We start from the raw sequence: 115,343 nt of genomic DNA, 5'->3' as shown, positions 1-115,343 counted from the left end.
CCCATGACGATGTCTAGAATGTTGCCGTGATTTTCTGGTACGTCTTGTTCGAGCATGCCAATACGCACTGCGTTGTTAATGATGACTTCACCACTGTCAGGTTGTAAATCACCATGAATGAGCTTGAGTAACGTGGATTTGCCTTCACCATTGCGTCCAATCAGACAAAGGCGTTCCCCTGCATCAATGCTTAAATTCACCCCATCTAAAATCGGAGCAATGCCAAACGCCAAATGAATGTCTTTTAAATGTATCAGTGCCATAAGCCAAAATCGCCATCAAAATGCTAAGCTAAAAAATGCTTTAAGATAATTATGAGAAATAAACTATAAGAGTCATGTAAACATAAAAAGCAATTATATCATGTTACACTAACATCATTTAGATGAAAAAAAACAGTGTGATTAAAAAGAGTGTGATTAAAATGAACAACAACCTTCTTTTAGCCGATGACCTAACTGATTTACAAATCGCCGTTGCCCATTTGGAAATGACGGTAGACACGCTCAATCAAGTCATCAGCCGTCAAGATAAGCAAATCACTGACCTTCAAAGGCAACTACAACTGTTGTATGGTTATCTAGAACGTCAAGTCGACTCGGGCATCGCTTCATTTGATTTGCTGGCAGACCGTCCACCGCATTATTAACCAACTAAGCTTGTTGCATCGCTTCGGCTTCTTTTTGGCGGCGGCGTTCGGCTTTACGTTGTTCACGTTCACGTTCTTGCTGTTCGTCAAAGACATCATAGGCTTCCACAATCTTTTGCACCAACTGATGACGCACCACGTCTTTAGAATCAAATTTGGTGATGTGAATTTCTTTGATGGGTGCTAAAATGCGTAAGGCTTGTGCCAAGCCAGATTGATGCCCTCTTGGTAAATCCACCTGAGTAATGTCGCCTGTGATTACCGCACGAGAGCCAAAACCTAAGCGAGTTAAAAACATTTTCATTTGCTCTGGGGTGGTGTTTTGGGCTTCATCTAAAATCACAAACGAATGATTCAGCGTTCGCCCACGCATGTAGGCAAGGGGAGCAACCTCAATCACCTGTCGCTCTAAGAGCTTGCCTACTTTCTCAAAGCCAATCATCTCATACAAAGCATCATATAACGGACGCAAATAAGGGTCGATTTTTTGCGTCAAATCGCCTGGTAAAAACCCCAATTTTTCGCCCGCTTCTACTGCTGGACGCACCAGTAAAATCCGCTCAATTTCATTTCGCTCTAGCATGTCCACCGCACACGCCACCGCCAGATACGTTTTACCTGTCCCTGCAGGCCCAACCCCAAACGACACATCAGACGTTAAAATGCGTTTGACATATCGTTGTTGGTTATGCCCACGGGGAATGATGTTGCCCTTACGAGTTTTTAGCTTGATGGGGACATGGTCTTTATTGTTTGTCTTGCCATTGTTGTGGTTGTGATTGTGGTTGTCGGAGGCATCATCTGTGGGCGCAAGGTCGCTTGTGGGTAAAAGGTCGCTGTCATTAAATTCATCATCGTATGCGTCATCATGATAAGACAAATCATCACGAGATAGGCTGGTTTGGATAATTAAGTGCAATTCTTCGGCACTGATGTGTTGACTGTGCTGGGATTCTTGAGCCAGTTTGGTCAATATCAGTTCGCCACGCTCCACGGCATTTAAATCACCTGCGAGCGTAAAGGTGTGTTGGCGTTGGTTGATTTGAATGTCCAGACGGTCTTGAATGTATTTTAAATGATGATTGTATTCGCCCAGCAAAGTTTTAAGTTGTTTGGCATTTAGCTGGTCTAATGTCAATGTTCGTGTCATGCTATGGGTCAAGAGCTTGTCCTTATGTGGTTGATGTGGTTAAGGTTGGTTATTTTAAACAGTTGGTTATTTAAACAATAATGGCGATAAATGACTGACTAATCAAGTCATTTGCTGGGTGTTTTTTATCAGCATTTCACAAGTGCTTAAGATGTATTTATAATATGTTTTAATGGCAATCACTTACCAATGCCTAATGCTCAATAAACAACGGAAATAAATAACGGAAATCTGCCCATGTCCATTCAAGCAACCAACGACACCACTGACGATAACAGCACCCAAAACAACCGCCTAAGCACCCAAACAGTACTCATCATTGGTGGGGGCAATGTGGGCTTATCCTTTGCCTTATTATTGGCAGATAAAGGCATTCACAGCACTGTTTTGGAAAAAAATACCTACCCAAGCATCAGTCCAGATGAAGATTTAGACCCTGAACAATTTGACAGCCGTAATATGGCATTGTCTCGCCGTACCGTGCAGATTTATCAAAGCATCACATTACATGGTCATAAAAAACATGGTCATAAAAATGGCCATAAACTGTGGGACGACTTACAAAGTCATGCTTGTCGTATTGATGAAGTCAAAATCAGTGAACAAGGCAGTTTTGGTAAAGCCACCTTAGATAAACACGCTGAAGGGGTAGAAAGTTTTGGGCAAGTCATGGAAAATGCGTGGTTGAGCAAAAAATTGTTGCTTGCCGTACAAGCCAACCCACACATCACTCTGTTAGATGGGGCGACTTTAACTGACATTGAGCAAACTCCCAAAGAGGTAACGATTCACTTTCACCGACACAACAACCCCAATCACAACAATTCCAACCAAACGTTAACCGCTGATTTGTTGGTTGCTTGTGATGGTCAACACTCACCCAGTCGCAAGCTGTTGGGCATTGGCACAACATCGCATGATTATCACCAAGTGGGCATTGTTGGTGTGGTCATGACTGACAAACCGCATAATCATCAAGCCATTGAACGCTTTACATCGGCAGGCTTGGTGGCGGTGTTACCACTCACCGATGCCAATGGCGATGGGCGTGAGCGACAACAAGGCCATCGCCGTTCGGTGGTGTGGGTCTGTCCAACAGGAGAAGAACAGCGTTATTTAGCAGATGAGCAATATTTTTTGGACGCCATTCAAGCGTCATTTGGCAGTCGGGCAGGTAAGTTTATTAAAGTAGGCAAGCGTGGGGCATATCCACTGGTCAAAGTGTTGGCAGACAGCCAAGTGAAAGGTCGCTGTGTCATCATGGGTAATGCCGCTCACACCTTGCACCCTGTGGCAGGGCAGGGGTTTAATCTGTGTCTGCGTGATGCCGATACCTTAGCTAAGATGATACATCAACAAATTATGCGTGGTGGTGATATTGCTGATTCTCACATGTTATCAGCATATGAAAAACGTCGTAAAGCCGACCAAAAACGGGTTGAATGGTTTTGTGATGCGGTGGTGTATGGCTTTACGGTTAAAAATCCTGCATTAAAACTGGCTCGTAACGTGGCGTTGATTGCCTTTGACAAAGTGCCATTTATCAAGCCGATGGTGGCAACGTTTGCAATGGGATTGAAGAGTTAAAGCAGTCATTTTGGGTTGTGTCAGTGTTAGCGTTACATGACCTACTAAAATAATAGACATTATTTTTTAAAATTATGCAACATCAAATTTTAAAAAAGTATTTTGGTTTCATAACAATGAAAAATCATCAATCAACCTTAATCATTGGCGGTGGCATTGTCGGAGCAACCTTGGCGTTAAAACTTGCCAAAGCTTGCCACCCCGTTACTCTCATTGACGCTCGCCCAAAACTGTCACAAGCCGATTGGGAACAAAAGCTTGCCCAACGTGATGCTCGTGTCTATGCGTTAAGCCTTGCCAGTATTAACCTGCTTAAAGACGTGGGAGCATGGCAACGCATCGAACATAGTGGACGCAAAGTTGACTATACTCAAATGCACGTTTGGCAAAAAGATGGCAAAGGTGAGCTAAGATTTGCCGATGACGATGACACCGACATCTTGGGCAGTATGGTTGAGCCATTTATCATAGAAAAATCCTTGTATGATGGGTTTGCTGATGACGATGTTCAACCATTTTTGACCCACATTGCAGGGCATCAAGTCGTTGACATGACATGGCAAGGCGAACAAGCAGGCCATCAAATCACCCTTGATAATGGTGATACGCACCAAGCCAAACTGCTCATTGGGGCAGATGGGCGTCAGTCATTTGTGCGACAGCACGCAGGCATCAGATTAGATGTTTTAGACTATCAACAAACCGCCATATGTTGTGCCATTAAAACTGAGAAGACACACCAAGCCACTGCCAGACAGCTGATGTTGCCAACAGGCTCATTGGCATTATTACCGCTTGCTGATGTGAGCAAAACTGACCAAGCCAATCCACATCATTGGCAATCGGTGGTTTGGACATTGCCAACCAACATGGCTCTTGATTTATTAATGCTATCGCCCATCGAACTTGCCAAAGAGCTTGCTTTTGCCAGTGGTTATGAATTGGGCAACATTGAGCAAATTGACTCTATTGCCAGCTTTGCACTGACTGCTCAACACGCCAATGGCTATGCCAAGCCCAATCTTGTGCTGGTTGGTGATTCTGCTCATGGTGTACACCCATTGGCAGGGCAGGGGCTAAACTTAGGTATGCTGGACATCATGGCATTGACAGCGGTATTGCAAACAGACTTTAAGCGGTCGGGGGGCAAGTTATGGGCAGAATTTGCCACACTGCAACGCTATGAGCGAGAGCGGTACGCCAACAATGCCATGATGATGCACAGTTTTTCGATGATAAATTGGCTGTTTGCCAGCCAGTTGCGTCCTGTGCAATATGTGCGAAGTGAGGCGGTGAGCTTGATTGGTCAAATTAAACCAGTGATGCGGTTTTTTAAACGGCAGGCGAGTGGGGTTTGACATTTCTAACAGCTTATGATTAATAAACTACCCAAGTGGATATTATATGGCGGTTGTCTGCTGGCGTTTAATGCGGGTTGTGTCAACAGCACGGCATTGATAGGCTTTACTCATTTGTCCGTGTCGCATGTTACGGGTAATGTTACCTTATTTGCGTCTGCATTTGCCAAACAAGACCATATGACCTTGCTGATGATATGTGCGGTGCTGTTGGCGTTTTTGTTTGGTTCGGTGATGAGTGGTTTTATTGTCGGTCGCAACTCGTTGCAAGAAGGGCGACGGTATGGGGTGGCATTGCTGATAGAAGCAATCTTACTGATGGTGAGTTTGGCATTATTTTTGTTGCATCATGTGGCAGGGCAAATATTTGCCGCCATGGCATGTGGGTTACAAAATTCCATGGTTGCCACCTACAGCGGGGCGGTGATACGCACCACACATCTGACGGGCTTGACATCTGATATGGGGTCGGCGATAGGTAACTGGCTGGCTGGCAGACAAATCAATAAAAAAATGTTGCTGTTGCAAGCGATGATTTGGTATAGCTTTTGTGGCGGTGGGGTGGTTGGTGTGTATTTATATTTGCATTATGAATTTTTGGCATTGGCATTGCCTGTGATTATCATCTCAGCGGTGTGTGTGGCGTATTATGTGTGGCAGTATGGCAAACCGCATCAAGAAAAATAAATTTTTGTGATGTTTGATATTCTAGCCAACTGTCAACATTTTCAATAAATTTTTCTTTTAAAAAAACGTTTGATTGTCAGTCGGTAAGCGTTTTTTAATTGTTAATAGCCCATTTATTGAATGGCTTTGACCGTGATTTTCGTAATGTGAATTTATCAAACACCATCTTTATTATCTTCCAAATTAGATTTTAGTGGACTGACAAAATAAAAAACCAAGAATGTAAACACACTTAATATGACAGCAAGCTCCAATCGTCCCATGGCAACGGATACGCCAATACAACCAGCTGACCAAATCGCTGCCGCTGTTGATGTGCCTTCAACCATGCCATCTTGTTTTAAAATTGCCCCACCACCAATAAAACCAATGCCTGTTACCACACCACCGATGACACCACCAAGGATTTCGCCAGCAGCACCATCGTCTTGACCAATGAGCAACTCTAAGCCAATTAACGTAAATCCACAACTGGCAAGACTGACCAATGGAAAAGTTCGCAGACCGATGCTTTGTGAGCTGTTTTCACGATGATAGCCAATGGGCAACACCAGCACAAAAGCAATCACCATCTGCACTGTATGGGTGATGACAACGTCTAAATCAAAATCAAATAAATGAATCAAAACACCATTCATAGCATTTCCTTTGCCAAACCAGTATCAAATCATTACCCAACTAAAATTAATATAAAACCAAATCAGAATTCTATGTTTGGCTTGTTTTGTACACGATTTAAGAACCTGTATTCACAACATCTTTGCGATGAAAAATGTGATAAATCACCAGCTTTTCAAGGAAAAAATACAGGTTGATGGTCATTCTATCAAGCAAGTTTTTGACGCAGAAAAGCAAGATTTAGCCCCCAAGTTATAAAGGGGTCATGCAAAAGCAAAAATATATTGGCAAGTCTTAAAACAAAACTTTAAAGCGTGATGTTGTGAATGCAGGTTCTAATTTTTTATCACTTATCATCGTGTGCATTAAGGTTGTTATGCTCTTAAGCCATTAACCCAATTTCTCCCCAATCCAATCTGTCAAGCCAGTCATCAGCTTTGGCAGGTTCGCCACATCGGTTGCACCCCCTTGGGCAAAGTCTGGTTTGCCGCCACCTTTGCCGCCTAAGTTTTCGCTTAGGTGCTTGATGATGTCGCCTGCTTTGATTTTGCCTGTTAAGTGCTTGCCCACGCTTGCGGTCATGGCGATTTTATCTTCACCGTCTGCCGTATAAACGCTTGCCAGTATCACAATGCCATCAGCCAGTTTTGATTTCATGTCATCTGATAAGGTGCGTAATGCTTTATTATCCATGCCATTGACCGTGGCAATCAGTACTTTTTGACCATGAATGTCTTTTAGGTTGTCCGTCAATGAATTGGCATGCAGGCTGGCAAGTTTTTGGTTTAGCCGTTCAATTTGCTTTTCCAGATGACGGTTTTTGTCGCTCAACTGTGCCACACGCTGGGCAATTTCATGGCGTTTGGCTTTAAACTGATTGGCAAGTTGGTTTAATTGCTTATCGCCTTGTTGCACATAGTGAACCGCTCCCATGCCAGTAACGGCTTCTATACGGCGAATGCCTGCTGAAATGCCTTGTTCGCTTATGATTTTAAACAGCCCAATATCTCCTGTACGAGTCACATGCAGACCGCCACACAGTTCAATGGAAAATGGTTTGCCATCTTTATCGGTTGTACCCATGGACAGCACACGCACCGTATCGCCGTATTTTTCGCCAAAGAGCATCATCGCCCCTTTGTTTTTGGCACTGTCAATGTCCAAAATCTCAACATGGGCAGGGGTGTTGGCCAATATTTGTTGGTTTACCATGGTTTCAATTTGGCTGATGTTTTGTTCGGTCAATGGTTTGTCATATGAAAAATCAAAACGAAGCAAATCGCTGCTCACCATTGAGCCTTTTTGGCTAACCCCATCGCCCAATATGGTGCGTAAAGCGGCGTGTAGCAAATGAGTGGCGGAATGGTTTTTGGCACTGGACGCACGCACCTGACTTGCCACTTGGGCGGTCGCTGACTGGTTGCGGTTAATATGCCCCATTTTTACCACCCCATGATGAATGATGGCTTGTCCTGATTTTTGGGTGTCTAACACATCAAATACGCCAGATTCGGTGCTGATTTCGCCAAGCTCACCCACCTGTCCGCCACTTTCGGCATAAAATGGGGTTTTATCAAGGATTAACACGCCCTCATCACCTTCTGCCAGCGTATCAACCGCCTTGCCATCTTGATAAAGATGAATCACGGTGCTGTCATTATCAAGCCGTTCATAGCCCAAAAATTCGGTGGCACTGTCTACTTGAATGAGAGCGTGATAATCCATGGCAAATTTGCCTGCTTCACGCGCCCTTGCACGTTGCTCTGCCATGCTCATCTCAAAGCCCGCCTCGTCAATGGTGATGCCTTTTTCACGCACAATGTCCGCTGTCAAATCCGCAGGAAAACCATAGGTGTCATATAATTTAAACACCGTTTCACCTGCTAAGACATCGCCTTGTTGCAAGCTGTCCAATTCTTGCGACAGCAGTTTTAGCCCTTGCGATAATGTTTTGGCAAATTGTTCTTCTTCTTTTAAAATCGCTTGTTCAATTTTGTGCTGTTCATGACGCAGTTGGGGGTAGGCATCGCCCATGATGTCAGCAAGTGGGTGAACCAGCTGATAAAAGAACGCATCTGTTGCCCCAAGTTTGTTGCCATGACGCACCGCACGGCGAATGATGCGACGCAACACATAGCCACGCCCTTCATTGCTTGGGATAACCCCATCAGCAATCAAAAACGCCACCGAACGAATGTGGTCAGCAAGCACCTTTAAAGATGGCTCATTTTGAATGTCGGTGTCGGTTGGCAAGCCAATGATGTTGACCGCCTTTGTCATCAGCTTGGTAAAAATATCAGTCTCATAATTGCCATGCACCCCTTGCATGATGGCACTGATGCGTTCAAGCCCCATGCCTGTATCAACCGATGGCTTGGGCAGTGGCTGCATTGTGCCATCTTTTTGGCGGTTAAACTGCATAAAGACGCAGTTCCAAATCTCAATATAGCGGTCGCCATCTTCGTCAGGCGTGCCGGGCAGACCGCCCCAAATATGCTCACCATGGTCATAAAAAATCTCTGTGCAAGGACCACAAGGGCCTGTATCCCCCATCATCCAAAAGTTATCGGACTGGTACGCCCCGCCTTTATTATCGCCAATGGCAATGATACGCTCTTGGGGCAGACCGATGTCTTTGTGCCAAATATCAAAGGCTTCATCATCGGTGTGATAAACAGTCACATAAAGACGGTCTTTTGGCAGGGCAAGCCATTTTTCATCGGTTAAAAATTCCCACGCAAAGGCAATGGCGTCCTTTTTAAAATAATCACCAAAACTAAAATTGCCCAGCATCTCAAAAAAAGTATGATGGCGAGCGGTGTAGCCCACATTATCAAGGTCGTTATGCTTACCGCCAGCACGCACGCACTTTTGTGATGACACAGCACGCACATAGTCGCGCTTTTCTAACCCCAAAAAAGTATCTTTAAACTGATTCATGCCTGCATTGGTGAATAAAAGCGTGGGGTCATTGTGTGGAATGAGACTTGATGAGGGGACATGGGCATGCTGTTTTGAGACAAAAAAGTCAATAAAGGCTTGGCGAATTTGTGCTGATGTCATTTGAGTGGCAGAAGATGATGGTTGGCTCACAAGGCTCTCCTAAGATACAACAAGGATAAATACAAGGGTAAAAAATGATGCCATTATATCATGCCAATGGTGAATGATGGCGACAGATGACGAGTAAAATCATAAATATGGTCATGATGGATTCTGTAAGCTTTGTTAACCGTTCATAACTTGGTTATGATGTTATGTCATCTTTTTTATTCTAAAAATATATCTTCATCTTATAATTACTACTGATTGAAAAATGTTTAATTTTATTAACATATTTTAAGCATGAAAATTTATTGATTATCTATTTAAATGTACCGATATTTATCGGCTGGTTTTTGGAAATTGACCATGTTACCTATGTTGTTTGCTCAAAAAAAAATATCGTTATTGGTGGTTGCTGTACTGAGTTTATCTGCCGTTGGTTGTGGTGATGACAGTTCATCAAAATCTGTAAAGTCTACAGAAGAAACCATATCAACTCATGCATCAACCAATCTTAGAAAACAAGAAGCTACAACGCCCATTGAAAGTAAAACAGATGGTAAAATCATAACCAAGCCCACGACCCCAAAAAATCCGGTTAAGTCAGTAACTCCAACTAAGCCCATAGTTACTGTTCCTACTACCACATCTGCCACTCGCATAGCAAATGCCTTGAAAACAGGTGATGCCAGCATCTTGCAAGCTCAAGATCGAGTGGTGTTGATAGCTGATATCAAAGAATCTTTAAACGCCATCAGAAATGACCAAAAAAACATTCTAAATCAAATACTTACTGCCGATAGCCAGCCGTTAGACCAGACGTTGCAACTTACCAATCGTACTGTGCCATTTTATCCAACCAATTCTGCAGTTGTCATTCCTTTACTGCAAGGTTCTAAGGGGCTTAATTTGGCAATGTTATCAACTGCTTATGATGGGCGTGGTTTAAGCTATGCCACCGACATTATTTCGGCAGTAAATCAAGGGCAACATACTCAACATCGCCCTATTTTGGATAATGCCATGCGTTGGTTAGCGACAGGTCATGTGGATAAGAACCGTCCCATCAAGCTTAAAATTGCTGGTGTTAACTATGACATCAAACAATTTAAAGCTTATCTTGATGGTTTAGATAATGTCTCTGCCACTGTGGTAACTTGTCGGGAGTTAACAGATGCTTGCTTATCGCAAGCAGATGTGGTGGTTTTTGGTCATGGTAATGAGAGTATCACGCATGGGGCGACCCTCAGTCAAATGCTGATGAAGAAAGGTAAAGGTGTATTGTATTTAGGCAATAACTGGAATCAAGGCTCATCAGCGGTGGCATTAGGTAAAACACTAGGGTATGGTTCTGATGATTATGCAGGCAATTATTTTCGTTCGCCAGCAGAGCTGAAGAGTTCACAAAGCAGTATTAATGATTTTTGGCAAAAAATTGATTCTCTAAACAGATTATCCCAAGCCATTGACATTGCAGAGGGTAAAGATAGCAGTGTGGTTAATGCTAATCACCCTATCGTTACTGCCTTGAGTATTAACCATCTTTCATCACTTAACCGACTGGGACAAAGTATCTTTACTGATAATAATGGCAGTAAAGTCAGTAACCGCTCAGAATCCTTATGGCGAAAGCTTGTATTATTGTCAGACAGCTATCGGACCAGTGCCACCTATCAAGGTCAAAAGCCCAAGAATGCCCAAATATTTATGCAGACTTATTTGGCAGATACATGGGTTGATTATCTTAGAGAACATCAAACTCCTGTTATCAAGGGAGCAGGTGAGTACATGCCAGCTGCTGCCAAAGATATTGCGGTAAGTACAGATTGGGAGACCATTGACATCACCTTACCACAGGACTCAGGTTATACCATGATTGGACGTGCTAGCATCATGGGTAAACCTGTTCAAATACAAGTGGTTAATGCTAATGGAGCAAGGCTTGCGGTGCAGACCAGTTTTATTCGTGCTAATGGCTCACCGTTTAATGGTTATGTCAGACCGCTTAAACCTAATAGCCCCAGCATTCCACTAAATTATCATGCCATGAGTACTTTAGGTACTGTACAATTTAGCAGTCCATATGGTGGGCCTTTGGTACTAAAATACGATAGGGCAAAAGCCAATCAAACCATCACCTTAAAAGTTAAGGGGGTTGCTAAATACGCTCACTATGATTACACCAAGCCGATGACCACTGCTCAAATTGCTCAAGCAGATCAAGCATTGGCAGATGGTCGTTTTGGTTGGAATACCATCAAGCTAAATGGCGGTGAGATTCAGCAGACAATTGGTTATGCCAAGAAAGCCATTGGCAAAAAATCGGTAAAAAATTATGTTGATAATATTCAAAATTACATCTTTACTAGTAACCAATTGGCATTAGGTTACAATAACCAACCACTTAGCTCCATTACTACCCAACGTTGTCAACAGTTGGGCTGGGACTGTACTGGCAATGTGCATAATCCTAAAGACATTCAGCACTTTGTCGGTTATGTGGCTCAGTGTGGCTTTTTATGCTCAGGTCAACCAATTGATGGTTATGCTGCCATCAATTTTGGATGGGGATATGCTCATGAGCTTGGGCATAATACGGTACAAAGAACCATGACTGTGGCATTCAAAAGTTCTCATACGGGCAAGACGATTGGTTGCTTGGTGGAATGTGATAACAATCATTTGGCAGGTTTGAGTGAATTAAGACAGTTTGAGGGCTTGGGAATAGAAAATACACATAAAGCTGATAACTTTGCCCATTGGCAGATTTATCAACAGATAAACAATGCCAGAAAGATGAAATTGACAGATGAAGCACTTCGAAAGCAGGTGGAAAAAAATATCTGGGATGGTGATGGCTATCAAAATAACAACGGCAAACGAGCTTTTTTAATGCAACAGGCATTTTTATTTACCAAGCTTATTGATAAAAAAGCCAAGCCTGATAGCAATGGTGTATTTTCATACTTTGCTTTGTTGAGCATTGGCGACCGTTTGGTGGGGAAAATGGATTTAAGTAAGGCCAGTATGGCGGATAAAAAAGCCTTTGGTCTTGGTGCGTATGATAAAAGTGATTTTAGCAATCCCGAACTGGATTATATATTAAGCTCAGTCATTTTAGGCTATGATTTAAAACATCTATACACTGTATATGGCATTCCGTTGTCTGACAAAGCAAAATCATCAGTGCAAATGCTCAATTTACCTGACGTACCGTTGCAGTTTTATGCTTTACCAAAAAATAAAGCCAACCATTTGGTGTTAGGTCAATGGATAGATTTGCCTACTACTGGAGAATTGAAAGTCTATCCATATCCAGTTTCTTAATCTTGTCGGGTAATTGGGTAAGTTGAAGTGGGGTAAGTTAAAAATGGTATGATTAATATTGCCCTAACATTAGGGCAATATTTTTTATTTCGTGACTGTAAAACCACCAATGTAATAATTAGGTAACCATCATGTCATCTCTCCACCTGACTGACATCTCTGACCGCCCCTGTGTCAGCACTGGTGGTCATTGCTGCATAGGCACGCAAGGCTTGGGACACATGGCGAATGCGATTGGTAGGCTTCCACGCATGTTTGCCACGCGCTTGCATCGCTTCACGGCGTTTTTGAAGCTCTGCGGGGTCAACCGCCAAGTTGATGGTGCGGTTGGGAATGTCAATATGAATGGTGTCGCCGTCTTCTACCAAACCAATCGCACCCCCTTCAGCGGCCTCTGGGCTGGCATGTCCAATGGATAAGCCTGATGTGCCACCTGAAAAACGCCCATCGGTCAATAATGCACACGCTTTACCCAACCCTTTAGACTTTAGGTAGCTGGTGGGGTAGAGCATCTCTTGCATGCCCGGCCCGCCTTTTGGGCCTTCATAACGAATGATGACAATATCACCTGCAATGATTTGGTCTGCCAAAATGGCTTCAACGGCGTCATCTTGGCTTTCAAACACACGCGCCTTGCCTGTGAATGTCAAAATACTGTCATCGACACCTGCAGTTTTTACCACACAACCACGCTCAGCAATGTTGCCAAATAACACCGCCAAACCGCCATCTTGTGAGTAGGCATGTTTCACATCACGGATACAGCCACTTTCACGGTTTAAGTCAAGATTTGGATACTCTTTGTTTTGGCTAAAGGCTTGGGTGGTGCGTACGCCACCTGGGGCGGCAATGTATAAAGCACGAGCTTGCGTATTATCAGGATTCATCACATCCCAAGTTGCCAATGCGTCTTTTAGGGTGGGGCTATGTACGGTGGGCAGGCTGGTATCTAACAATCCTGCACGGTCAAGCTCTGCCAATATGCCCATCACACCGCCAGCACGATGCACATCTTCCATGTGGTATTTTTGGGTGGCAGGGGCAACCTTTGATAGGCAAGGCACCAAGCGAGACAGACGGTCAATGTCTGCCATCTTAAACGCCACACCCGCTTCATTGGCTGCTGCCAGCAGATGCAAAATGGTATTGGTTGACCCGCCCATGGCGATGTCTAAGCTCATGGCGTTTTCAAAGGCGGATTTGGTGGCAATTGAGCGTGGCAAAACACTGTCATCACCCTGTTCATAATGACGCTTAGTAATCTCAACAATCATTCGCCCCGCCTTTAAAAACAGCTCTTGACGCTTGGCATGGGTTGCCAGCAGTGAGCCATTACCGGGCAATGACAACCCCAACGCTTCGGTCAAACAGTTCATGGAATTGGCGGTAAACATACCTGAGCAAGAGCCACAAGTGGGGCAAGCCGAGTTTTCTACCGTTTGCACATCACCATCACTGACCAAATCATCTGCTGCGTCAATCATGGCATCAACAAGGTCAAGTTTGCGAATGGATTGCCCTTGGTCATTGACCACCGTTTCATGCACATTACTGCCATCAACCAAAGTGCTGGCGAGTACCTTGCCAGCTTCCATTGGGCCGCCAGAGACAAAAATCGTTGGAATATTAAGACGCATCGCCGCCATCAACATACCGGGGGTGATTTTATCGCAATTACTGATACACACCAAAGCATCAGCACAATGGGCATTGACCATATATTCTACGCTGTCAGCAATCAAATCACGGCTTGGTAAGCTATAGAGCATGCCTGAATGTCCCATGGCAATGCCATCATCAACAGCGATGGTATTAAACTCTTTTGCCACCCCGCCCGCCTTTTCAATCTCACGAGCGACCAATTGCCCCATGTCTTTAAGATGCACATGCCCCGGAACAAATTGGGTAAAGGAATTGGCAATGGCGATGATGGGTTTTTGAAAATCAGCATCGGTCATGCCAGTGGCACGCCACAAAGCCCTAGCCCCTGCCATGTTGCGACCTGCGGTGGAAGTTTTTGAACGATAGTCAATGGCATGTGTCTTGTTGTCATCAGTCATGGCGTTAATCCTGTGTTAATCCTGTTAATGGGGTGAATGTGGATAATCTAAATAATGTGAATGTGAATAATGACAATGTTGTCATTCATAACACGTTGGTTTTGATGGCATTGTCTAACATAAACAAGGCGTTCAGGTTTTCGTTAAGTTCGGTTAATAAGCTGATGGCATAATGTGTGGGCAGCAGCTGATATGCCCCTGACTTGGGAATCAGATGGCTTAGCGTATCACCATCACCAGATGTCATATTCAGACTTAACGGCAGATTGCCTTGATACAACACATCAACCCGACCATACAATGACCAGCCATCAATGGCAAGCCTTAAGGCGGTGTCTTGTTCTTGGCAATAGATGGGTTGCAACGGTTGAGTGCTACTCTGCCAATGCAACCGTAATGCCAATAATAACTCTGGCTGATATAAGACCGCTGAGCCTGCGACACGCACAAACCAAGGATTGACAATGTTGAACATGTGGCTAATGTCGCCGCTGTTCATGTCATTACTGTTAATATCACTGATGTCATCGTGAATGCCATATGTATTTGCCAACAACTGTTTGGCATCATCTGCTGTCATGGGTTGATTAAACTGGCTTAATAAAGCAGGGGTGAGTGGATACTGTTGTTTTTGCTCATCGTCTAATTGGTCATAATGATACAAAAATGGCAATCTCCCATGTTGATGGCAGATGCGTTCTGTGACTTTACAATTATGCACTTGCCAAGATGTCTGTGGGGTTAATAGCAATGACAATAAATCATGACCCAATTCACTGGCGTGTTTACTGACAGTTTCATCGGTGGTTGCGGTTTTATTGGTGGTTGTGATTATGGCATTCATTATGTGAATTTAAGGTTATGATAAGTTTATGAATAAAAGGGTAAACATCTGATTGATTTGGTGGTATGATTTTGTGAGTCTTAAATGCTCAACGTCAAATACCCCATGTTAGACATGAACCATTTCATATTTAACGTAAAAACATATTTAACGTAAAAACATGAACGTAAAGCAATTTTAACGTGAAATGGTTTTAACGTAAAATCATGACACAAAAAAAAGGATAATATCATGCCAGTTTATGATGATGACAATATTTTTGCAAAAATTCTACGTGGTGACATTCCCAATCACACCGTCTATGAAGATGATAAAACACTGGCATTTATGGACGTGATGCCACAAGCTTACGGACATGTGCTTATCATTCCTAAATGTCAAGCAACTGAGTTGACTGATTTACCAGCAGATGATGCCTTAGCGGTGATAAAAACAGCCAAAAAAGTCATGAAAGCCCAACGGCAAGTGCTTAAATGCACAGGCATTGTACAAATGCAGTTAAATGGCGAACAAGCAGGTCAAAGTGTCTTTCATTACCACACACATCTGATTCCCACCCATGTTCATAAGCTTGGTAAACACGCAGGAGAACAAGCCGACGCTGACAGCTTGGCACAACTGGCAAGACAGCTTGCTGATGCGATTGAATCAATTTAGGATTGATGTGTGTTAGGGCTGGCTGGGCAACACTTTTTTATAAAAATATTTGGATTTGCCCGAGATGATTTTATCTACTGTTGTGATTAAATCTTCAACAATGTCATCATAGACCCCATAAGCCAACTCTTGCTCAAAGGACGTGAACGGATTTTTACGAATGGCAGATTTAACCTCGGTGATGCCACCTTTGCTATAAAAAAAATCCACCCGACCTGTGGTGTTTAGCACACAGCTTAACTTACCGCCATTGGTGGTGATGTCAAAGCGTTCAGGCATAAACACATAATCATCGACGTCCAAGATTTTTTTTTCAACAATTTTTTCGACGGTTTCAGTAAACAAGGATTTGATGTCAAACATGGTGTGCCTTTTATGATTTGGTTAATGTTTAGATATCAGACAATGATGCCATCAGCATAGCATATATGAATTGCCAATAAATAGCAAAAAATAGCAAAATTCTGCTCATCTGCTTGCTGATGGTTTATGATGATTTAACAATGATTTAAAAAGGCAACGATTTAAAAAGGCAACGCACACACACCAGCATGGGTGTGTTAAAATATGCCGTTATTCTTTATAAGTGGTTAAATAAGTGGCCAATTTTTCACGTGTATTTTTCATTAGCATTCAATGACATCTGTAAATGACCAAATGACATCTGTGTCTGTTAAGCGGTTAACCCCACATCTTTTACTGACTCCCTTAAATATTCACAATCAAGCCATAGACAATCGTTTGATTGTTGCCCCAATGGCTGGCGTTACAGATAACCCATTTCGCCGTTTGTGTAAATCTTTTGGAGCAGGACATGCGGTCAGTGAAATGATCATCGCAGATACTGCTTTATACGCTCGTAAAAAATCTTTATATCGTGCGAACTTTAACGGTGAAATTGCTCCCATATCTGCCCAAATTGCAGGGGCAGACCCTGATAAACTGGCTGATGCCACCCAGTTTCAGATTGATAATGGGGCTCAAATCGTGGATATTAACATGGGTTGCCCTGCCAAAAAGGTGTGTCAGAAAATGGCAGGGTCAGCACTGTTACAAGATGAAAACCTTGTTAAACGACTGCTGGACGCTGTGGTTAATACAGCACAAAAGTCTAATGTACCAGTTACTTTAAAAACTCGCCTTGGCTATGCCAATGGGCAAGAAAACATCATGCAAGTGGCACAATTGGCCCAGCAAGCAGGCATTGCTGCCATTGCCATTCATGGGCGTACTCGTGAAGATAAGTATCTTGGTCATGCTCGTTATGAGCTGATAAAGCAAGTTAAAGATAGCCTAAGCATTCCTGTGATTGCCAATGGTGATATTGACAGCCCTAAAAAAGCATTACAAGTTTTTGAACAAACAAGATGCGATGCCATTATGATAGGCAGAGCAGCCCAAGGTAACCCTTGGATATTTGCTGACATTCATCACTATCTAAGCCATGGTACGATGCCAACTGCCCCTAGCCTGAGCGTCATTCGGGACACCGTGCTGACTCACTTACAAGAGCTGTATGGCTTCTATGGTGAATATTCAGGCTGTCGCATCGCTCGTAAGCACATTGCTTGGTACACCACAGGCATTCCCAATGCCAATGCGTTTCGTGATGTGATGTATCAAGAAGACTCCACTGCCAGCCAATACCGAATGGTGAGTGATTTTTTTACTAAAGCGATAAATGCACAATGACAGTGTGATGATAAATGACAGTGTGCTAATGACAATGTCATCATGATAATGCACTTAAAATTAATAAGTAATCAGGTCAATTAAAATAGAGAAGAATCATGCGTATCCGAAAACTGTTTAAATTTGAAAATGCCCACATTGTGCGAAACTGTAGTTCAGAACGATGTAAATATTCCATTCATGGGCATAGTTATCAGATTGAATTGATTTTACAAGCCCATCGCCTTGACCATGGGCAGATGGTGTATGATTTTGGTTTATTAAAATCGTCCATCAAGGACATCATTGACAGTTTTGACCATGCCATTTGTTTTTGGAATAAAGACGATTCAGACTATATCGATGCTTGTAAAAAATTTAGCAATCGTTGGGTAAGCCTGCCTGTGTCGCCATCAGCAGAGCAGTTTAGTCGAGTGATATTTTTTTGGGCAAAACAGATATTAGAACAAACCCACATGCAAAACGGTGAAGCTGATGTGTCAGTGTATTCGGTGATTGCCCATGAAACCGCCACTGGTTATGCCCAATGTTTTGAAGATGATGTGTTAAACGCACAAATGGGCGAGCTAAGGTTGACTGATTTTGACTTTAGCGATGCGGTTAAAGCCGAATGGAGCGACCCGTTGATGTATGATAAACTGATACACGGCGAAAAATTTGTCAATCCAACCGTCTCATTGCAAGTCAATGCAAATTAAAGTTAATATCAATTAAATTAAAGTTAATACAAGTTAAATGGTCAATAAAACACTCATTCTCACATCAGAAACTGACACTCAAGCTCTGGCCCATAATCTTGCTCAAATGAACATCACAGGCAGTGTGTGGCTATCGGGTGATTTGGGGGCAGGCAAGACCACGCTCACACGCTACTGGTTACAAGCAATGGGGCATGCTGGTGCGGTGAAAAGTCCAACTTTTACACTGGTTGAGCCATATCGAATTTGCCAAGCAGATGGCACAATCAAGCCTGTTTATCATGCCGATTTATACCGATTAGACGACCCGGAAGAATTGGATTTTATTGGCTTTTATGAATATCAAGATGAACCAAACTCACTGGTAATTATTGAATGGGCAAGCCGTGCCGAAGGTTATTTGACCAAGCCAAATGTCATCATTGATATTAAACGCCTTGAGAATGATGCCCAAACTAACCATCGAGAAGTGACCATTCATTTTGCAACCTAATCGCCCCAATCGTATTGAAAAACTCTCACCCTTGCTTATCAATCAACTGGCAGCAGGTGAAGTGGTTACACGCCCTGCATCAGTGGTGAAAGAGTTGCTTGAAAATGCCATTGATGCAGGGGCAGATGTGATTGAAATTCGCATCACTCAAGGTGGTATGGGTATGATTGAAGTGGTGGACAATGGACAAGGCATTTTGCCTGAAGACATGAGCATGGCGGTGACTCGTCATGCCACCAGCAAGGTTGCTGATGTGGCAAACCTGCATGGGATTACCACGTTAGGCTTTCGGGGTGAAGCATTGGCATCTATTGTGGCGGTATCACGAGTCTGTATCATCAGCAGTGCCGATGACACAGGGGTAGGGAGAAGACTGCTGGTTACTGGGGTGATTGGTGATACGCCTGACATTGTGCCTTGTGTGTATCAACGTGGCACACAAGTGACGGTCAAAGATTTATACTTTAATGTGCCTGCTCGCCGTGCCAATCTTAAAAACATCGCCACAGAGTACCAACACATTGAAACGGTGGTTAAGGGCATTGCCACTGCTTATCCTGCCATGACCTTACGTTTGTATCATGATGGCAAATGCCGACAACAACTACAAGCGGTTACGCTCACTTGTCATCAAAAACACACTGACAATCAAAAACACATCAACTGCCTAAGTCCAATGATTGATGAGCATCAGCAAGGCACATTGTTTACTGCATTTACTGCTTATTTAACCCGTTTACAACAGGTTTTGGATTTGTCCTGGGCTCGTTTGTTGCCCTTTTATCACCCATTATCATCTTATTTACCCCGCCTCTCTAAAAATACTGATGAATCGTCATATCTTGTGGGCTGGCTTTGGCAGTCAACAACCGCCAAATGTGAGCGTCTGATATACGTCAATCACCGCTTGATTAAATTGCCCAGCATCAGCCAACAAATTCGCCAAACGCTAACCGCACAAGGCGTTGATGCCGAATCCATCAGTTATGCTGTTTATTTTGTGTTGCCATCTGAGCTTTGTCATGTGAATGTTCACCCAAGTAAGCAAACCATTCATATTCAGGCATTAAGTGTCATCAATACCCATCTGCATGATTGTCTTAGTAAATGTTTAAATCAGCTTGATAAAACGCAACTTTGCCAACCACAGCCACACAAACAACATTCAAATAAACAACATTCACGCAAACCATCAATTCAGCCAAAACAACAGCCAAACACAACATCGGACATACCGCCACAATCTGCCCCACAATCTGCTTTAGAACAAACTCGCACACTGATAAGCCAACCTGCACAAAGCAGTTATTTTAAGTCATCTAATTTCTCTAAGTCATATGACAAACGACCATCTGGTATGGCTCAAGTCAATAGCCCACATGCCATCTATCAGCTGAGTCATGTGTCTGATTCACCAATTAACTCTCATTATTCAGCTAACCTTAACTATTCAGTTAATTTTAATCCTTTAAACACTGATGATGACCCCATCGCATTAAGTGTGATTTATCGGCTAAGTGCAAGCTTATTGTCTCATCTTGTCATCAATAGGGTATGGCGGTTGATTGACTGCTCTTGGCAAAATCAAATGAATCATTCTTTATTATTCATTAATGACAAACGATTGCGATTACCGACAGAGCATGTGCCTTGGCAATTATTATGGCATCAACAAACATTGATATTGACGCAAAACTGTCATGATTCACAAAGTTTGATTGCCAGATTAACTGGTGAAGCAACATTGCATCAGTTGCTGATACAAAACACAGTTCATTAATGGGTTAATCATAAGACAGCGTTTATTTTGACAGTTTTATTATGACAAACCATCATGTTACCAAGTTACTGACCGCCAATACTTCCTTACCAGTCGATGGGCTAAAGGACTTTATTAAACAAGACAATGCGGTGTTATGTTTACTTGCACCGACTGCCAGTGGCAAAACTGACTTTGCCCATCAGCTTTATCAGACAGGTCGTTTTGAATTAATCTCAGTGGACTCGGCATTGATTTATCAAGATATGAATATTGGTTCTGCCAAACCAACGGCTGATGAACTGATGCGTTATCCGCATCATTTGGTTGATATCATGCCACCCACTGACAGCTATGGTGTGGCGAGTTTTGTGGCAGATGTGCAAAGATTGATTGAGCAAATCCATCAGCGCGGCAAACTGCCCTTTTTGGTGGGTGGCACGATGATGTATTATATGGCGTTATTTGACGGCATATCCGCTGTGCCTGACAGTGAGCCTGAAGTGCGTACAAAAGTTGCCCAGTGGCTAAAAACAGAAGGTTTGGCCAATCTGTATACATATTTACAAACCATTGACCCCATCACCGCTCATAGGCTCAATGCCACCGACAGCCAACGCATCACTCGTGCGATTGAAGTGTATGAACAGACGAATAAACCCATCAGCCATTGGCAACAACTGCCCAAAATGGCATTGGCAAATCAACCAAATCAAGCATGGCTAGGGCTTGCGGTGATTCCTGAGCGAGCGTGGTTATATGAGCGTATCCAAAGGCGATTGGAGCAAATGTGGCAACAGGGGCTGATTTTTGAAGTGGTGCGGTTAATCCAAAAATACCCATTACACAATAACCTACCATCGATGCGATGTGTGGGTTATCGACAAGCCATAGATGGCTTAATGCAGTTGGGCTTAATTTGGACAGACACACAAGGCAAGTTATTGGTCGCATCAGATACCATGACACAGCTGATGCCCATTCAGTGGTTATTAACGCATCTGCCCACTGACCAGCATCTGAACGAACATGATTTATCTGAGCTGTTAAAACATCATCGGGCCCATTTTAAAGGCTTGCCAAACATGTCAAATCCCCCTTGCATCACTGCTGATGACGTGTTGGCTTGTCAAGATATAAAAAATAAGGCATTATATGCCACAAGGCAATTAGCAAAGCGACAATATACTTGGTTAAACAAGCTGATTATGTCATCTGATGCCATGTCTGTTCATGACGGCATAAAAACCATCATGACGTTTACGTCCATAGAACAAATACAACAAAAATTATGTTAAAGGTTGATATTTGGGTAATTTTTTAATGAAAACCCTAAAGAATTTTTAAAGACGCTTATTATAATGAGCGGTCGGTTTTTTCCTACCATTTTTATTTATCATTTTTTTATTTATCATTTTTATCATCACTGTTACCATCATCATGTCATAAGATGATGTTAAGCGTTGACGGAACAAGGTAAGCGTGTTGTTATTGTCTTTTAAAGTAAAGTTGTTATCTTTTAAAGTTGCCATCTTTTAGAATATGAATCGTCCAATGTTGGAGAATAATAATGTCAAAAGGTCAAACCTTGCAAGACCCTTTTTTAAACAGTTTGCGTAAAGATCGCATTCCAGTTTCTATTTTCTTGGTAAACGGAATCAAGCTACAAGGTCATATTGAATCATTTGACCAATATGTGGTGCTACTTAAAAACACCGTGAGTCAAATGGTCTATAAGCACGCCATCTCTACCGTTGTCCCTGCACGCAACCCTCGTAACGCTGGCACCTCACCCATGGGCATGCAATCATCGACCATTCAGTCATCAGCGATGTCATCATCTGGTTATCAAAGTGGTGGCTATGGCGCTTACCAAAGTGAAGCCGATGATGCTGGTTTTAACCGTGGTGGTTTTAGCCAAGAGCGTGGCTTTAATCGTGGCGGTTTTACCCAAGAGCGTGGCTTTGAGAGAGGTGGATTTGCCCAAGAGCGTGGCTTTGACCGTGGGGGTTTTGCTCAAGAACGTAAACTTGATAATCGCAAGTTTGATGGTGGCTTTGGTCAAGAGCGAGGATTTAATCAACCATTTGATGTCAATGCCAGTCGCCTTGAGGGCAAAGGCTTTCAAGAGACAAGTAGCAATGATTTTAATGGCGAAGATGATGAAGATTAATGACTGATGATTAATGACTGATGATTGAGATTAATGCCCAATGAGCGCCTGCCATACTGACCATCTTATCCGCCATGCCAAAGAAGCCATTCAAAAGGAGCAATCTGCCTTGTCCTTGTTGTCAGAGGAGATTGATGAGCGTTTTGAACAGGCCTGCTTAACGATTTTGAGTTGTCAAGGTCGAGTGGTGGTAACAGGCATGGGCAAATCAGGTCATATCGCCCGCAAAATGGCTGCTACCTTTGCGTCAACAGGAACGCCTTCTTTTTTTATGCACCCAGGGGAGGCTGGGCATGGTGATTTAGGCATGTTGGTCAAAGGTGATGTGTTGTTGGCGATTTCTAACTCAGGTGAGTCTGATGAAATCAAAACCTTAATCCCCGTGGTAAAAAAACTGAACATTCCGTTAATCAGCATCAGTCGAGATTTGCGCGGATTTTTGCCCAAAGAAGCAGACATTGCGTTGACTTTGGGCAAGTCTGAAGAGGCTTGCCCCCTTGGGCTTGCCCCTACTTCCAGCACCACAGCCACATTGGTATTGGGTGATGCGTTGGCGGTGGCATTGGTACACGCGCGTGATTTTACGTCAGAAGATTTTGCCTTGTCGCATCCTGCTGGGGCATTGGGGCGTCAGTTGCTCTTGACTGTGGCGGATTTAATGCACCAAGGTGATGATTTGCCTGTGGTGTCAATACATGCCAGTTTGGAAGATGCGGTGTTTGAGATGACCAGTGGACGACTGGGAATGACGGTCATTACTGATAACAATAACCGAGTGGTTGGCGTGTTTACTGATGGTGATTTGCGTCGCAGTCTTAATCGCAATCTTCAGCTTGACCATCACATCTGTAACATCATGACCAAAGAGCCAAAGTGTGTCAATAAAGACACTCGTGCGTCTGATGCTCTGTCCATTATGAATGAAAAGGGCATCAGTCAGCTGTTGATTTTAGATGATATGGCACATTTATTGGGCATCATCACCATTCATGACTTGTTGCAAGCTGGGGTTAGCTAGCGTGAGCCGTTTGGTCATTCATGAATATCAGCCATTGATTTTAGCCCATGATAAAATAACCCATTAACCCATGTCTGCTTAGAAAAAACTTAAGCAAGAAAAACAAAACTTAAGCCAAAAACCCCTAACTAAAAAATCCCTAACTAAAAAACATTGCCAAAGAGATTGCCATGACAGATTTATTAAAAAAAGCCGCTAACATTAGGCTGTTGGTATTAGATGTTGACGGTATCTTATCTGATGGCAAGATTATCTTTGATGCCAATGGTGTTGAGAGCAAACAGTTTCATGTGCAAGATGGCCTGGGCATCACGGCATTGCATCAGTATGGCATTCACGTTGCCATCATCACAGGACGCATCAGCCCCATGGTCGCCAAAAGAGCCGATGAGCTTAATATTATTCATGTGCTACAAGGGCGTGATGACAAATTGACTGCCCTAAAAGAATTGCTGGCAAGTAAAGCGTTGTTGGCAAATTTGTCCAGCCCCATCAGCCTTAATGAATGTGCTTATATGGGTGATGATTTGCCTGACATCAAGGCTTTACAGGCAGTGGGATTTGCTGCCACTGTTCCCAATGCTCATCGTGAAGTCATTAACCGAGTGGACATGGTAACCACTCGCACAAGTGGGGAAGGTGCGGTCAGAGAGGTGTGCGACTTGATATTAAAAGCCACGGGTCATTATCAAGATTTTATTGCAAAATTTGAATGATGGTTTTGATTGTAAAATTTGATTAATTAAATGTTTGATTAATTAAATTTAATTAAATAAATGGTATTGATGGTATTGAATGAATAGTAGGGTCATGTGAGTTCATTGATTTTGATAAGCCAAACACTGTGAATAACAAATATTTTTTTATCATTGCGGTTTTGATTGCCATCGTTGCGGTCTGGATATTTAACGATGTGGGGGAGATGCGACAACCAGTGGGCATCAGCCAAAATAATGTGGATACTGAAGTTACCGACATACAAGCGATGCAAACCAATGATGCTGGCGAGACTGAATATCAACTGCAAGCTGAGTCAATAACCCGTGATGAGCAGACCCACCTTGATGGTATTCAGGGGTTGCAAATGGATTGGCAAACCTCTGGTGAGCAGGCTTATGAGCTGACTGCCCAAAGGGCAACCATGAACCAGCAAACGGGAAATTTACAGATATCAGGAGGGTTTCAGCTGATGGGTATTCTGCCCAACGGTGAACAACATATCGTGGTGGTGGGTGATGGTCTTGAGGGCAACAGCAAAGATAAACTGCTGACCAGTCATCAACCCGTTAAGATCAGCCAAGGCAACAACACATTTACCGCAGGGACGATGCAAGCGAACTTAAACACAGGTGAGTTTGAATTTGGGCAAATTGAAGTGATGTTTGACCCAAGCCCCAGACAAAATAAGAGCTTGTTTTAAATACACACATAAGGTCGATACACATAAGGTCAATGCCAGTAAGACACTGATTGATGATTGACAAATTGATGTGATTGACAAATTGATAAAGCCAAATTGCTTTACTTGAGCAAGTTGAGTAAATGATATGAATGAATTTTTGCGAGCGTTTTTTTTACGATTGTTCTGTTTGTGTCGCCAGTTTTTATCGACTGGCTTATCAAGTATGGCCGTTTTATCAAGTATTTCCATCAGTGCGATGGCATTGCCCTCTGATGCCAACCAACCCATTCGTTTATTGGCAGATAAGGCAACTTACAAACAAAGCACAGGTGTTACCAGTTACAGTGGCAATGTCATCATTACTCAAGGCACATTTAAAATGACTGCCGATAACATCACCGTTCATCTGTCACAAAACCGCAGTATCGATTCTGCCGTTGCCACAGGTCGTCCTGCCACGATGGAACAAGTCGTTACTAAAGATAAGGGACTTGCTAAAGGACAAGCCCATAAGATTGACTACAACACCGTAACAGGCATCGTTACTTTAACAGGTGATGCCAAACTCAACCAAAATGGGGCAAGCTTTTCAGGCAACCAAATCCGCTACAGCCTAAAAGCAGGCGATGTTGAAGCAACCGCTGGTGGCGGTCATCGGGTTGAGTTGGTGTTTCCACCCAATGAAGCCACCAACCGCCAAAGTATTCGCTAACTAAGGCACTCATCAACATGACAAGCGATGCCAAATTCATCAGCAATCAGTCCATCAGCAAATTGAGCATTCGTCATCTTGCCAAGCAATATGGCAAACGCTGGGTGGTCAAAGATGTGTCCTTTGAGTTAAGTCAAGGTCAAGTGGTGGGGCTGTTAGGTCCTAATGGGGCAGGCAAAACCACCAGCTTTTATATGGTGGTTGGACTTGTGCCAATGGATAAGGGGCAAGTGCTGTTGATGGACTCTGAGCATGGTGCTGGCACGAGTTTATCACATTTATCCATGCACGAGCGGGCCCGTCATGGCATTGGTTATTTACCACAAGAAGCTTCTATTTTTCGCAAACTGAGCATTCAAGACAATATCCTGTCGATTTTACAGACTCGTAAAGATTTAAATAAAGCCGAACAAAAGCAAACGTTGGAAAAGTTGATGGCTGAGTTTCATCTTGAGCATGTGCGTCATTCCATGGGCATGAGCGTGTCAGGTGGTGAACGGCGACGTTGTGAGATTGCCCGTGCGTTGGCTGCCAATCCTAAATTTATCTTACTTGATGAGCCATTTGCTGGTGTTGACCCCATTTCTGTGGGTGATATTAAAGAAGTGGTTACCCAACTTAAACAGCGAGGTATTGGGGTGTTGATTACCGATCACAATGTGCGAGAAACGTTGGCAATTTGTGAAAAAGCCTATATTGTCAGTGAAGGGACAATCATTGCCGAAGGCTCAGCCGATGACATCTTGCAAAACGATTTGGTACGACAAGTTTATTTAGGTGAAGATTTTGTGGTTTGACGGTGTTGTTGATGACAAGCATTGATGACGATGATTGATAATGAACGTTTATGACGATAAAAGAACGCATTTTACAAGCGGTATTGTTTGAGACGCTTGCGATTTTGTTATCATTGGGCTGGGTAAAATTACTCAGCTTTTTTGCTTTACAAAAGACGCAATCAGCCCATGTGCAATCAACCCATGATGGCAAGGTGTTGTTGATGTTGATGGGTATTTCGCTCATGGCGATGATTTGGACATTTATTTATAATTTATTGTTTGATAAGTGCTTTGTTGGTGATAAATTGGCTCGCCCAGTGTGGTTGCGTGTGCTTCATATCGTGGGATTTGAAGCTGGCTTGTTGTGTTTTACCTTGCCGCTTGTGATGTGGGTGATGGGCATTGGGCTTTGGCAAGCTTTTGTGTTGGATATTTCCTTGACGTTATTGGTATTGGCATATGGCTTTGGGTTTTATTGGGTATATGATGTGCTTAGAGCAAAGTGCTGTCAACGCTAACCATTTAACGTTAACCATAAAGACAAGCGACTAAACTGGTCAGCAAATTAAAAAAATAAGTGAATTAAAGGCAATCTATCTTAGGAGTGTCATGTCCAAATCCAAATCTTCTTATGTCTGTCAACACTGTGGTGCTCACTTTGGTAAATGGTCAGGGCAATGCAGTGATTGTGGTGAATGGAACTCACTGGTTGAAGCCCCCAATGTCAGCCTGCCTCACCATAATAAAACCAACGCCCGTACCGCACACAGTAACCAGCAAAATAACAAACACAGCAACAAAGGCAATTATGCTGGGGTACAAAGTGGCATTATTGCGTTAAATGCCGTCAGTGTTACCATGGACACTCGCTTACCCACTGGTATCGGTGAGTTTGACCGAGTGCTTGGTGGTGGGTTGGTTGCAGGTTCTGTGGTGCTGATTGGTGGCGACCCCGGTATTGGTAAATCCACCATTTTGTTACAAATCGCCACCACCATGGCTAAAGTCGATTCACTGGCAGGCAGTGGCTTGTACGTTACTGGTGAAGAGTCTTTATCACAAGTTGCCATGCGTGCTCAGCGGTTAGGTTTGCCCACCGACCGCTTAATGGTGCTTGCTGAGACCAATGTTGAGACCATCTGTCATGCCTTGACTCAAGAACAGCCAGCCATTGCTGTGATTGATTCGATTCAAACACTGTACACCGATGCCATCAGCTCAGCCCCTGGCGGTGTCAGCCAAATTAAAGAATCAGCTGCCATACTCACTCGCTATGCCAAACAGACAGGCACCGCATTGTTTTTGGTGGGCCATGTTACCAAAGAAGGGGCATTGGCAGGACCTCGTGTACTTGAGCATATGGTAGATACGGTATTGTATTTTGAAGGGCAGTCTGACAGCCGTTTTCGCATGATACGAGCGGTAAAAAATCGCTTTGGGGCGGTTAATGAGCTGGGCATATTTGGCATGACTGACATGGGATTAAAAGAAATTGCGAACCCATCAGCCATTTTTTTACGCCGATATGATAAACCCATCGCAGGGTCGGTGGTGATGGTCAGCCGTGAAGGCACTCGCCCATTGTTGGTAGAAGTGCAGGCATTGGTGGACAATGCTCAAGGACAGCCCAGACGCATGGCATTGGGGCTTGACCATCAACGCCTTGCGATGCTATTGGCGGTGATGCACCGTCATGGTGGCGTGCATACTGGTGGTCAAGATGTTTATGTCAATGTGGTGGGTGGTGTGAAGGTGTTAGAAACAGGGTCAGACTTGGCGGTGTTACTGGCTTGTGCGTCTAGCATTAAAGAAAAGCCATTGCCCACATCGCTGGCGGTGTTTGGTGAAGTGGGATTGTCTGGTGAAATTCGCCCTGTGCCAAATGGCCAAGAACGTCTAAAAGAAGCAATGAAACATGGCTTTACCCATGCCATCATTCCTAAGGCAAATGCCCCAAAGGCACAATTTGACCAATTTAAAGGCATCAGCATCTATGCGGTTGATAGATTATATGAAGCGATGGAGCAAGCCTTTAATATTGACTAATTAACAACATTGACTGATTAACTCATTAACAATTAAGGCCCACTGACCTTTTCAATGGTAACATTGCCCACCCCACCACTGATGATGCCCAGTTTATTGGCAGCAGCTTTGGATAAATCCAACACTCGACTGCCATGGTAAGGACCACGGTCGTTGATTTTTACGACCACACTTTTGCCGTTGGTATTGTTGGTAACTTTGACATAGCTACCAAGCTTAAGTGAGCGGTGAGCAGCAGTCATGGCATTCATATCAAACAGCTCACCACTGGCGGTCTTACGTCCATGAAACTTACTGCCATACCAAGAAGCCAAACCTGATTGGCTAAACTTATTCACCGTATTGGAAGCGACTGCGGTTAATTTTTCTAACACATCTTGCTCTTGGCTAACCGTGGCAGAACTTTGGGCAGTTGCTAATAGTGGGCTTTCTAAAGACAGCTCTAAGGGCTGTCTGGCAGATTTTATCAGTGATGATGCTTGGTCGTGCTGGGTTTGTAAATTTTTTAAGACTTTTTCGATATTTGGCGAAGAGTCAATCACTGCTTGTGTATCCATGTTGTGATAAGTGGCGGCTTGAGCGGACATGCTGACAGCAACCAATCCTAAAGCAAGATAACCAGACGTGATAAATCTCATGGTCAATACCTCATGTTGTGAGTTGTGAGCATGACTTATTAAGAAAAATTTGTTAGGAAAATTTAATCAATATTGCGATTAAATCGATATTAAGTCATGCTAAAAAATGGCACAAATGGTTGTCAATAAACAAGATAACAGAAAAAAGCCAACAAAAAAGTGAGTAAAGGGTAGCGTATTTGCCATCAAAAAACAACAACAAAGGGTTAATAGGGCATTTGTGAGGGATAAAATGGGCAAAATGACCCATTTAATTAACAAATATTGACAAATTAAATGGCATTTGTCTTAATTTAATAATTTAACTTAATAATCAATGCCGTTTACTTTGTTAAATTTCTTTGTTTGATGTTTTTTGTTCTGTTTTTTGTTCGATGTGGTCGTCAGCAAATCACCATGAATGCTTTGCTGTTCTTAACCATCGCTGTTCTTAACCATCAGTCATTAGGCAAACATCATAAAAGATGGCTATTAAGCCATTATTTTTAATTGTGTTTATTTTGTATGATGGGTATGAATGGACATTAACAATCCAAACCCTGCCATGAGCGTGATAATCGCAGTACCGCCATAACTGATGAACGGCAACGGCACGCCCACCACAGGTAAAATGCCACCCACCATGCCAATGTTGACAAACACATAGACAAAAAATGACATGGCTATCGCCCCAGCCAACAGCCTGCCATAAGTATCAGGATTGACAAAAGAGATGTGTAACGCTCGCAACAACAAACAAGCGTACATAAATATCAACAGCATGACCCCAAATAATCCAAACTCTTCAGAGAAGGCGGCAATAATAAAGTCAGTATGCCCTTCAGGCAAAAAATGCAAATGCGATTGCGTGCCTTGCAAATATCCCTTACCTGTCAGACCGCCTGAGCCAATGGCGGTTTTTGATTGAATGATGTTCCAACCTGCCCCTAACGCATCAGTGTCAGGGTTTAATAACGTCATGACTCGCTGGCGTTGGTAATCATGTAATAAAAATTCCCAAGCCATTGCCACAAATGGCACAAATATTGCCACGGCAGTGCCAATCATCCACCAAGGCAAACCTGATAAAAACAACACAAATATGCCACTGGAAGCCACCAAAATGGACGTACCCAAATCTGGCTCTTTGGCAATCAATAGCACAGGTACGATGATGATGGTCAGGGTGGTGAACACACTCACCAAGTTAGGTGGTAAATCACGCCTTGATAAGTACCATGCACACATCATTGGCATGCCCAGTTTCATAAACTCAGATGGTTGTACGCTGCCAAAGCCAGGAATGCGTATCCACCGCTGAGCTCCCATACGGACTTCACCAATAATTTCAACCAACAACAACAAGATGATGCCCATGACATAAAAAATGGGGGTCAAGGCCTTATAAATGCTGGGTGGTACTTGTGCCATGGCAAACATGACCACAAAGGCAATTACATAACTGACCATTTGTCGAGTAACCATGTTCATGTCTTGGGTCGATGCACTGTATAAAATGCTCAAGCCAATAAAGCAGATGCTAAGCAACAGCAAAGTTAACCAAGGGTCAACATGAATTTTTTGCCAAATACTGGGTTCATCAGCACCACCAAAGTGGTGACTGCTGCGAGAAAAACGATATTGAGGTTGCATGGGCATGGGATAACATTGATAAATCAAAGCAAAAAAGACAGACGTAAAAGAAGCAAAAAAAAGACACCAGTGCCTGGGCAATCATACCGAGACCATGGTGGTTATTTTAACGATAAATGGGACATTAAGATAGGGGGAGATAAATTTACATTCATGTCTTCGCTTGTCATAAACAAACCCTGCCTTGAAAAGATGAATAGATTGACATTTAGAGCAATGGGTTATGACTTGGTTCATATGGCAAGTGCCAAAGGCAAAAGTATTCTATCTTATGATTGACTGACCACTTTATCCGATTTCATCACATCAAGCACAATGCTCCTAAGCCAGCGATGAGCCATGTCGTGTTCGGTGCGTTCGTGCCATGTCATCATGATGGTAAAACCATCAATGGCGATGGGTGGATTTTGTAGGCGTACATTTGGCAATCTTTGGGCAAGGTGCTTGGGCAATACTGCCACCAAATCTGAATCATTCAACAGCTGTGGCAGTAGCGAGATATGGTCTACCGACACCATCACTTTGCGTTTTCGCCCCAACTTTTGTAAGGCAATGTCAGTGGCTCCACGAAACTCGCCACCATTATAAGAGAGCATGGCAAAGGGCAATTTGCAAAACTCATCAAGCGTTAAAGCGGTGTTTGCCATGGGGTGCATTTTGCTCATCACACAAACATAATGCTCTTCATATAATAGCGTTTGAGGCATGTCATCACTGATATGATTCTGCCCAACCAGCGCCAAATCAATGGCGTTTTTATCAAACAAAGTCTTGATGTTTTGCCCTTGCACAGGCAATAAGGCAACTTTGACATTCGGAGCAAGCCGTCTTAGCCTTAAAATCAAGGGCAAAGCGATGATTTGCTGCACATAATCCATCGCCCCGATGCGTAAGGTCATGGACAAATTGGCAGGTTCTAGTTTGGGCGGGGCAAGCATGCCGCTTATCTCTTCTAAGACACGCCGAGCGACATGCCCAAGCTCAATGGCCCTATCTGTGGGCTGCATGCCGTGCTGAACCCGCACAAATAACGGGTCATTAAAACTCTCTCGCAGGCGGTTCAAAATCCCACTCATCGCAGGTTGGGTAATAGAAAGCCGTTGTGCTGAACGACTGACATTGCACTCATCTAAGAGCACAACAAAGGCTTTTAATAGGTTTAGGTCTAGGGTTCTAATATCGGTCATATCACACGCTCAGTGCTTTTTAAAAATATCAATGCTGTTTATCAATGTTGTCTGTCAGTGTTATGTTAATCAGTGTTATGTTAATGTTATCTGGTCGGAAAATGTGAGTGGTGATATCAGCCATATTGATAAGCACATATTAGACATCCCACAAAACCACCCAATCTACCTAAACACAAGCTTCACCTTAAGTTCAAATCTTGCCAATGATTTACGATAGGTGGTTCTTAACATTTTAAAGGCTTTAAACTTAGCAAAGATGTGTTCTACTTTAACCCATGGTTTAGACAGCAATGTATTATAGCCTTTGGCTTCTTATACCAATGGATATTTCTTGGTTGCTTTTAATGAGGTAAAGGCATTGGTATGTGTGTGTTTTATGCTTTGATAGCCACTGTCTGCTAGGATAAACTTGGCTTTTTTAAATCTGGGTGTGTTAATTTAAACAACCTAAAGTCATGTATTTGAATGATGCTTGTGTCTACTTATAAGATTGCCTTGTGATGATTGATGATACACTGTACTTTGGCTGTATGACACTTTTGCTTGCCAGAATACAACTGTAAAGTTGCCATTAACAGATTTAGTATGCCAATTTTAAGTTTTCTGCTGCCCCTTTGATGTATGGTCGCTTGTGCTTGTTCTAAACAAGCAAGCTTGTTATTAAAGACTTCTTGTTTAACGCCAATTAGGCGTTTGAACTTTTCATCAGATAAGCATGTGGATACTTTATGGTTCATTAGGGTATTGTAACATGAAAGGGGTTTTGCAGGAAATTTATCTAAATAAGCCAATATCATTATTAAATTCAGTATAAAAAATTAGATAGGCCATTTATTCAAAAGCCCATTCTTCTTTATTTTGATATTTAACCACAAATGATACCCAGTCCATTAATCAATACTCTTAGTCTACTGTTCTTTGAACTAATAGTTGAAGTTCATTATTAAATTTATAATTCATAATCTCTCCACTGACAATTAACTGGATAGCTTCTTCAATCACATTTTTGGGTACAACAAACCATTCCCGAGGATTTACTCGTAGATTATCCTTGGTATCAAATTCAATATCTAAACAAGCAGAAGCAAATACCCTATGAGTTAACTGCTCAAATTTTTTAGCATTCAAATTATAAATTTGATAAGTTTCTACAATTGCTACATCATCATAAAGATATGTCGCTTCATTTTTAGCGTTCTTAATACGCTCTTTAACTGGCGTGCTAGAAAAGCCTATTTTATAAAGATTTTTAATATCTTTAATTTCTGGTCGTTGAGACTTTGATTTTAAAATGTATATCCAACCTGAGCATTCATCTTCATCATCTACATTTTCGAGGTTATCGAAAACGTCTAGTTGCTCGGCCTCATCTAAGTCTGAAACCATCTTTGCTCCACCTGCATAAATTGATTTACCAACAGAACGATAATACATATTACTGACTGTGCCATTTTCAAAGATTGTCATTGTTCTGCCATCTTTACGTTTAGCAGTATTAACGCTCAGATTTTCATCATCTCGCTTTTCTGTATCTAGTTTAGCGAGGTAAATCATAACACCATCAATAAAATAAAATTTTCCTACTTTTAATTGTCTATCTACGTCTTTAAACTCAACAATCCTTCTCCTACCATCTTTAATTTCTTGATGCACTTTATGAAACATTTTTTCGTAAGGAGCAAATTCTCTGTCACCCAGTGATTTGCGTTTAGCCACGAAATCGGTTTTGGCTCTATTCTCTTCTTTGGGGATATGACGGTATTTAAAAATAGATAAATCATCTGAGGTATCTAAAATTCCTGAATCATCGTTAAGCACATCCTCTAGCGTGGGCGAATCCATTTCCACATGTCCTAAAAGATTATGCCTATCATAAGGCTTAAGCACTTTCTTAAAATCTTCGTCATTACGAACTTTTTTAAGTCTAGCCATTAATGCGTATTCGGACATACTACCTTGACCAGGTTCACGATGATTGCTATCAAGGAAGACATTAATCTCTTCGAACTCATCAATTAGGCGGGCTTCATCAGTTTTGACTTGTGTGGTTTTAGCTTTGGTATCCAAGATACCAAACGTATCATTATTAAAAATATCATCTATCGTTAATTTTTTATCTGACATAATAAATTATCCTTAATTTTCATCCATTTGACGTTTACGTTTTAGCTCTCTCAAAAATACGATAGCTTCTGCCATTCGCTTTTCTTTTGGGTCAAATGACTGTAAATTAGGTAACTCACCTGTTCGTTCACGATATTCAACTATTTTAGACCAAAGTAACAGTGCTTCTTCTTCGGTCATTTCTACTTTGATAGATTGAATGTGGTCATCAATTAATTTTAATGTTTTGGTTGTAATCGCCTTGGATAGTATCTCGAAAGCTTTTTGGAAAGGGTTGATTTGGTCAATCAAATCGATATGAATATCATCAATATTGACAAAGCTGTTTGCCATTCTGATAAACTTTTTATCAGCTTGTTCAACAATTTCACCATTTTTAACGACAGAATCAAGTACAACGTGTTGTCTTACAGTCTCAACCTCTTCATCATTCAAGTCAGGATAGATTTCTTTAATAATTTTGGGAATTAGGACTTTATTAATAACTTCAGGCTCAACATTCCCAGGCATCGCCTTGAGCATGGTATTGTCTTGCAATATTTTGGCTTTTAAATCATTCAAATCCTGCTCAATAATATCTTTGGCACGTTGAGAGGTTGGTGTTTTAAATCCTCGGACACGAATAGTGTTCTCGTCATCATTTTTCTTATCGTTCTCAGCCTCATTCTCGTCTTCAGATTTGAGTTTGAAGTTAAAGTTAGGGGCAAGCACTTGTTCCATTAGTAAAGATGCTGTAATCGCTTTTAGCATGTTATTTACAGCTATTTTGACCTCTGTTCCCTCTGCATCAGGTTCTGCTATCAAGTTGGTAAATTGAGCATGGGTTTTATTTGAGCTATCTCGAGTTGCTCGACCGATAATTTGGATAATTTCAGTCAATGAGCCACGGTAACCAATTGTAAGTGCATGTTCACAAAATGGCCAGTCAAAACCCTCTTTTGCCATACCTAAAGCGATGATGATATCAATCGCATCCATATCATCCATCGCATGGGTACGCAAATAAGTTGATATTTTTTCTCGCTCTTTTAGCTCGTCATTGACCAAATCTGCAATCTTCAATGTTTTGCCAGTTTGGGCGTTTTTGACATAAATAACGCCTGTATCAGGGTCTTGGTAATCCACATCCCCTAGAACATCAATGATATGACCAACTTCTGCCATTTTATCTTTGGATGATTCATTGGCATTAACGTTGGGAATATGAATGATAGTCTTTTTAGTGACATCAAGAATTTCTGCCAATGCTGATATGTCTTTATCAAATGGTTTTTTGAAATAGCGGCCAGTATAAAAGTGATAGCCAATGCCTAATGATTTTAGATATTCATAGCCATTTAATTGTTGATAATAGTTATAAGTGACTTTGGTAAATTTAATTTCATCTTCAGGCAATAATACTGGTACGTTATCACCTCTAAAGTATGAACCTGTCATAGCGACAATATGAGCATTTGATTTTGCCATGATATTTTTCATGACTTCGCCAAGTCGGTTATCGCCGTCAGCTGAGACATGATGAAATTCATCAATTGCAATCAGACAGTCATTAAATTGTTTTGCATCTAGTTCATCACAGGCGAATCGAAATGTGGCATGGGTGCAAATCAAGATTTTTTCATCAGAATCCAAGAATTCAAGGAATGCTGATACCTTACTTTTTTCTGAGCCTGATGTACAAAGGTTATAATGAGGATTTGGTGTCCAATCAGCAAAAAAGCCATCTTTGGATAAAGCTGTCGCCTTGAAAGAAGCACCAATATTGCGTTCAGGCACTGCAACAATGACTTTTTTTATGCCTTGGTTTTGTAGTTTTTCAAGTGCAATAAACATCAAAGCTCGTGACTTACCTGATGCAGGTGGGGCTTTGATAAGTAGGTATTGGGCTGAGTTTGCTGTGAATGCAATTTGTTGCATTTCACGCATGCCTTGGTCATCAGTTTTTTTGCTTAAACCTGTTTGTTGATATTCGGCTTTAAAAAAGTCTGGCATTTTTTATCCTTTGAAAAGGTGAATTTTTGTATATCTAACAGATATATAATTTTCGAAATTTAATACAATAGAGATTATCAAAGACTCGTCATAGGATGGCGTGTCTTTGATACCTTTGTGGAATTTGGCAATATTGCTTTAAAAAAATTTTATTTTTTGCTTTTTGTTTCTTCTTCGCTAATCATTTTTTCATGGAGTTTAAAAAGATACTCTAGTCGCTCACTATCACTGTTAAATGGTTGTAAGCGGTAACATTTTTCGATGGCTTCATCGAGTGCTTGGTGAGCTTTTCTTAGGTCAGAGGGCATAGTTTGAGAGTTATACATCCACGCCAATGTTTTACCAGTATGATTAGCTCTAGCATCAAGAATATCAAATACATATTGAGCTAATAATTCTTCTTGTTTCTTGTCAATTTTTGGAAATGGGAACGTGTTGTAGCATAGTTTTGCTGAATATCTATAGCGAGTTTCTAGCTTTCCACCAACTGCTCTAACCCAAACCATGTGCATACGACTGGTAACCACTGCAAAATGCCAAGGTTGGGCATAATACATAGCAAAATTAGGGGCGACAATAATATTATCCATTCCCAAAAATCCCATTGGTATATATTCTCTCTGTTCAGAGGAAACGCTTGGAATAAAGATAGAGTCTGTTGGAAAATATCTAATTTCCGCAAATTTATGTGGTATTTCGCTCAATACCTGAGTTGAAGATCTTTTACTTGCCAATCTTACTTCTTGGGTTTTCTTAACTCTTTCTGCAATCGGTGGAATGGTTAACGCATTTTGCAACTCATTATCTTCAATCCATATACAGAATTTATTTACACCTCTAATAAATTCCAATGCACCAACAAGTTTTTTGATATATGGTGCAGCCTCTGGATTTGATGATAATAAATCATCTTTTTCTTCTTCTGACAGTAATAAGTTACCTCCATCATTTGCCATGCTACCGAAATTAATTTCAGGCAAATTAGAAATGGCATTAACCCTAGGTTTTATAAATATATCCTTGCCATCAATTAAATATGCATTGATATTTTTAGCAACTATTTTATGTATGATATTTGATGCATTTTGTTTGAAAATATACTTTTCTGAATTTGAGTTATTTCGCAAGGATACAATTGAAACGGTAACGCCTGCATTTCCTTTGGCATTATTTGTCCACTTAAAGGAAGGATATGCAAAATTAATTTCAATATCATTTTTTAGCAAATGAGGCCATAAGATAGAAACTTGCTCACCTTGATTGATTGAGTTTGTCGTAACAAAAGCAAATTTTGCATTCTGATTAAGAATATATTTTGTGGCGAGATAAAACCAGCAGGCTATATAATCAAGGTTATTAAAAGCAATTGATGTGGAATCAAAAATGCGTTTCATATCATTTTTTTGAGATTTATTTTGAAGTCTAGCACCAAGATACGGCGGGTTACCAATAATATACACTTCATCAGAATTACTGATTGGACATACTTTTCCCCAACTAATTTTAGTAGCATTCCCTTGTTGAATATTACCAACAGATTTTAACGGTAATATCGAAGCCACTTCTGCATACTCAAACAACCGTTCTTCAAAGATAATATTCATTTGATGTTCAGCAAGCCATAGTGATAAAATCGCCACTTCATGAGCAAAATCATCAATCTCAATACCATAAAATTGAGAAATATTAATCTGTGAGGCAAAAGCATTGGGCATAGCATCATTTGAAAGCTCAATAATTTTCTTGATAATTTCAATCTCAAGCACTCGAAGCTCTTTGTAAGTAATAATCAAAAAATTTCCGCTACCACATGCTGGGTCAAAGAACTTGGTATTTGCAATACGATTTTGTAGCTTAAAAAGCTGATTAATCGTATTTGCTTTCTCAAGCTCTTCATAAAACTCATCAAGAAACAAAGGCTTGATAAGCTTTAATATGTTTGGTACAGACGTATAGTGTTGCCCAAGCTTACTTCTATCCACGCCAGTCGTTACAGCTTGAATCATTGAGCCGAAAATATCAGGATTGATATTTTTCCATTGCAATTCGCCAAGCTCCACCAAGATTTTGCGTGCTTTTGCAGAAAATTTTGGTGATGAAATCTTATCTTGAAACAAGCCTCCATTGACATAAGGGAATTTAGCCAAAAACTCAGGTAAGCCTGTTGTATCTTGGGAATCCAATCTGGCAAATAGCTTATCCAAAAATACATGGGTATCCTTACCGCTGTCATCAGTATGTTGAACTAATGTATTGGTAAAAATACTATCATCAGGGAAAATGCCTGTATCTTCAGCAAAAAAACAAAATAGCAACCGTGATAAAAATACATTCAAATGATGAATTTGTTCTTTTGACTGATAGATATCAGGATTTTCTTCAATCAAATGGTCATATAGTGTTGCCATTTTATAAGCAGCATTTCTATCTGCCTCATTATCATTGGCTGAATGATAAACCTCACTTCCTGCAAGCGGTAGAAAAAAGTCATAGTGCTTCGGCAATTCCTTCAACTCAATATCTAATGTCTTGCCAAGCTTAAGATCTTTAGCAACTAAACGCTTAAAATCAGTCATAATAGCAAAGCGTGGGCTATGCTTTAGTACGCCTGCATCTTGTGCAATGTCATCAATGGCGTTTAAAAGATTATTTTCATCTTCAATACGAAATATGATTTTTTTGGCATATAGCACTTCATCTTCTCGTTTGGAGCGATTTTGGTCACCTTTTTTTAGACGAGTGACTACGGATTTACTGATGTCATAGGCAATCAAAAATTCATAGATAAATTCATCTTTGTTTAAATTGGCTATGATTTTCTCAAGGTTATTTTCAATTTTGTGGCTACTCATGGGATTACCTTGTAATAAAATGTGTTATTTGTTATCTATAAGCTTATTTGGGGCTAATTTCGATATGTTGAGACCAGTTATCGATCATTAGAATCAGACATTCCAGTAAACTTTCTGAAAAACCACCCAATCCACCCAAAACAAGCTTCACCTTAAGTTAAAATCTTACCAATGATTTACGATAGTGGTTCTTAATATTTTAAAAGCTGTAAACTTGGCAAAGATATGTTCTACTTTAACCCATGGTTTAGACAGCAGTGTATTATAGTCTTTGGCTTCTTGTAGTAATGGCTTTTATGGATAAGGGTGCCTTCGTGTATACCAAAGTCAACGGCTATCTGCTCATAGATGTGATATTCCTTAAGATACTGTAAGGTTGCCATTAATAGATTTAGCATGCCAATTTTAAGTTTTCTGCTGCCCCTTTGATGTATGGTCGCTTGTGTTTGTTTTAAACAAGCAAGCTTATTATTAAAGACTTCTCGTTTAAAGCCAATTAGGGTATTGTAACATGAAGGTTTTGCAGGAGGTCTAATGTTGTTTGGTCGGCAAATGTGAATGGTGATATCAGCCATATTGATAAGCACATATTAAAATAATCAATTTGAAATGATAACACAATTTTTTTAAAATATCAGCATCTAAAATTTAGTATCAAAATAACTTAGTATAAGTAACTTAGCATCTAAAACAATAGGACAATCATGGCAACATTTCGCAAAATCCTAACCCCCATCAGCCTAAAAAACCTTGAACTAAAAAACCGCATTGTCATGCCCCCAATGTGCCAATATTCCGCCACGGACGGTGTGCCAAATGACTGGCATTTGCTCCATTACACCAGCCGAGCGGTGGGCGGTGTGGGTCTCATTATCGTTGAGATGACCAATGTCGCCCCCAATGGTCGCATTACGGCAAACTGTTTGGGGCTTTGGAATGATGAGCAAGAACAAGCGTTTAAAAAATTGGTGGACAGCGTGCATGCACAAGGGGCGAAAATTGGCATTCAAATCGCCCATGCAGGCCGTAAAGCCCAAGATGAGCCAAATGCCGTTGCCCCGTCTGCCATTCACTACGGTGAGCTTGACTATGCTGGGCAAAATCTCATCACCCCAAGGCAGCTGAGCATTGACGAGATAAAAGCATTGGTACAAGCATTTGCCGACTCTGTCAAAAGAGCGGTGAATGCAGGCTTTGATACAATTGAGCTTCACGCCGCCCACGGCTATTTGATTCACCAGTTTTGTGCACCCAAATCCAACCAACGAAGCGATGAATACGGACAAGACCGCCTATTGTTTGGCGAGCAAGTCATTAAAGCTGTTCGTGCCGTTATGCCTGATGAGATGCCCTTAATCGTGCGTATCTCTGCCCAAGAGTATGGCGAAAACGGCTTTGACAGCGATTATGGTGTGGAGATTGCCAAACGCTTCTCAACAGCTGGGGCAGATGTGTTTCATGTCAGCGGCGGCGGCGATGGCGTATTGTGTGAGGGCAAGCACCCTGAGTTTTATGCAGGCTATCAGGTGGCACTGGCTCGCAAAGTCAAACACGCCACAGGCAAACCTGTGATTGCTGTGGGCATGCTAGATGACCCTGCCGTGGCTGACCATGTGCTTGGCATGGGCGATGCCGACCTTGTGGCGATAGGTCGTGGGCTGCTTCGAGACCCATATTGGGTGCTAAACGTCCAGTATCAGCAAAACCGCTCAGATGGCAAAGAGGTGCAGTTTGTGCCCAGACAGTATGAGCGTGGGTTTATGTAAATTTTTAGCAATGAACAGTATTTTTGGGCGGTTTGGGTTGTTTAATCATGCTTAAATCGTGTTTAGATACATTGTCATAATCATTCATTATTTTGGAGTTCAACCATGCAATTTTTTAACAAAGATGACGTTTTAAACGCCTTTCATTATCGTGTGTCTACTCGCTCATATGATGGCGATAAAAAAATCCCTGCCGAGGATTTTAACTATATTTTGGAGTTGGGTCGTCTAAGCCCAAGTTCGGTAGGTTCTGAGCCTTGGCAATTTTTGGTGTTACAAAATGCCGATTTACGCCAAAAGTTAAAGCCTTACTGCTGGGGCATTCCGACCATGGAAACATCCAGCCACATTGTTGCCATACTTGCCAAGAAAAATGCCCGTTATGACACGCCTTATTTTGGTGAAATCATGGACAGACGAGGGTTGATGGGTGATGACCGTGCCAAAGCATTGGAGGTGTACCAAAAATTCCAAGAACAAGACATCGCCATCTTAGACAGCGAACGCAGTTTGTATGACTGGGCAAGCAAACAAACCTACATCGCACTTGCCAATATGATGACAGGGGCGGCGATGATTGGTGTGGACTCTTGCCCGATTGAGGGTTTTGCTTACAAGCAAGTGAACCAAATTTTGGCAGATGAGGGTTTGTTTGACCCAAATGAGTGGGCGGTGTCGGTCATGGTAACATTTGGCTATCGTGATAAAGAGATTAAGCCCAAAGCACGCAAGACCTTTGATGAGGTTGTTACATTTGTGGCGTAGTGTTAATTTTTTATCACAACCACCGAGTTATTACAGCCGAGTTTTCATTCATCTTGATATTTGTTGGAATATTTAAGCCATGCCCTAATAAAATATTAAGGAATTTTTATGAAAACTGTCAATGTTAAATAGGTAAAAAGGAGGTTTACTGTCATAAAAATTAACAACCTAAAACAACACAAATCATCACACAATTTGCAATAAATCATATAGATAGATAATAAGGATAAATGATGAAAGTTTTAATGGTATTAACCTCACACGAAAATCTTGGAGACACTGGTAAAAAAACGGGTTTTTGGTTAGAGGAATTTGCTTCGCCATATTATGCGTTTAAAGATGCTGGTGCTGACATTACCTTAGCGTCCCCTGCTGGCGGTCAACCACCGCTTGACCCAAAAAGTGATGAGCTAGACGCTCAGACCGAATTTACTGAACGATTTAAGCAAGATGCTGCCGCCAAAGAACAGTTGGCAACCACTCATAAACTGGCTGATATTAAGGCTGCCGATTATGACGCAGTATTCTATCCAGGTGGTCATGGCCCAATGTGGGATTTGGCAGTTGATGAGCAATCCATCTCATTGATTCAAGATTTTGTGAATGCCGATAAGCCAGTGGCTTTTGTTTGTCATGCACCCGCTGCACTCAAAAATGTGAAAATTAATGGCGAATATTTTGTTAAAGATAAAAAAATGACTGGCTTTAGCAATTCCGAAGAACAAGCCGTCGGTCTGTTGGATGTCGTTCCGTTCTTGTTAGAAGATGTGCTAAAAGAAAATGGGGGCAAATATGAAAAAGTCGCTGATTGGCAATCGTATGTGGCAGAAGATGGCCTGTTAATCACTGGTCAAAACCCTGCTTCATCTGAAGATACTGCCAAGCGGTTAATCCAAAAACTACACGCTTAATCAACCACCGCTGACCATGTCCATGATGATTGCTTGAGCATGATGGTTGCTTGAGAATCAATCAACCTGATGAGATGGTCAGCCCAGTTAGTTGAGTGCCTAAGAATGATTTCATCAATAAAAACTGATATCCATTTTTTCATGGGTGGCATCAAACATGGAAGATTGACAACCTGTTAAATAACTTAGCATTGTATTGTTAAATTGAAATACAATACATAGTTATCGTATAGAATGCTCAAATCACCCACCACAAGCCAATAGAACAACAAAACAAGTCTTAGGATTTGTATGCGGTAAACGAGAGACCAAAACCTTTAAAAACTTATACAACAACCTAAATCCAAACAGTATCAAGCTATTTTGTAGTGATTATTGGAAATCTTATGCTGAATTGATGCCAAAACACAAACACCTAGCTAGCAAAGCTCAAACTTTTACCATTGAAGGTTATAACGGTTTAATTAGACACTTCTTAGCAAGATTTAGAAGAAGGTCAAAGTGCCATTCTAAATCTGAGAAGATGATAGAAAACAGTTTGAATTTACTGTCTGCTAAGTGGAATGGGAGTTTGAGTTGTGTATTTTGATTTAACAGTACCAAAAAGCCAAAACAACCCCAAGGCTAACCACAAATCACTCGGTTGCATTCCATATAAACACAGTGCCACCGTCTCAAATGGCGATAAATGACAAATCAAGCAAACGCAAAAACGGGCAAAAAAACCAGCAGTTGCTCAAAAAGCCAAAAAACAAACAGTGTATTAAGGAAATTCATGCTAAGATTAAAAACACAAGGCAAGACTTAATCTATAAATTCACCACCCAACCAGTCAAAGACAATGCCCCAGTCCGAAAGGCAAAGCAGGTTTGCCAGTAAAAACATTCTTGTGGTCTGGCTTGACCGTTAGGGAGGAGAGAAAGTCAAAAAAAGACTGGGCATGTCCCAAACGATACAAAACAAACGATAAATGGGCAAATAGGACAGTATGACAAATAGCCAATCTTCTACCAAACAGTTATTAATTAGGCAGTCATGTCAGCGTTCATCATGTGTTAAAATGGCTGTTGGCATGGTGGGTTTGGGCGTGTTCGTTGGTTTGATGGGCTGTGCTGGCACGCACACACCCCATTCATCACCCAACCATTACCCCCAACCCCAATATCACCCCAAACATGACCCAAATTCTCACCAACAGCACGACAACGCCTATCGACATCATGCCAAAAGTGATGCCAGACATGATGTGGCAAATGAGATGAATGGTGATATGACCAGCCGTGTGGGTCATGTCCATTCACACCATGTCCATTCACACAGTTCACACAGTCATTCACATAGCCATTCACACCAGCATGACGGCATGGCAAATGACATGGGTGGTATGGCAAATCAGCACGCCTTTGCCCAATGGCTAAACGCCCATGGCAAGCACAGTCAGCGTGTCCATGATGTGGCAACTTATCACAATTATCTAAAACAGCATCTGGGTGGGTATGATGTGCCACCGATGTGGCAGTTATTGACCACTGCTCGTGATTGGCAAGGGTGCCATCAAGAACAGTTTGAAGTACCACCACCAGAGCTGTGGGCAAACATCTTACCGACATTAAGACTATACGCCAAATTAAAACATCAAGGCATTTTGCCCAACAGCAGTGAAATCCGCTCAACCTATCGCAATCCAACACTCAATGCCTGTGCTGGTGGGGCATTAAACAGCAGCCATAAACACCATCAAGCCATTGATATTTGGATACCTGAGTATGAATATGATGCCGAACGGTTACAGGCGATAAAAACGGCACTGTGCCAATACTGGCGTTATCAAGGACAAGCGGATAACTTTGGCTTGGGGTTGTATCAAACTGGGGCGATTCACATTGACACCGCTAAGTATCGTACTTGGGGCGGTCATCATACGGCAGGCTTGGCATTTTGTTTGGCGAATCACTAAGCGTTGCATGACCAAGCATTTCATAGCCAAGCTTGATTAATGATTAAAAACAGATTTCATAACAGATTGATGACAACTTAAGACGTTCCTGTCAGTCCGATGCGAATGGTGGGATACGTTTTGGGGTTGTTTGGGTCGATGGGTAGGGGGCTGGCAGCATACACGGCAGTTTTGGCAGCATCGTTTAGGGCGGAATGTGAACCGCTGACTGACACATCGAGTACCGTGCCATCTTGAGCCACGGTTATTACCAACACACTGCGTTCTCCTTGGGTGTTGATGGGGGGAGAAAAGTGAGCTTGTACTTTGGCTTTGATGGCGGATAAGGCACTGCTGTTTGATTGAGTTGAGCCATGTGATTGATGTGAGCCGCCACCACTTTTAAAGGTGATGGTTGCTTGCCCATCTTTTAGGCTTGCGATGCTTGATGGGCGATTTTTTTCTTGTTTGGCTTGATTGGCAGTCTCTGACTGTTCTTTGTTGCTGGCGGTGATGTGATGGCTGCTTTGTTCGATGCGTTTGTAGTCATCGACGGTTTGTTGTTGTTCTTGCAAGCGTTGGCGTTCTTTGTCTCGCTGTTGTTGCATCTCAGCCATGATTTGAGCATCTAATTGGGCGGCAAAGGCTTGTTGCTGTGCCAGATAAGCAGATTCTTTTTCTAACAATCGTCTTTCGTATTCTAGCATGGCTTCTGACTTTTGCACTTGATTATCAGACACAGTGTCAGATGTCATGGTGTTTGGTGCAGGGATAAAAATTTGGTTGGCATCGTTGTTGCTATTGATGCTGTCGTTTTGTGGCAACATGGAAGCACTGTCGCCCATGGGTTGTCTCATGTCTTGATTGAAGTCGGCGGATTGGTTGGCAGACATTTGGGCGGTATTGTTATCCTTGTCATTACTGGCATCACTGCCATCACTACTGCCAAGAGTTGCCACGCCATCACGTATTTTGGCTTCAATATCAGCGACAACATCGGCACTGACCAGCTCGGCTTGGATTGTGTGTGTGGGTATGTTGGGTGGTTGCTGAAAATAAATCAGCACCAGCAACACCAACCCATGCACCAATATGCTGAGCATGATGCTCAACACCAATGACAATGACCCTTGCTGACTTTGTCTGTGTTTTTGAGCAAGGTGAGCGGTGTTGTCAATGGGCAGATGGGGCATGGGTTGAGTAGGTGGCATGGCGGGCATAGGGATATGGTTTTGAGTGTTTTAAATGATGGCTGGTTAATAAATGCGTATTTGTTTGTGTGTTAATGTGAATAAAACCTTGTCTTTATTGATTGCTTATGGCTCTTGATTGCTTGTTGCATTGGTCAATAGACCCACATTGGTGATGCCTGCTTGCTGAATGGCTGCCATGATTGCCATGATGTTGCCATAGGGGTTATGTTGGTCGGCATTGACCATGACTTGTAGGGATTGGCTGTCTTGTTGATTGATAAATTGCTGAAGTGTGTTCAGCTGTGTTACCAGCGTGTCTTTATCAACAGGCAAATCAGCCTGTGCCATACGCTTGCCATCACTTACCCTGCGTAATTCATAGGTCATAAACAGCTCACCTGAGCTGGTCATCGAGATGATGATGGGCAGTTGTTTGGTTTGCTTTAGGCTGTTGGTGTGTTCTTTTGGTAAATCAACTTGTACCCCTGTGCTTAGCATGGGGGCAGTTACCATAAAGATGACCAACAACACCAGCATCACATCAATATAAGGCACAACGTTCATGTTGGCGTTTAATGGCTTGTTACGGCGGGCAAAGGGGCTTGATTGTGATTTCATGGGTGATTTTATCGTTCAGTCAGTCTTGTGCGCCTCGAGCCAGCATCGCCACCATCTCATCAGCAAACAATGCTCTTTTGTCATAAATGCTGGCAGATTTAGCGGTGAAGTGATTATACGCCAACACGGCAGGAATGGCGGCAAATAGTCCCATGGCAGTGGCAATCAAGGCTTCAGCGATGCCCGGTGCAACGGCAGACAGGCTGGCTTGGTCGGTTTGGGACAGACCTAAAAAGGCGTTCATGATGCCCCAAACTGTCCCAAATAGCCCCACATAAGGCGATACTGAGCCGATGCTTGCCAAGGTTGCCAAACCAGACTCAAGTGCTTGTTGTTGGTGTCCAAGACTGATTCGCAGTTGTCGTTCAACGCCTGCAATGGCAGATGTGGCGGTGTGATGGGATTGACGCATTTTTAAAAATTCACCAAAACCAACATAAAAAACCTGTTCCAAGCCATCACGCTTGGGCAAGCTTTTGATGCCTTGATACAGCTTGCCCACTTCTTCACCTGACCAAAACCATTGTTGAAAATGGGCATCATGACTGTCGGCATGATGTAAGCGATGGCTGAAACGAAAAATCAGTATCCACGCCAACAAAGACGCAAACAACAATAACCCCATGACGATTTGGACAACCAAACTGGCGTTAATGATAAGGGGCAGTAACTCAATAGATGGGTTCATGGTTAATCTTGATGATATAAAAAACAACCTAAAAATAACGTGCTAAGACTGACACAATTTACTGATTTTATGCACAAAAGTAAATGGCAATTTGTCATCAGTCAGATGGTTGTTACAAAATAATGGTCATAAAATCATGGTGATGAAATCATGTGCCTATCATGATGATGACAAGATGGCATGATGATGACAAGATGGGCTTGGGTGATGATTGTTTGTTTGACCATTTGCCATTAAAATACACCGCCATCTCACATTCAACCAACTTAAGCGACCATTTTATGAAAGCCATAAAAGCCTTGATAAATCAATATTTTGCCATTGATGAGCGTCAAAGCAGCATCACCACAGAAGTCATGGCAGGGATAACCACCTTTTTGACCATGGCGTACATCATCTTTGTTAACCCCAACATTTTATCAGAAGCAGGCATGGATAGGGGGGCAGTGTTTGTTGCCACATGTCTTGCGGCAGCGTTGGGCTGTTTTATGATGGGGCTGGTGGCAAAGTTGCCTGTCGCCCTTGCTCCGGGTATGGGCTTAAATGCCTTTTTTACCTATGGGGTGGTGATGGGCATGGGGCATGGCTGGCAGACGGCATTGGGGGCGGTGTTTTTGTCAGGCTGTTTGTTTGTGGCTTTAAGTTTGTTCAAGGTGCGTGAGTGGGTAATTCATGCCATACCCACCACCTTAAAGCAAGGCATTGTGGCAGGCATTGGGGCGTTTTTGGCATTCATCGCCTTACAAAGTGCAGGCATTATTGTGGCAAGACCGTCGACGTTGGTTGCTTTGGGTGATATGACGGCTTTTCCTGCATTGATGGCGGTTATTGGGTTTTTTATTACCATCTCGTTGGTGCATTTTCGTGTGGCAGGGGCGGTAACCATCGGCATTTTATTAATTACCATCATCAGTTTTATCACAGGGCATATGCAATATCAGGGCATCATGTCCATGCCCCCATCAATCGCTCCCACATTCATGCAGTTGGATATCAAAGGGGCGTTAGATGTTGGCATGATTTCGGTGATATTTGCGTTTTTATTTGTGGATTTGTTTGACACCACAGGCAGTTTGGTGGGCATCGCTCAAAAGGCAGGTCTTGATGATAAAAATGGTCATATACCCAACTTAGGTCGGGCATTGTTGGCAGATTCAACCGCCACGGTAACAGGGGCGATGCTGGGTACGTCATCAACCACCAGTTATATTGAGAGTGCATCAGGTGTCTCTGCTGGTGGACGCACAGGGCTGATGGCGGTTACGGTTGGTGTGCTGTTTTTACTCAGTCTGTTTTTTTCACCCTTGGCAGGCATGATACCTGCCTATGCCACAGCAGGGGCGATATTTTATGTGTCGGTGTTGATGCTGTTTACCTTACAAGACATTGACTGGAGTGATTTAACCGAATCCGCTCCTGTGGCGGTGGTGTTGTTATTAACACCATTGACATATTCGATTGCTGATGGCATTACATTGGGCTTTATTACCTATACCGCTGTTAAGAGCTTGACAGGGAAGTTTGCCCAAATCTCTTTTGCGGTGTGGGTGTTGACATTGATTTTGTTGGTAAAATTGATGGTCATGTGAGGCAAGATGGCTTTTAATGACTGTTTAATGACGGTGGCAGGGCCACAATTGGCAGGATAATCATTTATGCGTATAATATTTGATGCGTATCATGCAGTTTTTAAACGTCAATGGGCGTTTATGCCAACATGGTGTGTCAATGTTATTGTGTCAATGTTATTGTGTCAATGTTCATTGTGTCAAAATTAAGGCACAATCAATCAAGGCACAATCGGCTTATTTTGCTGTTATCGTCTGTTGTTTTATCATGATTGGGGTTTGTTATGCGTTGGGGTTTTACATTTGTCAAATGTGCCAAATATGTTGGCATCGGTGGTGTGTGTGCGTTGGTGTTGATTGGTTGTGATCGCCATAAAGACAAACCGACAGTTGACCCACAAGCTCAAAGTGAGCAGATTGCCAATGCGACGACGGAAACAAAAGTCGACTGTCAATCTTATGCCATGATAAGACAGATGCACAATGCCGTCATGGACAGCATCGGTTCTTATGTGGGACAAGCCGCCAGTGCCATGATGCACAATGGCAATGTGGCATTAAGCAGCGGTGTGCTTGCTGATAAAACGGCCAGTTTGTTTGTGGATATTCAAAATATCCGACAAGGTTCGACCACTCAGACAGGCATGACCACCTGTCAAGCCAGTGTGAGCGTGGCTGTTGCCAACGAAGACATGTTCCAAGCCAACCAACTGTTTGCTTTTGCCAATCAACCAAGCCTAGAGCAACGGTTGGCAAAAAACAACATTGAGCTAAATAACAACAGGTTGGTGGACAATCACGTTACCTTTGTGCTGTCGCCAGCCAATGACGGCAACACCGTAAAACTGGCTGGAGATTTGCCATTGCTTGAGTTAGTGGGTAATGTGATAACCAGTGCCACCTTAAAGCAACGCATGGACGCAGAGCAAACAGCACGCCGTCAGCGAATTGAACAACAAATCGCTCAAGAACAACAAAAAGCGTACCAAGCCGCTCAAGAGCTAAGCCATCAACTGGCACAGCAAGAAAGCAATCTGTACCAAGAACCACAGACAATCACCCCATCTGACATGACTGACTCATTGACCGATGGCCATCATGGCAATCACCACAGCTTAGAGCCACGTCCTGGTTTTGTGGACACCATGCCAACCCCATCTGAGCCAAAAGCCAGCATCAGCAAACCCAAACCTAAAATTGAAAAGGTTGAAAAACTGGCAACAGTTACAGACGTTGAAGACATGCGTCAAGACAGCGTGCAGTTACCAGAATTTCATGTGCCGGGAGCTGATGACATTACCATGCGTATCATCGAAACAGATGAAACCTATTGATAAACCCATTGAAAAATTATTGACATGACATCGTGCTTATTGGGTTTGGGTTTGGGTTTGATTTAACTCATCGTGCGTAATTCTCCACCCATAATCTTTGATTAAAGCAAGCATTAGCTGATGTGGCAGGACTTGCTACTGTGTAAAGAGTTCTCTCATGCCGATACTATTCAGCGATGGTGGCATGACGAAAGGTAGCAACTCAATCTAAGCTTAAGTTGTTATTATGGGTCGCAAAGATTCCCCCATCATAACCGCTAGGTTTGGTGGTGGGAGTATGTCAAAGAGCATCATCAATCAGCCACTGACAGTCAGTTTTTGTCATTGTTTTTATCAGTGGTTGATTGGTTTTTTTATGTTATGATGTTTTGTTTTATCTTATGATGTTTTTGAGCAATGTCTCTAGGTCATCTCGAGCCGTGATAAAGCCATCAATCCCCTTAGATAACAGACTTTGAGTCATGGCATCGGCTTCATGTGCTTTATTAAAAGCAGCTTGTGATGGGTTCATCTTTGCCGTACTGTGAACATCGGTTGTCTGAGCCATCGTATGGCTTAGCTTGCGAGTAACAGGTTGGTGCATGTGTGCCAACTCATCAAGTAAGTTGGGGGATATGGTCAATAAATCACACCCTGCCAATGCCAATATCTGCCCAACATGACGAAAACTTGCACCCATCACTTGCGTGTCATAGCCATGTTTTTTGTAGTGGTGATAAATGTTGGTAACTGATTGCACGCCTAAGTCTTGTGTGATGGCAATGTCATCACGGTTTTCTTGGCGTTTTTGCCAGTCTAGTATCCGCCCAACAAAGGGTGAAATCAGTGTTACCCCCGCATCGGCACAAGCAGCGGCTTGATGTTGACCAAACAACAGTGTTAAGTTGCAATGAATGCCTTGCTTTTCAAGAATTTCACCAGCTTTAATGCCTTGCCAAGTGGCAGCAATTTTAATCAGCACTCTGTCAGGTGAGATGCCTTGTTTGCTATAAGCGTCCATAAACTGCAATGCCTTACTCACCGTCTCTTGCGTTTGATAAGATAAGCGAGCATCGACTTCTGTGGATACTCGCCCTTCAATTAATTGTAAAATTTGCGTGCCAATCTCAATAGTCAACGCATCAATGACTTTATCAATATCGCCATGATGGCGGTTCATGGTGTCTATCAGCCGAGCTTGTTTGTCCATTTGCCCATCAGTTGGCGTTAATGCCTTGGTGATTAAGCTGGGATTGGTGGTGGCATCGATTGGCTTTAGCCGAGCAATGGCGGCCAAATCACCTGTGTCCGCCACAATCGTGGTCATTTGTTTGAGTTGTTCTAAGCTTGAGTGATTCGATGTGTTTGTTGTGGGGGTTGACTGTGTTGTGGGGGTTGAAACAGACGCAGGCATGACAGTTCCTTAGTTTTAAATCATTTGGCTTTAAGCCATTTATTTTGAAGCCATGTAACAAGGTTAAGTTAGGGCTAAGTTAACAGGGCTAAGTATAACACTGAACAACCTTGATAAAAAGTTTGTGAAAGGTTAGAAAAATGTCATGTAATAGATTGGTTTGGTCATCGTTTTTATGACACAGATTTGTTATAGTAGGATTTGTTATGGTGATATGGCATAAGAGACGTAATATTAAAAGATGTCATATTCAGTTGCTCTATTTTATCCTGCTTATTAAAGGTGCTAAAAGGTAATCCAATGACTGATGACTTACCCACTTTATCAACATCAAAACCAACTTCTGATAAATCTGATGGGAATGTTGCCCAAAATACCGACAGAAATACTGACAAAAATACCGACAGTGGCTATCTTGACATTATTCGCCAAAAGATTGATGGCGTTGACCACCAAATTCATGAGCTGATTAATGCCAGAGCCAAGTTGGCCCAACAAGTGGCAGAGATTAAAAAACAACATGAAGACCACCCCATATTTTATCGCCCTGAGCGTGAAGCACAGGTACTAAAAGCTGTCATGGCGAGGAACAATCACTTAGGTGGGGTCATCAGCGATGAAAAAATGGCGACTTTGTTTCGTGAAATCATGTCGGTTTGCCTTGATTTAGAATCACCGCAAGTGATTGCTTATTTGGGGCCTGTTGGCACATTTACCCATGCTGCCGCCCTAAAACATTTTGGTAAGGCGGCGACAACCGTACCGCTTACCACGATTACCGATGTGTTTCGTGAAGTGGAGGCAGGTTCTGCCATGTATGGTGTTGTCCCTGTTGAAAATTCATCCGAGGGCGTGGTTAATCATACCCTTGATGCCTTTTTAGGGTCAACTCTTAAAATCATCGGTGAGGTGGAATTGCCCATTCATCATAATTTTTTGGTGGCGGAGCATACCAAAGTAGATAGCCTAAGCCGTATTTATTCGCATCAGCAGTCATTGGCACAGTGTCGCCATTGGCTTGATGTGAATTTTCCCAATGTGGAGCGGGTGGCGGTGTCAAGCAATGGTGAAGCGGCAAAACGCCTACAAAACGAATGGCATTCGGCTGCCATTGCAGGAGAAGTGGCGGTCAATGAGTACGGCTTGCATAAATTGTATGAGAACATTGAAGACAACCCTGGTAACACCACCCGCTTTTTGATTGTTGGGCGTGAGAGTATCGCCCCATCTGGGCAAGACAAAACGTCCATTTTGGTGGCAGCACATGACAAATCGGGCGCATTGATTGAGATTTTAGACCCATTTAGAAAGCATGGGGTGTCTTTGACCAGCATCGAGACTCGCCCTGAGCGTCCTAATAAATGGTCATATGTGTTCTTTATTGACATGAATGGTCATATCCAAGACCCCAATGTCAGTGCTGCCATTGGTGAAATTCGTGGCATTGTCAAAGAACTTAGGGTGCTGGGTTCGTATCCTAAGGCGGTGATTTGATTTATTTTGAGCCAAACAATAAAAGCTAAAACTTTAAATTTTTAAGCATTAATGACTATGGTTTTGGCGTGCCTGTCTTTTTGAAAAAACTGACATAAAGCAAAACGCTCATTTAATAAAAGATATTTTATAAATAAGTATGAAATAAAATGTTCAACAAAGTTTTAATCGTCGGTTTGGGTTTAATAGGTGGTAGTGTTTTACAAGGGATTATTGATAATCATCTTGTTGGCGAATTATATGCGGTAGATTTTAATAAATTGGTTATTGAAAATTCTATTAATGATAAATTAATTCAAGATGGTGATGATGATTTATTAATGTTAGCAAATACAGGCAAACTAAAAGATTGTGAATGTATTATCATCGCTGTTCCTGCATTTGCAATTAAAAATATTTTAGCCAAAATTAAAACCGCCATTGATAATAAATTACTGCCAGATGATGTTATCATCAGTGATACTGCCAGCACCAAAGGCAATATTTTGAAGGACGCTTTTGATGTTTTTGGGGTATTGCCATCAAATCTTGTTTTGGCTCACCCAATTGCAGGAGCAGAAAAGTCAGGTTTTATGGCAAGAGATGGCAATTTATTTAAAGCCCATAAGCTCATCATTTGCCCACATGAATTTAATAATCAAATCACAGTAGATAAAATTGCCACACTTTGGCAAACGCTTGGGGCAAAGGTAGATTTTGTTTCTTGTGATAAACATGATGAGATTTTGGCATTAACGAGCCACCTGCCCCATTTATTATCCTATGTCTTGACTTATCAGCTTGCCAAAGACGATGAAAATCTGAACATTTTTCGTTATGCAGCGGGCGGATTTCGGGATTTTAGTCGCATCGCAGCCAGCGACCCAATCATGTGGCATGATATTTTTTTGGCCAATAAAACTGCCATTTTACAAGCCATTGATGATTACGAGCGTCATCTAAGCGAGCTAAAACAGCTCATCATTGATGATAATTCTCCCCAAATCATTCGTCAGCTGACCGATGCACGCCACGCACGTCGCCACTTTGGACACATGCTCAATCAAAACAAAAATATGGACAACATCATGAAACAGACTTTCATCATTTGGCCAAGCCACACATTTACAGGCACGCACAAAGTTGCCCCTGATAAATCCATTTCGCACCGCTGTATTATGTTTGGCTCTTTGGCAAATGGCGTAACAAAAGTGTCCAATTTTTTGGAAGGTGAAGACGCATTATCTACCTTGCAAGCCTTTTGTGATATGGGGGTGAAGATAGAACGCAATGATGACAAAGTCGTCATTCATGGCGTGGGCATGAATGGTTTAAAAGCCCCAAGCAAGCCGTTAGACATGGGCAATTCTGGCACAAGCATGCGACTGTTATCAGGCATTTTATCCGCACAACCCTTTGACAGCGTGATGATGGGTGATGTGAGTTTATCCAAGCGTCCCATGGAGCGAGTTGCCAAGCCATTACGTCAAATGGGAGCGGTCATTCAAACCACTGGCACAAAAGGCACACCGCCAATCACCATAACAGGTGGTCAGTCCCTACAAGCCATTGATTACGTCATGCCCATGGCATCAGCACAAGTCAAATCCTGCTTACTTTTGGCAGGGTTGTGGGCGGACGGCACAACAAGCATCATAGAGCCTGAGAGTACTCGTAACCATACCGAACGCATGTTAAGGGCGTTTGGTTATACGGTGGTGGTTGACAAACAGCCACATGGCAATAAAATCAGCATCACAGGTGGGGGACAGCTCACCGCTTGCGACATTACCGTGCCTGCGGACATTTCTAGTGCGGCATTTTTTATGGTGGCGGCCACCATCGCCAATCATGGCAACATTACCATAAAACAAGTGGGGATTAACCCAACTCGCACGGGTGTGATTGACATTTTAAAACTCATGGGGGCAGATATTTGCCTAGCCAATGAGACGATGATGGGCGGTGAACCTGTGGCAGACATCATGGTCAAATCATCAAAACTAAAAGGCATCAACATTCCTGCCCATCTTGTGCCACTTGCCATTGATGAATTTCCTGTTCTGTTTGTGGCGGCAAGTTGTGCCACTGGCAAGACGATTTTGCGTGGAGCAAAAGAGCTGCGTGTCAAAGAGTCTGACCGTATTGCTGTCATGGCAGATGGTTTAAAAACGCTGGGCATTGATTGTACGGTGCTTGATGATGGCATTGAGATTATCGGTAAAGGCGATGAACATCAACATGGTAAAAGAGTGTTTACTGGGGGCAAGATTGACAGCCACCACGACCACCGCATCGCCATGAGTTTTACGGTGGCAAGTTTGCAGGCGAGTGATGCCATCATCATACATGGCACAGAAACGGTGAACACCAGTTTTCCAAACTTTGCACAATTGGTTAATGAGGCAGGGCTTCATGTGAACGTAAAAAATGATGTGATTTAACCATGGCAAAACAACCAACCGTACCCATCACCACCACCCCCAAAGGCATCATGACTGCTTTGGGGGCATTTATCATTTGGGGTGGTTTTCCGCTGTATTTTAAGCAATTGCAACAGTATGATGCCATTGAAATCATCGTGCATCGCATCGTTTGGACGTGTGTGTGTTTATTGATTTTTATGCTGATGACTCGCCGTTTTTCTTGGGTTAAGATTTTACGACAACAACCCAAATGGCTATTGATTACCGTTTTTTCTGGCTTTATCATCACCAGCAACTGGCTGACTTATGTGTGGGCAGTCAATGCCAACCAAATTCTTGCCGCCAGTCTTGGCTACTTCATCAGCCCACTGGTGGGCGTGGCATTGTCTATGTTGGTGTTTCATGAACGATTGCGTCCGTTACAGTGGTTGGCGATTGCCATTGCCAGTGTGGCGGTGATGATACAGGTGGCAATGCTGGGCAGTTTGCCTTGGGTGTCGTTGGTATTGGCAGCCAGCTTTGGGGTTTATGGCATCATGCAACGCAAAACCCCATTGGCAGCGGTTGATGCGTTATTTTTGGAGACCATCGCCATTTTGCCTGTGTGTTTGTTGTGGCTTTTTCAAGCCGATGTGGCAAGCAGTCAGTTGTCGTTTTGGTGGTCAAATGACATTGGATTTTTGATGCTGGCAGGTCCGATTACCTTAGTGCCACTGTTGTTATTTAACAAATCCACCAAAATGGTTGCTTATAGTGTGCTGAGTTTTATGAACTATTTAAGCCCCAGTTTTATCTTTTTATTGGCGGTGTTTTATTATCATGAACCTTTTGACCATCAGCGGTTGATTGTGTTTGTGTTGATTTGGCTTGGGCTGGTGGTGTTTAGTGTGGATTTGTGGCGTCATCGACCAAGCAAAAAAGCAAGCAAAAAAGCATTGGCTTAAAAAAAGCATCAACTTAAAGGAGAAATGACCATGTTATACCCTACTGAAGAAGATGTCATCATCATAGACGGACTGCGTGTTGATGCCATCATTGGTATTGATGATTGGGAACGGGTCATGACCCAAGCCATCATCATTGATATGGCGTTGTTCACTGACGTTACCGACGTTGCCCAAACACAAGACTTAAGCCAAGGAATCAACTATAAAGCGGTGTGTGAGCAGGTCAGCAAATGGGTTCAGGATAAGAAGTTTGAGCTGCTTGAAACTTTGGTGGAATATGTCAGCAAGCAACTGCTGGATAATTGGCCCATCAGTAAAGTGAGTATCAGAGCGGTTAAACCAAACGCCATCACCCTTGCCGATGCGGTTGGTGTGCAGATAACCCGTAATCCGTCAGCTTAAGCCCGTTTATGCTGTCATCTATCCAAGATGGGCGACATGGTTATGTCGGTTATGTTTCTGTGGTATTGGTGGCAATGGGCAGTAACCATCATGCCAATGATAATTTAGCCGATGCCAGAGCCATGCTAACCCAGTTGGGTCATGCGGTGTTTACCCATCTTTTGGTCAACCCTGATTATACCGCCACACCAAGCAACCCCAAACCCGACTATACCAATCAATGTGCCATCATCACGTTAGATACGCCCATCAGCTTATGTGCTTTTCATCAACACATCAAAGACTTTGAACGTTGCCAACAGCGTCATGATACAAAACACAAACAACAAGGCAAAATCACCATTGACATTGATGTGTTGGCGGTACAGTTAGCTTCACAAGATGACATCTTACAAAAAAAGCGTCATGCCATCAATCGCAATGCGAACAATGACAATGCGAACACAGCAAACAATTGGCTATTTATCGCCAGTCGTTTGCCATTAAAAGAACATGAACGCCATGGGGTTAAGGAGTTGTTGGAATGGTGCGGTTAATACAGATACGGTTAATACAGATGTTACCAATACAAAAAACTACATGTCCACCTTTAATCTGTCCCAATATTTTTGATAAATTGCCATGGTGATGTCGCCCACGTCTTCTCGAAACAGGGAATCTTTAAGCAACTCATCTGGTGGATAAATGATTGGATTGGTGGCAATGTCAGCAGGCATGATGGTTTTGGCAGCGTCATTGGGTGAGCCATAGCCGATTTCTTCACTAATCATGGCGGCGTATTTAGGACGTAAGATAAAATCAATGAATTTGTGGGCGTTGTCTTTATTTTTGGCATTTTTGGGAATGACCATGTTGTCCATCCATAAAATCGCCCCTTCTTTGGGATAAATAAAATCCAACTCTGGCATACCTTGGTCTTGAGCCATGATGACTTCACCATTCCACGCCAGACCCAGATAAGTTTCTCCCTCCATAAATGGCATGCGTGGGGCGTCAGAGTTAAAGGTGCGAATATTGGGCATTAATTTGGTCAGTTTTTCATAGGCTTGGCGGATTTCATGTTCATTGCGAGTACTGCCAGAGTATCCAAGGGTCAACAGCCCCATGGTAAACACATCTCGTAAATCATTCATCAGCATTACCCGTCCAGCAAAGTCATCTCGCCACAGGTCGTCCCAACTGGTGATTTGCTGTTTGTCAATGCGTTGGGTATTCACGGCAATGCCTGATATTCCCCATAAATACGGCACGCTAAACTCATTGTTGGGGTCAAAAGGCGCATTTAAAAAACGGTTGCCCAAATTGCCAAAGTTGCTCAATTGATTGTGGTCAATCGGCTCAAGCATGCTTTCTTGACGCATTTTATCAACAAAATCTGTACCAGGAAATGCCAAATCATACTCACCACTGCCATTCATCAGCTTGAGCTTGGCATACATGGCTTCATTGGAATCAAAGGTACTATAAATCACGTCAATGCCTGTCTCAGCAGTGAAGTCTTTAAGCACTTGGTCGGAGATGTATTGGGTCCAATTATAGACATTCACCACATTTTTACCTGTGGGACGAACAGTACCACCATCAGTGCCATCTGTGGGCTGACAGCTGACAAGCCCACCTGATATTGCCAAACTCGCCCCCGTCCATGCTAAAAAACGTCTGCGAGAAATTAATGAAGGAACATAAGACATGAACTTCTCCTTAGCGTTTTTTTATCAATAATAGCTGAGACATCAACAAGCCTAACAGAGAGATTACCAGTAAAATTGTGCCAATGGCATTGACTTCAGGCTTGACTCCCACACGCACCATGGAATAAATCTGTAGTGGTAAAATCTCAAATTCAGGACCTGTTACAAAGGTAGAGACCACCACATCATCAAGTGATAAGGTAAATGCCAGCACCCAACCTGCCAAAATCGCAGGCATGATAATTGGCATAAGCACTGTGCGTATCATGGTCAATTCGCTTGCTCCCAAATCTCTTGCCGCTTCCAACAGCTGATTATCAAGGCTGGACAACCTTGCTGACACAGTAATCACCACAAACGGTAAGCAAAAGGTGATGTGAGCAATCAGTAATGTCATGAACCCAAGTTGTAACCCCAATATTAAAAACAACGCCAGCAGTGAGATTGCCAATACAATCTCAGGCGACATCATCAGTACAAACAACAAGCTTTGTAATACTGACTTACCTTTAAAGTCATACCGCTGAAATGACAATGCTGTCAATCCGCCAATCACAGTGGTAACCGTGGCAGCGACCACCGCAAGCAAAACCGAATGCCAAGCTGTCTGTATCAAAGCAGGGTTAGTCAACAGTTCACGATACCACGTCAAACTTAAACCACCCCATTGGTAGCCAACCTTAGACGCATTGAACGAAAATATCACCATCACCACAATCGGAGCGAACAACAGCAGATAAATCACCGTTAAATATAGCCAAGAGAGCCATTTCATCGTCGTTTTCATTTATGTTCCTTAATCATTGCCCCATGCCTCCATCATGCCCCATGCCACTTCACGCCCCATCATGCCACTTCGTTATAATCGGTTTTGCCAATGCGTTTACTGCTGATTCGGTAGGCCAAAATCAGCACCGCCATTGCCAGCGTCAACAGCACACTGGCAGCGGCACCAAAGGGCCAATCTCGAGCATCTAAAAATTGTGATTTAATGACATTCCCTACCAATAGGTTGCGAGAACCGCCCAAAATATCCGCCACATAAAACATGCCCATGGCAGGCAACAACACCAACAACACGCCAGAGATGATGCCAGGGGTGGTCAATGGTAAAATCACATGCCAAAAGGTCTGAAGCCGATTTGCCCCTAAGTCTTGCGATGCCAAGATAAAATCTTTTGGTAAATCAGTAAAGACAGCATATAACGGCAATACCATAAACGGAAATAACAAATACACCAAACCACCAATCACCGCACTTTGGGTATATAAAATCTGTAATGGCTCATTAATGATGCCTAACCCAATTAACGCTGAGCTTAATAAGCCATTGGCAGCCACAATCAGTTTAACTGCATATAAACGCACCAGTGAGTTTGTCCAAAATGGGATAATCAACAACAACATCAACAGCGTCTGCCAGCGTTTTTTGGCTTTACTGACCAGCCAAGCAAATGGATAGCCAAGCAACAAACAAATTAAGGTGGTGATGGATGCCATGGATAATGAATGCAAAAACACCTTTAAATATAAAGGGTCAATCAATCGTGCGTAATTGGCTAAGGTGGCAGGCATTGCCAAAAAATGCCCTTCATCACGGGTTAAAAAGCTGGCAATGATGACAATCACATTAGGTAACAACGCAAATATGACCAACCATGCCCAAATCACAAATAAGGTGGCACGGCGAAACAGATGACGTTGTTTGGCTGTGTTAACTTTGCTTTTGTTAACTTTGTTTGTGTTAACTTTGGCTGTTGCTGCATTGGCATGGTGATGGGGGGGAGTCGACTTATTCATCAGGTAATATCCATTCCCAACCATCAACCCAATCTACTCGCACTTCTTGCCCCAGCTTGTAATTAAAATTGGGGTCATCTTCGTTAAAATACTCAGATGCCTTGATGCGATTGCCATTTTTGAGTTCAATCACAGAATCCAACGTACTGCCTTTGTAACTGCTGTCCACCACATGACCGACTAAGCCATCATGTGCTTCATCTGTGTAATACACTCGAATGTCTTCAGGACGTAATAATAAATTAACCGTTTGCCCCACTTGCACGGTAAATTTAGGCTTGGGTAACTCACGCACAGGGTGATAGCCGTCTTTTTGTTCAGTCACTTCCACTTTGATGGTACGGTCATTGACCGCCAGCACATTCGCTTTAAATAAATTGGTCTCACCAATAAAGCTGGCGGTGAATAAATTAGCAGGGCTTTCATAAATGCCAATGGGGGTATCAATCTGCTGAAATACGCCACCTTTCATCACTGCAATGCGATCAGACATGGATAAGGCTTCTTCTTGGTCATGGGTAACAAACACAAAGGTAATGCCAAGCTCTCGTTGTAGGCGTTTTAGCTCTGATTGCATCTGCACACGCAATTTGGCATCTAAGGCAGATAATGGCTCATCAAGTAACAATAACTTGGGGCGATTGACCACCGCTCGAGCGATGGCGATACGCTGTTGTTGCCCCCCAGACAAATCTTGTGGACGGCGATTGATGGTATGTTCTAATTGCACCATGGTCAACGCTTCACGCACCCGCCCATCAATCTCATTTTTGGCAACTTTTTTTAACTTTAGACCATAAGCGATGTTGTCATAAACTGTCATGTGTGGAAATAACGCATATTGCTGAAATACCGTATTAATGGGGCGTTTTTCGGCAGGAAATTGAGCAATGTCGATGCCGTCTAGCTCAATAGAACCGCCATTAGGCATCTCAAAACCGCCAATCAAACGCAATAAGGTGGTTTTGCCACAGCCAGACGGACCAAGTAAGGTTAAAAATTCACCATCTTGAATATCAAGGTTGATGTCGTTTAAGATTTTGCTATCGCCATATGCTTTGGACAAATTGCGAATGCGTAATAATGGCTTGCCAGTGAATGACGTGCCATGATTTGATGAGTCATCGGTTGGCTTATCGGTTAACATTGTCGGTGTCGGTTTACCTGCCTGACCATGTTCGGTTGGCAAAGTCGTTGATGCAATCATAAAGTTACCTTATGGTTAAAGAAGGCAATGGCTAAAAAGGTGATGGCTAAAAAAGGCGACCATTTTAACATCATTTTTTTATGAACCGATGACATCTAACTCATCTGCGGATAATTTTTTGTAGGATTTTTTGCAAAAATTAGGGTCAAGGCGACAGACGGCTTCAGACAACTCATCTAATCTGGCTTCTGATTGTTGAATGTGGTCAAGCATCTTGGCAAAGCCATCAGCCACAGGGTCGCCAGAGTTAGGGTTAAGTCCATAGGCGTTAAAACCCAATGCCTTAGCAAGGCGTATTTTTTGACAATCTGCGTCATCAGATGTGTCAGTAGTTTTGGTCTCGTGATTGTTTTGATTGTTTTGATTGTTGATTGATGTGTCATCAGTATGTGTTTGGTTGATGATTTGTTCATTGTGATGTTCGTTATCATCATCAGGTTGAGTTATCATACGAGCAGCACTGCCAACCATGGTTACGCCAGCTGGCACAGGTTTGACCACCACCGCATTTGAGCCAATTTTGGCATTTGCGCCCACTGTGAAGCCTCCAAGTACCTTAGCCCCAGCACCGACCACCACACCGTTTTCTAGCGTTGGGTGGCGTTTTCCTTCGTTCCATGACACACCGCCCAATGTCACACCGTGATAAAGGGTAACATCATCGCCAATCTCTGCCGTCTCACCAATCACCACGCCCATGCCATGGTCAATGAATAAGCGTTTGCCAATTTTAGCGGCAGGGTGTATCTCAATGCCTGTCAATGCTCTTGAACCATAAGCCACGAAACGGGCGATGAATTTGCATTCATCTTGCCATAAACTGTGTGCCACTCGGTGCATGATTAGGGCATGAATGCCCGGATAAGTGAGCAATACTTCGGTGAAGTTGCGAGCGGCTGGGTCACGGTCAAACACCGCATTGACATCTTCTTTGATGCTCTCAATGCTTTGTTGGGCAGTTTTTAAAGTGCGTTTAAGTTGGGTGATAACTGACATGGTAATCCTAATGCGTTTTATTGAGACATTCTTTTAAGCAATGTGTTGATAAGCGACTGTAGCAGTTGGTATTCTTTGTTGTCTAGCTGGACACGAGACAGCAGTCTGTTTAGTCGGTTAGGCAATGAGCGTAAGTCATCTGTATTTGCTAAGTCTAGCTGGCTAAACAGTTTGATAAGTTGATTTTGTAGGTGCTGTTGTTGTTGTTTGCTGATGGCAGGTTCATCCCAATGTTGGCGAATGTGATGCAACAACTCGGTAGAATTGATGCTTTTAGAGATGACAGTTGGCGGATTGTCTTGAGTGTCATACTGGGTTCTGTCTTGAACATATGGATGAAGACTGGCAAGGTTGGCAAAGTGGGCATAGATAAAACTTGTGATGACTTGTACCGCTGATGCCACATTGAGCACAGGATAGTCTGGATTGGCATCGATTTGAATGTGATAATCTGCCAATGCCAGCTCATCATTGGTTAAACCACGGTCTTCACGCCCAAATAAAATGCTAATTTTTGCCAATGGGGTTGAGTTGATTGAGTCATTTTTATGGGTAAGATGCTGATTAGTCAGATGCTGAGCAGTCATTAAAGGCAACTGAAAAGCTGATTGTTGATATAAAAACTGCTCAATCAGCATCGCCGTTTGGCTCGGATTGATGATGGGTCTGGGCAGATGACGGTTGCGACTGCTGGCAGCAAACACAAGCTGACTGTTTGCAATCGCATCTTCTAACGTAGCAACCGTTTTGGCATTCTGTAATAGGGCGGTTGCTCCTGCTGCATGTGCCATGCTGGTGTCATCTATGGGGTATTTGGGGTTAACCAATACCAAACTGCTTAAGCCCATGGTGTGCATGGCACGAGCAGTTGAGCCGATGTTGGCAGGCAAGGTGGTATTGACCATGACGATATCAATGGCGGTGCTAAGTAAGGTGATGCTCATAAGTATGGGTTAATGTTAATATAGTAGGGCAAATTGACAAATGGATAATAGGATAAATGGATTAAGCCAAACGTTGATGAATCTCCTGTATGACTGAGTTAAGTGCTTGCTCAATGTCGCTGAGTACGTTGTGAGCATCGGCTATCATACCAGCGTAACAAATCTCTTGCATGGTGTGGCAGTGCTGACTTAACGTTTGAGCTCCCAAGTTGACACTTGCTCCTTTTAGTGAGTGGGCAACTTGCAGTCCTGTTGTGTTATCACCTTGAGTGTGAGCGGTGCGTATTTGTTGAACTTTCTGTTTGGCATCAAGGATAAATTGATTGATGAGCGTGGTAAAGTCGTCTTCTAACAAATCTTGCATTTCTTGCCATTGAGCATCATCGATATGGGTCATGCGATTATCCTTTTTGAGTCATTTTAAATTTAGCCTAAGCAATCTTTAAATGAATTCTAGGCGAATGTGGTCAGTGTCGAATATTTGTCTTAGCTTTTGTAAATTGTCATCACTTGGGTGCATTCGCCAATCATCATTTAACGCCACACCAGCGGTGGCATGGTCATCATACACATAAAGTCCCAAGGCAATACAGTTATCATTTGGTGTGTTGTGGTGTTGCTTGACATCTGCCAGATAATCGATATTGATGTCATCAACATCAACATCATCGATGGTAACTTTGGGAATATTGTCCAATTGGTTAGGTTTTAGCAGAGTTTGTAGTTTTGTCAATCGATTGGTGTCATGACCATGCAGTTTGATGTTGATTTTTTTCAGCCATTTTATGCGTGCGTCAATCATTCCGTAAGCATCTTCTAGGCGGGCAAATACTCGCTCGTTGGCTTCTCGAATACTGCCTTTGATAATCAGCACTTCATCGACCTTAATGCGGTTTTTGATGCGGTTATAGCGTTCTGAATAACAGCTGACTTCAAGACGAGATGTGCCGTCATCGATGGTGATGGCAATGCGATTGCCAAAGTTTGCCACGTCCATGACCAGCCCTGCAAATAGGGTTGTGCCATTGTAGCCTGTGTCACTTAACTTATCCAGAGATTGATTGGCTGTGTAATGTCGGATTTCTTGGCGGTACTCATCGATTGGATGCCCTGTTAAATATAACCCAAGGGTGTCTTTTTCTGCTTTTAGGCGATATTTGTCTGCCCAAATGATGTCATGACCTGTTGGTAACGGTGGGGCGGTGGTTACACTGTCAATCTCACCAAATAAGTCCATGATGCCCATTTCGCTGTTTTGTCGATTTTGCTCAGCGGCTTTAACGGCACTGGGCAACTGTGTCATCAATGCCCCACGGATTTGATGATATTGAGTTTCATCTAACTCTGGGCGTAAGGTTTTGGCGAAGTCATCAAAGCACCCTGCTTTAATCAGGGCTTCTAACGTGCGTTTATTGACTTTTTTGGTATCAACACGGCGACAAAAGTCATATAAATCGGTAAAATCTCCATCTTGCTTGCGTGCTGTTACAATGGATTCAACTGCCCCTTCACCCACCCCTTTGATTGCCCCAAGTCCGTAAATGATGTTGCTGGGTGTGTCAGCAACAAAGTACCATTCACTGCGATTGACGCTGGGGTTATCAACCGTCAGATTAAAATTCTCTCGGCAATCATTGATAAAAAACACCACGTTATCGGTGTTATTCATGTCACTGGTCAATACCGCCGCCATAAATTCGGCAGGATAGTAATGTTTAAGATAAGCGGTCTGGTACGCAAGCACGCCATAGGCAGCAGAATGCGACTTGTTAAAGCCATAACCTGCAAATTTCTCCATTAAGTCAAACACCCCCCCTGATACCATGGGGTCAATGCCTTTTTGGGTTGCTCCACTGATAAATATTTCTCGTTGTTTTGCCATTTCTTCAGGTTTTTTCTTGCCCATGGCTCTTCTGAGCATGTCAGCCCCACCCAAAGAATACCCTGCCATGGTTTGTGAAATTTGCATGACTTGTTCTTGATAAACAATCACGCCATTGGTTGGTTCTAAGATGGATTCAAGATTAGGGTGGTCATAAATGACCTGTTCACGACCGTGTTTACGTTCGATATATGACTCAACCATGCCAGCATCCAAAGGCCCGGGGCGATATAAAGCACACATGGCGATGACATCATCAATGTTACTGGGTTTAAGTTTACGTAAGTATTTTTTCATACCTGCTGATTCTAGTTGAAACACAGCGGTGGTTTTGGCAGGTTGTAGCACGTTTAAAAACGTATCTTTATCGTCCAATGGTAAGTCATCAAGCTCAATTGGGGCTTGGTTTTCTTTGACTCGGCGAGCGTTAATGTTGCGTACAGCAGCACTGATGACGGTTAAATTACGTAAACCCAAAAAATCAAACTTCACCAGACCTGCCGCTTCCACATCATCTTTATCAAACTGGCTGACACGATGTCCGTCTTCATCACAATAAATGGCGGTAAAATCGGTGATTTTGGTGGGAGCAATCAGCACACCCCCTGCATGTTTACCCACGTTGCGTGTGATGCCCTCAAGCTTAAGAGCCATTTCCCAAATTTCATTGGCATCTTCATAATCCATGTTATCAGGATTATTGAGCAAATCATTCAGCAAAGCTTCTTGTTCAAGGGCCTGAGCCAAAGAAATACCGGGGGTTTTGGGAATGAGTTTGGATATTTTATCCGCCAAGCCATACGACTTGCCTTGTACTCGTGCCACATCTCGCACCACCGCTTTGGCTGCCATCGTACCAAAGGTAATGATTTGTGATACCGCTTCTCTTCCGTATTTACTGGCGACATAATCAATCACACGGTCTCGTCCTTCAATACAAAAATCAATATCAAAATCTGGCATGGACACCCTTTCTGGGTTTAAAAACCGCTCAAATAACAGTTCATAATGTAAAGGGTCAAGGTCAGTGATGTTCAACGCATAAGCAACCAGCGAACCTGCTCCAGAGCCACGCCCCGGACCGACAGGCACACCATTGGCTTTTGCCCAGCGAATAAAGTCCATGACAATCAAAAAATACCCCGGAAAGCCCATTGATAAAATGATGTCTAACTCGTGTTTTAGACGTTCATCATAGGGCTTGCGAACATCAGCCCAATCATCACCACGACTGATGGGGGGATACAGTTTATCAAGGCGTTTATCAAGACCACGAGCCGACTCCGACCGAAAAAAACTCTCGATGCTTTCACCCACTGGCACAGGATAATCAGGCAATCGGTTTTCGCCTAAAGTTAAGATGACATTACAGCGTTTGGCAAGGCTGATGGTATTGTCAATGACGGTGGGTAAATCAGCAAACAAATCGCTCATCTGTTTTTGAGTTTTAAGATATTGAGCATCAGAATATTCTTTTGGGCGGTTGGGGTCAGCAAGCACATAACTGCCTGCAATGCACACTCTGACTTCGTGAGCATCAAAATCTTCTTGGCTAATAAAGCGAACATCATTATGAGCAATGATGGGCAACTGATGACGGTGTGATGCGTGAATGACCGCTTGAATATAAGCATCTTCTCCTGCACGAGAAGTGCGTTTGATGGCAAAATATAAACGGTTGCTAAACCGCTGTTGCCAAGCGTGGATAAGCTCATCTGCTCGCTCTGGGGTATTGCTCATCAGTGCTTGCCCAACATGACTTTGTTCAGTCAATAAGGCAATCACCCCATCAGCATGGGTGAAAATTTGCTCTGTACTAACGATGGGTTTACCACGACTGTGGTCATAATGCAAGCCATCAGTGAAGCCAAATGACACAATACGGGTTAAATTTTTGTAACCGTCATTGTTCATGGCAAGTAAAATTACTCGGTGATTGGCATCATCGGTCAGTACTTCTGCTCCGATGATGGGCTTGATGCCTGCCCCCAAACACGCACGATAAAACTTGACCGTGGCGAACAAATTAGACAAATCAGTCAATGCTAACGCAGGCTGAGAATCTGCTTTGGCAGCGGCAACCAACGCTTTTATCCGTATGATTGAATCGGTTATCGAAAATTCACTATGAACGCCAAAATGCACAAATGCCATACGTTTATCCCCCAAAATGACATACCTTCAATTCAATATGACACAAATATTTTAGCATATTTTATATTAACCCAAATCTGCTAAAATAACCATGAAATACCACGGAAATACCTTTACCATGACCATGCCATTTGTCAATATTGTTAATACACAGCCAGCTGATACACAACCCTTTAATAGTTCAGTCTTCTCTAAAAAGTGTCATAACATCAATCGATACTTTGCGATGATGATAGGGATTGTCAGTATCGTTTTATCCATACCAAGCCAAGCAACGTGCAAGCTGCCCAAAAGTTACTACAAAAATGTTACCTGTACATCAGACAGTCAATATTTTTTAGCCAGCAAAGATAACAAAACCCCTGTGGCATTACTTGATAAATCTGGTAAAAAAGTGGCGGACTTGATAGGACTGCAAGCTGCTGATGGCAATAAAATTCATCATGGCTTAATGCCTGTCATGCGGTATGACAAAGTGGGTTATGTGGACATGGCAGGTGAGATAATTGTACCAATTGTTTATGACAGTTTAGGTAAAAAAAACTGGGCAAGGGCTGCTAAAAATGGCTTAATCGTGGTAAAAAAAGATGGTGCATTTGGTGTGATTAATACCCATGATGAACCTCTGATTGCTTTTAGTCATGACATCAGTGCATTAAGTGATTTTGATAATGGTAAAGCACGCATGACCAAAGCAGGTGTGGACTATTGGCTAGACAGCAGTGGTCAAGTTATCCCCATTCATTCAAAAAAGTCTAAATACGCTCAATCAAAAAAAGCCAAAATTATCAATCAAGTCAATATTGATAATCACCAACTGATTTATACACCTCATTACATGAATGGCAAATGGGGATTTGTCAATGAAAAACAGGTGGCTGTCATCACTTATTCGTTTAATGAGGTGATGCCCTTCTCAGAAGGATTAGCAGGGGTGCGTTTAAAAGATAAATGGGGCTTTTTAGATAAAGCAGGCACATTGGTGATTAACTTTCGTTTTGATGACGCACATATTAACAAAAAAAGTGGTCAAAAGAGTAAACAAAACAAGATTTTTACCTTTATCAATGGTAAAGCTTGGGTAGGTAATCTAAAAAATGGCGATAAAATATGTATTGATAAGCAAGGCAATTCTGTGGCGTGTGATGACTAAATCATATCTATAAAATCTCACCCATTTAAATCTTGTTGGTCTTGCCTGTCATGGTGCTTACTTACATGGCACATAGCACATGGCATTTTTATTTGGCTTGGTTTCGCTTGGGTTGAGTGGGTCAAATTTGTAATTTTTCGTTACTTTATGCAAATCATGGGGACGATGTCTGCCAAACAACCGTTAACCATGTTAATATCATCCATAATTATCCATAAATCATTACCCATAAATCATTACCCACAAATCACCATGTGCCACTTTGATGGGCAGCCATAATGGGCAGCCAAATAGATAAGCAGCCAAATAAACCCAAACCTAGACTCAATAAGGGATTTTATGACACACCACAACCAATCACACCATCAACCACATCACAGCACTCAAAGCCAACACATCGATGGTGAACGCTTAAATCAACTGGCAGACATTGCTAATCAATACGTCTCTAATAAACAGAGCAGTTTGTCTGATTTTATGATGGCTTACTATCACAGTTTGTATCACGAGACAGCCGCCAAATACAGTAACGATGACTTGGCAGGCATGGCATTGCATCACTATATGATGCTCACCCGTTATCAAACTGGACAACCACAGATTGCGGTGATAAATCCTGTTGCTGAAGCTCACCACTTTCATAGCTCGCATACCGTGATACAAATCGTGGCGTATGATCGTCCATTTTTGGTGGACACCATGACCATGACTCTAGAAGAGCAGGGCATCAATGTGCATCGCATTCACAACACCATCATGGACATTCAATGGGACAATGAACGTCGCATTCAGGCAGTCAGCTCTGCTAATACCAGCCATACCAAACACATGTCACTCATTCATATTGAAATTGACCGTCAAGATGCCAATGATTTATCCGAACTTGAGCAGACACTTCTTAATAAAGTGGGGATACTTGACACCATCACCAATGATTGGCAACAGATGCACGATCGCTTACAACACATCAAAAATGAATTGAGTCAAGTAACACTGCCAGATGATTATCATTCTTATGAAGAGATTGAAGCGTTTTTATCATGGATTTTAAACGATCACTTTATCTTTTTGGGCTTTCGAGAGTACCGTTTAGAGCAAGATGAGCGTGGTGGGATAGAGCTCATTACCGTCGGTGGTTCAGGTTTGGGGCTGTTGCGAACAGCCGACGAAGATAAACCATCAGCAAGCTTTAAGCAACTGCCAGAACAGCTTAAGCAATTATTGATTTTACCTAAGGTGCTTTTATTGTCTAAATCAAGCCAGCAATCACCTGTGCATCGCCCTGTGTATATGGACTTTTTGGGCATTCATAAGTTCGATGATAAAAGCAATGTGGTGGGTGAATACCGCTTTATTGGCTTGCTGACATCACAAGCCTATCAGCTTAGTGTACAGCAAATTCCTCTATTAAGAGAAAAAGCCACAACTTTGTTAGACATGGCACAGTTGCCTAAGCATGGGCATGCCCATCAAAAAATGATGCACATCATCAATACTCTGCCAAGAGATGACTTATTTCAAGGCGATACTGATGAGTTGTATCCCATCGTTACAGGAATTTCGCAACTACAAGATAAGCATCGTCTGCGTTTATTTGCTCGTGTTGATCATTATCAACGTTTTGTCTCTTGTTTGGTTTATATCCCAAGAGATAAATTTAACACCATGTTGCGTATTAAAGTCCAAAAAGCCTTGGTTGATGCCTTCGGTGGCACATCTTCAGGGTTTAGTACTCAGATGAATGAAGCCTATCATGCACGGGTGCATGTGCATGTTCGAACCATTCCAGGGCAAATCAATCACGTGGACATCAGCAAATTAGAGCATAAGCTTAGCCTATTGATGCAAGATTGGTCAGATGGTTTTGCTAAGGCATTGCTTGATGATTTGGGTGAAAATCAAGCCAATGGTTTGCTTAATCGCTATAAATCTGTCATTCCTGCGGCGTATCAAGAAAGTTTTGACCCACGCACGGCGGTAGAAGACATCAAACGCCTAAATGCGCTAAGTGATGATAACCCCATGCAGTGGCACTTATTCCAATCCACAGGTGATGCTGATAACGAGCTACATTTAAAGTTATATGGCACAGACCGTCCTGCCATTTTATCTAATGTGTTGCCAATTTTAGAAGATTTTGGTGTGGCAGTCATCTCTGCCAACACGTATGAGATTGCCACTCAACCGACACTGTGGATGCAAGAATATGCGTTGCAATTACGCCATGTGGATACGGTGAATTTGTCAGTGGTGCGTGGTCAGTTTGAAGACAGTCTACAACGTATTTGGCAAGAAGAAGTTGAAAGCGATCGCTTAAATGAGCTGATTTTGGTCAGTAAATTAGACACCTATGATGTGGTCGTGTTGCGTGCGTTATCACGTTATATGCTACAAGCAAAAGCCCCGTTTTCTTATGACTATATTGTGCAGACATTGGTGGCACATGCCTCCATCACCGTGAAGTTGGTAGAATTATTCCATGCTCGCATGTCGCCAGAGATGACAGAACGTGAGTCTGCCATCAAAGAAATTCAAGCCCATATTGATGAGCAATTAAAGCAAGTGAGCAGTTTGGATGAAGACCGCATCATTCACTGGTTGTTAGATTTACTTCATGCGATGTTGCGCACCAACTTTTATCAACGTGATGAAGCTGGTAAACGCAAAGACCGTTTGTCGTTTAAGTTTGCTGCCAATGCCATTCCGCACCTGCCTGAACCTAAGCCAATGTTTGAAATTTATGTGTATTCACCCAAAGTAGAAGCGGTGCATTTGCGAGGTGGTAAAGTCGCTCGTGGCGGTTTACGTTGGTCAGACAGAATGGAAGATTTTCGCACTGAAGTGCTTGGTCTGGTCAAAGCACAAATGGTGAAAAATGCGGTTATCGTGCCAGTTGGCTCAAAAGGTGGCTTTATTGTCAAAACTCGTCAGGCAGGCATGGACAGAGAAGCGTGGCTAAAAGAAGGCATCGCTTGTTATCAGACCTTTATCCGAGGCATGCTTGACATTACCGACAACATTATCGATGGGCAAATTGTGCCACCAAATGACACCATGCGTCATGATGACGATGACCCTTATTTGGTGGTGGCAGCCGATAAAGGCACTGCCAGCTTTTCAGACATCGCCAATGCCTTAGCGGCAGAATATGATTTTTGGTTAGATGATGCCTTTGCATCTGGTGGTTCGATGGGTTATGACCATAAAGCCATGGGCATCACCGCCCGTGGGGCATGGGAGTCTGTCAAGCGACACTTCCGCTTAATGGGTAAAGACATTCAACATACCGATGAATTCACTGTGGTGGGTATTGGTGACATGAGTGGCGATGTCTTTGGTAACGGCATGTTATTATCAGACAATACCTTGTTGCAAGCGGCATTTAACCACCTACATATCTTTATCGATCCCACTCCAGATGCCAAAATCAGTCATGCTGAACGTGAGCGTCTGTTTAATTTGCCACGCTCAAGCTGGCAAGACTATGACCCACAGCTGATTAGCCAAGGTGGCGGTGTGTTCTCAAGACAAGCCAAGTCCATCAGCATCACTGATGAGATGAAACAAGCCTTTGCCATTGAAGAAGATAGCTTAACCCCCAATGAGCTGATACATGCGTTACTTAAAGCCCCTGTTGATTTGATTTGGAATGGTGGTATTGGCACTTATGTCAAAGCCAGTAGTGAGACGCATGCTGATGTGGGTGATAAAGCCAATGACAGTTTGCGAGTCAATGGTGATGAAGTGCGTGCCAAAATTATTGGTGAAGGCGGTAATTTAGGGTGCACCCAATTGGGTCGTATCGAGTATGCTCAACATGGCGGACGCATTTATACCGATGCCATTGACAACTCAGGTGGGGTGAACTGCTCTGATCATGAAGTTAACATCAAAATTTTGCTGGGTGATGTGGTCAAGCAAGGCGACATGACCATGAAGCAACGTAATGAGTTGCTTGAGTCCATGACCGACAGTGTTGCTGAATTGGTGTTACGCCAAAACTACCTACAACCACAGACCATTGAGTTAAGTGCCTATCAAGCGGCGGAACGCCTTAATGAACATCAGCGCTTTATGCAAATGCTAGAAAGCAACGGTCGCCTTGACCGTACCATTGAACGACTGCCCAATGACACCGTGATGGCAGAGCGACAAAAATCAGGTAAGGGTCTGACCAATCCAGAGTTTGCCATACTGCTTGCTTATGGCAAAATGTGGGTATATGACAATCTGCTCACATCAGACTTACCCGATGAAGCTTACTTTACCAATGAGTTGCGTAAATACTTCCCTGATGTGTTGGACACGCCTTACTTTGAACAGATGACCGAACATCGTTTACACCGTGAAATCATCAGTACTTATCTCACCAATGGACTGGTTAATCGACTGGGCATCGAAAATGTTTTTCGCTTAACCGAAGAGACAGGGCAAGACGTCCCAACCATCACTCGAGCCTATGCCATCGCCCGTGATGTTTATGATGTGTATCACGCATGGCGTGTGCTAGAAGAGTTAGATAACCAAGTGGCTGCCCAAGAACAAATCAGACTTGAGTTAAAAATCCGTCAAGCACTCAAGCAGGGCATGGCATGGTTTATCAATGCCAATGGGCAAAAGCTGTCCATTACCGAGATGACCGATAAGTTCAAAGCCACTGTGCAACAATTATTGGCAGATGAAGAGCTGATGAATGTTCATTTTGCTAAGAGTTTGCAAGACAGCCGTGATGAGATGTTAAATGCTGGTCTCAGTGCTGAGCAAGCTGATGTCTTTGCCAAATTGCCAATTTATCCGTTTGCCTTAGATGTGGTTCAACTGGCACAGCAAGCAGACAGTGACATTCGCACAACCGCCCAAGTATATTTCGCTGTTTACGATGCTTTAAATGTGGGTTGGTTATACGCTCAAGTAGCGTCTTTGCCACAACAAAGCCATTGGGACAGACGTGCCAATAATGCGTTAATCCATGAACTCAACAAGACCATCAAGGCGATTGCTTTGCCACTGCTTGATGAAGACAATCCTGTCATTGCCATCAAACAATGGCAAGAGCAAAACCACGCAGAGCTTGAGCGTTTGCAACAAGCCAAAGATGACCTAAGCGGTACTGATGACGTAGGGCAGGTCAGTTTATCAGCGTTATCTGTGTTGTTAAGTGAGATGGGCAGTTTGAATTTATCATCTTGATAAAACGCTTTTTTAGAGAATGTGCCTAATCACTAAAATACCTAACTTAATGCCTATCTTAATGGATAGGCGTTTTTATTGAAATATTTGTTCATTGAATGCAACCTGTAAGGAAAATCCCATGTCCAGTCAAAAAATCATTGAATCAACAACACCCAACTTACCCACCCCTTATTATCTGATAGATGAACAAGCCATTGTCAACAATTTAACCATCATCAAACGCATTTGCGACCTATCAGGGGCAAAAGCATTATTGGCACTCAAATGTTTTGCCACTTGGGGGGTGTTTGATGCCATGAAACCTTATTTACATGGAACAACGTCATCATCACTCAACGAAGTGCGATTGGGGGCAGAAAAATTTGGCGGTGAAACCCATGCCTACAGTGTGGCGTACGCTGAACATGAAATCTATGATGTGGTGAGCCATGCTGATAAAATCATTTTTAACAGCTTCAGCCAGCTGAACGCCTTTCGTCATGTTGCTGATGAAAAGGGCATTCCCATTGGTCTGCGTGTCAACCCAAAAACCAGCAATTCCTCTTTCATCATTGCCGACCCTGCACGCCCATTTAGTCGTTTGGGTGAGCATGATGTGGATAAAATCATGTCAGTGATTAATGACATCAGTGGCATCATGATACATAACAACTGTGAAAATGATGATTTTCATGCTTTTTGTGCCAGTTTAGATGACATTGAAAATAAATTTTCTGATGTGTTGCCATGTTTGGATTGGGTGAGTTTGGGTGGTGGCATTCATTACATTGCTCAAGATTACCCTGTGGAAGCGTTTGCTAAACGGCTAAAACAATTTTCTGATGACTTTGGCGTGCAAGTTTATCTTGAGCCGGGAGAAGCAAGCATTCACAATGGTGCGTTACTGGTAACCAGCGTGTTGGACACCATGCACAATGGTAAGCCTTTGGCAGTGGTTGATGCCAGTATTGAAGCGCACATGTTGGATTTATTGATTTATCGAGAATCTGCCTCCTTGGTTGGTATCAATGACCAAAACATCAATTTATTCCCCATTAGCCAGCTGCAGGACAACAATGATGGCATAAATAATGATGGCATAAATAATGATGACACAAATGTTTCTGACAATAAGACCAATGACAGCAATACCATCATCTATGGTAAATCCTGCTTGGCAGGGGACATTTTTGGTGAATACGCATTGAATGACATTGAGCTAAAAACTGGTGATAAAGTTGCCTTTGGCAATGCCGCAGGCTATACCATGGTAAAAAAGAATTGGTTTAATGGTGCTGCCATGCCAGCGATTGTGATTAAGCGGTTGAATGGACAAATTGAAACACAACGACAATTCACTTATGAAGATTTTAAATCCAGTTTGTCTTGATTAAAGTTGAATGACAATGTAAAACTTTGTTATGGCATTAAAACTTTGTTACAGCATTAAAACTTTGTTGCAACATGGATAGCCAAGTTTTCAGCTGTTGGCGTTGTTTATTAATCAATTCACGAGCATATATGGACTGATAATCTTGCATTTGTTGTTCAAATATCGCATCTAACTGTTGATATAACAACTCTTGGAACAATAAGGACAAATCGCTCACCGTTTGTTGACTAAAACTGTGATAAAAATTTGCCCAATGTGGAATGATGTCAGCATACAAAGAAGATGGCAGGCTTGCCAGTAAATGATGAAAGGCGTGGTTGGGTGATGTGAACAGCACCTTGTTGTCTGACTGTGATAATCGCAACTCAATCAGTTCAACCAATTTGGGTAACGCCATGTCTTGTTTTGTGTCATTGTTGTCGTTTGGTTGGTCATCTTTTTGTCTGTCCTCTCTTTTTCTGCCAAAATCTCTCCATGTGGGCAGTGGCGGAATGGGCAAGTTGTTGTTGGTTAATTTGCTGATTTCATGGCTGATTTGCCGATAAGCATGGATATTAGATGTCCGCCAAATCTGCTCAAGCGATACCACATCTATGAGTTCAGGTTGGTAAAATAAGCACAGTTGAAGGTGGTGGTGAATTTGTAAAGGGCTATTAAAGTTAAGCAACGCATCTTTAACGGCTTTGTTTTGGTTGCGTCTGCCCGTTAACCGATAATAGATGTCGTTGTTGAGCAGATGGCGAAAACTACTGCCTTTGGGCAATAAAGCAGTCAGCTGTTTGACTTGAGACATCATCTTGGCTTTGCCTTCAGGTGATTCTGAGTCAATCTGCGTGCTAAGATAAGCAAACACATAATCTGAGAGTATGGTGGCATTGTCTATTTGCTCAACCATGCTGTCTTTGCCAAACATTTTGACATAACTATCAGGGTCATGCCCTTGTGGCAGTGTTAAAAATTTTAATGTCTGGGTGTCTTGTAAAATGGGCAAGCTTAGTTGTAGCGTTCGCCATGCCGCCGTTTGCCCTGCGGAATCACCATCAAAGCACAAGGTTAAAGTGTCGTTAAATTTGAGTAACCGCTGGATTTGTTTCTCATTGGTGGCAGTTCCCATTGAAGCCACTGCCCCATAGATGCCTGCTTGATACAAAGCAATCACGTCCATATAACCTTCCACCACCAACCAGCGACTGGCTTTTTGCTGACGTGATTCATAATAGCCATACAGTACTTGTTGTTTATGAAAGACAGGTGAATCAGAAGAATTGATGTATTTTGGCTTAATCTCGTTGTCTAATGCTCGCCCTGCAAACCCAATGACCCGTCCTTGATTATCACGAATGGCAAAAATGACCCGTTCTCTGAGCAAATCATAATCACGTCCGCCATCAGATTGGCGAATAAGCCCCAATATTTTCAATCCTTCTATGTCATCAGGAAACGCCTGTGATAAGTGTTGCCAACCACTTGGAGCATAGCCAAGCCCAAAGGTGGCAATGGTCTGCCAAGTGAGTCCACGACTGATAAAATAACGCTGAGCGGTGGGAGTTTGTTGTAATTGATGTTGATAAAACTGTTGTACCCGTTGTAACAGTTCATATAAATCACCATCGGCATGTTGGTTGGCGTGATCATCAGCAGAATGAACAAGGTTAGAATGGTGCCAATCGGTGAATGATGATGTGTCAATCAATGATGTGTCAGCCAAAGCATTCATTGCCAAGGTAGTATCCAGCAATGGCACATCATGATAAGGTGGCATGCCATGGTCATGATGTGTGATGCCATGTGTTTGATGATTGCCTACTTGCTTGGCTTGGTGGTTGCTTGCTTGCTTGGTTGGTTTGGTGGTTGACTGAGTGGTTGACTGATGACCACGGCGATAGCGGGTATGTTGTTTGTCATTTTCTGGAATGGTAATGCCTGTCTGTTTTGACAGCTCATGCACCGCTTCAATGAACGTTAAATTTTCATAATCCTTTAAAAAACTGATGGCGTTACCACTGACCCCACAGCCAAAGCAGTGATATAGATTTTTACTGGGATTGACATAAAAGGACGGCGTTTTTTCACCATGAAAAGGGCAACAGCCCTTAAACTCATTGCCTGCTTTTTTTAGTTGCGTGTGCCGACCGATGATGCCAACCAAATCTGCCTGACTGTTTAGCTGGTCAATGATATGATTGGGTATGTTCATGATGATCCATTGACAAGACGATAAAAGACAGCACTAAAGCGTCAATTGATGATTAACAGGTTCTAAAGCCATTAGACAATCATTGAAGATAGTCATTGACCAAAATGTTTGTGGTTTGATAAGACCACCATCATTTGGTGTTGCTATTAGGGTATTGTTATTTAAACATTGTTATTTGAACATTGTTATTTAGTTGGTGGTTGGCATCACAATCGGTTCAATGGCAACATCAGCCAGTGAGGGCATTGGAGTGGTGATTGCATTGTCTTGGTCAGTGTTTGCAGGGATAACATCATCATTGATGCGACGCTCATCTGCCAGACCAAAACGGATACCATGATTTGTGGCAGAGTTATTAAAGTCATTTGTCTTAGTGCTTTGTGTTGTTGTCATATTAGCACTGCTGGGCAGTTGTAGCTGTGATGCTTGACTGATGATTTGTTCTTTGGTGGCTTGTGTATGACTGCCTGTGGTTTGAGACTGTTGTGGTGTGTTTGCCTTACCCAGTTTGCCAAAACTGATTTTATTTAGCCAAGATTGTTTGGTGGCACTGGGCAGTAGCACTTGTCCTTGATGACCAAGCAAATTAGGATAGTTAATTTGTAATAAGGTTTTATAGTCTTTGGCGGTATCGGTCATGCCCAGTTGCTCATAGGCATATGCCATGGTGGCAATGGCATGAGGGACAGAACTGCTTTGAGGATAATACTGAAATACCCATTTGGCACGATTGGCGGCTGCCAAATAAGCTTCACGCTTAACATACCAATCTGCCACATACATCTCGTGAGCTGCCAGCTCATTATAAATATAAGTCATACGCTGAGCCGCATCAGGTGCATAAATGCTGTTGGGGTAACGGCTGACCAAGATTAAAAAATCATAAAATGCCGCTCGATAATAAGCAGTGTCACGTTGAGATTTATCCAGATTAAACACATTAAGCAATCCAGATTCGCCCTGCATGGTGGCGACACCCTTGACATACTGAGCATAATCGACTCTTGGGTGAGTGGGATATAACGTGATGAATTGATTGGCATAATCCGTTGCTTGTTCATATTCGCCCTGCTGATAAGACGCATATATCAAATCCAACAATGCTTGCTCTGCCAACCGCCCAGCAGGATAAAAGGTTCTTAGATTATTTAAGTTTTCTGAGGCATGATTGTAATTGCCTTTTTTAATCGCTTCACTGGCAATGCGATAATATTCTTCAGCACTATTTTCGGCAGTGGCAATGGCATCTGTTGATTTATTGAACCAAGATAAAGATTGGCAACCGCCAAGACTTAGTGCCAAACAAGTCAGCGTAACGGAACAAATGGCTTTCATATGAGACATGGTAACAATCCAGAGCAATCCAAAGAAAAGATGAACAAAACAATTCACCAACTTTAGCACAAGTTATCAATTTTAATCATCAACTTTAACATAAATTGGCTTTAAAAAACCACGCTTAAGGCGTGGCGATCATGTTGATGTGATTGTGCATGATGATGAAGTCAGCAATATAAAATCAGCAATCAGTTTTTACCACGATAGGTGATGCGACCTTTTGACAAATCGTAGGGAGTCATCTCAACCTTGACTTTATCCCCTGTCAAAATACGAATGTAGTGCTTACGCATTTTGCCAGATATGTGAGCGATGATTTCATGCCCATTGTCCAAACGAACTTTAAACAGTGTGTTTGGCAGAGTATCAATGACCTCGCCTTCAAATTCGATGATGTCGTCTTTTTTTGCCATAATGATGTCTTAATAAAAAATAAAGCCAAATTATACGCTTGTGGGGTGAGTTTTTCAAATGCTTTATTATGTCAAAACCATTATGTTAAAACCGTTATGTTAAAACCATTGTGGCAAACTTATTGTGGCAAACCTAGCCAAACAGGGGTTTTATCCATATTTGGCAGATGTTGTTGTAAATGCGGTGGATAAATGGCATCAATGAAATATAAGCCATCAGCCGCCGCTGTGGCAGGGGCTTGGGTACGGTCTTTGGCAGTGATTAAGGTTTCAATGGCATCGGTTGGCAATTCACCTTGACCAATGGCGAACAATGCCCCCATTAAATTACGTACCATGTGGTGCAAAAAACCATCTGCCTGAATATCAAATACGATAAATGCACCATGACAAAACAGCTTGGCATGGCTGACACAGCGGACAGGTTGGCGTGACTGACATGCCGCTGCTCGAAAACTGCTAAAATCATGCTGACCCACAAGACAATCGGTTGCTTTTTGCATAGCTGTGATGTCAAGTTGCTTGGTTAAATGAGTTACCTGTCCATAAAGCAGAGCAGGCGGGTATGGTTGGCATAAAGTAACATAACGATAACGTCTGGCTATCGCAGAAAAACGAGCATGAAATTCGGTTGGCATCGGTTGTATCCAGCGTAACGTGATGTCATTGGGCAGCAAACTGTTGATGCCCCGGAACCAGCCATATAACGGACGCTTGGCTCTTGTCTGAAAGTGTGCCACCATATTGCCAGCATGAACGCCAGCATCAGTGCGACCAGAGGCAACCACTTCAATAGGCTCATTGGCAATGCGACCAATGGCTTCTTCCACCACTTGTTGGATACAGATAACCTCTTGTTGGCGTTGCCAACCTCGGTATGCTGTGCCGATGAATTCTAACCCAATGGCATAGGTAAAAGATGTGTCTTGTGACTCTTTATCAAAGCTTTTAGGGTTGATGTTGTTTTGTTGGGTTTGTGTTGTGATGATTGTTGTTATGATTTCAGACATGGTGATTGCTGGCCTTTTATGAAATTTAACTGACGGTGATTAAACTTGACTGACCGTGTGTTGCCAACGTTGGCGACGACGTTTGGGCGAGTCGCAGGTCAACAGCAACCATAAAAGGCGAGCATAAATGGCTGGTAGTGTCAGACGACCACCACTGATGACATGACAATCAGCCAACCAACTGCCAGCGGCATAATTATCACTGACACCGCCCAGCAAAGCTTGACTGCTATTTATCACCATGATGCCTGCTTGATAAGCAAGATTTAACATCGTCTGCATGGCATGTGACTTTGGAAAATTACCTTCACCATAGCTCATTAAAATCACAGCCGTTGGTGTGTTGTTTTTTTCCGCTTGGGTGATGATGTGCCTTAACTGGCTGGCATGGATATTCATATGTTCATCAGCATGGTCATCAATATGGCTGGGTAGGGCATAGATAACTTGCACACAGCATGGCTTTTTTAAGAGTGATGACTGACCATTGTGGTTGTGGTTGATTTTGCCAATGTTTGATTGATGATGCTGTTCTAGCCACATGGTCTTTGTTGTCTGACTTAATCGGTCTTGATAACTGCTGGCAGGATAGCCCACCTTTTGATGACCACTAAAAGCCAACATGTCATGACTGTGCAGTTTTTGCACTGTTTGAGCAGGCCAGACATCGTTGCCAATGGCAACATAGACCCCTGCTTTATCTTTAAGCAGTTGTCCGATTGCCAAGTGAAAGTTATCCTTGGCATCAGATTGGGGATTGATGACATAATCTGTCAGTCGTGTGGGGTCGAGTAGCGGCCGCATACTGGCGGTTAATACCAAACGTATGTCAGAATTTGCAAAAGCTTCTGCCAAAAAAGCCCCCAAATAGCTTAAGGTATCTGTGCCTGTGATGAGTAAGAAATACCGCTGTCCTTGAGCATAATGCTTTAATATCAGGCGATAAAACGTGAGAAAGTCTGGAACATCAAATTGACTGCTGTCTTTGATTAGCGAATTGTCAACCATGTTTAACGTGATGTCTGTGGTATTTGGCATGATTTGATGGAGTATTGGTAAAAATGCCTTGGCGGATAAAGGAGCAAGCGGTTGCCCAAAGCTACCAAATGTGCCTCCAGCATAGATAACGTCAATATGACTGATGGAAGAAGACAAAGGTTTTTTCATGAATGACACCAGTAATCATCGAATAAAATTTTTCATAAACAATCACCATAATAACAACCACCATAATAAAAAAAGGCACAGACTTAAGCGTGCCTAATTTTTTACTTTAATCATGGTCTGGTAGTGCCACAATCGTGGTTATGGCCATACCAGACCAACAGTGGTTAGTTGATTTGTGCCAACAGCTCTTTGGCTTGATTTAAATACGGTTCATTGGCAGATTGAGTAATCTCATTTAACAGCCGACGAGCACTGTCATACTCACCAAGCTCAATATATTGCCCAGCCAAATCCATGGTGATTTGTGCGTTATCCAAGTCAGACACATCAAGTTCAGATAAATCCACTAAATTTGACTTATCTGATGCCACATTGGCATCATGGTCTGTGGGTGTTAAATCACTGATGCTAGGCTCTTGAGCTTTAACATCAGATTGAACGGGTGAAATATCAGCCGTATCAAAATCTAAATCCATGCCCAAGTCAAACGCTTGTCGATCATCGCTGTCTTGTTGGCTTGGTTGTTGGGGTTGCTGATTTAGCGGTTGGCTTGGCTGGGACGAATCATCTTGTGTTATCAGATCATCATCAAGTCCAAAATCACTCAAGTCAAACTCATTGCTAAGTTCTGTTGTGTCATCAAGATGTGTGGTGGGCGAATCAGAGGCAACTTTAGAAGCATCATCATCTAAACTGCCTAAATCAAAGTCCAAAGAGTCATCTAATGATGAATCATCTTCGTTACCTTGGTCAGTTGTCAGGGCATCAGCACTGATTTCACTAACATCATTCACAACCACTTCATTTGCATCTTGAATATTTGCATCTCGGACAACGGCAGATTCAGTGGCATCAACTTCTGTGTTCAAGTCAAAATCAGATTCAATATCAAAGCTTAAATCAGCAGATTCAACATCAGACACAAGATTGTCAGACACAACATCATCTTCTGATAAGTCAAATGACAAATCATCTGATGTGTCTAGAGTGTCAGTTAGAACGGTTAAATCATCGTTTGTGTCCGTCTGTAGGCTGGGTTGGTCTGATTGAGTGGCAGTGGCGTGGTCTTCTTCTGTGCTTTCTATGCCAAAATCAAAATCCAAACCATCATTCTCAGCTGTGGTAGGTGATGTGATTTGATCAGATGTGGGCTTGCTGTCATCTAAATCAAATGTTAAGTCGTCATCACCAGTTAAGCCTGCATCATCATTGGTGTCTAAATCTAAAGTAGACGTGGTGTCTAATAAATCGGCTTCTAAATCTTCTAAGCTAAACGCATTGTCGTTAAACGCATCGTCACTTGTTTGTGCCACCGTGGTTTGTGCCATGGGCTGTTGTGCCACAGGTTGCTCGTTGCCAAAGTCAAGGGCATTATCAATATTACCAGCATTAAAATCTAAAGGTGTGTCATCATCTGATGTGACAGATTGGACTGATGGCTCAGGTTTAGACTCAGATTGATGGCGTGTTTGTATCTCTGCGTCTATTAAAGATTTAAGGTGTTTGGCTTCACTGATGATGCCAGTATCACCAGATTGTTGAACTTGAGCATATGTCTGATTGAACTTGTTGATGTTGGAGGTCTGGGCATATAAATTGAGTAAATCAAGTTTAAGCTGAGTATTGTTAGGTTGGGAGTGTATGCCCCTAAGTAATTCGGCTTCAGCATCGTCAAAACGCTGTTGTGCCATCAACTGTTTAGCCACCACGCCAAACTGTGGCGATGGCACGTTTTGCTCGGCTAAATCCATGGGTGTTGGCTGATTTGCCATGGCAGAATCGGTGTGTTCTGTCTTTGATGGTAGAAGTGGTTCATCTTCGAACACATCAGCATCAGCTTGATTGCGACGCATCAACATAAAAACCAGTGCCAGAATAATGATTAAAACCACAATGGCAATAAGAGCGATGTTTTCCATAATAATTCCTATTTTATATGTCAATATTTATTGTTTAAGCTCTTTTAGCTTGGCTTCAAGCTGAGCAATTTTTTCATTTTGTACTTCAAGCTTTTTGGCATAGTCGCTAAATTTATGATTCAATCCATTGACCGAACGCACCGTACTGGCGGTTGATTGGCGAGTGTTTTTTAAACGACCAACAAGGTCTGTGGAAGGAGCATTGTTTGAACTGCTGGCTGATTGGTTGGTGATGCTGGGAGCAACCAGTGCCACACGGTTGGCAGCTTTGGCTGTATTTTTAGCTTGATAACGTTTCTTAGTGGTTGAAGAAGTGGTGCTGGATTTTTTGCCACCAGAAGCGGTTTGTTCATTAGCAAGCTGTTCTCGTTTTGCCGCCAATGCTTTTTCTAAGCTGTTTTGACTGGGGATAAACTCATAATCAGGTAAGATAATCTGTGCATTGGCAATGATGCGACTGGCTTTACCGTCGATAAAGGCATCAGGATTGTCCTGTTGGATTTGTTTCATCACTTGATAAACGCTGACATTGTTGCGTTTGGCAATGTTGTTAGAAATCATCCATAGATTATCATTGCGTTGCACGACATAGGTTTTGCGATGATGAGTTTCAGGATCATTGGCATCAACCAGTGAGTCAGTTGATGATGCTGTCGGTTGAGGCTGAGACTGTGCCATCACTGTGTCAGTCGCTGCGCCTGTCATATCAGTTGTGTCCACACCAAGAGCATTGAGTAGGATATGGTCTGATGCCAATTCACCGATTGGTGGCTCATCTAAAGTCGTAAAAGAATGGGTACGATTTGATGCCAATGTTGTGTTTGATGTTGTGTTTGATGCCAATAATGACGCATCATCTTTTAGCGTGTGTTTGGCTGTACCAGCATTTAAAGCTGAATCACTGCTGGCAACTATGTTATCATTAAAAACAACGTTATCATCAAGAACCATGTTACCATCAAAGTTACTATCAGCTGGAACATGGCTGATTGGCAAATTGACTTGGCTGGCATTGGTAACTTGGTAATCATCATACTGGTTATTATATTGGTTATGATGTGTGGACACATCAGACATGTCTGCCTGTATGTCCACTTGTGTTTTGGCTTGTTTTATATTAAGTTGTTTGACATCATTGGTTGCTACCAATAAAGTTTTTGGCAAAAAGGTATTTTGCCCCCTTTCACTCAAGTCTAAAACAATGTTTTGATATGGGTTTTGCACAGGTCTGGCAGAGGTGATGACCAATTTGCCCGAGGAGTCTGATGTTCGTACAAAATTCACATTCAAACGGTTGCTGTTTTCTAGCCCCATCTGCTCAAAGACTCGGTTGTCTGCAATTTTGGCAGAAAAGTCATCAGGGTTAATGTCTTTAATTTCAATAACCGCATTCAGTGGTTCGTATTGGGCGGAGTTGATTTGTGTTGAGCCGACCGTCACCGCATGGCTAATACCAGCACTGCCGATAAGCATAAAGGTCATCGCAGAAGAAAGTAAGGTTTTTTGTGTCGAAATCTGTTGCCAAGCCATGACAATCCCTTAATTAAAATAAGTTTTGGAAAAAAACAGCCACAATAATGTGTCATTTATATCAAAAATATGGCTTTATTGCCAGTTTCTTTCATTGATGACAACAAAAGATAAGATAAAAATCGCTAATATGTGCCAAAAAATACAGAGAAGCCCACAAATAACGAAAATAAACAACAAAAAGTTAAGCTGTTTTGGTCATCAAAATGCCATGAAAGTGCTATGATGGTTCTCTTATTAAAGTTTCTTTTTGTGTTGTGTTTGATTTATTTTACATTGGCTTGTTTTACGTTGGCTAGTATTGGTATTTTAAGGAAATGGTATGGAAACAATAAGCATGACGTCTTTAACACTGGCTGCCTTATTAAATGCAGGAATCAGTGGCTCTGGCACTCATTTAACTAAAGAAAATACATATATTTTGCCTAAAATAGCAGGGCAATGGCAAGCAGTATTAGATGAACAAGATGATAAAGTGGCTAAAATCCATGCCAATGCAAACATCAGCAGAACCAATGACAGCATGGACAATGACATCAAGATTCCTGATAAAACGATTGATGGTCATAATAATCATGACGGTCGCATTGCCACATGGCAAAAACCCAGCAAAATCTGTCGGGAGTTATATGCCTTTGATAGGGATAATTTTATGCGGACAAGCAGTGCCAATGAAGTGACTTATGGCAACTATGTGGTGCTAACGCATGAAGAGGGATTGCCAATATTGATATTAAAAACCATCTATGATAACAATGAAGTGGATTGCTCGGGCAATCAAGTTGACCAAACTGGTGAGCAAGTCATCGCCTATATTAAAGAAGATGGCAACACCATGCAGTGGTGTGGTGATAAACTGGGTGAGAAATGCCACATTCGTTTTGAAAGAGTGTTGCCTTAAATGCTTTTTTAACCGTAATTTGTTTAACCTACGCCATTTAACACGTCATTTAACCTGACTTATTTAACAAATGCTTTTCTAAATGGTGAATGTTCTGTGCTTCTTTTTTAAAGTTTTTATCTGCCAAAATCACATCTCGATGCAGTGGAATGTTGGTTTTGATGCCTTCAATAATTAATTCATCTAAAGCATGGACACATTTGCTGATGGCTTGCTGACGAGTAGGGGCATGACAAATGAGTTTACCAATCAAGGAATCATAAAAAGAAGGAATGGTGTAGTGTGGATAAAGGTGCGAATCAAAACGCACACCTGCACCACTGGGAGCAAAAAATCGCCCCACTTGCCCTGGTGATGGCATAAAGGTGTGGGGGTCTTCAGCATTAATGCGACACTCAATGGCATGTCCACGAATGTCTATCTCGCTTTGACGATAAGACAGCCCCAAACCAGATGCCACACGCAACTGCTCAACCACAATATCCACGCCTGTAATCATCTCGGTAACAGGATGTTCAACTTGAACACGGGTGTTCATCTCAATAAAGAAAAATTCGCCATTTTCATACAAAAATTCAAATGTGCCTGCCCCCCGATAGCCAATCTGCTGACAAGCTCGAACACAAGCTTGGAGTATCGGCTCACGAATGTCATCTGGAATGTCAGGGGCAGGTGCTTCTTCTAGCACCTTTTGATGACGGCGTTGTAGTGAACAGTCTCGGTCATATAGATGAATGGCATTGCCGTTGCCATCTCCCAACACTTGCACTTCCACATGGCGTGGGTTTTGTAAAAACCGTTCCATATACACGCTGTCGTCACCAAAACTGACCTCAGCTTCTTGCTTGGCAGCTTGTACTTGTCCGATGAGTTGGTCAAAGCGTTCGACAATACGCATGCCACGTCCACCACCTCCAGCAGCGGCTTTAATGAGTAATGGAAAACCGATTTGTTGGGCCTGCTCTTCGGCATTGTGTATGGTGATTGTTCCGACAGAGCCTGGCACAGTTGGTACGTTGGCTTGTTTCATCGCATGAATGGCAGAGATTTTATTGCCCATTAGGCGGATATGGTCAGGGTGTGGACCGACAAAGGTCAGACCTGTATTTTCGACTTGTTCGGCAAATTCGGCATTTTCAGATAAAAAACCATAACCTGGGTGAATGGCATCAGCTCCTGTGATTTCAGCAGCAGTCAGCAGTACATTGGTATTTAGATAGCTGTGATTGGCATTGGGTTTGCCAATGCAGACTGCTTCGTCAACAAATTTTAAGTGCATAAGATTGGCATCGGCGGTGGAATACACGCCAACGGTTTTGATTCCCAGCTGTTTACACGCTCTGACGACACGCAAGGCTATCTCGCCACGATTAGCGATGAGTAATTTTTTTATCATAATAAATGCCCATTAAGACTGGTATCGCACCACAGGTTGACCAAACTGTACCACATCGCCATTTTCTACCAAAATCTCAGCAATCACACCACTTTGTGTGGCTTCAAGTGGGTTCATGATTTTCATCGCTTCAATGATGCCCAAAGTATCACCTGCTTGGACAGTTTGCCCCACTTTGACAAATGGTGGCTCATTGGGACTTGGGGCGGAGTAGAACACGCCAACCATGGGCGAGTTTTCAACGTGTCCTGATTGCTTGGCAGAGCTTGGTTCTTGAGGTTGAGATGATGTTGGCAAGGCGGTGGGAACAGCACTGATGGTGGACGCAATCGGTTGGTAATAACGGGTCAAACTGACTTTGTCATCACCAGAGCAGACTTCTAAAGTCAATAAGTCTTTTTCTTCCATTAAATCAATTAATTGGCGAATGTGTTCGATGTCCATAATGACCTTTTTTTATCAATACCATATGTAACCATATGTATGGTGGTGAGTTAATTTAACCCAATATGTGACAGATATTGTAACAAAAATTTTCAAACACACCCATAGCAAAACCTTTTAAAATTTCAGTGAACAGTTGTTTTTATGTAACTGTCTTTATCCATAAACTATGACGTTGTTGTGTTATTGTTGAAGTGATTCATTCTTTAATGGCATAAATTCCGGGTAAATGACGCAGATAGCCATGATAGTCCATGCCACAACCATAGACGTATCGATCTGCCACATCCAGTCCCACAAAGTCAACTGAAAAGTCTGCCACTTTACGGTTGTGTTGTTTGTTTAGTAGCACACAGCAGTTGATAGATGCTGGGTTTTCTTGTTTTAGTTCTTCCACCACCGCTTTTAAGGTGATGCCTTCATCGAAGATGTCATCAATCAGTAAAATGTGTTCCCCTGTGATGTCCACATCAGGCTTGTATTTCCACACCAAATCATTGGTGCTTTCATTGTTACGGTAGCGTGTGGCGTGCAGGTAGTGCATGCGATGATAAAAGGTAAGATGGGTAAGCAGTTGTCCTGCTGGTATCAGACCACCATTCATCACCACCATGACAATGGGGTTTAGACCGACATAATGTAGATTAAGCTGGGCTGCCAGACGTTCATAAGCAGCGGCGACCTCAATGCTACTGATGAGACATTCTGAATTACGTAAGGTTTTTTCAATGTCTTGGTTGCTGATTTGGGTCATGGTGTGAACCTTATTTTTGGACGATTAATTGTTGATAGTGATGATATAAGCGTTCGGTTGCTGTTTGGGGCATGTCAGGCATGATTTTATGAATGGCGATTTGAGCGCTTTTAGAAATGGCAGTTTCTGCAATGGGAATGGCACCTCGTTTGAGTAATCCTAAATGCAAGGTTTGGCCAAAATCATGCAAATAATGGTGCAAAGTGGCATTGATGATGGTTTCTGATGCGTTCTGTAGGTAGGTATGCGGGCGTTTGGCTTGGGTGATGGCGGTTTGGATTTTGCTAAAGTTATCATTGATAAGTTGAGCGTCTTCATGGGGTAATTCATATCCCACTCTCATCTGTTCATCATTATCAGTAAATAGGCTATGATTGACCATAAAGTGATAGCTGTCGATGACTTTATCATTGCTCTGCTTGCTTAAGATACTGCCAAGTAAGGTATCAACTGTGCCATGGACAGTTTTGACCACTTTTTCAAGGCGGTGTTTTCGCTCTGGATCTTGTATCAAGGTAACCAAATCATTGAGCAAGTTATCAATCAGTTCATGAGCGATGAGTTTGGTAACTTCATCACGGTGGGGATAATAGTCGGTTTTTATGTTGTTTTCGATGATGTGTTGGATTTCTTCAATTTTAGTTTTAAGCTGGTCGCTGGGCAAAAATCCAAAGTAGGTAGTCATGGAGTGTCTCTAAAGGCATAAAATGTGAAATAAAATAAATGGGCTAAAATAAGCCAATTATCAGTTAATAACAGATTAAATAAGTTAGTAATATATTATAAATTGGTTAATAAAAAATTAATAATAAGCCAACAACAAGACGTGATGGCTGCTTAATACGCCTTAGAGTAATGGCTTTTGTGTCAATCGTCAACTTGATTTGTTTTGCTGGGCGTTTTGCCAAAATAAAGCGACCTTTTTAAGCAGGTTAAGCAGGTTCATTAACTTTAGTTTGTTTGCTTGCTTGTTTGCCATAGACATACGCCATGCCCAACACCAACGCGCATATTGGCACACACACAGGCAAGAACATTGGGTTTTGTAGCCCACCGAACAACACAAATACCGAGCCAAGCGTTGCCAAAATAGGGGCAATCAGACCAAAAAAGAGGCTTTTTATCACCCCTTGTCGCCATAACTTAATCACCGCAAAATAAAGCACCACATACAGCACATAGCTTACGACAATGGCAATCTCTGAGATGTCCATGTTGCCTAAAATGCCTGTTTTCATGGTGATATAATGTGTCATAAACCAAAATAGGGCAATCGCCAGTGTGAACCAAGCTGAGTTATTGGGCAGTTGGGTTTTTGCTGATATGACGGATAAGCTTTTTGCTAAGGGAATGCGACCTGCTAACGCCAATGAATAGGGCAAACGAATGAAACCCAATACCAGACCGTTGACTGTTCCCATCACCGAGATTATCACAAATGCCAAAAATACCTTGCCTGCCGTTGCCCCAAATAAGGCTTGTGTTACCGCATCGACACTGGCATCACCCATACTCATCAACTGACCTGCTCCCAAATAGGCAGAAATTCCGACAAAATAAATCAAATAGCCCAGTAAAATCAAAATTGGTGCAACAATCAACGCAATCGGTAGGTTGCGTTTGGCATTTTTTAGTTCACCTGAAATGCTGGTGGCAACAATCCAACCATCAAATGTAAACGCAATCGGCCCGACTGCCCCAAGCCATGCTAATGTGGATACCGACGTCATGACATCATCATTAGCAACCACTTGCTGAGCGGTATGAAACATGGTGGTGGTGTCACCTTTAATAAAGGCGAGTATGCCAATACAAAATAACGGTATCAGCTTGATGACGGTCGATAATATTTGAAACCTACCTGCCCAACTGGCAGAAAACACGTTCATCATATAATTGATGATAAGCCATGCCAGCCCAATCACCATTTGTAGCTCAAGGCTGGCATTGTCTATCCCAAGCAGTAGCGATAAAAAGATGCCCACCACCCATGACACCACCACGCCGATGGTGGGAAAATACAAAAAAGTCTGAAACCAGCCCACCATGGTAGAAAATTCTGGGCCAACAAATTCATCAGCATAAGCGATGATGCCACCATGATTGTCACTGCGACTGGCAAGCTGAGCGATGGTCAATGAACCAAAGATGATGGCGATGGCTGCTAAAACAAACACCACAATGCCAAGACTGACACTGCCACCCGTGTGTTGCAAAACGTTGTCTGCTTTAAAAAAAATGCCCGATCCAATGACAATGCCCACCAACATGGCAAGTGCGGTCATTAGATTATATTTGGGGGTAATTTGGACACTATTTGTGTGGTTATCTGTGTGGCTATCTGTTTGGTTATGGGGGGGGTTGATGGCAGGCATGGCACAAACTCAAGAAAACTTAAAAAAACAGCGACGAATATTAGCCGTTTAAGCCTTACTTTGCAACCGTTTAAAATGCTATCATATGGGGAATTTTAATGTTAGGAAATTTTGTTCAGCCTAATCTTAATATTGATAATTTATATCATTATTTTGATGAATTAAAAGGTAAATTACGAATGTCTACTCAGCCATTTTTGCTATTATGATTTTTATGATTATAATGGCTAATATGAACCTTACATAAACTAAGCACTTTAACTAAGCACTTTTTAGGATTGATTATGACCACCAATGACACGGTCAATAAGACCACTGATGCCATCAATGATAAGCAACGTAAGCCCCCAAAAAATACCGCTTTTGATTATCGTAAATATCAACCATTTGCTTTTGCTCCCAAGCTGACTGATCGCACTTGGGCGGACAAACAGCTGACCAAAGCCCCAATTTGGGCAAGTGTGGATTTGCGTGATGGCAATCAAGCTTTAATTGACCCCATGACCATTGAGCAGAAACTCAAATTCTTCAAACTGCTGGTTGATGTTGGGTTTAAAGAGATTGAAATCGGCTTTCCGTCAGCCGCTCAAGTAGAATATGATTTTACTCGCAAACTGATAGAAGAAGGGCATGTGCCTGATGATGTCACGTTGCAAGTGTTGGTACAGGCTCGTGAGCATCTCATTCGCCGAACCTTTGAGTCTTTGCAAGGGGCAAAACGTGCCATTGTTCACGTTTATAACTCGACCAGCAAGGTTCAACGTGATAAGGTCTATCAAAAAAGCGAACAAGAAATCAAAGACATTGCCTTATTTGGTGCAACCATGCTTAAAGATTTGGCAAAAGAGTATCCTGATACAGAGTGGATATTTGAATACTCACCAGAGAGCTTTAGCCAGACTGAGACCGACTTTGCCATTGATGTTTGTGATGCGGTCTGTGAGATATGGCAACCAGAGCAGGGGCAACAAGTGATTTTAAACCTAACTGGGACGGTAGAAGCCTCCACACCCAATGTCTTTGCCGACCAAGTGGAGTATTTTTGTCGTCATCTTAAGCATCGTGAGCATGTAACCATCAGTCTCCACACCCACAACGACCGTGGTACAGCAGTCGCTGCCAGTGAATTGGGGTTGATGGCAGGGGCAGACCGCATCGAAGGCACCTTACTTGGTAATGGTGAACGCACTGGTAATATGGACATCTTGGTGATGGCCATGAATCTATATAGTCAAGGTGTTGACCCAGAACTTGACTTTAGTAACATCAGCGAAATTGTTCAGGTGGTTAGCGAATGTAATCAATTACCTGTGCATCCTCGTCATCCTTATGTTGGTGAATTGGTGTTCACCGCTTTTAGTGGCTCACATCAAGATGCGATTAAAAAATCATTGGATTATAATGAGCAATACTTGGAACAAACGCAAGGCATCTGGGACGTGGCGTATTTGCCCATTGACCCTGCACACATTGGGCGTGGTTACCAAGATGTGGTACGCATCAACAGCCAATCAGGTAAAGGCGGAGTGGCGTATATTCTACAACGTGAATTTGGCTTTAATCTGCCTCGTTGGATGCAAATTGACTTTAGTAAAGTGGTGCAAATTGAAGCTGAAAAACAAGCTCGAGAATTGCAAATTGATGAAATTTTATCCGCTTTTAAACGCACTTATTTGCATCAAGAGCGGTTGCGTTTATTGGATTATAGCGTCAGTAATAAAGGTGGCGATGTGCATTTTGTTGGGCAAGTGGACATTAATGGCACGGTGGTGGACATTCAAGGCACGGGTAATGGCCCACTGTCGTCATTCATTGATGGTATTGGCACGCATTTTAGTAAAGCCATTCATGTTACCAACTATTCCGAACACGCCATCAGCCAAAATCATCTGGACGATGGTAACAACAGCGATGAAAACAAAACCAATGCAGATGCGGTGGCGTATATTCAGCTGAGTATTGATGGACAGATTTACTCAGGCATTGGTACTTGTACCAGTACCGTATCTGCCATGCTAAAAGGAGCGTTATCAGCCCTGACTCAAATCACTCAATAATCACTTTTTTTATGCTTCCTATTTTATTCACGGTATGCTTATGTCTTATGCTTCTAAACAACATCACACTGTGTTAAACCGACTCATCGAAATGCAACAATTAAATGATGACATTCAGGCTCAAACGCAACAACTTAAAATCATGCTCAAACAAATCAAACAGTTGCAAAAACAGCATGCTAGGTTAGATGAATTTTATCAAAAAGAGTATCAATCTTTTTGTTTGGCTTACCAAAATGGGGACATCAGTGAGCAAGATTTGGATTATGTGAACGAACAAGCAAAAACCAAAGGTTATTCTGTCTTAAGTGAAGATGGCATTTGGAATGTGTTGATTGATGCTGAACAAACACAAAGGGCATTGATTAAACAATTGGTAAACGCATTATGAACCATAAGCACCTCAATTACTAATCATGACTAATCAACCACACACAGCCAGCCGCACAATTCACTACACAATCGGACGACGGCGATAAAACACAATGCTGGGAATGGACAAACCCAATACCAAGCCTGAAATGACGAATATCGCTTCAAAAAAATACCGCATCATCTGTTCAAATAATGCCATACTAAAGCCAGCATAACCAATCTGCACCATGCTTATCATGGCCTTATAAGCCACAATGCCGGGCATTAAACAGATGATGCTTGGAATAATCAGCGTCTTGGGCGGTAGAATGTACCGCCTGGACACCGCCACCCCCAAAAAACTTGCCACCATTGCCCCACAAAATGTCGCCAACACCAAATGCACATCATGGTTTACCAACAGCGTCTTTGTGCCAAAGCCACTGACTGTCAGTAGCAAACACACCCCAATAAAAGATTTAGGGACATTCAGCATTAATGTCCAACCCAAAGTAATCAGACATGCCAATATCAAAGCGGTCAAAAACGTCATGATAAATTACCTGCCATCATCTGTTATTATAATCCCCAATTTGGCAAGCCAAGCAACAATAATGCCATGACAATGCCCACACAAGCCGATAGCGTCAACATAGAAGCATACACATAACGACCGATGCCCATGCTGATAAATCCCTTTAATATGTCATACAACGCATTGATGATGGGAAAGCTTGGCACAAGAAGCAACACGCTAGATGCCACCGCCACCGCAGGGTCATCAGTAAATGGTAAAAAATAACTGCTTGCCCCCATCAATGATGCCACAAAAGCCGTCATAATCACCGCTATAAATGGATTAAAATGCCAGCGGGCGAGCATCAACCGACAACCCATCGCCAAAAAACCCGCCACAAACGTGATGGCAGTGATGGCAATATTACCACCATTGAGATGAGCAAAACTGGCACACGACCCCCCAACAAAGGTTGTTACCAACCATGGTGAATACACCTTGTGGTCAAGCTCATCAAAGCATAAGATGGTTTGGCTGATGCGTTCTTGTAGATGGTCAGTGGTTTTGTCATTAAAATCAGGTGTCAGCTGACGTTCTGCTTGACTGACAATGCGTTGAATTTGTATCAGCATATTGACATTGATGGCTTGGCTCACGGTGTCTCGGGTGGTGGTAATGCACCTTTGATTGTATACCGTCGTCAGAGTAATGGCATTAAAAGACAACGCACATTCCACACTGCCTACCCCCAACGCCAGCCCCAAGCGTTTGCTTAAATCCGTTACCAATAAAGACTCACCCCCATATTGCATTAGCAGCAACCCACAGCGGACACACAAACGAGTGATTTGTTGTTGCTGTTCGTATGCCATATAGGGCATGGATTTTGGCTTGTTTTGAGCAGTTGTCTTGTTGGCAGTTGTTTTGTTGCCAATCATGGTTGTCGCTAATGTTGTTTGGGGCAAATTTGAATGCGTTGGGGTTGAGTGTTTCAAGATAAACTCGCTCAAAATGATTTATGCTGATTATTTATGCTTATGATACATAAAGACACTTGAAATGTCGCCATCCATCACCATCATTAAGCATGACTCATTGAGGTGTGCCAGCACATCTCTTAAACTTAACGGGTGTGTCTGTTTTCCTTAGTCTTCCTTTTTAATGGACACACAAAATTCATCCGTGCCAATCACATACCAACGCCCACAGTCAAGGTTTGGTCATGATGGCACACCAAGGAGGATGCCCCATCATGACTGCTCATCAATCCCATAAAAAAAATGTACTCATCATCGGTGCAGGTGGTGTGGCACAAGTGGTTGCCCACAAATGTGCCATGAATAATGACATATTGGGCGAAATACACATCGCCAGTCGCACATTATCAAAGTGTGATGCCATTTACGATAGCATCGTAAAAAAAGACAGCTTTAAACTGCCTGCTGTCTTACACACGCATGAAATTGATGCCATGGACGTGTCTGCCCTAAAGGAGCTGATACAACAGCTGAACGTACAAATTGTCATCAACGTTGGTACGGCATTTATCAACATGACCGTATTAGAAGCCTGTATTCAAACAGGCGTGGCATACATCGATACCGCCATTCACGAAGACCCAAGCAAAATTTGTGAAGACCCACCTTGGTACGCTAACTATGAATGGAAACGCCGAGACCGCTGTGCTAAGCACAAAATTACTGCCATCTTGGGAGCAGGTTTTGACCCTGGTGTGGTCAATGCTTACGCCCGCATTGGTCATGACATGATGGATAAAGGGTCAGTTACTGACATTGACATCATTGATATTAACGATGGTAATCATGGTAAATATTTTGCCACTAACTTTGATCCTGAAATTAACTTTAGAGAATTTACAGGAACTGTGTATTCTTGGCAAGATGACCAATGGCATTCAAATAACATGTTTGAGGTTAAGCGTACCGATGATTTGCCTGTGGTTGGCATACAAGACAGCTACTTAAGCGGGCATGATGAAGTGCATTCACTATCTGCTAATTTACAAGTACCTAATATTCGCTTTTGGATGGGTTTTGGTGAGCATTATATGAATGTGTTCTCAGTACTCAATAATCTTGGACTGTTGTCAGAACAACCTGTGATGACCGCTGAAGGACAAGAAATTGTGCCATTAAAAGTGGTTAAATCGGTACTGCCTGATCCAAGTTCGCTTGCCCCTAACTACACAGGAAAAACGTGCATCGGTGATAAAATCAAAGGCAAAATCAATGGCAAACCTGCTGAAATATTTATTTATAATGTCTCTGACCACAAAGAAGCGTTTGAAGAAGTGGGCAGTCAAGCCATCAGCTACACCGCAGGCGTGCCAGCTGTCGCTGCTGCCATGCTGGTGGCAACAGGGGAATGGGACGTACAGCGTATGGTCAATGTTGAAGAGCTAGACCCCAAACCATTTATCAACTTGCTCAATGACATTGGTTTACCCACTCGGATTAAAGATGACCACGGAGATAGGGTATTGTCTTACTAAATGGGCGATATTTTGTGAATTTTTTCAGGATAAAACCCCACCATGTGGTGGGTTTTTTATGGTCAAGATTTTACACTGAATCCCAATAGACTTCTTTCACCCAAAAGGTATTGTTAATTTTGAGAATGTATTATGATTTTTGCAAGAGATTTATTATCCATCGATATTAAATCGGTTGTTATTAAATCGGTTGTTGTGTTGGCACAACCGCCAAAAACTCTTGACGAGCTGCCTTATCAGTCACAAAATCACCAAGCATCGCATGGGTGCGAGTGGTGGAATGTTGTTTGGACACACCACGCATCATCATACACATGTGTGATGCGTCCATCACCACCGCCACACCACGGCAGTCAGTCAGTTCATTGATGGCTTCGGCGACCTGTTTGGTTAGGTTTTCTTGGATTTGTAAGCGTCTGGCGTACATGTCGATGATGCGAGCGACCTTAGATAACCCAAGTACCTTACCATTGGGTAAATAGCCCACATGTGCAACCCCATAAAATGGTAATAAATGATGCTCACACATTGAATAAAATTCAATGTTTTGTACCAGCACCAGCTCATCATTGTCGGTAGGAAAAATGGCGTTGTTGCTCACTTCTGTTAGGGTTTGGTTATAGCCTTGCGTCAGATAGTCAAATGCTTTGGCTGCTCTTACGGGGGTATCGATTAGCCCTGCTCGAGACAAATCTTCGCTGGTGGATTCAATTAATTGACTGTACAAAAACGCATTGGGGTGTTCGGTGTGTGTCATAAAATACCTAAAGCCAAAAATGACCTAAGCAAAACATCGCTTTGGTTAGCGACGAATTTTGATTGCCGACTAACAGGTCATCTTTTATGTTGCAAAAATTAAGTTTACAGTTGTGCATTTATTTGCCATTTGCACTATACTAAATGGCTGAATACTAAAATGGCTTAACCAAAACAGCTTATTATTTAAAACCTGCTATTTTTAAAACCTGCTATTATAGTCAAAAGGAAGAATTCATGCTATTACAAGGTAAACGATTTGTGGTAACGGGCATCGCCAGTAAACTATCCATTGCTTGGAGCATCGCCGAATCCCTGTACCGTGAAGGGGCGTCGCTGATACTCACTTATCCAAATGACAAAATCAAAAAACGAGTGGACATGGCGGCCGATGCTTTTGACGCAGATAAGGTGATTGAGTGTGATGTCGCCAGTGATGTGTCCATCACCGCTTGCTTTAATGAGATTGCCAGTCATTGGGGAGATGGCATTGATGGGGTGGTGCATGCCATTGGTTTTGCACCTGCCGACCAGTTAGATGGTGATTTTACTCATGTGACGACTCGTGAAGGCTCACAAGTGGCACACGACATTTCAAGTTATAGCTTTGTTGCGCTTGCTAAAGTTGCTCGTCCACTGCTTGCCAAGCGTCAAGGTTCATTGTTAACGTTGACGTATGAAGGCAGTATTTCGGTCTTGCCTAATTATAACGTCATGGGCATGGCAAAAGCCAGCCTTGAGGCAAGCGTTCGCTATTTGGCGGTGTCATTAGGCGGTGAAGGGATACGAGTAAATGCCATCTCAGCAGGTCCTATTCGCACCTTGGCAGCCAGTGGCATCAAATCTTTTCGTAAACTGTTGGACATTAATGAAAAAATTGCCCCATTACAACGCAATGTCAGTCAGCAAGAAGTGGGTAATGCGGCGTTGTTTTTGCTATCGCCTTGGGCATCAGGCATTACAGGTGAGATTTTGTTTGTTGATGCAGGGGTCAATACCGTTGGTATGAGTGAGCAGTTGTTACAATTGGCAGATACAGATGATTAGGGTGTATTGATGGGTTGTCTTTGTGGCTGTTGTCTTTGCGGCTACAATTCCCTGCCATTACCCTACCATTGGCTCTATTTTTTCATCACACACTTATGATAAGATAAGCCTGTGCATCATTTTAAGCCCAGCATCACCCTATAATAGGGCAACCATTTTAATAAGGATAAACGATGAAATCTGCCCACCCATTAACCCCTTTTTTACCCAGCAATCCCATTGGCTTTAAACCCACAGAACTGCTCAATCCTGACCACATCAATCAGCAAAGTCATGCCTTATTTAAGTTGATATCACCGTTATACAGTGTCGATGAGTCGACATTCATGCGTGAATTGTTGCCACTTGCCAAGCCGTCTGATGCTGAGAAACAACAAATTGCCACCCAAACGCATCAATTGGTTGAGCATGTGCGTCAAAATGGTGATGCGGTCAAAATGGTTGATTCGCTGTTATTGGAGTACAGTTTAGACACCAAAGAAGGCATCTTATTGATGAGCTTGGCAGAAGCCTTAATCAGAGTGCCTGATAATGCCACCGCTGATGCACTTATCCGTGATAAGATGAGCGTGGCAGATTGGAAAAAACACCTAAAAGACGATAACGCTTTTATGGTCAATGCGTCAACTTGGGGCTTGATGATGACGGGTAAAGTGGTGAGTATCGATAAAGACACCACCGCCACAGGCTTTTTGGATAAAATGACCAAAAAAATGGGTGAGCCAGTCATTCGCAGTGCCATGCAAAAAGCCATGAAAATCATGGGGCATCAGTTTGTGTTGGGTGAAAGCATCGAAAAAGCCCATAAAAACAGCCAGTCGTATCGTAACAAGGGTTATACTTATTCGTTTGACATGTTGGGTGAAGCTGCCATCACCAACAAAGATGCTGAAAAGTATTTTAATGACTATTTGCATGCTGTCAAATCCGTTGCCAACATCAAAGTTAATGATGGCATGCCCAAGCCGTCCGTGTCTATTAAGCTGTCTGCTTTGCACCCACGTTATGAAGCCACCCAAGAAGCACAGGTATTAGGTTTGCTTAAGCAACGCTGTTTGCTCCTTATTGAAGCTGCCAAAGAAGTCAACGTGGATATTAGTATCGATGCTGAAGAAGCTGACCGCTTGGAGATATCTTTAAAATTATTTGAAGCCCTTTATACCGATGTCATCTTACAAGATTGGGACGGACTTGGCATCGTGGTGCAAGCGTATTCTAAACGTGCCATTGCCGTGTTGGCTTGGCTGGCAAGTCTTGCCAAAACGCATGGCAAACGCATTCCTGTGCGTTTGGTGAAAGGGGCGTATTGGGACAGTGAAATCAAATTGGCCCAACAAAAAGGCTTATCAGGCTATCCTGTGTGGACACGAAAAGAAGGCACAGACACCGCCTATTTGGCATGTGCCAGATTTTTATTATCAGAGCATTTGCAAGGGCTGATTTGGCCACAATTTGCCACACACAATGCCCATACGTTGGCATCAGTCATGACCATGAGTACGCATAAAAACTTTGAGTTCCAACGTCTGCATGGCATGGGTGATGCTTTATATGACCACATTTTACAAGCTTATCAAATCCCTGTCCGTATTTATGCGCCTGTGGGTGCTCACAAAGATTTGTTGCCATATTTGGTGCGTCGCTTATTAGAAAATGGGGCAAACAGCTCTTTTGTGCATCAGCTGCTTGATAAGTCTTATCCGATTGATAAGCTGACCGTACACCCCTTTGATAAGCTAACGGCACATGCCACCTTGCATAATCCCAAAATCCCACTGCCCATTGATATGTATCCTGACCGTCAAGCCAGTGTTGGGCCTAATATTTTCATTGAGTCGCAGTGGCAACCGTTTAAGCAAGCCATTGATGCGTTTGCTAAAACGCAATGGCAAGCCAATAGCTTGGTCAATGGCGAAGACGTTCAATCAAGCGACGATGTCATAACAATCACTGCTCCTTATGACCGTAGCCATCATGTTGGGCAAGCACGGTTTGCCAATGCTGATATTGCCAAGGCTGCCATTGATGTGGCAGTGCAAGGGCAACAAGCGTGGGCAAAAACGCCAATTGTCGAGCGTGCCAATATTGCCAGACAAGTGGCAACATTGTATGAAGACAATTATGCTGAATTTATGGCGTTGTGCCATCACGAAGCGGGTAAGACCATACAAGACAGCATCGATGAATTAAGAGAAGCGGTGGATTTTTGTCGCTTTTATGCCAACGAAATTGAACGCATTGGTGATGATGTCAATGAATTTGTTGATTTGACAGGACAACATCATCAGCAAAAACGATTTGCATTAGGCACGGTGGTGTGTATTAGCCCATGGAACTTCCCATTAGCAATCTACACAGGACAAATCATTGCCGCTTTAATGGCAGGCAATACCGTGGTGGCAAAACCTGCTGAACAGACCAGCTTAATTGCTTATTTTGCCGCCAAGCTTATGCACCAAGCAGGCGTGCCAAAATCAGCGTTACAGTTGGTGTTGGGTGCTGGCGATGTGGGGGCGACGTTGACTGGCTCACCACAAATAGACGGGGTGATTTTCACTGGCTCTACTCAGACAGCTCAGCTGATTAACCAAAGTTTGCACAAATCAGCGTTAAATAATGACAAACAAAAACTGCCCGTATTAATCGCTGAAACGGGTGGTCAAAATGCCATGATTGTGGACTCCACCGCTTTGCCAGAGCAAGTGGTGCGTGATGCGGTGATGTCTGCCTTTGGGTCAGCAGGACAACGCTGTTCTGCTTGTCGCATCTTGTGTGTGCAAGATGAGATTGCTGATGGCATCATTGAGTTGTTACAAGGCAACATGGTAGAGCTGGTGGTGGGTGATCCAAGCCAAGTAACCACCGATGTGGGGCCTGTCATTGACATGGAAGCTCAAGAAAGTTTGCTGGATCATATTGAGCGTATGAAAAGTGAACCAACTGCCAAGCTGATTGCTCAAGCCAATGTCAATGCCCAAATCAATGCCCAAACCAACGCCACCACATCAACACAAAACGCATCAACACAAAAACAAGCAACGTTTGTGCCACCGACTGCCATTGAAGTCAGCAACATCGATGTCATTGGTGGTGAGCATTTTGGTCCGATTATGCACGTTTTACGCTATCGTAGTCAAGATTTGGACAGCCTTATCGACAGCATCAACGCCACAGGCTATGGGCTGACCATGGGTATTCATAGTCGCATCGAAACAGTTGCCGACCGCATCGAACGCCGTGCGTTGGTGGGGAATACCTACATTAACCGTAACCAAATCGGAGCGGTGGTCAATGTGCAACCCTTTGGTGGCACAGGGCTATCTGGCACAGGGCCTAAAGCAGGCGGACCACATTATATGGCTCGTCTGATGCAATGGCAAGCCAAGTAGTTTTATGACGTGTGTCATTAATACTTTATAATGTATGTTATTAAAAATTGACAGATAGGATAATAAAGAGAACGACCATGGCCCAATTTAAAATCAATCAAAGTAATGTAAGCGAAACATGGCGACTGATGAGCGTTCAGGCTCGTTCAGACATACTCAAGAATGCGTTTGAACCCCTGTCAGCATTGACTCATGATGACAAGGCAGCAATGCAAGTATTTAACCATTTGCTAGAGCAGGGCAAGCACCTTGATGATTCTGTGATGTTGGCAGGAGCGACAGGTGAGTCGAATGAGTTGTATATTCAAGCTCGTGGTAAAACCTTGGTGGTTGGTTGTGAATCTGCTCACCCCATGAGCATATTGGCACAGTTGCTGGCAGGACTGCTGACAGGCAATGAAGTGCATTTGCATGCCCCAACTCACCAAGATTTTTGTCAACAAGCGGTGGACATTTTGCATGGTGTGGGCATATCAGAAGATGTGCTGACCATTGCCAATGATTCACAGACTAAGGTACTGCTTCAGATGAACAACTTGGCTCAAGTTGCTGTGGCGGGCACACTCCTTGATGTTAAAGAAGTGGCAGCACAAGTGAGCCAAGCCGATGGCGTGTTGACGCAAGTGATAGCCTTGACGGACTTGGCAGGATTAAGCGATGTGTTTAACCCTGATTATCTGCATAGATTTACCACCGAACGAGTCAAAACCATCAACACCACCGCCATCGGTGGTAATGCCAGTTTGTTAGAAATGAGTGTTGAACAGACTGAGGTTGAACAGACTAAAACGGTCTGATAATGTTTTTATTTTTGAATTGATGGGGCGATGATGATGTCAAATTCTTTATTTATGACAGCCGATTGTAACCAATGTGAACTTATGGTAAAGAGCATCGAATGCACCGATAAAGCCAAGGCATTGCTTGCTCAATTCCCAAGCCCCATTGTCGGTCGCAACCGCCAATTTTTAACGTTGTTAAATTGTGCTGACGGTATTAGCCAGCAGGCCTGTACCGCCATCATTCGTAAGGTGGATTTTGGTTTGTTGATGGATAACGAACTAATTGACTTTAAAGAAGGGGCAGATATTGAATATCTGTTACAAATCATGCACAATCAGCTTGATAACGACAGTATTCAGCATGAGCCTGAGCCTGTTGGTGGCTATTTACAGGCTGACAATGATAATACCGTGCCAGAAGTACTGCGTCTGGCAGCTGGGCAGTTTTGATTAACGGTTTTGATAAACAGCTTTGATAAACAAGTGTCAGTGTGGGTAATTCTTTGCCACAGTCCATCTTAGTGATGGGCTTTTTTTATGTTTTGATGCCAGCATTTTGTAAAATCATCAGTTTATCAGGCGTGATAAGGTGAATTGTGTTAAAATGACTGGTCTATTATGTGCCGATGTTGTCAGATGTCGTTACGGTCAGATGATGATTTTGTTAGATGAAGTTGTCAGATAACATTGGTATCCGTTGCGATGTTTAAGGAGAATCTATGAGTGGTTCGGTCAGCCCCATTGCCATTGTTGATGAGTTAAAACAATCTTATATGGATTATGCGATGAGCGTCATCGTCTCACGGGCATTACCAGATGTGCGTGATGGGCTAAAACCTGTGCATCGCCGTGTCATGTATGCCATGCACGAATTGTCCAACGACCATAACAAACCCTACAAAAAGTCCGCTCGTGTGGTGGGCGATGTCATCGGTAAATACCACCCCCATGGTGATACGGCGGTGTATGATGCCATTGTGCGGTTGGCACAAGATTTTAGCATGCGGTATCCGATGGTTGATGGTCAGGGTAATTTTGGCTCAATTGATGACGACCCAGCCGCTGCCATGCGTTACACCGAAGTGCGCATGACCCAACTTACCCATCAGATGCTCGCTGACCTTGAAAAAGACACAGTGGATTGGGAAGATAACTATGATGGCTCTGAGCGAATGCCCAGTGTGTTGCCTGCCAGAGTGCCTAATTTATTGATTAATGGGGCAACGGGGATTGCTGTGGGCATGGCAACCAACATGGCACCGCACAATCTGACTGAGGTGATTAATGCTTGCCTTGCCTATGCTGAGAATTCACAAATCAGTAATGAAGAACTGATGACGCATGTTTTAGGTCCTGACTTTCCCACAGGGGGCATCATCTATGGACGAGCTGGCATCATTGATGCTTATCGGACGGGTAAGGGACGCTTACACATTCGTGGGCGTCATCACATTGAATCGATGGGCGAAACAGGGGCAAACAAAGATCGTAAACGCATCGTTTTTACCGAAGTGCCTTACCAAACCAATAAAGCCAAACTGATAGAACGCATTGCTGAATTGGTTCGAGATAAAAAGTTAGATGGAATCAGTGAAATTCGTGATGAATCAGATAAAGACGGTCTAAGAATCGTCATTGAGTTGCGTCGTGGTGAAGTGGCAGAAGTCATTGTGAATAATTTATTTTTACAAACGCCACTACAAACCAGTTTTAGCATCAATATGGTTGCTTTAGATAATGGTCAGCCTAAGATGATGACTTTGCGTGGCTTAATCTGTGCCTTTGTGCATCACCGTCAAGAAGTCGTTACACGCCGTACCATTTATGAATTATATAAATCTCGTGCCAGAGGGCATCTGTTAGAAGGTTTGACCGTGGCGTTGGCAAACATTGATGACATCATCGCCACCATCAAGACATCTGCCAGTCGCACCCAAGCCAGAGAAAATTTGCTTAACCAGACTTGGCAATCAGGCAACGTGGTTGCCATGCTAACCGCTGCTGGCAGCGTGGCGGTGCGTCCAGAATTTATCGAAGGCGAAGACCCTAACAAACCCTTTGGTTTGATTGACGAAGACTCACGCTATCGCCTATCACTTGAGCAGGTCAATGCCATCTTAGAGATGCAGCTGCATCGCTTGACAGGGCTTGAGCAGGACAGACTTACCGATGAATACCAAGACATCTTACAGCAGATTGTCAAACTTGAGCAGATATTGGCAGATTTTGATAAGCTGATGCAAGTCATCAAAGATGAGCTGATTGCCATACGAGATAATTTTGGTGATAAGCGTCGTACTGACATCGTTGAGTCTAAGGTAGATTTTAACCGTGAGGATTTGATAACAGAACAAACGGTGGTACTGACGGTCTCTCGCACAGGCTATGCCAAGACTCAGCCCATTGCAGATTATGTGGCACAAAAGCGTGGTGGCAAAGGCAAATCTGCCACCAGCATGAAAGAAGATGACGTGATAGACCATTTGGTGGTGACATCGACTCATGCCACGGTGCTTTGCTTTACCGATTCAGGGCGGGTGTTTAGTTTGCGAGGCTTTGAAGTACCCATTGCTAGCCGTGGCTCCCGAGGTCGCCCACTGGTCAACCTAATGCCATTAAATGCTGATGAAGCGGTTACCGCCATTTTACCCATACCACAGACCATTGATGATGTTGGCAGTCGTTTTGTATTTTTTGCCACCGCCAATGGTACGGTTAAGCGAGTGGCACTTGAACAATTTAGCAATATCCGCTCCAATGGTTTGATAGCCATTGGGTTAGAAGACAATGACAGATTGGTCAGTGTTCGCATCACCACAGGTAATCAGCACGTGATGTTGTTCTCTGCCAGTGGCAAGGCAATCCGTTTTGATGAAAATGACGTACGCAGTATGGGGCGTACTGCTCGAGGTGTGCGTGGCATGCGAATTGAGGACAATGATGCCATCAAGTCGTTGGTGGTCATCGAAGATGATGACGAAGAGCTGTTGATAGCGTGTGAAAATGGCTTTGGCAAACGCACTGTGGTGTCAGAGTTTAATGCTCAAAACCGTGGTGGTGGTGGGGTCATTGCCATTAAGACCAGCGTGCGGAATGGTAACTTGGTCAGAGCCACCAAAGTGCATGAAAATGATGACATCATCTTAATCTCAAACAAAGGCACTTTGGTACGCACCCCCGTCAAAGATGTGGCACAAGCAGGACGCAATACTCAAGGCGTGACTCTCATTCGTTTAACAGGAGAAGAAAAACTGGTTGCCATGGCACGAGTGGAATGTGATGATGAAGACGATATGGAGCTGAGTGAAGCACTTCAGGCTGATGGTCTGCTCACAGACAGCCACAGTACCGCTGACGATAATGTCAATGATGTCAACAATAGCCAACAATAGCAACGATGCCAATATACAGAGAGCCGATTGATGACGACTTTACATCTATATCATCTAAATAATTCTCGTTCATTTCGTATTTTATGGTTATTAGAAGAATTGGGATTGCCATATGAACTTACCCTTTATCAAAGAACGGCTGAATATTTAGCACCCAAGGCCTTGCAAAACATTCACCCAATGGGCAAAGCCCCCATTTTGCAAGTCGATGACAAAACATTGATAGAGTCGGGTTACATCATCGAATATTTGCTCAAATATTATGATGACAAAGGGCTTGCCCCTCACAATGACGATGATTGGAAGCATCATACTTTTTGGCTTCACTTTGCTGAAGCCACTGCCATGCCTGCTTTGGTGATGCGATTGGTGTTTAGCAAAGTTGCCACAGAATCACCATGGGTTATCAAACCAATGGCCAAAGCCATACAAAAACAAGTCGAACGCCGTATGATTACCAGCAATATCAATAAGGTTTGTCAATTGATGGAAGAACATTTGTTAAAACATGCGTGGTTTGCAGGGAAAACATTTGGGGCGGTGGACATTCAAATGCACTTTGTTGCTGTGGCTCTACAGGCAGGTGGCACACTTAAGGGGTATCCAAAAATTTTAGACTGGTTGCATCGTTGTGAGTGTCGCCCTGCCTTTGAACAAGCGGTGAAAAAAGGTGGGCGACTGGCATTTTAATGGGGCTGGCGTTTTAATGGGTAAGTAAGAGATTTGATATGCAACGCTTTGTGAGTTTTAACATCAATGGCATTCGAGCAAGACAACATCAACTAAAGGCTCTGACTGACAGCATCGCCCCTGACGTGATTGGGCTACAAGAAACCAAAGTTGATGATGCACAGTTTCCACTGGCTGATGTACAAAAGCTGGGCTACCATGTGGAATTTTTTGGACAAAAGGCACATTATGGTGTGGCATTGTTATCAAAAATTGCCCCCATTTTTGTCCAAAAAGGCTTTATTGGTGATGATGATGCTGCCCAAAAGCGGTTTATCCATGTCCGATATGACTTTGATGGTCAGCAAATAGATGTGCTAAATGGTTATTTTCCGCAAGGTGAAAACCAAAAACATGCCACAAAATACCCAATGAAACGTTGGTATTATGCCAGTTTGACTGATTATATCACCAAGCTTATCAGTGAGGGTAAATCCTTAATTGTCATGGGAGACATGAACATTTCACCCACCGACGCAGATGTGGGCATTGGTGAGGTGAATGCCAAACGCTGGCTAAAACAGGGCAAATGCTCATTTTTACCAGAAGAGCGTGAGTGGTATCAGAAGCTGTTGGCAACAGATTTGCACGACACTTATCGTTTGCATTACCCTGATGTTCATGACACGTTTAGCTGGTTTGATTATCGCAGTAAAGGATTTGATGATGAACCAAAACGTGGGCTTCGCATCGACCATATTTTATGCACATCTGACATCAAGGACGCTTGTACCAATGCTGGCGTGAGCTATCCTTTAAGGGCAATGGATAGGCCATCAGACCATGCGCCGATTTGGGCAAGTTTTGAATTTGACAAATAGCATTAAAAAGCAACCAAGTAGCATTAAAAAGCAACTTTGAAAAATAACATTAAAAAATAAGTTTGGAGAGATGACTTTGTCATCATCTTTTTTATCAGATTTTGGAACAAACCCTCATGTCTAGTCAGACCAAACCACCCCAAATGACATTAACAACAGCAACATTAACAACAGCAACATTGACGACATCATCAAAAATTATTGTCGCTCTTGATAAAAACACCCAAGCATCAGCATTGTCATTAGCAGATACCCTAGACCCTAAGCTCTGCCGGGTTAAAGTTGGCAAAGAGTTGTTTACCCATGCAGGGATAGAAGTGGTCAAGGCGTTGCACCAGCGGGGTTTTGAGGTTTTTTTGGATTTGAAGTTTCATGACATTCCCAACACCACCGCCCAAGCGGTATTGGCAGCAGCAGAGATGGGGGTGTGGATGGTTAATGTTCATGCCAATGTTGGTAGGCGTGCCATGAGCCTTGCTAAAGAGCAACTGATGAAAGGGGGGTATGACACGTTATTGATTGCAGTTACGGTATTGACATCAATGACCCAAGCTGATTTGACTGAACTTGGCATCAACACGCCCATTGAGGAGCAAGTCAAGCGATTGGCGATTCTGACACAAGATGCTGGGCTTGATGGGGTGGTATGTTCAGCTCGTGAAGCGGTCATGTTAAGACAGGTTGTGGACAGCACATTTAAGCTGGTTACCCCCGGCATTCGTTTGCCCGAAGACAGTTGTGATGACCAAGCACGCATTTGTACCCCCAGCGATGCGATAACCAATGGAGCGGATTATCTGGTGATAGGTCGCTCAATCACAGGAGCGGATAACCCAATTGCCAAGTTGCAACAGATTTTAGCAAGCATAAAAGCGTGAATGTATTAAAGCGTGAATATATTAAAGCGTAAATGTATTAAAGCGTAAATGTATTAAAGCGTAAAAGCAATCAGATGGGAGATGATGTTGATTTGCCAGATTTTATCCGATTTACACATTGACAGCCATGACAAACAGCAATTGCCATTGGGTGAGATACCCATGACTGACGCTGATGTCATCTTGGTGGCAGGGGATACTGCCAATGGTGATGCAGGCATGTTATGGTTACAAGAGCAAAGTCGGCGATTAGGCAAGCCCATCATCACCATTGCAGGCAATCACGAAGTACTTTTATCAAGATGTGCTAAGCTTTGATAAGGTGCTACAAAGTTATGACAACTTAACTGGCATAGATGACCTTGACAGTCAATCCCATCAGTCTTATCAGGGAGTCAGATTTTTACAATGTGGTTCGGTGGATTTTGGCTCAGTGCGGATTCTGGGCTGTACCTTCTGGACAGATTATCAGTATCAACGCACTGATGACACCATACACACCGCTTTAAGTTTTATGCGAGATTATCGTTGTATTTACTGTGGAGATGACACACTGAATTTATTCACCCCACAGATGTCGGTCATGTTGCATCAACAACAACGTGCTTGGCTTAAACAAGCGTTAAAACAAGCCCATGATGACGGTCAAACTGCCATCGTTATGACGCATCATAGCGTCAGCCCCTTATCCGTGTCGGATAAATATCGTTGCTTATCCAGTAATGCGGCGTTTGTCAGTGATATGTCAGCGTGGATGCACATGCCATGGTCGCCAAAGCTTTGGGTTCATGGTCATACCCATGAAGCCTTTGATTATCAATTGGGCAACACTCGTGTGGTGGTCAACCCAAGAGCCTATCCGGGAGAGGTCAGTAGCACGTCCTTGGTATTTGATTGGCACAAGACAGTCAGGGTTTAAGCTTGACTGTCTGTTGTTTTGCTTATTTTGTTTCTTGTTTTTTTACTTCTTGCTTTTTTGTTGGCTCATTTTTTTGATTTTCTGATTGATTTTCTGCATTAAGCCTTTCTTCAGCTTTGCCTAAGTCTGCCAATTTGCTTTTTTCTTCACCATTTTTTTTGATTTCGTTTGGTTGTTGTTTTTGCTGTTGCAGATGAGCAACTTTTTCATCCATTAAGGTTTTGTCATTTGCCACATTGGTGGTGGTTGCGTTGGTGGTGGTTGCATTGGCAGTTGGTTTATTGGTTTTGGATTTATTCAGCTCACGTTTTAGCCGACGCATGGCAACCGATGAAGGATAAGCAGATTGTTTGCGTTGATGGTCTTCATAGATAAGTTGCCCCATGTTGTTGATTTTGTCATAGGACATGGGTAAGGTGCGTGGATAAAAAAAGTCCATTGGGTGAGTAAAAAAGTGTCCCATGATTTGTTTAAACAATCTGCCCCATTCCATAAATTGCACATCTTTGGAACGCAGTGCCACCATCAAAGCCAGCGAAAAGCTGACCATAAGATTTGCCAAACCAATCAATGCCACGCCTAATAAACTGATGAATAAGATGCTGATGGTAAAATCTTGTGCTGGCATATTAAAAATACCATGAGCAAAATTTGCTGAAGAAAAAGCAATGTGGCGAATGTCCAAGGGTAAACCTAAAAAGTAGCCGATGGTGGCGGTTGAACCCAAAAACACCCCAAATAAGAAGTTACCCATGATGGCACCAAGGTTGGCTTCGACAAAATCGCCCAAACGTTCAACCTTAGCTTGAGGTAACAATTTAACCAATAGCCATTGGCGTTTAAGGCGTTCACCAATTTGGTTAAACACCGCCATGTTGTCATAATATCCAGCTATCAATCCTGCCAAAAACAGATAAATGCCAGCAATGGCAGCGTGTGGAATGGCAAGCGACAGCAAAGGATTTAATTCGTGCAACAGATGGTCTGCCATGTCAAAGCTAATCATCGGACTGCCTGTGTACCATAGCCAAGCCCATGAGATGACAAATGCCAGCGGTATGGCAACCAGCACATTGCCCATAATGGCAATAAACTGTGTACGCATGATGTCAACAATCAGCTCAGACAATTTGGTCAGCTGATGACGACGTTTGCCTTTGCCTTTACCTTTGCCATCTGAAATGGTGGTGGCGATGGCGGCGGCAGTCATGGCAGGCTGTTTGGTGGCAACCGTGCCATGAATGATGTGGATAAGCACAAAGCCCAAGCCATAAATCATGCTATTAATAAACATGCGTCCAAATGGCGCCAGGTCTATGTTGTATGCCAATATTTTCATTGTCGCCATAAACGCAATCAGAACCCCACCGATAGCGGCTTTTTTGAACATTTGATGGTAGCCATGTTTGTCGGTGCTGATGTAATGTTCACCAACCATGCCTGAATTTTCGGTAACCTTTCTGGATAAAATGCGTGTATTTTCTTCCAATAAATACCGAATGCTATAACGGTTTTGACTGGTGCTGACCAATGCCTGCATCATTTGTGCGATGCCTTTATCACGTTCTTTATGATGGTCTGCCAATAAAGCAACCAAAATTCTCATTCGCTCAAGACTTTGCTCAAGTCGCATCAGCAAGTTGGTCATGCGGATAGACACCCCTGTTTTATAGATGCGTTTATCCATATAAGTTACAATGTCTTCGCACTGCTCAACCATCACCAATAGGGGGGCTGAATCGGCATCGGTCTCTGGGGTGGTGTCAAGCAACTCATCTAGCTGATGCTTACTGCGATAGTCATCGACAAATTTTATCGTCTCTTGATTCAATGCCACAAAAGCAGAAGAGAAATTTAGCTGTTCTGGATAACGATTGAGCAGTTCAGGGTTAAGTCCTAAAGCGGTGATGCGGTAGGATAAAAATACCATGGCGTTTAAGATGTGGTTCTTGCTGGTGGCAACCAAATGCTGATGTTCATCATCAATTCTGATAAGGTCAGTCAGCGTGTCAAAATATTCTTGGTCAATGCTATTGAGCCACCGTCCATCATGACGTTTGTTGAATAAATAGGCAACCAGTTCAGTCACCGATTCTTTATCAGGCAGTAACGGAATGAATTTATGTCCAAGCAGTTTTTTGATGCCGTACCAAAATTCATGCTCAACAGCGATGCCTGTCTCACTGTACATGCGTAATTGGCGATATTGACTTAATAAATTTAAACAGAACAATGCCAAGTCACTGGCAAGTTTTGGGTTTTTTTTAAGAATGTCAATCAGCTCTTGGATTTTTTGATTGGCAGGATTGGGGTCTTGGTCTTTATTTGTGCTATTTTTGCTCTCAGATGCGTCACTTTGTAAGTATTCTTCAAGCTCTTTTTTTGGCACACGCAAGGCATCTATCAGCCGTTTTAGAGCAAATGGCTCAGGAATTTCTGATAAGGCAGATATGTGGGTCAAAATTTGATATAAATCTTGTGACGGTTGTTGAACCAAGGGTCACCTCAAACATTAAAAAGACAAGGCACAATCATCATCAATCATGCCCTAAGAAACAGAAGTTGGCGAATGTTAGCCTGGCAGATTTTAACTTGACGGATTTTAACACAGACAGCTGATGGATAGCGACATGTCAATCAACAACCAATCAATAATCAATCAATGCCAAACATCAACCAGCAAACACATACGCCAAAGACAAACAACAGTCATCGTTTAGGTTGTTTTCATGACTGTGTCAATCCCTGTCATGTCCACAGGGGTATCAGCGATGATTTGTACTCCTTGTTTGTGTGCTTTGGCGGAGTCATTACGCTTATTTTGTAGCTGGTCAAGGTAGGCTTGGTTAATTTCACCTGTGATATAACAGCCGTTAAACACCGCACAGTCAAAGCCATCAACTTGGCTGTGTTTGGTGTCCTGTACTGCTTCTATTAGGTCATCTAAGTTTTGGAAAATCAACCTGTCTGCTCCAATCATTTGTCGCACTTCTTCTACGCTATGCCCAGAGGCAATCAACTCTTTGGTTGATGGCATGTCAATGCCATAGACGTTAGGGAACTTAACTGGAGGAGCGGCACTGGCAAAAAACACATTTTTTGCCCCAGCATCTCGGGCCATTTGAATGATTTCTTGGCAGGTTGTGCCACGCACGATGGAATCATCAACCAACAACACGTTTTTATTTTTAAATTCTAGGGGAATGGCACTGAGCTTTTGTCGAACTGATTTTTTGCGTTGGCTTTGCCCTGGCATGATAAAAGTGCGACCGATATAGCGATTTTTAATAAAACCCTCACGGTATTTAATGTTCAACTTTAATGCCAGTTCCGTGGCAGAAGTGCGTGAGGTATCAGGAATGGGAATAACCACATCAATATCATGGTTTTTACCCCATTCGGTTAGAATTTTATCCGCCAGTTTTTCCCCCATTCTTAAGCGAGCTTTATACACAGAAATGTTATCAATGATGGAATCTGGACGAGCAAAATATACATATTCAAACATACAAGGCGTGTGGGCTTGTGGCTTTGCACATTGTTGACTGTGTAAGTGGTTTTGTTCATCTATATAGATGACTTCCCCTGGTTTGACATCTCGCACAATTTTAAAGCCAGAAGCGGTCAGTGCCACCGATTCAGAAGCAACCATGTATTCTGTGTTGCCATCATCGCTGATGCGTTCACCATAGATTAATGGACGGATACCATTGGGGTCACGAAATGCCAACAAACCATGACCAGTAATCAATGCCACCACGCCATACGCCCCTTGAATACGAGCATAAACTTTGCTACATGCAGTAAAGATGTCTTGCTTGGATAATTTATTTTTATTTAAAGAGTTAAGCTCGTGTGCCACGATATTGAGTAACACTTCTGAATCTGAGTCAGTGTTTAGATGACGGCGGTCTTCTTGATACAATTCATTGGCAAGCTCATTGGCATTGGTCAAGTTGCCATTGTGTGCCAAGGCGATGCCATAAGGTGAGTTGACATAAAATGGTTGAGCTTCAGCACTGCTTGATGTGCCAGCGGTGGGGTAGCGGACATGCCCAATCCCAACATTGCCAACCAATCGCATCATATGATGGGTCATGAACACATCTCTGACCATGCCATTTTCTTTACGCAGATAAAACCGACCATCTTGCAAGGTAACAATGCCTGCCGCATCTTGTCCCCGATGTTGTAAGACAGTTAAGGCATCATATAACATTTGATTGACAGGTTCGTGAGCAGCAATACCAACAATTCCACACATATAGGACCTCAAGTAAGTGATTGACCATTTTTTATACTCAATATTTTTATACCAAGAGAATAATAAATATAGAACAATAAATATTGAATATTGGGCTAATATGGTCAATTTCAATGAATGATGGGATTATGATGAATTTTATTCAATGATTGAACAAATTTATCATAAACAGACAAATCTGACTTAAACGCATCACAAGGAAAAGCATCGAAAAAATCGTAAAAACAAAAAAAGACAGGCTAATTCACATCAGATAAATCCTGTCTGCTGTTGTTTTCTGTTAAGTAATCATATGTTTTACCAGCCATCTGTTGCGTTAATACTGTGGCAATCGGAGCATAAGGCATTAACGATTGTGTCAATTTAGACGTTGACCACCAAGGTAGGTATTGTAATAAAGGAGCGGTTACATTAAGTACCACAAGGACAATCAATAGGTTTTTTGCCCCGCCCACCGCACCGCCAAGCATTTTATCGAGTAGTCCAAGTCGCAAGCTGTGTATCGCATGGGTAATCAGATAACCTGCCACATGCACCAAGGTCAGCACCATCAGCACAATCACCAAAAAGGCAAGCCCAAGCTGTAAGTTTGGCTCAGCCACCATTTTTGACATCAAGGGGGCAAATTCAAATGCCATGCGACTGCCAGCAATCAGGGCAAATAACCAACCCAATAAGCCGATGACTGTCTTTACCAATCCCAAGCGAAAGCCACGCCAAAGACCCAGCGCCACACTCAGCAAAATAATAAAGTCAAAACCACCAAAAGTGGTCATCAGTGTCATGGTCATCACAATGTATCAACCATAAAGTGTATCACCCATAAAGTGCATCACCCATCAGTTGATGATGTGTCTGTTAATGACAACACATCAAAATAACCGCCAATCGATGCTAAGCAGTCGTGAATAAGATGCGGTCCTTGATAGACAAGTCCAGAGTAAAGCTGAATAAGGTTTGCCCCTGCTTGCAGTTTGCGTATGGCTTTATCCCCACTATCAATGCCACCAACACCAATGATGGCAACTTGGTTTTGTAAAATATCAGCAAACTGCTGTAATATCACCGTGCTGAGATGGCTGATGGGTCGTCCAGATAAACCGCCAGTCTCTTGCCCAAACGGCAAATCTTCCACCCCAACTCGGCTGACGGTGGTGTTGGTGGCAATCAATCCATCAACCTCAAAATCAATCAATTGCTTGGCAATGAAAATGACTTCATCTGCTGATAAATCCGGGGCAACTTTAAGCACCAATGGCACATAAAAACCGTATTCGCTTGCCAGCTGGCTTTGACGGTTTTTTAGGTCGTATAACAGATAAGATAAGGCATCACCTGATTGTAGGGTGCGTAAATTTTTGGTATTGGGAGATGAAATGTTGACAGTGATATAAGATGCGTGTGCATAGACTCGTTCAAGACAATACAAATAGTCATCAACGGCTTGCTCAACTGGGGTGGTGGCGTTTTTACCGATGTTGATGCCGATTATCCCTTTATATTTACATCGCTTGACATTATTCACCAAATTATCCACACCAAGGTTGTTAAATCCCATGCGGTTGATGATGCCATGAGCATCTTTGAGACGAAATAGCCTGGGCTTTTCATTGCCTGCTTGTGGTCTTGGCGTTACTGTGCCAATTTCAATGAAACCAAAACCCAATTCTCCCAAGGCATCGATATAAGCCCCATTCTTATCCAATCCTGCTGCCAAGCCCACAGGATTATCAAAGTGCATGCCCATACAACGCACAGGTATGGATTGACTGGGTGAGCCAAAACCCAACAGCTTGGCATGATGGGCTTTATTAAGTAATGACAAGGTTAGGTCATGAGCCCGTTCAGGTTCTATGCCAAACAACACAGGACGTAAAAACGCATAAGACATGGTAGCAACCTGTAACCTATGGGGGTATCAATCAGTCAACATTAAGAAAAAAATAATGGCAGAAAAAATGATGTCAAAAATGTTCGCATCACAGACATTAAGATTATACCATCATCACCTTTTATCGCAAACTCATACATATTTATCTAACTTATCCAACATATTTATCCAATAAATTATCATGGCACAGGCTGATTATTTGACAACGCAACCCAGCCTCTGATGATGCGATATAAATGCCACAGCACTGCAAACACCAGTAATAAAAAACCAACAATGAATAACAGCCCTGAACCCACCCCAATATTGACATTCTCGGTGAATATGGTGGCAAATCCGCCCACAAAAGATAACAACATCACAACAATGGCAACCACACCATAAATTAGCCCATACCAAAACGTCTTAATCTGCCAATCAAAATGTGTGGCAAGCCACGTGCCAGAAGCCTTATCTCGTTTAAGGTAATTGATGATGATTGGCACAACCCATAATAACCCTGCGGTAAAATAGCTCAAAACGTACAAAAAATACGTTAAGTGATTCAGTTTGATTAAGTCAGACAAATCCGTACCATAAGATGAATGCTGAGCAACT

Annotated in this window: 95 protein-coding genes and 1 pseudogene (2 of these 96 running past the window's edge); 49 read left to right on the top strand and 47 right to left on the bottom strand. The window is 42.7% G+C overall.

Annotated features, from left to right (window positions below; all coding sequences use genetic code 11):
* On the bottom strand, positions 1–263 hold the beginning of the coding sequence (locus WDM69_RS05790) for an ATP-binding cassette domain-containing protein (protein ID WP_078306783.1). 1,696 nt of this gene lie to the left of the window's left edge; the window shows 263 of its 1,959 coding nt (coding positions 1–263); the start codon lies at positions 261–263; the stop codon falls past the left edge of the window.
* 161 nt (positions 264–424) lie between these two features.
* Here WDM69_RS05790 and WDM69_RS05785 point away from each other — a divergent pair, with 161 nt between their 5' ends.
* Entirely contained in the window at positions 425–649 is a 225-nt protein-coding gene (locus WDM69_RS05785; RefSeq protein WP_078307047.1) for a SlyX family protein, read from the top strand.
* A gap of 4 nt (positions 650–653) precedes the next feature.
* Here the strand turns inward: WDM69_RS05785 and WDM69_RS05780 are convergent, their stop codons facing one another.
* Positions 654–1,799 carry a PhoH family protein gene (locus WDM69_RS05780; protein WP_078306782.1) on the bottom strand — a complete coding sequence of 382 codons (1,146 nt, stop codon included), beginning with the start codon at positions 1,797–1,799 and terminating at the stop codon, positions 654–656.
* A 237-nt stretch (positions 1,800–2,036) separates the two neighbouring features.
* Between WDM69_RS05780 and WDM69_RS05775 the strand changes: the two genes are divergently transcribed.
* The 3 genes from WDM69_RS05775 (at position 2,037) to WDM69_RS05765 (ending at position 5,431) form a co-directional block, all read left to right on the top strand.
* Positions 2,037–3,386 carry an FAD-dependent monooxygenase gene (locus WDM69_RS05775; RefSeq protein WP_338755100.1) on the top strand — a complete coding sequence of 450 codons (1,350 nt, stop codon included), beginning with the start codon at positions 2,037–2,039 and terminating at the stop codon, positions 3,384–3,386.
* Positions 3,387–3,502: 116 nt separating this feature from the next.
* On the top strand, positions 3,503–4,744 hold the full coding sequence (locus WDM69_RS05770) for an FAD-dependent monooxygenase (RefSeq protein ID WP_338755099.1): 1,242 nt from the start codon (positions 3,503–3,505) through the stop codon (positions 4,742–4,744).
* Positions 4,745–4,759: 15 nt separating this feature from the next.
* Positions 4,760–5,431, top strand: coding sequence for a YoaK family protein (locus tag WDM69_RS05765; RefSeq protein WP_338755098.1), 672 nt, complete (start codon positions 4,760–4,762; stop codon positions 5,429–5,431).
* Positions 5,432–5,586: 155 nt separating this feature from the next.
* Here the strand turns inward: WDM69_RS05765 and WDM69_RS05760 are convergent, their stop codons facing one another.
* The gene (locus WDM69_RS05760; protein WP_338755097.1) at positions 5,587–6,069 is read right to left on the bottom strand and encodes an MgtC/SapB family protein; all 483 of its coding nucleotides are present in this window, start codon (positions 6,067–6,069) and stop codon (positions 5,587–5,589) included.
* A gap of 370 nt (positions 6,070–6,439) precedes the next feature.
* Positions 6,440–9,112 (bottom strand): alanine--tRNA ligase, encoded by a 2,673-nt coding sequence (alaS, locus tag WDM69_RS05755; RefSeq protein ID WP_338755891.1) that lies wholly within the window; start codon positions 9,110–9,112, stop codon positions 6,440–6,442.
* 348 nt (positions 9,113–9,460) lie between these two features.
* On the opposite strand from alaS, the gene WDM69_RS05750 reads away from it, so the two are divergent.
* Positions 9,461–12,421: an ImpA family metalloprotease gene (locus tag WDM69_RS05750; RefSeq protein ID WP_338755096.1), complete on the top strand. Its 2,961-nt coding sequence runs from the start codon at positions 9,461–9,463 to the stop codon at positions 12,419–12,421.
* Positions 12,422–12,555: 134 nt separating this feature from the next.
* Here the strand turns inward: WDM69_RS05750 and ilvD are convergent, their stop codons facing one another.
* Both ilvD and WDM69_RS05740 read right to left on the bottom strand, forming a co-directional pair.
* Positions 12,556–14,454, bottom strand: coding sequence for a dihydroxy-acid dehydratase (ilvD, locus tag WDM69_RS05745; RefSeq protein WP_078307042.1), 1,899 nt, complete (start codon positions 14,452–14,454; stop codon positions 12,556–12,558).
* Positions 14,455–14,566: 112 nt separating this feature from the next.
* Positions 14,567–15,325 (bottom strand): hypothetical protein, encoded by a 759-nt coding sequence (locus WDM69_RS05740; protein WP_338755095.1) that lies wholly within the window; start codon positions 15,323–15,325, stop codon positions 14,567–14,569.
* A 228-nt stretch (positions 15,326–15,553) separates the two neighbouring features.
* On the opposite strand from WDM69_RS05740, the gene WDM69_RS05735 reads away from it, so the two are divergent.
* Complete coding sequence (locus WDM69_RS05735; RefSeq protein WP_205760102.1) at positions 15,554–15,982, top strand: HIT family protein; 429 nt, start codon at positions 15,554–15,556, stop codon at positions 15,980–15,982.
* Positions 15,983–15,994: 12 nt separating this feature from the next.
* On the opposite strand, the gene WDM69_RS05730 is transcribed toward WDM69_RS05735, so the two are convergent.
* Complete coding sequence (locus WDM69_RS05730) at positions 15,995–16,345, bottom strand: hypothetical protein (protein ID WP_078306775.1); 351 nt, start codon at positions 16,343–16,345, stop codon at positions 15,995–15,997.
* A 294-nt stretch (positions 16,346–16,639) separates the two neighbouring features.
* On the opposite strand from WDM69_RS05730, the gene dusB reads away from it, so the two are divergent.
* The 13 genes from dusB to radA all read left to right on the top strand — a co-directional run bounded on the left by dusB (position 16,640) and on the right by radA (position 28,754).
* Complete coding sequence (gene dusB, locus WDM69_RS05725; protein ID WP_338755094.1) at positions 16,640–17,674, top strand: tRNA dihydrouridine synthase DusB; 1,035 nt, start codon at positions 16,640–16,642, stop codon at positions 17,672–17,674.
* A 98-nt stretch (positions 17,675–17,772) separates the two neighbouring features.
* Positions 17,773–18,372, top strand: a complete 600-nt coding sequence (locus WDM69_RS05720; RefSeq protein ID WP_338755093.1) for a 6-pyruvoyl trahydropterin synthase family protein — start codon at positions 17,773–17,775, stop codon at positions 18,370–18,372.
* A gap of 37 nt (positions 18,373–18,409) precedes the next feature.
* Positions 18,410–18,865 (top strand): tRNA (adenosine(37)-N6)-threonylcarbamoyltransferase complex ATPase subunit type 1 TsaE, encoded by a 456-nt coding sequence (gene tsaE, locus WDM69_RS05715; protein ID WP_338755092.1) that lies wholly within the window; start codon positions 18,410–18,412, stop codon positions 18,863–18,865.
* On the top strand, positions 18,855–20,645 hold the full coding sequence (gene mutL / locus WDM69_RS05710; RefSeq protein WP_078306771.1) for a DNA mismatch repair endonuclease MutL: 1,791 nt from the start codon (positions 18,855–18,857) through the stop codon (positions 20,643–20,645). Before tsaE ends, mutL begins: the two co-directional genes overlap by 11 nt.
* Positions 20,646–20,686: 41 nt before the next feature.
* Positions 20,687–21,922: a tRNA (adenosine(37)-N6)-dimethylallyltransferase MiaA gene (gene miaA, locus WDM69_RS05705; RefSeq protein ID WP_078306770.1), complete on the top strand. Its 1,236-nt coding sequence runs from the start codon at positions 20,687–20,689 to the stop codon at positions 21,920–21,922.
* 272 nt (positions 21,923–22,194) lie between these two features.
* Positions 22,195–22,797, top strand: a complete 603-nt coding sequence (hfq, locus tag WDM69_RS05700; RefSeq protein WP_078306768.1) for an RNA chaperone Hfq — start codon at positions 22,195–22,197, stop codon at positions 22,795–22,797.
* A 40-nt stretch (positions 22,798–22,837) separates the two neighbouring features.
* Positions 22,838–23,815: a KpsF/GutQ family sugar-phosphate isomerase gene (locus tag WDM69_RS05695; RefSeq protein WP_078306767.1), complete on the top strand. Its 978-nt coding sequence runs from the start codon at positions 22,838–22,840 to the stop codon at positions 23,813–23,815.
* Positions 23,816–23,985: 170 nt separating this feature from the next.
* Positions 23,986–24,531 carry a KdsC family phosphatase gene (locus WDM69_RS05690; RefSeq protein ID WP_338755091.1) on the top strand — a complete coding sequence of 182 codons (546 nt, stop codon included), beginning with the start codon at positions 23,986–23,988 and terminating at the stop codon, positions 24,529–24,531.
* 128 nt (positions 24,532–24,659) lie between these two features.
* Positions 24,660–25,235: an LPS export ABC transporter periplasmic protein LptC gene (lptC, locus tag WDM69_RS05685; protein WP_158077859.1), complete on the top strand. Its 576-nt coding sequence runs from the start codon at positions 24,660–24,662 to the stop codon at positions 25,233–25,235.
* A 205-nt stretch (positions 25,236–25,440) separates the two neighbouring features.
* Entirely contained in the window at positions 25,441–25,929 is a 489-nt protein-coding gene (lptA, locus tag WDM69_RS05680; RefSeq protein ID WP_240494868.1) for a lipopolysaccharide transport periplasmic protein LptA, read from the top strand.
* A gap of 17 nt (positions 25,930–25,946) precedes the next feature.
* Positions 25,947–26,726 carry an LPS export ABC transporter ATP-binding protein gene (gene lptB / locus WDM69_RS05675; protein WP_078306763.1) on the top strand — a complete coding sequence of 260 codons (780 nt, stop codon included), beginning with the start codon at positions 25,947–25,949 and terminating at the stop codon, positions 26,724–26,726.
* 50 nt (positions 26,727–26,776) lie between these two features.
* Positions 26,777–27,226, top strand: coding sequence for a PACE efflux transporter (locus WDM69_RS05670; RefSeq protein ID WP_078306762.1), 450 nt, complete (start codon positions 26,777–26,779; stop codon positions 27,224–27,226).
* Positions 27,227–27,317: 91 nt separating this feature from the next.
* The gene (gene radA, locus WDM69_RS05665) at positions 27,318–28,754 is read left to right on the top strand and encodes a DNA repair protein RadA (RefSeq protein WP_078306761.1); all 1,437 of its coding nucleotides are present in this window, start codon (positions 27,318–27,320) and stop codon (positions 28,752–28,754) included.
* A 32-nt stretch (positions 28,755–28,786) separates the two neighbouring features.
* Here radA and WDM69_RS10035 read toward each other — a convergent pair whose 3' ends face one another.
* The 7 genes from WDM69_RS10035 to WDM69_RS05630 all read right to left on the bottom strand — a co-directional run bounded on the left by WDM69_RS10035 (position 28,787) and on the right by WDM69_RS05630 (position 39,182).
* Positions 28,787–29,392, bottom strand: coding sequence for a septal ring lytic transglycosylase RlpA family protein (locus tag WDM69_RS10035; protein WP_411350384.1), 606 nt, complete (start codon positions 29,390–29,392; stop codon positions 28,787–28,789).
* Positions 29,393–29,887: 495 nt separating this feature from the next.
* Complete coding sequence (rodA, locus tag WDM69_RS05655; protein ID WP_078306759.1) at positions 29,888–31,030, bottom strand: rod shape-determining protein RodA; 1,143 nt, start codon at positions 31,028–31,030, stop codon at positions 29,888–29,890.
* Positions 31,031–31,293: 263 nt separating this feature from the next.
* Positions 31,294–32,211, bottom strand: a complete 918-nt coding sequence (locus WDM69_RS05650) for a LysR family transcriptional regulator (RefSeq protein ID WP_078306757.1) — start codon at positions 32,209–32,211, stop codon at positions 31,294–31,296.
* Positions 32,212–32,696: 485 nt separating this feature from the next.
* Complete coding sequence (locus WDM69_RS05645; protein WP_078306756.1) at positions 32,697–32,951, bottom strand: hypothetical protein; 255 nt, start codon at positions 32,949–32,951, stop codon at positions 32,697–32,699.
* Between the two features lie 166 nt (positions 32,952–33,117).
* Positions 33,118–34,338: a GIY-YIG nuclease family protein gene (locus tag WDM69_RS05640; protein WP_078306755.1), complete on the bottom strand. Its 1,221-nt coding sequence runs from the start codon at positions 34,336–34,338 to the stop codon at positions 33,118–33,120.
* 12 nt (positions 34,339–34,350) lie between these two features.
* Positions 34,351–36,330, bottom strand: coding sequence for a DEAD/DEAH box helicase (locus WDM69_RS05635; RefSeq protein WP_338755090.1), 1,980 nt, complete (start codon positions 36,328–36,330; stop codon positions 34,351–34,353).
* 149 nt (positions 36,331–36,479) lie between these two features.
* Positions 36,480–39,182, bottom strand: coding sequence for a class I SAM-dependent DNA methyltransferase (locus WDM69_RS05630; protein WP_338755089.1), 2,703 nt, complete (start codon positions 39,180–39,182; stop codon positions 36,480–36,482).
* A gap of 704 nt (positions 39,183–39,886) precedes the next feature.
* Between WDM69_RS05630 and WDM69_RS05625 the strand changes: the two genes are divergently transcribed.
* From WDM69_RS05625 to WDM69_RS05615, 3 genes are all read left to right on the top strand, one after another.
* Complete coding sequence (locus WDM69_RS05625; protein WP_338755088.1) at positions 39,887–40,948, top strand: NADH:flavin oxidoreductase/NADH oxidase; 1,062 nt, start codon at positions 39,887–39,889, stop codon at positions 40,946–40,948.
* Between the two features lie 105 nt (positions 40,949–41,053).
* Positions 41,054–41,713: an NAD(P)H-dependent oxidoreductase gene (locus WDM69_RS05620; RefSeq protein ID WP_078306750.1), complete on the top strand. Its 660-nt coding sequence runs from the start codon at positions 41,054–41,056 to the stop codon at positions 41,711–41,713.
* 233 nt (positions 41,714–41,946) lie between these two features.
* Positions 41,947–42,624 (top strand): type 1 glutamine amidotransferase domain-containing protein, encoded by a 678-nt coding sequence (locus WDM69_RS05615; RefSeq protein ID WP_078306749.1) that lies wholly within the window; start codon positions 41,947–41,949, stop codon positions 42,622–42,624.
* Here WDM69_RS05615 and WDM69_RS05610 read toward each other — a convergent pair.
* Positions 42,621–42,767, bottom strand: a complete 147-nt coding sequence (locus WDM69_RS05610) for a hypothetical protein (RefSeq protein WP_158077858.1) — start codon at positions 42,765–42,767, stop codon at positions 42,621–42,623. The two genes, WDM69_RS05615 and WDM69_RS05610, sit on opposite strands and share 4 nt — an antisense overlap.
* A gap of 71 nt (positions 42,768–42,838) precedes the next feature.
* On the opposite strand from WDM69_RS05610, the gene WDM69_RS10030 reads away from it, so the two are divergent.
* The 3 genes and pseudogenes from WDM69_RS10030 to WDM69_RS05600 all read left to right on the top strand — a co-directional run bounded on the left by WDM69_RS10030 (position 42,839) and on the right by WDM69_RS05600 (position 44,581).
* Positions 42,839–43,213, top strand: coding sequence for an IS1 family transposase (locus WDM69_RS10030; protein WP_078306748.1), 375 nt, complete (start codon positions 42,839–42,841; stop codon positions 43,211–43,213).
* A 67-nt stretch (positions 43,214–43,280) separates the two neighbouring features.
* Positions 43,281–43,470: pseudogene (locus WDM69_RS05605) on the top strand (RNA-guided endonuclease TnpB family protein); the annotation flags it as partial.
* 142 nt (positions 43,471–43,612) lie between these two features.
* Complete coding sequence (locus WDM69_RS05600) at positions 43,613–44,581, top strand: D-Ala-D-Ala carboxypeptidase family metallohydrolase (RefSeq protein ID WP_078306747.1); 969 nt, start codon at positions 43,613–43,615, stop codon at positions 44,579–44,581.
* Positions 44,582–44,658: 77 nt separating this feature from the next.
* Here the strand turns inward: WDM69_RS05600 and WDM69_RS05595 are convergent, their stop codons facing one another.
* The 3 genes from WDM69_RS05595 to tolQ form a co-directional block, all read right to left on the bottom strand.
* The gene (locus WDM69_RS05595; RefSeq protein WP_338755087.1) at positions 44,659–45,771 is read right to left on the bottom strand and encodes a cell envelope integrity protein TolA; all 1,113 of its coding nucleotides are present in this window, start codon (positions 45,769–45,771) and stop codon (positions 44,659–44,661) included.
* Positions 45,772–45,876: 105 nt separating this feature from the next.
* Positions 45,877–46,371, bottom strand: a complete 495-nt coding sequence (locus WDM69_RS05590) for an ExbD/TolR family protein (protein WP_338755086.1) — start codon at positions 46,369–46,371, stop codon at positions 45,877–45,879.
* 19 nt (positions 46,372–46,390) lie between these two features.
* Complete coding sequence (gene tolQ / locus WDM69_RS05585; protein WP_078306744.1) at positions 46,391–47,059, bottom strand: protein TolQ; 669 nt, start codon at positions 47,057–47,059, stop codon at positions 46,391–46,393.
* A gap of 281 nt (positions 47,060–47,340) precedes the next feature.
* Here tolQ and WDM69_RS05580 point away from each other — a divergent pair, with 281 nt between their 5' ends.
* The gene (locus WDM69_RS05580; protein ID WP_338755890.1) at positions 47,341–48,648 is read left to right on the top strand and encodes an NCS2 family permease; all 1,308 of its coding nucleotides are present in this window, start codon (positions 47,341–47,343) and stop codon (positions 48,646–48,648) included.
* 263 nt (positions 48,649–48,911) lie between these two features.
* Complete coding sequence (locus WDM69_RS05575) at positions 48,912–49,961, top strand: hypothetical protein (protein WP_338755085.1); 1,050 nt, start codon at positions 48,912–48,914, stop codon at positions 49,959–49,961.
* A 373-nt stretch (positions 49,962–50,334) separates the two neighbouring features.
* Here the strand turns inward: WDM69_RS05575 and WDM69_RS05570 are convergent, their stop codons facing one another.
* Positions 50,335–51,267, bottom strand: a complete 933-nt coding sequence (locus WDM69_RS05570) for a transaldolase (protein ID WP_338755889.1) — start codon at positions 51,265–51,267, stop codon at positions 50,335–50,337.
* Between the two features lie 387 nt (positions 51,268–51,654).
* On the opposite strand from WDM69_RS05570, the gene pheA reads away from it, so the two are divergent.
* From pheA to WDM69_RS05545, 5 genes are all read left to right on the top strand, one after another.
* Positions 51,655–52,848, top strand: a complete 1,194-nt coding sequence (pheA, locus tag WDM69_RS05565; RefSeq protein ID WP_338755084.1) for a prephenate dehydratase — start codon at positions 51,655–51,657, stop codon at positions 52,846–52,848.
* Positions 52,849–52,997: 149 nt separating this feature from the next.
* On the top strand, positions 52,998–55,271 hold the full coding sequence (locus WDM69_RS05560; RefSeq protein WP_338755083.1) for a bifunctional prephenate dehydrogenase/3-phosphoshikimate 1-carboxyvinyltransferase: 2,274 nt from the start codon (positions 52,998–53,000) through the stop codon (positions 55,269–55,271).
* Between the two features lie 2 nt (positions 55,272–55,273).
* Positions 55,274–56,197, top strand: coding sequence for an EamA family transporter RarD (rarD, locus tag WDM69_RS05555; RefSeq protein ID WP_338755082.1), 924 nt, complete (start codon positions 55,274–55,276; stop codon positions 56,195–56,197).
* A gap of 30 nt (positions 56,198–56,227) precedes the next feature.
* Complete coding sequence (gene folB, locus WDM69_RS05550) at positions 56,228–56,602, top strand: dihydroneopterin aldolase (protein ID WP_338755081.1); 375 nt, start codon at positions 56,228–56,230, stop codon at positions 56,600–56,602.
* An 8-nt stretch (positions 56,603–56,610) separates the two neighbouring features.
* Positions 56,611–57,138, top strand: a complete 528-nt coding sequence (locus tag WDM69_RS05545; RefSeq protein WP_338755080.1) for a 2-amino-4-hydroxy-6-hydroxymethyldihydropteridine diphosphokinase — start codon at positions 56,611–56,613, stop codon at positions 57,136–57,138.
* 39 nt (positions 57,139–57,177) lie between these two features.
* Here the strand turns inward: WDM69_RS05545 and WDM69_RS05540 are convergent, their stop codons facing one another.
* The 8 genes from WDM69_RS05540 to dnaE form a co-directional block, all read right to left on the bottom strand.
* Positions 57,178–58,293 (bottom strand): ABC transporter substrate-binding protein, encoded by a 1,116-nt coding sequence (locus WDM69_RS05540; RefSeq protein WP_338755079.1) that lies wholly within the window; start codon positions 58,291–58,293, stop codon positions 57,178–57,180.
* A gap of 10 nt (positions 58,294–58,303) precedes the next feature.
* Entirely contained in the window at positions 58,304–59,080 is a 777-nt protein-coding gene (gene potC, locus WDM69_RS05535; protein WP_338755078.1) for a spermidine/putrescine ABC transporter permease PotC, read from the bottom strand.
* A 59-nt stretch (positions 59,081–59,139) separates the two neighbouring features.
* Positions 59,140–60,093, bottom strand: coding sequence for a spermidine/putrescine ABC transporter permease PotB (potB, locus tag WDM69_RS05530; RefSeq protein ID WP_338755077.1), 954 nt, complete (start codon positions 60,091–60,093; stop codon positions 59,140–59,142).
* Positions 60,086–61,240, bottom strand: a complete 1,155-nt coding sequence (potA, locus tag WDM69_RS05525) for a spermidine/putrescine ABC transporter ATP-binding protein PotA (protein WP_338755888.1) — start codon at positions 61,238–61,240, stop codon at positions 60,086–60,088. Before potA ends, potB begins: the two co-directional genes overlap by 8 nt.
* 138 nt (positions 61,241–61,378) lie before the next feature.
* Positions 61,379–62,296, bottom strand: coding sequence for a serine O-acetyltransferase (gene cysE / locus WDM69_RS05520; RefSeq protein ID WP_338755076.1), 918 nt, complete (start codon positions 62,294–62,296; stop codon positions 61,379–61,381).
* Positions 62,297–62,313: 17 nt separating this feature from the next.
* Positions 62,314–63,240, bottom strand: coding sequence for an RNA methyltransferase (locus WDM69_RS05515; protein WP_338755075.1), 927 nt, complete (start codon positions 63,238–63,240; stop codon positions 62,314–62,316).
* 61 nt (positions 63,241–63,301) lie between these two features.
* A complete protein-coding gene (locus WDM69_RS05510) occupies positions 63,302–63,637 on the bottom strand; it encodes an Hpt domain-containing protein (RefSeq protein WP_338755074.1) in 336 nt (111 codons plus the stop codon).
* Between the two features lie 45 nt (positions 63,638–63,682).
* Complete coding sequence (gene dnaE, locus WDM69_RS05505; protein WP_338755073.1) at positions 63,683–67,276, bottom strand: DNA polymerase III subunit alpha; 3,594 nt, start codon at positions 67,274–67,276, stop codon at positions 63,683–63,685.
* Positions 67,277–67,394: 118 nt separating this feature from the next.
* On the opposite strand from dnaE, the gene WDM69_RS05500 reads away from it, so the two are divergent.
* The 3 genes from WDM69_RS05500 to WDM69_RS05490 all read left to right on the top strand — a co-directional run bounded on the left by WDM69_RS05500 (position 67,395) and on the right by WDM69_RS05490 (position 74,991).
* Positions 67,395–68,429, top strand: coding sequence for a WG repeat-containing protein (locus tag WDM69_RS05500; protein WP_338755072.1), 1,035 nt, complete (start codon positions 67,395–67,397; stop codon positions 68,427–68,429).
* 339 nt (positions 68,430–68,768) lie between these two features.
* The gene (locus WDM69_RS05495) at positions 68,769–73,619 is read left to right on the top strand and encodes an NAD-glutamate dehydrogenase (RefSeq protein ID WP_338755071.1); all 4,851 of its coding nucleotides are present in this window, start codon (positions 68,769–68,771) and stop codon (positions 73,617–73,619) included.
* A 121-nt stretch (positions 73,620–73,740) separates the two neighbouring features.
* Positions 73,741–74,991, top strand: a complete 1,251-nt coding sequence (locus WDM69_RS05490) for a carboxynorspermidine decarboxylase (RefSeq protein ID WP_078306724.1) — start codon at positions 73,741–73,743, stop codon at positions 74,989–74,991.
* Between the two features lie 37 nt (positions 74,992–75,028).
* Here WDM69_RS05490 and WDM69_RS05485 read toward each other — a convergent pair whose 3' ends face one another.
* The 7 genes from WDM69_RS05485 to WDM69_RS05455 form a co-directional block, all read right to left on the bottom strand.
* Positions 75,029–77,191: a DNA primase gene (locus WDM69_RS05485; RefSeq protein ID WP_078306723.1), complete on the bottom strand. Its 2,163-nt coding sequence runs from the start codon at positions 77,189–77,191 to the stop codon at positions 75,029–75,031.
* 189 nt (positions 77,192–77,380) lie between these two features.
* Complete coding sequence (locus WDM69_RS05480; RefSeq protein ID WP_078306722.1) at positions 77,381–78,535, bottom strand: outer membrane protein assembly factor BamD; 1,155 nt, start codon at positions 78,533–78,535, stop codon at positions 77,381–77,383.
* A gap of 182 nt (positions 78,536–78,717) precedes the next feature.
* Complete coding sequence (gene infA, locus WDM69_RS05475) at positions 78,718–78,942, bottom strand: translation initiation factor IF-1 (protein ID WP_078306721.1); 225 nt, start codon at positions 78,940–78,942, stop codon at positions 78,718–78,720.
* Between the two features lie 119 nt (positions 78,943–79,061).
* Positions 79,062–79,952: a tRNA pseudouridine(38-40) synthase TruA gene (gene truA / locus WDM69_RS05470; RefSeq protein WP_078306720.1), complete on the bottom strand. Its 891-nt coding sequence runs from the start codon at positions 79,950–79,952 to the stop codon at positions 79,062–79,064.
* Positions 79,953–79,991: 39 nt separating this feature from the next.
* Entirely contained in the window at positions 79,992–81,119 is a 1,128-nt protein-coding gene (locus tag WDM69_RS05465) for an asparaginase domain-containing protein (RefSeq protein ID WP_240494840.1), read from the bottom strand.
* Between the two features lie 164 nt (positions 81,120–81,283).
* A complete protein-coding gene (locus WDM69_RS05460; RefSeq protein WP_078306719.1) occupies positions 81,284–83,038 on the bottom strand; it encodes a FimV/HubP family polar landmark protein in 1,755 nt (584 codons plus the stop codon).
* Between the two features lie 27 nt (positions 83,039–83,065).
* Positions 83,066–84,568 carry a type IV pilus assembly protein FimV gene (locus WDM69_RS05455; RefSeq protein WP_078306718.1) on the bottom strand — a complete coding sequence of 501 codons (1,503 nt, stop codon included), beginning with the start codon at positions 84,566–84,568 and terminating at the stop codon, positions 83,066–83,068.
* 337 nt (positions 84,569–84,905) lie between these two features.
* Between WDM69_RS05455 and WDM69_RS05450 the strand changes: the two genes are divergently transcribed.
* A complete protein-coding gene (locus tag WDM69_RS05450) occupies positions 84,906–85,469 on the top strand; it encodes a hypothetical protein (RefSeq protein ID WP_143823256.1) in 564 nt (187 codons plus the stop codon).
* A gap of 49 nt (positions 85,470–85,518) precedes the next feature.
* Here WDM69_RS05450 and accC read toward each other — a convergent pair whose 3' ends face one another.
* From accC to WDM69_RS05425, 5 genes are all read right to left on the bottom strand, one after another.
* Positions 85,519–86,865 carry an acetyl-CoA carboxylase biotin carboxylase subunit gene (accC, locus tag WDM69_RS05445; protein WP_078306716.1) on the bottom strand — a complete coding sequence of 449 codons (1,347 nt, stop codon included), beginning with the start codon at positions 86,863–86,865 and terminating at the stop codon, positions 85,519–85,521.
* Positions 86,866–86,877: 12 nt separating this feature from the next.
* Positions 86,878–87,309, bottom strand: coding sequence for an acetyl-CoA carboxylase biotin carboxyl carrier protein (gene accB / locus WDM69_RS05440; protein WP_078306715.1), 432 nt, complete (start codon positions 87,307–87,309; stop codon positions 86,878–86,880).
* Between the two features lie 199 nt (positions 87,310–87,508).
* Positions 87,509–88,063, bottom strand: a complete 555-nt coding sequence (locus WDM69_RS05435) for a hypoxanthine-guanine phosphoribosyltransferase (protein WP_078306714.1) — start codon at positions 88,061–88,063, stop codon at positions 87,509–87,511.
* A 10-nt stretch (positions 88,064–88,073) separates the two neighbouring features.
* On the bottom strand, positions 88,074–88,748 hold the full coding sequence (locus WDM69_RS05430) for a hypothetical protein (RefSeq protein ID WP_078306713.1): 675 nt from the start codon (positions 88,746–88,748) through the stop codon (positions 88,074–88,076).
* A 247-nt stretch (positions 88,749–88,995) separates the two neighbouring features.
* Positions 88,996–90,438 (bottom strand): APC family permease, encoded by a 1,443-nt coding sequence (locus tag WDM69_RS05425; RefSeq protein WP_338755069.1) that lies wholly within the window; start codon positions 90,436–90,438, stop codon positions 88,996–88,998.
* A gap of 284 nt (positions 90,439–90,722) precedes the next feature.
* On the opposite strand from WDM69_RS05425, the gene leuA reads away from it, so the two are divergent.
* Together leuA and WDM69_RS05415 are read left to right on the top strand one after the other, a co-directional pair.
* A complete protein-coding gene (leuA, locus tag WDM69_RS05420; RefSeq protein WP_338755068.1) occupies positions 90,723–92,495 on the top strand; it encodes a 2-isopropylmalate synthase in 1,773 nt (590 codons plus the stop codon).
* 40 nt (positions 92,496–92,535) lie between these two features.
* Entirely contained in the window at positions 92,536–92,886 is a 351-nt protein-coding gene (locus tag WDM69_RS05415) for a DUF4298 domain-containing protein (RefSeq protein ID WP_338755067.1), read from the top strand.
* 63 nt (positions 92,887–92,949) lie between these two features.
* Here WDM69_RS05415 and WDM69_RS05410 read toward each other — a convergent pair whose 3' ends face one another.
* A complete protein-coding gene (locus tag WDM69_RS05410; protein WP_078306709.1) occupies positions 92,950–93,402 on the bottom strand; it encodes a threonine/serine exporter family protein in 453 nt (150 codons plus the stop codon).
* 26 nt (positions 93,403–93,428) lie between these two features.
* Complete coding sequence (locus tag WDM69_RS05405; protein WP_078307036.1) at positions 93,429–94,247, bottom strand: threonine/serine ThrE exporter family protein; 819 nt, start codon at positions 94,245–94,247, stop codon at positions 93,429–93,431.
* 341 nt (positions 94,248–94,588) lie between these two features.
* On the opposite strand from WDM69_RS05405, the gene WDM69_RS05400 reads away from it, so the two are divergent.
* Positions 94,589–95,878 (top strand): saccharopine dehydrogenase family protein, encoded by a 1,290-nt coding sequence (locus WDM69_RS05400; RefSeq protein WP_240494838.1) that lies wholly within the window; start codon positions 94,589–94,591, stop codon positions 95,876–95,878.
* A gap of 181 nt (positions 95,879–96,059) precedes the next feature.
* Here WDM69_RS05400 and folE read toward each other — a convergent pair whose 3' ends face one another.
* Entirely contained in the window at positions 96,060–96,635 is a 576-nt protein-coding gene (gene folE, locus WDM69_RS05395) for a GTP cyclohydrolase I FolE (RefSeq protein ID WP_338755066.1), read from the bottom strand.
* A 236-nt stretch (positions 96,636–96,871) separates the two neighbouring features.
* On the opposite strand from folE, the gene WDM69_RS05390 reads away from it, so the two are divergent.
* The 10 genes from WDM69_RS05390 to WDM69_RS05345 all read left to right on the top strand — a co-directional run bounded on the left by WDM69_RS05390 (position 96,872) and on the right by WDM69_RS05345 (position 108,591).
* On the top strand, positions 96,872–97,681 hold the full coding sequence (locus tag WDM69_RS05390) for an enoyl-ACP reductase (RefSeq protein WP_338755065.1): 810 nt from the start codon (positions 96,872–96,874) through the stop codon (positions 97,679–97,681).
* Positions 97,682–97,854: 173 nt separating this feature from the next.
* On the top strand, positions 97,855–101,070 hold the full coding sequence (gene putA / locus WDM69_RS05385) for a bifunctional proline dehydrogenase/L-glutamate gamma-semialdehyde dehydrogenase PutA (RefSeq protein ID WP_338755064.1): 3,216 nt from the start codon (positions 97,855–97,857) through the stop codon (positions 101,068–101,070).
* 77 nt (positions 101,071–101,147) lie between these two features.
* A complete protein-coding gene (locus tag WDM69_RS05380; RefSeq protein ID WP_078306705.1) occupies positions 101,148–101,867 on the top strand; it encodes a 1-pyrroline-5-carboxylate dehydrogenase in 720 nt (239 codons plus the stop codon).
* An 84-nt stretch (positions 101,868–101,951) separates the two neighbouring features.
* A complete protein-coding gene (locus WDM69_RS05375) occupies positions 101,952–102,302 on the top strand; it encodes a hypothetical protein (protein WP_143823255.1) in 351 nt (116 codons plus the stop codon).
* A gap of 269 nt (positions 102,303–102,571) precedes the next feature.
* Positions 102,572–105,244 carry a DNA gyrase subunit A gene (gene gyrA, locus WDM69_RS05370; protein WP_078306703.1) on the top strand — a complete coding sequence of 891 codons (2,673 nt, stop codon included), beginning with the start codon at positions 102,572–102,574 and terminating at the stop codon, positions 105,242–105,244.
* A 30-nt stretch (positions 105,245–105,274) separates the two neighbouring features.
* On the top strand, positions 105,275–105,934 hold the full coding sequence (locus WDM69_RS05365) for a glutathione S-transferase family protein (RefSeq protein ID WP_078306702.1): 660 nt from the start codon (positions 105,275–105,277) through the stop codon (positions 105,932–105,934).
* Positions 105,935–105,972: 38 nt separating this feature from the next.
* Complete coding sequence (gene xthA, locus WDM69_RS05360; protein ID WP_078306701.1) at positions 105,973–106,794, top strand: exodeoxyribonuclease III; 822 nt, start codon at positions 105,973–105,975, stop codon at positions 106,792–106,794.
* A 143-nt stretch (positions 106,795–106,937) separates the two neighbouring features.
* Positions 106,938–107,672: an orotidine-5'-phosphate decarboxylase gene (pyrF, locus tag WDM69_RS05355; protein WP_338755887.1), complete on the top strand. Its 735-nt coding sequence runs from the start codon at positions 106,938–106,940 to the stop codon at positions 107,670–107,672.
* Between the two features lie 81 nt (positions 107,673–107,753).
* On the top strand, positions 107,754–107,990 hold the full coding sequence (locus tag WDM69_RS05350) for a metallophosphoesterase family protein (RefSeq protein ID WP_240494837.1): 237 nt from the start codon (positions 107,754–107,756) through the stop codon (positions 107,988–107,990).
* Positions 107,944–108,591, top strand: a complete 648-nt coding sequence (locus WDM69_RS05345) for a metallophosphoesterase (protein ID WP_240494836.1) — start codon at positions 107,944–107,946, stop codon at positions 108,589–108,591. Before WDM69_RS05350 ends, WDM69_RS05345 begins: the two co-directional genes overlap by 47 nt.
* A gap of 22 nt (positions 108,592–108,613) precedes the next feature.
* Here the strand turns inward: WDM69_RS05345 and WDM69_RS05340 are convergent, their stop codons facing one another.
* The 5 genes from WDM69_RS05340 to WDM69_RS05320 form a co-directional block, all read right to left on the bottom strand.
* On the bottom strand, positions 108,614–111,088 hold the full coding sequence (locus WDM69_RS05340) for a site-specific recombinase (protein WP_338755063.1): 2,475 nt from the start codon (positions 111,086–111,088) through the stop codon (positions 108,614–108,616).
* A 219-nt stretch (positions 111,089–111,307) separates the two neighbouring features.
* A complete protein-coding gene (gene purF / locus WDM69_RS05335; protein ID WP_338755062.1) occupies positions 111,308–112,855 on the bottom strand; it encodes an amidophosphoribosyltransferase in 1,548 nt (515 codons plus the stop codon).
* Positions 112,856–113,094: 239 nt separating this feature from the next.
* Positions 113,095–113,640, bottom strand: a complete 546-nt coding sequence (locus WDM69_RS05330) for a CvpA family protein (protein WP_158077854.1) — start codon at positions 113,638–113,640, stop codon at positions 113,095–113,097.
* Positions 113,641–113,687: 47 nt separating this feature from the next.
* Positions 113,688–114,746: a quinone-dependent dihydroorotate dehydrogenase gene (locus WDM69_RS05325; RefSeq protein ID WP_078306697.1), complete on the bottom strand. Its 1,059-nt coding sequence runs from the start codon at positions 114,744–114,746 to the stop codon at positions 113,688–113,690.
* A gap of 179 nt (positions 114,747–114,925) precedes the next feature.
* On the bottom strand, positions 114,926–115,343 hold the 3' portion of the coding sequence (locus WDM69_RS05320) for a DUF4870 family protein (protein ID WP_078306696.1). The gene runs 131 nt beyond the window's last position; the window shows 418 of its 549 coding nt (coding positions 132–549); its start codon lies off the right edge, out of view; the stop codon is at positions 114,926–114,928.

Origin of the sequence: Lwoffella lincolnii (genome assembly GCF_037201985.1) — a bacterium.
GTDB classification, from domain to species: domain Bacteria; phylum Pseudomonadota; class Gammaproteobacteria; order Pseudomonadales; family Moraxellaceae; genus Psychrobacter; species Psychrobacter lincolnii.
This window is presented reverse-complemented; position numbering and strand designations above follow the sequence as displayed.

What these genes read in the sequence shown, in the direction of transcription:
- WDM69_RS05785 (WP_078307047.1), top strand. Translation starts at nt 425, where the DNA reads ATGAACAACAACCTTCTTTTAGCCGATGACCTAACTGATTTACAAATC.
- WDM69_RS05780 (WP_078306782.1), bottom strand. Translation starts at nt 1,799, where the DNA reads ATGACACGAACATTGACATTAGACCAGCTAAATGCCAAACAACTTAAA.
- WDM69_RS05775 (WP_338755100.1), top strand. Translation starts at nt 2,037, where the DNA reads ATGTCCATTCAAGCAACCAACGACACCACTGACGATAACAGCACCCAA.
- WDM69_RS05770 (WP_338755099.1), top strand. Translation starts at nt 3,503, where the DNA reads ATGAAAAATCATCAATCAACCTTAATCATTGGCGGTGGCATTGTCGGA.
- WDM69_RS05765 (WP_338755098.1), top strand. Translation starts at nt 4,760, where the DNA reads ATGATTAATAAACTACCCAAGTGGATATTATATGGCGGTTGTCTGCTG.
- WDM69_RS05760 (WP_338755097.1), bottom strand. Translation starts at nt 6,069, where the DNA reads ATGAATGGTGTTTTGATTCATTTATTTGATTTTGATTTAGACGTTGTC.
- alaS (WP_338755891.1), bottom strand. Translation starts at nt 9,112, where the DNA reads ATGACATCAGCACAAATTCGCCAAGCCTTTATTGACTTTTTTGTCTCA.
- WDM69_RS05750 (WP_338755096.1), top strand. Translation starts at nt 9,461, where the DNA reads ATGTTACCTATGTTGTTTGCTCAAAAAAAAATATCGTTATTGGTGGTT.
- WDM69_RS05740 (WP_338755095.1), bottom strand. Translation starts at nt 15,325, where the DNA reads ATGAATGCCATAATCACAACCACCAATAAAACCGCAACCACCGATGAA.
- WDM69_RS05730 (WP_078306775.1), bottom strand. Translation starts at nt 16,345, where the DNA reads ATGTTTGACATCAAATCCTTGTTTACTGAAACCGTCGAAAAAATTGTT.
- dusB (WP_338755094.1), top strand. Translation starts at nt 16,640, where the DNA reads ATGACATCTGTGTCTGTTAAGCGGTTAACCCCACATCTTTTACTGACT.
- WDM69_RS05720 (WP_338755093.1), top strand. Translation starts at nt 17,773, where the DNA reads ATGCGTATCCGAAAACTGTTTAAATTTGAAAATGCCCACATTGTGCGA.
- tsaE (WP_338755092.1), top strand. Translation starts at nt 18,410, where the DNA reads ATGGTCAATAAAACACTCATTCTCACATCAGAAACTGACACTCAAGCT.
- miaA (WP_078306770.1), top strand. Translation starts at nt 20,687, where the DNA reads ATGACAAACCATCATGTTACCAAGTTACTGACCGCCAATACTTCCTTA.
- hfq (WP_078306768.1), top strand. Translation starts at nt 22,195, where the DNA reads ATGTCAAAAGGTCAAACCTTGCAAGACCCTTTTTTAAACAGTTTGCGT.
- WDM69_RS05695 (WP_078306767.1), top strand. Translation starts at nt 22,838, where the DNA reads ATGAGCGCCTGCCATACTGACCATCTTATCCGCCATGCCAAAGAAGCC.
- WDM69_RS05690 (WP_338755091.1), top strand. Translation starts at nt 23,986, where the DNA reads ATGACAGATTTATTAAAAAAAGCCGCTAACATTAGGCTGTTGGTATTA.
- lptA (WP_240494868.1), top strand. Translation starts at nt 25,441, where the DNA reads ATGGCCGTTTTATCAAGTATTTCCATCAGTGCGATGGCATTGCCCTCT.
- lptB (WP_078306763.1), top strand. Translation starts at nt 25,947, where the DNA reads ATGACAAGCGATGCCAAATTCATCAGCAATCAGTCCATCAGCAAATTG.
- WDM69_RS05670 (WP_078306762.1), top strand. Translation starts at nt 26,777, where the DNA reads ATGACGATAAAAGAACGCATTTTACAAGCGGTATTGTTTGAGACGCTT.
- radA (WP_078306761.1), top strand. Translation starts at nt 27,318, where the DNA reads ATGTCCAAATCCAAATCTTCTTATGTCTGTCAACACTGTGGTGCTCAC.
- WDM69_RS10035 (WP_411350384.1), bottom strand. Translation starts at nt 29,392, where the DNA reads ATGAGATTTATCACGTCTGGTTATCTTGCTTTAGGATTGGTTGCTGTC.
- rodA (WP_078306759.1), bottom strand. Translation starts at nt 31,030, where the DNA reads ATGCCCATGCAACCTCAATATCGTTTTTCTCGCAGCAGTCACCACTTT.
- WDM69_RS05650 (WP_078306757.1), bottom strand. Translation starts at nt 32,211, where the DNA reads ATGACCGATATTAGAACCCTAGACCTAAACCTATTAAAAGCCTTTGTT.
- WDM69_RS05645 (WP_078306756.1), bottom strand. Translation starts at nt 32,951, where the DNA reads ATGAACCATAAAGTATCCACATGCTTATCTGATGAAAAGTTCAAACGC.
- WDM69_RS05640 (WP_078306755.1), bottom strand. Translation starts at nt 34,338, where the DNA reads ATGTCAGATAAAAAATTAACGATAGATGATATTTTTAATAATGATACG.
- WDM69_RS05635 (WP_338755090.1), bottom strand. Translation starts at nt 36,330, where the DNA reads ATGCCAGACTTTTTTAAAGCCGAATATCAACAAACAGGTTTAAGCAAA.
- WDM69_RS05630 (WP_338755089.1), bottom strand. Translation starts at nt 39,182, where the DNA reads ATGAGTAGCCACAAAATTGAAAATAACCTTGAGAAAATCATAGCCAAT.
- WDM69_RS05625 (WP_338755088.1), top strand. Translation starts at nt 39,887, where the DNA reads ATGGCAACATTTCGCAAAATCCTAACCCCCATCAGCCTAAAAAACCTT.
- WDM69_RS05620 (WP_078306750.1), top strand. Translation starts at nt 41,054, where the DNA reads ATGCAATTTTTTAACAAAGATGACGTTTTAAACGCCTTTCATTATCGT.
- WDM69_RS05615 (WP_078306749.1), top strand. Translation starts at nt 41,947, where the DNA reads ATGAAAGTTTTAATGGTATTAACCTCACACGAAAATCTTGGAGACACT.
- WDM69_RS05610 (WP_158077858.1), bottom strand. Translation starts at nt 42,767, where the DNA reads ATGAAAAAATGGATATCAGTTTTTATTGATGAAATCATTCTTAGGCAC.
- WDM69_RS05600 (WP_078306747.1), top strand. Translation starts at nt 43,613, where the DNA reads ATGACAAATAGCCAATCTTCTACCAAACAGTTATTAATTAGGCAGTCA.
- WDM69_RS05595 (WP_338755087.1), bottom strand. Translation starts at nt 45,771, where the DNA reads ATGCCACCTACTCAACCCATGCCCCATCTGCCCATTGACAACACCGCT.
- WDM69_RS05590 (WP_338755086.1), bottom strand. Translation starts at nt 46,371, where the DNA reads ATGAAATCACAATCAAGCCCCTTTGCCCGCCGTAACAAGCCATTAAAC.
- tolQ (WP_078306744.1), bottom strand. Translation starts at nt 47,059, where the DNA reads ATGAACCCATCTATTGAGTTACTGCCCCTTATCATTAACGCCAGTTTG.
- WDM69_RS05580 (WP_338755890.1), top strand. Translation starts at nt 47,341, where the DNA reads ATGAAAGCCATAAAAGCCTTGATAAATCAATATTTTGCCATTGATGAG.
- WDM69_RS05575 (WP_338755085.1), top strand. Translation starts at nt 48,912, where the DNA reads ATGCGTTGGGGTTTTACATTTGTCAAATGTGCCAAATATGTTGGCATC.
- WDM69_RS05570 (WP_338755889.1), bottom strand. Translation starts at nt 51,267, where the DNA reads ATGACCACGATTGTGGCGGACACAGGTGATTTGGCCGCCATTGCTCGG.
- pheA (WP_338755084.1), top strand. Translation starts at nt 51,655, where the DNA reads ATGACTGATGACTTACCCACTTTATCAACATCAAAACCAACTTCTGAT.
- WDM69_RS05560 (WP_338755083.1), top strand. Translation starts at nt 52,998, where the DNA reads ATGTTCAACAAAGTTTTAATCGTCGGTTTGGGTTTAATAGGTGGTAGT.
- rarD (WP_338755082.1), top strand. Translation starts at nt 55,274, where the DNA reads ATGGCAAAACAACCAACCGTACCCATCACCACCACCCCCAAAGGCATC.
- folB (WP_338755081.1), top strand. Translation starts at nt 56,228, where the DNA reads ATGTTATACCCTACTGAAGAAGATGTCATCATCATAGACGGACTGCGT.
- WDM69_RS05545 (WP_338755080.1), top strand. Translation starts at nt 56,611, where the DNA reads ATGCTGTCATCTATCCAAGATGGGCGACATGGTTATGTCGGTTATGTT.
- WDM69_RS05540 (WP_338755079.1), bottom strand. Translation starts at nt 58,293, where the DNA reads ATGTCTTATGTTCCTTCATTAATTTCTCGCAGACGTTTTTTAGCATGG.
- potC (WP_338755078.1), bottom strand. Translation starts at nt 59,080, where the DNA reads ATGAAAACGACGATGAAATGGCTCTCTTGGCTATATTTAACGGTGATT.
- potB (WP_338755077.1), bottom strand. Translation starts at nt 60,093, where the DNA reads ATGAATAAGTCGACTCCCCCCCATCACCATGCCAATGCAGCAACAGCC.
- potA (WP_338755888.1), bottom strand. Translation starts at nt 61,240, where the DNA reads ATGTTAACCGATAAGCCAACCGATGACTCATCAAATCATGGCACGTCA.
- cysE (WP_338755076.1), bottom strand. Translation starts at nt 62,296, where the DNA reads ATGTCAGTTATCACCCAACTTAAACGCACTTTAAAAACTGCCCAACAA.
- WDM69_RS05515 (WP_338755075.1), bottom strand. Translation starts at nt 63,240, where the DNA reads ATGAGCATCACCTTACTTAGCACCGCCATTGATATCGTCATGGTCAAT.
- WDM69_RS05510 (WP_338755074.1), bottom strand. Translation starts at nt 63,637, where the DNA reads ATGACCCATATCGATGATGCTCAATGGCAAGAAATGCAAGATTTGTTA.
- dnaE (WP_338755073.1), bottom strand. Translation starts at nt 67,276, where the DNA reads ATGGCATTTGTGCATTTTGGCGTTCATAGTGAATTTTCGATAACCGAT.
- WDM69_RS05500 (WP_338755072.1), top strand. Translation starts at nt 67,395, where the DNA reads ATGACCATGCCATTTGTCAATATTGTTAATACACAGCCAGCTGATACA.
- WDM69_RS05495 (WP_338755071.1), top strand. Translation starts at nt 68,769, where the DNA reads ATGACACACCACAACCAATCACACCATCAACCACATCACAGCACTCAA.
- WDM69_RS05490 (WP_078306724.1), top strand. Translation starts at nt 73,741, where the DNA reads ATGTCCAGTCAAAAAATCATTGAATCAACAACACCCAACTTACCCACC.
- WDM69_RS05485 (WP_078306723.1), bottom strand. Translation starts at nt 77,191, where the DNA reads ATGAACATACCCAATCATATCATTGACCAGCTAAACAGTCAGGCAGAT.
- WDM69_RS05480 (WP_078306722.1), bottom strand. Translation starts at nt 78,535, where the DNA reads ATGTCTCATATGAAAGCCATTTGTTCCGTTACGCTGACTTGTTTGGCA.
- infA (WP_078306721.1), bottom strand. Translation starts at nt 78,942, where the DNA reads ATGGCAAAAAAAGACGACATCATCGAATTTGAAGGCGAGGTCATTGAT.
- truA (WP_078306720.1), bottom strand. Translation starts at nt 79,952, where the DNA reads ATGTCTGAAATCATAACAACAATCATCACAACACAAACCCAACAAAAC.
- WDM69_RS05465 (WP_240494840.1), bottom strand. Translation starts at nt 81,119, where the DNA reads ATGAAAAAACCTTTGTCTTCTTCCATCAGTCATATTGACGTTATCTAT.
- WDM69_RS05460 (WP_078306719.1), bottom strand. Translation starts at nt 83,038, where the DNA reads ATGGAAAACATCGCTCTTATTGCCATTGTGGTTTTAATCATTATTCTG.
- WDM69_RS05455 (WP_078306718.1), bottom strand. Translation starts at nt 84,568, where the DNA reads ATGGCTTGGCAACAGATTTCGACACAAAAAACCTTACTTTCTTCTGCG.
- WDM69_RS05450 (WP_143823256.1), top strand. Translation starts at nt 84,906, where the DNA reads ATGACGTCTTTAACACTGGCTGCCTTATTAAATGCAGGAATCAGTGGC.
- accC (WP_078306716.1), bottom strand. Translation starts at nt 86,865, where the DNA reads ATGATAAAAAAATTACTCATCGCTAATCGTGGCGAGATAGCCTTGCGT.
- accB (WP_078306715.1), bottom strand. Translation starts at nt 87,309, where the DNA reads ATGGACATCGAACACATTCGCCAATTAATTGATTTAATGGAAGAAAAA.
- WDM69_RS05435 (WP_078306714.1), bottom strand. Translation starts at nt 88,063, where the DNA reads ATGACCCAAATCAGCAACCAAGACATTGAAAAAACCTTACGTAATTCA.
- WDM69_RS05430 (WP_078306713.1), bottom strand. Translation starts at nt 88,748, where the DNA reads ATGACTACCTACTTTGGATTTTTGCCCAGCGACCAGCTTAAAACTAAA.
- WDM69_RS05425 (WP_338755069.1), bottom strand. Translation starts at nt 90,438, where the DNA reads ATGCCTGCCATCAACCCCCCCCATAACCAAACAGATAGCCACACAGAT.
- leuA (WP_338755068.1), top strand. Translation starts at nt 90,723, where the DNA reads ATGACCACCAATGACACGGTCAATAAGACCACTGATGCCATCAATGAT.
- WDM69_RS05415 (WP_338755067.1), top strand. Translation starts at nt 92,536, where the DNA reads ATGTCTTATGCTTCTAAACAACATCACACTGTGTTAAACCGACTCATC.
- WDM69_RS05410 (WP_078306709.1), bottom strand. Translation starts at nt 93,402, where the DNA reads ATGACGTTTTTGACCGCTTTGATATTGGCATGTCTGATTACTTTGGGT.
- WDM69_RS05405 (WP_078307036.1), bottom strand. Translation starts at nt 94,247, where the DNA reads ATGCCCTATATGGCATACGAACAGCAACAACAAATCACTCGTTTGTGT.
- WDM69_RS05400 (WP_240494838.1), top strand. Translation starts at nt 94,589, where the DNA reads ATGATGGCACACCAAGGAGGATGCCCCATCATGACTGCTCATCAATCC.
- folE (WP_338755066.1), bottom strand. Translation starts at nt 96,635, where the DNA reads ATGACACACACCGAACACCCCAATGCGTTTTTGTACAGTCAATTAATT.
- WDM69_RS05390 (WP_338755065.1), top strand. Translation starts at nt 96,872, where the DNA reads ATGCTATTACAAGGTAAACGATTTGTGGTAACGGGCATCGCCAGTAAA.
- putA (WP_338755064.1), top strand. Translation starts at nt 97,855, where the DNA reads ATGAAATCTGCCCACCCATTAACCCCTTTTTTACCCAGCAATCCCATT.
- WDM69_RS05380 (WP_078306705.1), top strand. Translation starts at nt 101,148, where the DNA reads ATGGCCCAATTTAAAATCAATCAAAGTAATGTAAGCGAAACATGGCGA.
- WDM69_RS05375 (WP_143823255.1), top strand. Translation starts at nt 101,952, where the DNA reads ATGGTAAAGAGCATCGAATGCACCGATAAAGCCAAGGCATTGCTTGCT.
- gyrA (WP_078306703.1), top strand. Translation starts at nt 102,572, where the DNA reads ATGAGTGGTTCGGTCAGCCCCATTGCCATTGTTGATGAGTTAAAACAA.
- WDM69_RS05365 (WP_078306702.1), top strand. Translation starts at nt 105,275, where the DNA reads ATGACGACTTTACATCTATATCATCTAAATAATTCTCGTTCATTTCGT.
- xthA (WP_078306701.1), top strand. Translation starts at nt 105,973, where the DNA reads ATGCAACGCTTTGTGAGTTTTAACATCAATGGCATTCGAGCAAGACAA.
- pyrF (WP_338755887.1), top strand. Translation starts at nt 106,938, where the DNA reads ATGACATTAACAACAGCAACATTAACAACAGCAACATTGACGACATCA.
- WDM69_RS05350 (WP_240494837.1), top strand. Translation starts at nt 107,754, where the DNA reads ATGATGTTGATTTGCCAGATTTTATCCGATTTACACATTGACAGCCAT.
- purF (WP_338755062.1), bottom strand. Translation starts at nt 112,855, where the DNA reads ATGTGTGGAATTGTTGGTATTGCTGCTCACGAACCTGTCAATCAAATG.
- WDM69_RS05330 (WP_158077854.1), bottom strand. Translation starts at nt 113,640, where the DNA reads ATGACACTGATGACCACTTTTGGTGGTTTTGACTTTATTATTTTGCTG.
- WDM69_RS05325 (WP_078306697.1), bottom strand. Translation starts at nt 114,746, where the DNA reads ATGTCTTATGCGTTTTTACGTCCTGTGTTGTTTGGCATAGAACCTGAA.